67 protein-coding genes and 1 pseudogene are annotated in these 99,453 nt (G+C 72.4%); 23 read left to right on the forward strand and 45 right to left on the reverse strand.

Annotated features, from left to right (window positions below):
- Positions 1–280: 280 nt before the first annotated feature.
- From ACIQ9G_RS17420 to ACIQ9G_RS17435, 4 genes are all read left to right on the forward strand, one after another.
- Positions 281–943, forward strand: a complete 663-nt coding sequence (locus ACIQ9G_RS17420; protein WP_356184276.1) for a response regulator transcription factor — start codon at positions 281–283, stop codon at positions 941–943.
- 254 nt (positions 944–1,197) lie between these two features.
- On the forward strand, positions 1,198–2,487 hold the full coding sequence (locus ACIQ9G_RS17425; RefSeq protein ID WP_403609855.1) for a ribonuclease D: 1,290 nt from the start codon (positions 1,198–1,200) through the stop codon (positions 2,485–2,487).
- A gap of 256 nt (positions 2,488–2,743) precedes the next feature.
- Entirely contained in the window at positions 2,744–3,964 is a 1,221-nt protein-coding gene (locus tag ACIQ9G_RS17430) for a thiolase family protein (RefSeq protein ID WP_403609857.1), read from the forward strand.
- Positions 3,961–6,090, forward strand: a complete 2,130-nt coding sequence (locus ACIQ9G_RS17435) for a 3-hydroxyacyl-CoA dehydrogenase NAD-binding domain-containing protein (protein WP_403609860.1) — start codon at positions 3,961–3,963, stop codon at positions 6,088–6,090. Before ACIQ9G_RS17430 ends, ACIQ9G_RS17435 begins: the two co-directional genes overlap by 4 nt.
- Before the next feature lie 68 nt (positions 6,091–6,158).
- Here ACIQ9G_RS17435 and ACIQ9G_RS17440 read toward each other — a convergent pair whose 3' ends face one another.
- The 4 genes from ACIQ9G_RS17440 to ACIQ9G_RS17455 are packed head-to-tail and all read right to left on the reverse strand — an operon-like array spanning position 6,159 to position 13,695.
- The gene (locus ACIQ9G_RS17440) at positions 6,159–8,126 is read right to left on the reverse strand and encodes a PIG-L family deacetylase (RefSeq protein ID WP_403609863.1); all 1,968 of its coding nucleotides are present in this window, start codon (positions 8,124–8,126) and stop codon (positions 6,159–6,161) included.
- 35 nt (positions 8,127–8,161) lie between these two features.
- Positions 8,162–11,032 carry a stealth conserved region 3 domain-containing protein gene (locus ACIQ9G_RS17445; RefSeq protein ID WP_403609865.1) on the reverse strand — a complete coding sequence of 957 codons (2,871 nt, stop codon included), beginning with the start codon at positions 11,030–11,032 and terminating at the stop codon, positions 8,162–8,164.
- A gap of 9 nt (positions 11,033–11,041) precedes the next feature.
- On the reverse strand, positions 11,042–12,007 hold the full coding sequence (locus ACIQ9G_RS17450) for a hypothetical protein (protein WP_403609867.1): 966 nt from the start codon (positions 12,005–12,007) through the stop codon (positions 11,042–11,044).
- Entirely contained in the window at positions 12,004–13,695 is a 1,692-nt protein-coding gene (locus ACIQ9G_RS17455; protein ID WP_403610080.1) for a stealth family protein, read from the reverse strand. Before ACIQ9G_RS17455 ends, ACIQ9G_RS17450 begins: the two co-directional genes overlap by 4 nt.
- Before the next feature lie 618 nt (positions 13,696–14,313).
- Here ACIQ9G_RS17455 and ACIQ9G_RS17460 point away from each other — a divergent pair.
- Positions 14,314–15,423 carry an LCP family protein gene (locus ACIQ9G_RS17460; RefSeq protein WP_403609869.1) on the forward strand — a complete coding sequence of 370 codons (1,110 nt, stop codon included), beginning with the start codon at positions 14,314–14,316 and terminating at the stop codon, positions 15,421–15,423.
- 162 nt (positions 15,424–15,585) lie between these two features.
- Here ACIQ9G_RS17460 and ACIQ9G_RS17465 read toward each other — a convergent pair whose 3' ends face one another.
- The 5 genes from ACIQ9G_RS17465 to ACIQ9G_RS17485 form a co-directional block, all read right to left on the reverse strand.
- Complete coding sequence (locus ACIQ9G_RS17465) at positions 15,586–16,647, reverse strand: C40 family peptidase (protein ID WP_403609872.1); 1,062 nt, start codon at positions 16,645–16,647, stop codon at positions 15,586–15,588.
- Positions 16,648–16,683: 36 nt separating this feature from the next.
- Positions 16,684–17,166 carry a poly-gamma-glutamate biosynthesis protein PgsC/CapC gene (locus ACIQ9G_RS17470; RefSeq protein WP_403609875.1) on the reverse strand — a complete coding sequence of 161 codons (483 nt, stop codon included), beginning with the start codon at positions 17,164–17,166 and terminating at the stop codon, positions 16,684–16,686.
- A complete protein-coding gene (pgsB, locus tag ACIQ9G_RS17475; RefSeq protein ID WP_403609878.1) occupies positions 17,163–18,839 on the reverse strand; it encodes a poly-gamma-glutamate synthase PgsB in 1,677 nt (558 codons plus the stop codon). The genes ACIQ9G_RS17470 and pgsB overlap by 4 nt, the downstream gene beginning before the upstream one ends.
- Before the next feature lie 6 nt (positions 18,840–18,845).
- Complete coding sequence (locus tag ACIQ9G_RS17480; protein ID WP_403609880.1) at positions 18,846–21,173, reverse strand: HAMP domain-containing protein; 2,328 nt, start codon at positions 21,171–21,173, stop codon at positions 18,846–18,848.
- 270 nt (positions 21,174–21,443) lie between these two features.
- Positions 21,444–22,625: a CapA family protein gene (locus ACIQ9G_RS17485; protein WP_403610082.1), complete on the reverse strand. Its 1,182-nt coding sequence runs from the start codon at positions 22,623–22,625 to the stop codon at positions 21,444–21,446.
- Between the two features lie 59 nt (positions 22,626–22,684).
- On the opposite strand from ACIQ9G_RS17485, the gene ACIQ9G_RS17490 reads away from it, so the two are divergent.
- Together ACIQ9G_RS17490 and ACIQ9G_RS17495 are read left to right on the forward strand one after the other, a co-directional pair.
- Entirely contained in the window at positions 22,685–23,650 is a 966-nt protein-coding gene (locus ACIQ9G_RS17490; RefSeq protein ID WP_403609882.1) for a hypothetical protein, read from the forward strand.
- 235 nt (positions 23,651–23,885) lie between these two features.
- The gene (locus ACIQ9G_RS17495; protein ID WP_403609885.1) at positions 23,886–24,272 is read left to right on the forward strand and encodes an NTP pyrophosphohydrolase; all 387 of its coding nucleotides are present in this window, start codon (positions 23,886–23,888) and stop codon (positions 24,270–24,272) included.
- A gap of 91 nt (positions 24,273–24,363) precedes the next feature.
- Here the strand turns inward: ACIQ9G_RS17495 and ACIQ9G_RS17500 are convergent, their stop codons facing one another.
- The 9 genes from ACIQ9G_RS17500 to ngcE all read right to left on the reverse strand — a co-directional run bounded on the left by ACIQ9G_RS17500 (position 24,364) and on the right by ngcE (position 36,713).
- On the reverse strand, positions 24,364–25,887 hold the full coding sequence (locus tag ACIQ9G_RS17500; RefSeq protein WP_403609888.1) for an amino acid permease: 1,524 nt from the start codon (positions 25,885–25,887) through the stop codon (positions 24,364–24,366).
- Between the two features lie 157 nt (positions 25,888–26,044).
- A complete protein-coding gene (dxs, locus tag ACIQ9G_RS17505; RefSeq protein ID WP_403609891.1) occupies positions 26,045–27,973 on the reverse strand; it encodes a 1-deoxy-D-xylulose-5-phosphate synthase in 1,929 nt (642 codons plus the stop codon).
- A gap of 348 nt (positions 27,974–28,321) precedes the next feature.
- Positions 28,322–29,614 (reverse strand): sugar ABC transporter permease, encoded by a 1,293-nt coding sequence (locus tag ACIQ9G_RS17510; protein ID WP_403609893.1) that lies wholly within the window; start codon positions 29,612–29,614, stop codon positions 28,322–28,324.
- Positions 29,611–30,402, reverse strand: coding sequence for an ATP-binding cassette domain-containing protein (locus ACIQ9G_RS17515; RefSeq protein WP_403609895.1), 792 nt, complete (start codon positions 30,400–30,402; stop codon positions 29,611–29,613). The genes ACIQ9G_RS17510 and ACIQ9G_RS17515 overlap by 4 nt, the downstream gene beginning before the upstream one ends.
- 187 nt (positions 30,403–30,589) lie before the next feature.
- The gene (locus ACIQ9G_RS17520; RefSeq protein ID WP_403610084.1) at positions 30,590–31,690 is read right to left on the reverse strand and encodes a sugar ABC transporter substrate-binding protein; all 1,101 of its coding nucleotides are present in this window, start codon (positions 31,688–31,690) and stop codon (positions 30,590–30,592) included.
- A gap of 133 nt (positions 31,691–31,823) precedes the next feature.
- Entirely contained in the window at positions 31,824–33,023 is a 1,200-nt protein-coding gene (locus ACIQ9G_RS17525; RefSeq protein ID WP_403609897.1) for an ROK family transcriptional regulator, read from the reverse strand.
- Between the two features lie 304 nt (positions 33,024–33,327).
- Entirely contained in the window at positions 33,328–34,251 is a 924-nt protein-coding gene (locus tag ACIQ9G_RS17530; RefSeq protein ID WP_403609900.1) for a carbohydrate ABC transporter permease, read from the reverse strand.
- A gap of 4 nt (positions 34,252–34,255) precedes the next feature.
- Positions 34,256–35,182 (reverse strand): carbohydrate ABC transporter permease, encoded by a 927-nt coding sequence (locus ACIQ9G_RS17535; protein WP_403609903.1) that lies wholly within the window; start codon positions 35,180–35,182, stop codon positions 34,256–34,258.
- Between the two features lie 85 nt (positions 35,183–35,267).
- Entirely contained in the window at positions 35,268–36,713 is a 1,446-nt protein-coding gene (ngcE, locus tag ACIQ9G_RS17540) for an N-acetylglucosamine/diacetylchitobiose ABC transporter substrate-binding protein (protein WP_403609905.1), read from the reverse strand.
- A 467-nt stretch (positions 36,714–37,180) separates the two neighbouring features.
- On the opposite strand from ngcE, the gene ACIQ9G_RS17545 reads away from it, so the two are divergent.
- A complete protein-coding gene (locus ACIQ9G_RS17545; RefSeq protein ID WP_403609907.1) occupies positions 37,181–40,981 on the forward strand; it encodes a GH92 family glycosyl hydrolase in 3,801 nt (1,266 codons plus the stop codon).
- Between the two features lie 157 nt (positions 40,982–41,138).
- Here ACIQ9G_RS17545 and ACIQ9G_RS17550 read toward each other — a convergent pair whose 3' ends face one another.
- A complete protein-coding gene (locus tag ACIQ9G_RS17550) occupies positions 41,139–43,934 on the reverse strand; it encodes an aconitate hydratase (RefSeq protein WP_403609910.1) in 2,796 nt (931 codons plus the stop codon).
- Positions 43,935–44,324: 390 nt separating this feature from the next.
- Between ACIQ9G_RS17550 and ACIQ9G_RS17555 the strand changes: the two genes are divergently transcribed.
- Positions 44,325–44,522, forward strand: coding sequence for a DUF4236 domain-containing protein (locus tag ACIQ9G_RS17555; RefSeq protein ID WP_356184207.1), 198 nt, complete (start codon positions 44,325–44,327; stop codon positions 44,520–44,522).
- A 65-nt stretch (positions 44,523–44,587) separates the two neighbouring features.
- Positions 44,588–46,117, forward strand: a complete 1,530-nt coding sequence (locus tag ACIQ9G_RS17560) for a helix-turn-helix domain-containing protein (protein ID WP_403609912.1) — start codon at positions 44,588–44,590, stop codon at positions 46,115–46,117.
- A gap of 109 nt (positions 46,118–46,226) precedes the next feature.
- Here the strand turns inward: ACIQ9G_RS17560 and ACIQ9G_RS17565 are convergent, their stop codons facing one another.
- Together ACIQ9G_RS17565 and ACIQ9G_RS17570 are read right to left on the reverse strand one after the other, a co-directional pair.
- Entirely contained in the window at positions 46,227–48,083 is a 1,857-nt protein-coding gene (locus ACIQ9G_RS17565; protein ID WP_403609915.1) for a trypsin-like serine protease, read from the reverse strand.
- A gap of 133 nt (positions 48,084–48,216) precedes the next feature.
- Complete coding sequence (locus ACIQ9G_RS17570; protein ID WP_403609917.1) at positions 48,217–49,257, reverse strand: helix-turn-helix domain-containing protein; 1,041 nt, start codon at positions 49,255–49,257, stop codon at positions 48,217–48,219.
- 225 nt (positions 49,258–49,482) lie between these two features.
- Between ACIQ9G_RS17570 and ACIQ9G_RS17575 the strand changes: the two genes are divergently transcribed.
- Positions 49,483–49,950 (forward strand): hypothetical protein, encoded by a 468-nt coding sequence (locus ACIQ9G_RS17575; protein ID WP_403609920.1) that lies wholly within the window; start codon positions 49,483–49,485, stop codon positions 49,948–49,950.
- A 282-nt stretch (positions 49,951–50,232) separates the two neighbouring features.
- The gene (locus ACIQ9G_RS17580; protein ID WP_403609922.1) at positions 50,233–51,777 is read left to right on the forward strand and encodes an FG-GAP-like repeat-containing protein; all 1,545 of its coding nucleotides are present in this window, start codon (positions 50,233–50,235) and stop codon (positions 51,775–51,777) included.
- A 34-nt stretch (positions 51,778–51,811) separates the two neighbouring features.
- On the opposite strand, the gene ACIQ9G_RS17585 is transcribed toward ACIQ9G_RS17580, so the two are convergent.
- A complete protein-coding gene (locus ACIQ9G_RS17585; RefSeq protein WP_403609924.1) occupies positions 51,812–52,246 on the reverse strand; it encodes a DUF6299 family protein in 435 nt (144 codons plus the stop codon).
- A 249-nt stretch (positions 52,247–52,495) separates the two neighbouring features.
- Between ACIQ9G_RS17585 and ACIQ9G_RS17590 the strand changes: the two genes are divergently transcribed.
- Positions 52,496–52,690 carry a DUF5999 family protein gene (locus ACIQ9G_RS17590; RefSeq protein ID WP_403609927.1) on the forward strand — a complete coding sequence of 65 codons (195 nt, stop codon included), beginning with the start codon at positions 52,496–52,498 and terminating at the stop codon, positions 52,688–52,690.
- 267 nt (positions 52,691–52,957) lie between these two features.
- Here the strand turns inward: ACIQ9G_RS17590 and ACIQ9G_RS17595 are convergent, their stop codons facing one another.
- Positions 52,958–53,356, reverse strand: coding sequence for a RidA family protein (locus tag ACIQ9G_RS17595; RefSeq protein WP_403609930.1), 399 nt, complete (start codon positions 53,354–53,356; stop codon positions 52,958–52,960).
- Positions 53,353–54,483: an acyl-CoA dehydrogenase family protein gene (locus ACIQ9G_RS17600; protein WP_403609933.1), complete on the reverse strand. Its 1,131-nt coding sequence runs from the start codon at positions 54,481–54,483 to the stop codon at positions 53,353–53,355. The genes ACIQ9G_RS17595 and ACIQ9G_RS17600 overlap by 4 nt, the downstream gene beginning before the upstream one ends.
- A gap of 188 nt (positions 54,484–54,671) precedes the next feature.
- Here ACIQ9G_RS17600 and ACIQ9G_RS17605 point away from each other — a divergent pair, with 188 nt between their 5' ends.
- On the forward strand, positions 54,672–56,303 hold the full coding sequence (locus tag ACIQ9G_RS17605) for an AMP-binding protein (protein ID WP_403609936.1): 1,632 nt from the start codon (positions 54,672–54,674) through the stop codon (positions 56,301–56,303).
- Position 56,304: 1 nt separating this feature from the next.
- Entirely contained in the window at positions 56,305–57,126 is an 822-nt protein-coding gene (locus ACIQ9G_RS17610; RefSeq protein ID WP_403609938.1) for a PaaX family transcriptional regulator C-terminal domain-containing protein, read from the forward strand.
- Positions 57,127–57,207: 81 nt separating this feature from the next.
- Here ACIQ9G_RS17610 and ACIQ9G_RS17615 read toward each other — a convergent pair whose 3' ends face one another.
- The 3 genes from ACIQ9G_RS17615 to ACIQ9G_RS17625 all read right to left on the reverse strand — a co-directional run bounded on the left by ACIQ9G_RS17615 (position 57,208) and on the right by ACIQ9G_RS17625 (position 60,858).
- Complete coding sequence (locus ACIQ9G_RS17615; protein WP_403609941.1) at positions 57,208–57,624, reverse strand: hypothetical protein; 417 nt, start codon at positions 57,622–57,624, stop codon at positions 57,208–57,210.
- 131 nt (positions 57,625–57,755) lie between these two features.
- Positions 57,756–60,023 (reverse strand): bifunctional salicylyl-CoA 5-hydroxylase/oxidoreductase, encoded by a 2,268-nt coding sequence (locus ACIQ9G_RS17620; protein WP_403609943.1) that lies wholly within the window; start codon positions 60,021–60,023, stop codon positions 57,756–57,758.
- A 7-nt stretch (positions 60,024–60,030) separates the two neighbouring features.
- Positions 60,031–60,858 carry an enoyl-CoA hydratase family protein gene (locus ACIQ9G_RS17625; RefSeq protein ID WP_403609945.1) on the reverse strand — a complete coding sequence of 276 codons (828 nt, stop codon included), beginning with the start codon at positions 60,856–60,858 and terminating at the stop codon, positions 60,031–60,033.
- Positions 60,859–61,144: 286 nt separating this feature from the next.
- On the opposite strand from ACIQ9G_RS17625, the gene ACIQ9G_RS17630 reads away from it, so the two are divergent.
- Positions 61,145–61,624, forward strand: coding sequence for an ATP-binding protein (locus ACIQ9G_RS17630; RefSeq protein ID WP_403609948.1), 480 nt, complete (start codon positions 61,145–61,147; stop codon positions 61,622–61,624).
- Here the strand turns inward: ACIQ9G_RS17630 and ACIQ9G_RS17635 are convergent.
- From ACIQ9G_RS17635 to ACIQ9G_RS17645, 3 genes are all read right to left on the reverse strand, one after another.
- Positions 61,584–63,062, reverse strand: a complete 1,479-nt coding sequence (locus ACIQ9G_RS17635; RefSeq protein WP_403609950.1) for an amino acid permease — start codon at positions 63,060–63,062, stop codon at positions 61,584–61,586. The genes ACIQ9G_RS17630 and ACIQ9G_RS17635 overlap by 41 nt on opposite strands.
- Positions 63,063–63,175: 113 nt before the next feature.
- The gene (gene argF / locus ACIQ9G_RS17640; RefSeq protein ID WP_403609952.1) at positions 63,176–64,183 is read right to left on the reverse strand and encodes an ornithine carbamoyltransferase; all 1,008 of its coding nucleotides are present in this window, start codon (positions 64,181–64,183) and stop codon (positions 63,176–63,178) included.
- A gap of 141 nt (positions 64,184–64,324) precedes the next feature.
- Positions 64,325–65,554 (reverse strand): arginine deiminase, encoded by a 1,230-nt coding sequence (locus ACIQ9G_RS17645; protein ID WP_403609955.1) that lies wholly within the window; start codon positions 65,552–65,554, stop codon positions 64,325–64,327.
- A 134-nt stretch (positions 65,555–65,688) separates the two neighbouring features.
- On the opposite strand from ACIQ9G_RS17645, the gene ACIQ9G_RS17650 reads away from it, so the two are divergent.
- Together ACIQ9G_RS17650 and ACIQ9G_RS17655 are read left to right on the forward strand one after the other, a co-directional pair.
- On the forward strand, positions 65,689–66,801 hold the full coding sequence (locus ACIQ9G_RS17650) for an SPFH domain-containing protein (protein WP_403609957.1): 1,113 nt from the start codon (positions 65,689–65,691) through the stop codon (positions 66,799–66,801).
- Complete coding sequence (locus tag ACIQ9G_RS17655) at positions 66,798–67,697, forward strand: hypothetical protein (RefSeq protein WP_403609960.1); 900 nt, start codon at positions 66,798–66,800, stop codon at positions 67,695–67,697. Before ACIQ9G_RS17650 ends, ACIQ9G_RS17655 begins: the two co-directional genes overlap by 4 nt.
- 35 nt (positions 67,698–67,732) lie before the next feature.
- Here the strand turns inward: ACIQ9G_RS17655 and ACIQ9G_RS17660 are convergent.
- Positions 67,733–68,056: pseudogene (locus tag ACIQ9G_RS17660) on the reverse strand (polynucleotide kinase-phosphatase); the annotation flags it as partial.
- Positions 68,057–68,161: 105 nt separating this feature from the next.
- Positions 68,162–69,739, reverse strand: a complete 1,578-nt coding sequence (locus ACIQ9G_RS17665) for a tryptophan 7-halogenase (protein WP_403609962.1) — start codon at positions 69,737–69,739, stop codon at positions 68,162–68,164.
- A gap of 156 nt (positions 69,740–69,895) precedes the next feature.
- Here ACIQ9G_RS17665 and ACIQ9G_RS17670 point away from each other — a divergent pair, with 156 nt between their 5' ends.
- Positions 69,896–70,135, forward strand: a complete 240-nt coding sequence (locus ACIQ9G_RS17670; RefSeq protein WP_403609964.1) for a DUF6269 family protein — start codon at positions 69,896–69,898, stop codon at positions 70,133–70,135.
- A 232-nt stretch (positions 70,136–70,367) separates the two neighbouring features.
- Here the strand turns inward: ACIQ9G_RS17670 and ACIQ9G_RS17675 are convergent, their stop codons facing one another.
- A complete protein-coding gene (locus tag ACIQ9G_RS17675) occupies positions 70,368–72,326 on the reverse strand; it encodes a BTAD domain-containing putative transcriptional regulator (RefSeq protein WP_403609967.1) in 1,959 nt (652 codons plus the stop codon).
- A gap of 265 nt (positions 72,327–72,591) precedes the next feature.
- Here ACIQ9G_RS17675 and ACIQ9G_RS17680 point away from each other — a divergent pair, with 265 nt between their 5' ends.
- Entirely contained in the window at positions 72,592–72,900 is a 309-nt protein-coding gene (locus ACIQ9G_RS17680; RefSeq protein WP_403609969.1) for a hypothetical protein, read from the forward strand.
- A gap of 29 nt (positions 72,901–72,929) precedes the next feature.
- On the opposite strand, the gene ACIQ9G_RS17685 is transcribed toward ACIQ9G_RS17680, so the two are convergent.
- From ACIQ9G_RS17685 to ACIQ9G_RS17700, 4 genes are all read right to left on the reverse strand, one after another.
- Positions 72,930–75,917: a BTAD domain-containing putative transcriptional regulator gene (locus ACIQ9G_RS17685; protein WP_403609972.1), complete on the reverse strand. Its 2,988-nt coding sequence runs from the start codon at positions 75,915–75,917 to the stop codon at positions 72,930–72,932.
- Between the two features lie 144 nt (positions 75,918–76,061).
- Positions 76,062–76,283, reverse strand: a complete 222-nt coding sequence (locus ACIQ9G_RS17690) for an acyl-CoA carboxylase epsilon subunit (protein ID WP_403609974.1) — start codon at positions 76,281–76,283, stop codon at positions 76,062–76,064.
- A gap of 10 nt (positions 76,284–76,293) precedes the next feature.
- Complete coding sequence (locus tag ACIQ9G_RS17695; RefSeq protein ID WP_403610087.1) at positions 76,294–77,835, reverse strand: acyl-CoA carboxylase subunit beta; 1,542 nt, start codon at positions 77,833–77,835, stop codon at positions 76,294–76,296.
- A 25-nt stretch (positions 77,836–77,860) separates the two neighbouring features.
- Positions 77,861–78,850: a polyprenyl synthetase family protein gene (locus ACIQ9G_RS17700; RefSeq protein ID WP_403609976.1), complete on the reverse strand. Its 990-nt coding sequence runs from the start codon at positions 78,848–78,850 to the stop codon at positions 77,861–77,863.
- Positions 78,851–79,156: 306 nt separating this feature from the next.
- Between ACIQ9G_RS17700 and ACIQ9G_RS17705 the strand changes: the two genes are divergently transcribed.
- From ACIQ9G_RS17705 to ACIQ9G_RS17715, 3 genes are all read left to right on the forward strand, one after another.
- Positions 79,157–79,963 (forward strand): hypothetical protein, encoded by an 807-nt coding sequence (locus ACIQ9G_RS17705; RefSeq protein ID WP_403609978.1) that lies wholly within the window; start codon positions 79,157–79,159, stop codon positions 79,961–79,963.
- Between the two features lie 252 nt (positions 79,964–80,215).
- The gene (locus ACIQ9G_RS17710) at positions 80,216–82,357 is read left to right on the forward strand and encodes an MMPL family transporter (protein WP_403609980.1); all 2,142 of its coding nucleotides are present in this window, start codon (positions 80,216–80,218) and stop codon (positions 82,355–82,357) included.
- A 113-nt stretch (positions 82,358–82,470) separates the two neighbouring features.
- The gene (locus ACIQ9G_RS17715) at positions 82,471–84,438 is read left to right on the forward strand and encodes an ABC1 kinase family protein (protein WP_403609983.1); all 1,968 of its coding nucleotides are present in this window, start codon (positions 82,471–82,473) and stop codon (positions 84,436–84,438) included.
- A 332-nt stretch (positions 84,439–84,770) separates the two neighbouring features.
- Here ACIQ9G_RS17715 and ACIQ9G_RS17720 read toward each other — a convergent pair whose 3' ends face one another.
- From ACIQ9G_RS17720 to ACIQ9G_RS17755, 8 genes are all read right to left on the reverse strand, one after another.
- The gene (locus ACIQ9G_RS17720) at positions 84,771–86,012 is read right to left on the reverse strand and encodes a cytochrome P450 (protein ID WP_403609985.1); all 1,242 of its coding nucleotides are present in this window, start codon (positions 86,010–86,012) and stop codon (positions 84,771–84,773) included.
- A gap of 37 nt (positions 86,013–86,049) precedes the next feature.
- Complete coding sequence (locus tag ACIQ9G_RS17725; protein WP_403609988.1) at positions 86,050–86,715, reverse strand: hypothetical protein; 666 nt, start codon at positions 86,713–86,715, stop codon at positions 86,050–86,052.
- A 1-nt stretch (position 86,716) separates the two neighbouring features.
- Positions 86,717–87,265, reverse strand: coding sequence for a DUF3995 domain-containing protein (locus ACIQ9G_RS17730; protein ID WP_403609990.1), 549 nt, complete (start codon positions 87,263–87,265; stop codon positions 86,717–86,719).
- A gap of 43 nt (positions 87,266–87,308) precedes the next feature.
- A complete protein-coding gene (locus ACIQ9G_RS17735; RefSeq protein WP_403609992.1) occupies positions 87,309–88,163 on the reverse strand; it encodes a tryptophan 2,3-dioxygenase family protein in 855 nt (284 codons plus the stop codon).
- 26 nt (positions 88,164–88,189) lie between these two features.
- Positions 88,190–89,014 (reverse strand): ABC transporter permease, encoded by an 825-nt coding sequence (locus ACIQ9G_RS17740; protein WP_403609994.1) that lies wholly within the window; start codon positions 89,012–89,014, stop codon positions 88,190–88,192.
- Positions 89,011–90,072: an ATP-binding cassette domain-containing protein gene (locus ACIQ9G_RS17745; RefSeq protein WP_403609997.1), complete on the reverse strand. Its 1,062-nt coding sequence runs from the start codon at positions 90,070–90,072 to the stop codon at positions 89,011–89,013. Before ACIQ9G_RS17745 ends, ACIQ9G_RS17740 begins: the two co-directional genes overlap by 4 nt.
- A 10-nt stretch (positions 90,073–90,082) precedes the next feature.
- Positions 90,083–97,159 carry an amino acid adenylation domain-containing protein gene (locus tag ACIQ9G_RS17750; RefSeq protein ID WP_403609999.1) on the reverse strand — a complete coding sequence of 2,359 codons (7,077 nt, stop codon included), beginning with the start codon at positions 97,157–97,159 and terminating at the stop codon, positions 90,083–90,085.
- The coding region (locus ACIQ9G_RS17755) for a condensation domain-containing protein (RefSeq protein WP_403610002.1) at positions 97,156–99,453 on the reverse strand (2,298 nt) is incomplete at its 5' end. The genes ACIQ9G_RS17755 and ACIQ9G_RS17750, both read right to left, overlap by 4 nt.

A 99,453-nucleotide genomic window follows, 5' to 3' on the forward strand; every position in this document is an offset into this window, starting at 1 on the left:
CGCTCCTCCCCGGGCGCCTTACCGCCTTCTTGCTGTCCCTTTGTCGATACGGCCATATTCGGGCGGGTATCGACGCCGAACGGCTCCGTCCGAACCGATTCGATCTTCGGATGATCGATAGCGTGTCCGAATTGCACGGATTGTTACTCACCAGATCGTGATCATTCTCTAAAGGACACCGGGTTTGGTGCCGAAGACGACTGTGACCTTGCAAGCACGGTTAGTCCCGGCTTCGCCCCCACAAGCCGGCCCCGTCCCCCACCCCCCCCCAGGAGGCCTGGTGTCCGTTCTCCTCGAGCAGCCCGCAAGCCTGGTCGCCTACCGCCCGAACAAGCCGACCGCCATGGTCGTCGTGGCGGACCCGCGCGTCCGTTCCACCGTGACCCGGCACCTGTGGGCGCTCGGAGTCCGCGACGTCATCGAGGCGTCGTCCGTCGCGGAGGCCCGCCCCCGCATCGGCAACCCGCGCGACATCTGTGTCGCCGATGTCCACCTGCCCGACGGGTCCGGGCTCACGCTGCTGTCCGAGACCCGCGCCGCCGGCTGGCCCAACGGGCTGGCCCTGTCCGCCGCCGACGACATCGGTGCCGTCCGCAACGCCCTCGCGGGCGGAGTGAAGGGCTACGTCGTCACCGGCACCCGCACCAACCTCGGGCTCCCCACCCGGCCCGGTGCCGCCCCCATCGGTTCGGCCGCGGCCCGGCTGCACCGCCGCCCCCCGGGTGCCCCGAGCCACCCGGGCGGCTACCGAGAACTGTCCGGCCGCGAGGTCGAGGTGCTGCGGCTCGTCGCCGAGGGCCAGTCGAACAAGGCGATCGGCGTCTCGATGGGCCTGTCCGCGCTGACCGTCAAGAGCCACCTCGCCCGCATCGCCCGCAAGCTCGGCACGGGCGACCGCGCCGGCATGGTCGCGGTGGCCCTGCGGACCGGCATCATCCACTGACCAGAGCCGGTTCCCGGCACCCGAACGACCGCACTGAGCAAGATCCATCCCGCCCACGTCACCCTTTTCGCGGATCAGGCCGAGAATCGCGACGATTCCCCCACGTGACCGGTGCCGACAGCCGGTCCCGCCGCCTCCTCCCTGCCGGTCGTCAACCGGACGTGTCATCGACCTGACCGGTTTACGACCCCCCGGCGCCCGCCGACGGAACGTTCCGTCGGCGGGCGTCGTCCATCCACGGATACCCTTGACAGGTGACCGACGCCCAAAAGACCGCAGCAGACAGCCCACTGCGCACCACCGGAGGCGCCCCTCCGGACGACGGCGGATCTTCTGACACAGGGGCGCCGATCCCATTGCTCGAGCCGCGCGAGGGCATCCCGCCCGTCGTCGCCGACGCGGAGACGCTCGCGGAGGTGATCGCCGCGTTCGCCTCCGGCTCCGGCCCCCTCGCCGTCGACGCCGAGCGCGCGTCCGGCTACCGCTACGGCCAGCGCGCCTACCTGGTGCAGCTGCGCCGGGAGGGCTCCGGGACCGCGCTGATCGACCCCGTCGCCTGCCCCGACCTCTCGGTCCTCGGCGACCGGCTGGACGGCGTCGAGTGGGTCCTGCACGCCGCCACCCAGGACCTGCCGTGCCTGCGCGAGATAGGCATGGTGCCCACCAGCCTGTTCGACACCGAGCTGGCCGGCCGGCTCGCCGGGTTCCCGCGGGTCGGGCTCGGGGCCATGGTCGAGGGCGTCCTCGGCTTCGTCCTGGAGAAGGGCCACTCCGCCGTCGACTGGTCGACCCGGCCGCTGCCCGACCCCTGGCTGCGGTACGCGGCCCTCGACGTCGAGCTCCTGGTCGACCTGCGGGACGCCCTGGAGAAGGAGCTGGACCGGCAGGGCAAGCTGGAGTGGGCCCGGCAGGAGTTCGACGCCATCGCCTCCGCGCCGCCGCCCGAGCCTCGCAAGGAGCCCTGGCGCCGTACGTCCGGGCTGCACAAGGTGCGGCGCAGGCGGCAGCTGGCCGTGGTGCGGGAGCTGTGGGAGACCCGGGACCGGATCGCCCAGCGGCGGGACGTCTCCCCCGGCAAGGTGCTCTCGGACACGGCCATCGTGGAGGCCGCGCTCGGCCTGCCGTCCAACGCGCACGCCCTGGCCGCGCTGAACGGCTTCGGGCATCGCATGGGCCGCAGACAACTGGAGCAGTGGCAGGCCGCGGTGGAGCGCGCCCGCGCGCTGCCCGACCCCCGGCTTCCCCAGCCGGGCCAGCCGGTGACCGGACCTCCGCCGCCCCGGGCCTGGGCCGACAAGGACCCGGCGGCCGCCGCGCGACTGTCGGCGGCACGCGCCGGCGTCTCGGCGCTGGCCGAGCGGCTCGCCATGCCGCAGGAGAACCTGGTCGCGCCGGACGCCGTGCGGCGCCTGTGCTGGGAGCCGCCGAAGGACGTCGACGCCGAGTCGGTGGCGGCCGCGCTCACCGGCCACGGGGCGCGTCCGTGGCAGGTGGAGCTGGTCACGCCGGTGCTGGTGGCGGCGCTGACGGCGAAGGGCGCCTGAAGGCTTCTCCTCTCCCGGCAGGGTCGGGGCGCCGGCGCTCAGCCCGGTCGGGAGAACCCTCTCCGTGGCCTGCGCCGACGGCACCCCCGGATCCGGAGTCTCCCGTGACGTCGGGGTCACCCGCCCGGGTGTGACGTTCGCCGCTCCCCCCGGCAGGACTGGGCAGCTACGTTACCCACAAGTAGCATGGGCCTGAGCGCGCGCTCAGTGCTGCGCGTCGCAGCAGTGCCATCCCGCACCCTGGAGGAGAGCCATCGTGCCTCGTACCGTCAGGGACGTCGTCTTCGTAGACGGCGTCCGCACCCCGTTCGGCAAGGCGGGCCCGAAGGGCATCTACCACGAGACCCGCGCCGACGACCTCGTCGTGAAGGCGATCCGGGAGCTGCTGCGCCGCAACCCCGGCCTCGACCCGAAGAAGATCGACGAGGTCGCCGTCGCCGCGACCACGCAGATCGGCGACCAGGGCCTGACCATCGGCCGTACCGCCGGCATTCTCGCGGGCCTGCCCACCTCGGTCCCCGGTTACTCGATCGACCGCATGTGCGCGGGCGCGCTGACCGCCGTCACCTCCGTCGCCGGCTCCGTCGCGTTCGGCGCGTACGACGTCGCCGTCGCGGGCGGTGTCGAGCACATGGGCCGCCACCCGATGGGCGAGGGCGTGGACCCGAACCCGCGGTTCGTGAGCGAGAAGCTGGTCGACCAGTCCGCCCTGTTCATGGGCATGACGGCGGAGAACCTGCACGACCGCTACCCGCAGATCACCAAGCTGCGCGCCGACGAGTACGCGGTGCGCTCGCAGGAGAAGGCCGCCAAGGCGTACGCCAACGGCAAGATCCAGCAGGACCTGGTGCCGGTCTCCGTGCGCCGCACCACCCCCGAGGCCGGCGAGACCGGCTGGGGCCTGGTCACCGCCGACGAGCCGATGCGCCCGGGCACGACCCTGGAGAACCTGTCCGGGCTCAAGACCCCGTTCCGCGTGCACGGCCGGGTCACCGCGGGCAACGCGGCCGGCCTGAACGACGGCGCCACCGCCTCGATCATCGCGTCCGAGGACTTCGCCCGCGAGAACGGCCTGCCGGTCAAGATGCGCCTGGTCTCCTACGCCTTCGCCGGTGTGGAGCCGGAGGTCATGGGCTACGGCCCGATCCCGGCGACGGAGAAGGCCCTCGCCCAGGCGGGTCTGTCCATCTCCGACATCGGCCTGTTCGAGATCAACGAGGCCTTCGCCGTCCAGGTCCTGGCCTTCCTCGACCACTACGGCATCGCGGACGACGACGAGCGCGTCAACCAGTACGGCGGCGCGATCGCCTTCGGTCACCCGCTGGCCTCCTCCGGCGTCCGTCTGATGACGCAGCTGGCCCGCCAGTTCGAGGAGCAGCCGCAGGTCCGCTACGGCCTCACCACCATGTGCGTCGGCTTCGGCATGGGCGCGACGGTCATCTGGGAGAACCCGCACTTCGACGGAGGCGACAAGTGAGCACCACCGCTGAACTCCTGAAGGGCGCGGCCGAGCTGTTCCCGGACGAGGTCGTCACGCAGGCGCACGTACGCCACTTCGACCTGCCGCTGGGCGCGGGCCGCTTCGCCCTGATCACCCTGGACAACGGCCTCGACCACACCAAGCCGACCACCTTCGGCCCGCAGTCGCTCGCGAACCTGAACACCGCGATCGACCAGGTCGAGAAGGAGGCCGCGGACGGCGAGATCGTCGGCGCCGGCGTCACCGGCAAGCCGTTCATCTTCGCGGTCGGCGCCGACCTCAAGGGCGTCGAGCTGCTGAAGCGGCACGAGGACGCGCTGGCCATCGGCAAGGGCGGCCACGAGGTCTTCAAGCGCCTGTCGAAGCTCGCCGTGCCCACCTTCGCCTACTACAACGGCGCGGCGATGGGCGGCGGTGTCGAGGTCGGTCTGCACTGCGCCTACCGGACCGTCTCCGCGGCGATCCCGGCGTTCTCGCTGCCCGAGGTCTTCCTCGGCCTGGTCCCCGGCTGGGGCGGCTGCGCGCTGCTGCCGAACCTGATCGGCGCCGACAAGGCCGTCTCGGTCATCATCGAGAACAGCCTCAACCAGAACAAGCAGCTCAAGGGCAAGCAGGTCTACGAGCTCGGGATCGCCGACGCGATCTTCGAGGGCGCCGACTTCCTGGAGCAGTCGCTGATCTGGACGGCGGCCGTCCTCAAGGGCGAGATCGTCGTCGACCGTCCGGTGATCGACCGCGGCGAGGCCTGGGACCAGGCCGTCGCCAAGGGCCGCTTCATCGCGGACGGCAAGGTGCACGGCGCGGCCCCGGCCGCCTACCGCGCCCTGGACATCATCGCCGCCGCCAAGAACGGCGACCTGCAGCAGGGTTACGACGCCGAGGACCAGGCCCTCGCCGACCTCATCATGGGCGGCGAACTGCGCTCCGGCATCTACGCGTTCAACCTCGTGCAGAAGCGCGGCAAGCGCCCGGCCGGCGCCCCGGACAAGAGCCTGGCCCGCCCGGTCACCAAGGTCGGTGTCGTCGGCGCCGGTCTGATGGCCTCGCAGCTGGCCCTGCTCTTCCTGCGCCGCCTCGAGGTGCCCGTCGTGCTGACGGACATCGACCAGGAGCGGATCGACAAGGGTGTGGGCTACGTCCACGCCGAGATCGACAAGCTGCTCGGCAAGGGCCGGATCAACCAGGACAAGGCCAACCGCCTCAAGGCGCTGGTCACCGGTGTCCTGGACAAGGCCGAGGGCTTCGCTGACGCGGACTTCGTCATCGAGGCCGTGTTCGAGGAGATGGGCGTCAAGCAGAAGGTGTTCGCGGAGGTCGAGGCGGTCGCCCCGGCGCACGCGATCCTCGCCACCAACACCTCCTCCCTGTCGGTGTCGGAGATGGCGTCGAAGCTGAAGCACCCCGAGCGGGTCGTCGGCTTCCACTTCTTCAACCCGGTCGCCGTCCTCCCGCTCCTGGAGATCGTCCGGGGCGAGCAGACCGACGACGCCTCGCTGGCCACGGCGTTCGGTGTCGCCAAGAAGCTGAAGAAGACCGCGGTTCTGGTCAAGGACGCCCCGGCGTTCGTCGTGAACCGCATCCTGACCCGCTTCATGGGCGAGATCCAGAACGTCATCGACGAGGGCACCCCGGTCGAGGTCGCGGAGAAGGCGATCGAGCCGCTCGGCCTGCCGATGTCCCCGCTGGTCCTGCTCGAACTGGTCGGCCCGGCGATCGGCCTGCACGTCTCGGAGACCCTCAACCGGGCCTTCCCGGACCGCTTCACGGTCTCCCCGAACCTGAAGGCGGTCGTCGAGGCGGGCAAGCGCGGCTTCTACGTCTACGACAGCGGCAAGCCCGAGCTGGACCCGGAGGTCGCCGCGCTCCTGAAGCAGGGCGACACCGTCCTGACGGAGGAGCAGGTCCGCGCCCGTGTCCTGGACGCGGTGGCGCAGGAGATCGGCCTGATGCTCGACGAGGGCGTCGTCGCCGAGGCCCAGGACATCGACCTCTGCCTGATCACGGGCGCCGGCTGGCCCTTCCACCTGGGCGGCATCACGCCGTACCTGGACCGCGAGGGCGTCTCGGAGCGCGTGAACGGCAAGAGGTTCCTGGCTCCGGGCGCGGCGTCGGTTCCCGCCTAGGCGTCGCCCTGACGGCACGGAGCCCCCGCCGCGCGGCGGGGGCTCCGTGCCGTTCGCGGTACGGCCCCTCAGCCCAGGGCCTGCCACGGCCCGAACCCGACCGAACCGCGGCCGGCCTGGCGGGCGACGGCCGGACGGCCGTCCGCGCCCAGCACCGCGATCACGGCGCGGCCGAACACGTCGAAGGCCGCGGCGGGGGCGTGCGCCGACAGACCGCCGAGGTCGTCGGTGGGCAGTTCCTGCCAGGGGTGGTCGCCGGGCAGGAAGCGGTAGGCGATGCCGCCCAGATCGCTGCGGGTGGCCACCAGCGTCCCGGTCTCCGGGTCGTCCCCCGGGGCACAGCAGACCGCGCCGAAGCCGCCCCGTCCACCGATCGGCACGGCCGGCCTGGCCCATCGGCCGCCCTGCGTGTCCTCCTCGGCCATGAGCAGCCGTCCCGTGTCGGGCTGCCGGTAGACGGTCATGACCCGGCCGTCCGGCTGCACGACGGCCGCGGCGGGTGAGGCCGGGACCGTGAGCCGGAAGCGGGGGGCGCGTTTCAGCGGCTCGAGGTGGGAGCCCTGCGCCCAGTGGAAGACCCCTTCCCGGCTGGCGGCGAAGACCTCCGCCCTTCCGTTCGGCGCGGTCAGGGCCGTGATGCCCTCCTGCAGTTCGTGGCCGCGCAGGTCGGTCCATCCGCTCCAGGTGCCGTCCGTCTCCCGGACACGGGTGTGCAGGCCCTGTCCGCCGTTGCGGACGAAGAGGTGCAGCCGTCCCATGGCGTCACGGGTGACGGCCGGGGCGCCGAGGTGCCGGTCCCGCTCGGGGTTCCCCGCCGAGGGGTTGCCGAGGATGACCCAGCCGGCGAACGCCCCGTCCGGCTCGGCCTGTTCGAGCAGGACGATCTCCCGCCGGTGCGTGTGGTCCGGGCCCAGGTGCGACATGCGCCTTGCGAAGAGCTGCCAGCGGCCGTCCGGCGTCAGGCTCACCGCCAGTCCCGGTGAGAGCGGCCCGCCGCCCAGGAAGAACGGTCCGCGCCACCGGTCGCTGCCCGGCTGCCTCTCCAGCCACACCGCTGCCTGCTGGTCGACCACGGCGAACGCGGTCAGACGGCCCCGCGCGTCGCGCCCGAGCCGGATCCCGCCCGGATCGCGCGGGGTGGTGCTCTGCACCCATCCCGTGCCGCGTGCGCTCAGGCCGACCGCGTAGTCGCCGCTGCCGGCCGGATCGCCGCAGTCGTACCCGTCCGCCGCGCCGTAGACGTTGAGGAAGTACTCCTTGAGCGAGACGGCCCGCGGGCCCAGTGAGTGCGGCCACCGTTCGTTGGAGTAGCCGCGGAAGGCCTCCACCACAAAGGTGCGGTCCTCGCCGGGGCCCCGGTAGCGGTCCAGCGCGACCCACGAGAAGAGGCCGGCCGCGGTGTGGTCGCTGTGGTCCGCCAGATCGCCGAAGTCGTGGTGCTGCGGGAACCGTTCGTCGTGGACGAGCCGGTCCGGGTCCGGGTCCATGGTGCGCACCAGGGTCGGCCGGAAGAGGCCGAGGATCTGGACCAGCGTGTCCACCAGCCCGGAACGCGTGTACCAGTACTGCTCGTCGACGAGTCCGCCGCTCACCCGCAGGGTGGGGACCCGCTCGGCCTCCTCCTGCCAGAGCACGTGCAGGCTGCGCGGCGGGCCCTCGGGGGTGCCGTGCTGCCGGATGTTGAGGAAGACCAGCCTCACCCAGGGCGCCTCGGCCAGGGAGTAGACCTCGGCGACGGCGCCGCCCGCGGTGGCCAGGGTGGAGGGCGTCCAGGCGGCCGTGCGGTCGCCGAGTGCCATGGCACCGTACGCGGCCCTGATGCCGTTCTGCCGCGCCTTCCCGTAGGCCTCCCGGTCCTCGGCGGGCGGCGACACCTGCCAGGGGCGCGGGTTCCGTCCGTAGGCGTCGCCGCTGGTCAGATAGACCGTCGTGGTGGGTGTGCCCGCCTTGATCGCCTGGAACGTCGCCGGGTTCATGAAGTACAGGTCGTCGTCCGGGTGCGCCACGATCTGCAGCACGGAGGCGGGGCTGGACACGCTGGGGATTCTCCCGTCGGTCGGGTCGGAGTGGGTCACAGCGGCCATCCGGGCAGATAGCCGGAGTGGGCGCGCCGGTTGCGCAGGGACCCCGTCTCGAACTGGCTCGCGACCGGGAAGTAGCTCGGCAGGAACGCCGCGAGGATCGCGTCCTGCTCCTCCTCCGGCACATCGCCGTCGTGGAAGTCGTTGAGGCAGAACACGTCGTGGGGACGCGCCGTCAGGATCCGGTTGAGCCGCGGCCCGTGCTCGGCCAGTCCGACGTTGACGAATCCGCAGGAGATGCCGCCGGGTGCGCTGCGCGAGGTGTGGAAGCCGTAGTAGTGGTGCAGCGACGAGGCGACCGAGACGTCGCTGTGGCTGCGCAACTGGTTGCGCGCGGTGGCCTTCATCGCCTGCCCGTACTCGCGCTCGATGTCGGCGAGCACGCTGCGCCGCAGCGGGTGGGGCGCGTGCAGGAACGAGTGCACCAGCGTCTGTCCGAAGGACCGCTCGATCAGGGCCCGGTTGTTCTTCGCGGCACTGATGTTGAACTCGTCCTCGTGCGACGGCGGGGACATCGCCACGGACGTGGGAGACATGAAGTGCTTCGCCTGTCCGTTGCCGAGGAAGAACATGCCGGGCTGGACGGTGCGTCCGAGGAAGACGTCGTCGTTGAAGTAGAGGAAGTGCTCGGCGAGCCCCTCGATGTGGTGCAACTGGCTCTCGATGGCGTGCGAGTTGTACGTCGGCAGCGCCCCGCGGTCGCCGAAGATCTCCGTGTGGTCGACGACCCGCACCCGTGGGTGGGACTGGTCCAGCCAGTGCGGGACCTGTCGGTCGGTGACGATGTAGATGTTCCGGATCCACGGGGCGTACATGTCGATGGAGCGCAGGGAGTAGCGCAGTTCGTCCCGGTCGCGGAAGCGGGCCGCGCTCGTGGCCGCGTCCTGGGTCTCCATCCCCCGGGCGGCAAGGAACTCGTTCTTCCGCTCCAGCCAGGCCACGTCGGCGCCGTTCACCCAGGTGTAGACGGCGTCCACGGGAAAGTCGATGTCGCCGTGGAGCACCTGTCCGAAGGCCACGATCGTGGGGTAGCGGCGGTCGCCCAGGGTGATCGTGCTGCGCCGCATGGCGCTGTGCGGGACCCGGTCGCCGATCAGCGTGCGGACCGGGGCCCTGAGATGGTCCTCGTCGTCCGGTTCGTCGTCCCAGAAGGTGACGGTGCAGCCGTAGATCGCGCCGAGGCGCAGGGTCCGCGACGGGGACACGACGCTCTGGTGGACCCGGATGCCCGAGGACGGGGTGCCGGAGTACTCGCCCACCAGGCCGGCGAGAACGGTGGCGACCGTCTTCTGTCCCTCGTTGAGGACGGAGGCGTACACGGCCTCGTCCGCGTAGCGGTCGGCGAGCGCCTTGAAGACGGCCTCGCGGTACACACCGTGGACGGCGACCGAGTGCCGCACCATGTGGTCGCGTACGACCAGGTACGGGATGCCCGCGCCCTCCAGGGCTCCCGCGGCCAGCGCGAGGTTCGCCTGGACCACGTCCCACGGCGACTCCCACTCCATCAGCCGGCACACCTGACCGCCGTCGTGCACCAGCTCGCGCCTCGCCAGCAGGCGCTGCTCCAGCGCACGCTGGCCGCTGGAGCGGACCGAGCCGGGAGGGGCGGGCGCGGCCGCCGGCACGCTGCCGCCGGGGCCGCTGAGGTGGGCGTGCACCGCCCGGCGTTCCGCCTTCACCGCGTCGCGGCGCCCGCTGTCGCGCTCCGCGACGAGTTCGTGGAACATCCGCTCCCAGTGGGAGGTCACCACGGCGGGCGAGAAGCGCCCGCCGGAGGCGAGCGCCGCGGCGCCCATCCGGTGGCGCAGTTCCGCGTCCTCGATCAGCAGCAGCAGTGCGGAGGTCAGGGCGTCGATGTCGCCGGGAGGCACCAGAACGCCGGTCTGCCCGTCGATCACCACTTCGCGCGGGCCGTTGGGCGCGTCGTAGGAGACGACGGGGACGCCCGCCGCCTGCGCCTCCGCGAGCACCAGCCCGAAGGCCTCGTTGCGCGAGGTGAGCAGGGCGACACTGGCCTTGGCCCACTCCTCCGCGAGGTAGGGCGAGTTGCCGTTGAGCTGCACGCAGTCGTGCAGTCCGAGCATGTCCATCTGCCGGCGCAGGGCGCCGCTGAGCGGGCCGTCCCCGAACACGCGCAGCTGCCAGTCGGGGTGGCGGGGGGCCACCTTGGCCCAGGCGGTGAGGGCGTGGTCGATCTGCTTCTCCGCGACCAGCCGCCCGGCGATGACGACGGTGCGGGTCTCGAGGGTCGACCGGGGCCGGAAGCCGCTCGGCAGGGCGTTCGGCACCACGGCGAGACGGGGAGCGGCCGCCTGGAGGGTCTCGGCGAACCACTCCCGGGTCCGCTCGCTCAGCACGGCCAGCGCGTCCAGCCGGGAGGCGTACCGCAGCAGCGGTTCACCGCTCGTGCCGCGCAGTTCGGAGACCCGGTGCTCCTGGTGGACGGTGATCACCCGCGCGGGGGCGAGCCGGACCGCCAGCGCCATCAGCGCGGGAGTCGTGGTGACCAGGACGTCGGTGTCGGTCTCCTGGAGGGCGAGTTCCAGCTCGAGGTCGGTGAGCCGGCTGAACGCCGACTCCCAGGAGCGGTCGACGATGTCGCTCGGCCGGGCGGCCAGGCCGGACCACACCGCGTCGTCCACGGTGCTGGGGCGCAGCGGCCGGGGAGCGTCGCCGGTGAGGTCGACCAGGTACTCGACCCGTACTCGCTCGTCGGGCGCGAAGAACTGCGCGGGCTTGCTCTTGAAAGCGCTGAGTACGCGGACCTCGTGCCGGGCGGCGAGTTCGGACGCCTGGTTGAAGACGGCCCGCTCGGTGCCGCCGACGGCGTCCGCCGTGGTCAGCAGGAATGTGATCTTCACTTCTCGGGTTCAGTCTGCCTCGGGCATGCGCGTGCAGGTGACACGGAGGTTCCCTGCGGGGGTGTAGCGCGGTTGGACGATCATCGGGGTGCGGCCGATCGGGGCCATGGCCATGCTGCGCATCGCGAAGACCCGCCGTGGATTGCGGACGTCGTGCAGGCGCCGGCCCAGCCGCAGCGACGGCCCGGCCTCCTGGCACAGCACGACGTCCCAGTGCTCCGGTCTGGAGGACCGGGGCTCCATCCGGTCCAGCGGGACCACGGTCCGGAAGGCGCCCTGGCCCAGGACGTGGGCGGGCTGCCGGAGCCGGCGCCCGGCGGCGACGAACTCGACCCATGGCGCGTGCGCCGCCGTGCCCAGGACCCGGAAGTCCACGGTGACTCCGGAGTGCGCCATGTGCACCTTGGACACCTCGACGGCCGGCCGCGGGGCCGAGCTGACGATCCGGGCCGTGCCCGTGACGGTGCGGCCGACGCGGTGGCGTGCGCCGGTGACCGGGGAGGCCGCCATGGGCTTGGTGGGGCCCTCGTAGGGAACCGGCGGTTCCAGGAGCAGCAGCGCCAGGGACCGCGACCGGCGCCCCGTGTACGTCCGCAGCCGGAGCTTCCATTTTCCGGCCCCGGCGGGCACGCCGCCGACCTCCGCTCCCATCAGGACCGCGGCGTCCATGAGGAGTTCGCCGCGCGGGCCCCGGTACACCTGCGCCGGGGCGTGATGCCGTCCGCGGCCCCGGCGGAGCACGACCTCGGAGCGGTCGGGCAGCGGGACGGAGGGGGGCAGCACGGCGTGCAGGTTCACCGTCTGGCCGTCGAGGACGGCCGCGTAACGGAGTCGTGCGGTGCGGTTCTTCCGCAGCGGCACGAACAGGCGCAGCGTCAGCCGGAGGCGCAGCGCGCTCAGGAGGGTGCGCGGTCCGCGCCGTTCGTTCCCGGCCCTGCCGGACTCGGTGGCAGGGCCGGACGTACGAGTGGTCATGCGCGGACGCCGCCCAACTCCGCGACCGGGGCGGTCCGCGGTGCGCGGATGCCGGTGGGGCGCTCGTAGGGGCTGGGCACCGGGAAGTAGGCGTCCAGGAAGTTCGCGACCATACGGTCCTGGGCCACGGGGTCGGCGGCCGGCACGGTGTCGTTCATGCAGAAGGTGTCGAAGTTGCGCCGGGCCAGCAGCCCGTCGAGCCGGCGCTGGGCCAGGCCGTCCGCCAGATCGACGTACGCGTACCGGATGTCCCCGACCGTCGCCCGCGCCGAGTGGTACGCGTAGTAGTGGTACAGCGAGGAGACGATCGGGACGTCGTGCGGCGAGCGGAAGCGGGAGTGCTGGGTGGTCCGGTGCGAGTGGGCGTAGACCTGCTCGATCTCCGTCAGGACGCTGCGGCGCAGCGCGTGCGGGGTGTGCTTCATCTTCTGGGAGATGACGGTGCCGAACTGCTGGGCGATGAGCCCCCGGCTGTTCTTGCCCGCGGCGTTGACCGGCAGGTCGGCGGAGTCGGCGCGGCCCGACGGGATCAGCGCGTTCGAACGGAACGACTTGGACAGTCCGTTGGAGTGGAAGAACTTCCCGGGCTGCACGGGGCGGCCGAGGAAGACGTCGTCGTTCAGGTAGAGGAAGTGCTCGGAGAGCTCCGGGATGTGGTGCAACTGACTCTCGATGGCGTGGGAGTTGAACGTCGGAAGGGCGTCCGGGTCCGAGAAGATCTCGCGGTGGTCGACCACTTTGATCCCGGGGAAGTCGGTGTCGAGCCAGGACGGCACATGCCCGGCGGTGACCAGGAAGATCGTGCGGACCCAGGGCGCGTACTGGTGGATCGACCGCAGCGAGTACCGCAGTTCGTCGCGGCTGGTGTAGCGGGAGTCGTTCGCCGCCTGCTCGTGCAGGGCGTGCTCACCGGTGCCCCGCTCCAGCACCCGCCGCGTCGCGTCCTTGCGGGCGCGCCACCGCGGGTCGGAGTCGTCCACCCAGGTGTACACCACGTCGATCGGGAAGGGATGGTCGTCGGGCAGGGCGGCGACGAACTCCGGCAGCGTGCGGGCCTGGCCGGTGGTGTACATGACCGGCACCTCGCTGAATCGCTTCTGCTCGGCCCAGCAGCGGCCCGCGTCCACCGGGACCTCGCTCACCACGCGGTTCGGGCGGGGCGCGACGAGCCGGCCCTCCCGCTCGGCCCAGAACTCGATGTCACAGCCGGATTCCCGGCCGAACACCAGATTGCCGGTGGGGTCGCAGACGTTCCACGCGAGGCGCAGGACGCGCTGCGCCCGCAGGGCACGCCAGCTCGCCGCCGAGGCGCCCGGCCGCATCTGGCCGCGGGAGGCACTGCCGACGTAGCCGGGATTGTGCCCGCAGACGATCCGCAGGACCTCCTCCACGTCGGTCCGCAGGCGCTCCGGTACGGCCACGCAGGGATTCACCGACGCGGTGCCGCGCACGCAGAAGTGGTCGATGCCGGCCTCTTCCAGCAGTGCCACCAGGATGTGCAGGTTCCGCGCCCGAGCGGCCCAGGCGGTGATCCCGGGCACCTCGACGGCACGGCGGTGCCTGCCGTCGACGCGCACGACCCGGATCGGCCCGGTGGAGGCGTGTCCGGCGCCGTCGCGGCGCCGGTCGTCGAGCGCCCGGACCACCAGGGCGGATCGCGCGGCGTCGGCGACGGTCAGCGAACGCATCACCGCGGTCCGCAGCGGGCGGGGCACCCGCCGGACGATCTGACGCCGAGCCCCCACGGGCACCAGAGAGCGATAGCCCGAGACGAGCACGCTCGCCTCGGGATTGTGCGGGCTCACCTGACTTCCGCCCCGTCCACGGATGCGGCCGTCATGCCGCCGCCCTCCCCCCGGGCCGACGCACGCAGGAACACAGCCTCCCCCTTATTTCCCACCGGTCGAGGCCTGGTGGGCAACGGCGGTCACGCGCCCCCGTGCCCCCGGCTCGAAATGGGCGACCGCGTATCACATGCCGGCGACGGTGCCGACACCATTACCTTGACGACAATAGTTTAAACTTCATATGTACACTGCATCATCACTGGTCGTTCACATTACTGTCAACTACACGCAGGCGCGGGCGAGATCGCGCTCCGATGTGACGGGCAGTCCGGAACCCCGGCGAGCGGTGGATTACGCCCGCAACCCGTACAGGGCCCCACATTCGGTCTATAGTTCGAGCTCAGCGCGGCGCTCGGCGTCGTGCGGGCCCGGTCTCCCCCCACTCGTGCCCCTGCCCCACGTACGGACCAAGACAGCGAGCCGGCGAGTGACAGAACGAGTGACAGAGAGGACCGAGGCATGACGCAGGCCCCCGCGGAGACGGACACCGACAGACCGAGGGACGAGGACGAAGCGGCGGACGGCACGGAGGGCGGGTCGCCGCGCCGGCGACGGCGGGTGTGGCGCCGGATCGCCTTCGGCGCCCTCGTGCTGCTGCTCGCCACCGGTGGCACCGCCTACTGGCTCTACCGCGATCTCGACTCCAACATCAAGGGCGTCGACCTCGACCGGGCCATCGGCGACGACCGGCCGCAGAAGCTGCCGACGTCGGGCCAGAACCTCCTGGTGCTGGGCTCCGACTCGCGGGCCGGGGCGAACGCGGCGCTGGACGCGGGCAGGGTGTCCGGAGCGCGCTCCGACACCGCCCTGGTGATCCACATACCCGAGGGCCGCAGCAGGGCCGTCGCCGTCAGCATCCCGCGCGACACCCTGGTGACCCGCCCCGAGTGCGCCACCTCCGACGGCAGGAAGCTGCCGCCGGCGAAGCGCGTCATGTTCAACTCCGTCTACTCACTGGCCGGTCCGGCCTGCACGGTGAAGACGGTGGAGAAGATGTCCGGGATCCGCATGGACCACTACGTCGAGATCGACTTCGCCGGCTTCAAGGAACTGGTGGACGCGATAGGCGGGGTGACCGTCACCCTCGACAAGCCGATCGACGGCCACAAGGGCGGGCTGCGGCTCGGGGCGGGCACCCACCGGCTCGACGGCACCCAGTCGCTGAAGTTCGTGCGGACCCGCTACGGCTACGGCGACGGCAGCGACCTGGGCCGCATCACCCTGCAGCAGAAGTTCCTGACCGCGCTCCTCTCCGAGATCAAGAAGCAGGATCTGCTGGGCAGCCCGGCCAAGACCTACGAGATCGCCGACAGCCTCACCCAGGCGCTCACCACCGACTCCGACCTCGCCTCCCTCAGCAGGCTGGCGGAGTTCGGCCGAAGCCTCAACGGCATCGACCCGGCCACCATGGAGACGATCATGCTGCCGGTGAAGTACGACGTCCGGGACCCCAACCGCGTGGTGGCCGCGCGGCCCCAGGCCGACGAGCTGTGGCAGGCCCTGCGCAAGGACCGGCCCGTTCCCGAGTCGGCGCGGAAGTCGCCCGCCCACGGGGCCACGGCGTCCTGAGGGGCGGAAACCCTCCTCAGGCCTCCTGTGACGCCCGCGGGTCGAGCCCCGGCTCGTCCTTGCGGCGGGCAGGGAGGAGCCGGCCGTCACCGCGAGCGGGACGGGCGGGCGCGGGGCCGCGGCTCCGTGCCCGCCCGCTCCCGTCGCCGGTTCCGGTCCGGCTCACAGCCGCTTGGCGCTGCGGAACAGCCCGGCGTAGAAGCCGTTGCCGTCGATGCGGGACGCCCCGCCCTTGTCGCCCATCGTGGGGCCGTTGACCTCCTTGCGGCTGGAGACGAAGACGCGGTGGCCCTCGGAGTCCAGGCCCAGGTAGAGGCCGACGTGGTCGATGTGGTTGCCGGTGCGGTGGTCCATCTTGAAGAACAGCAGGTCGCCCGGCTGGAGCACGTCGATGTTCGCCGGGCGGACGTACCAGGGGGACGGGCCCTGGAGCTTGATGATGTCGACGCCAGCCTTGGAGCGGGCCATGCCGTCGGCGGTGCGGGGCAGCCCGTCGCCGAGGGCGTTGGACGCCATCAGCGGATAGCGGGCGCGGTAGCCCCAGACCATCCGCATGAAGCCGGAGCAGTCCAGCGCCCGGTAACGCTCCTTGCGCGGGTACAGGGTGGTGCCGTTGCGGAAGGTGTACGGGATGCCGAGGTAGTCGTAGAAGTCGTTCTGCTCCAGGCGGTCCACGCCGTCCGCCTTGAACGGGCCGAACACCGCGTCACCGGCGTACGGGACGCCCGAGGAGTTCTTCTTGACCGGCGCGCCCTGCACGTACTGGAAGGCGATCGCGAAGATGTCGTCCTCCTGGCTGCCGTAGTACTCCTTGAACCAGTCCTTGAACCACTGCTCGTTCTCGGCCCCCTTGGTCCAGGGTTCGGGCATGAGACGGACCCAGTCGTCGGTCACGACGCGCGAGGTGGTGGCGGCCGGTTCGGCGAAGGTGCGCGAGGGGCCCTTCAGGGTGGCGGTGCGGGCGCCGTCGGTGAAGGTGGCGACGACCGCTCCCCCGGCGTCGCGCAGCACCGAGCGCGCCGGGTTGTTCAGGCGCTCCCAGCTCTGCTTGCCGGTGGCCTTGCCGCCCGAGTTCCTCAGGGCCGCGTTGTCGGTGACCGTCTGCGCGGCCGGGACCTTCGCCTGCTCGTCCTTGCGCAGCTCGTAGGTGAAGTACGCGCTGCCCGCGAGCAGCGCCAGCACCGTCGCCGCGTGGACGACGGGCCGGCCTTTGCGCTTCGGCATGGTGTGGGCTCCAGGGGTGCGGTAGGACGGGCGGGTTCAGGCGGAGGGCAGGGCGCCGAGGAGGATGCCGGCGGTCAGGACCACGTAGGTGGCGAGGGTGACCGAGCCGGTGGACAGCAGCGTCGCGCCCTTCGGCTGACGCACCAGCTGGTAGCCGATCAGGCCGGGGACGATGAAGCCGAGCGTCTGGTTGGCGTACAGCAGCGGGAACTCCATCTGCAGCACGATGATCACGGTGGCCTGGATGAGCACGCCGGTGAGCACCACGGCCGCGAACAGCCGCTTGCCGTAGAGGATCACGAACTTCTGCAGCACCAGCGTGGTGACGTACGTCAGCACGGTCACCCCGACGACCAGCGCCGCCCGCTGCAGGTCCTCGATCAGGGTCAGCGCGAGCCAGCCCGGCGTGATCATGCCGCCCGGCGACAGGTTGGTCGTCAGGTAGCACATCAACGAGAACATCAGGCCCAGGCCGATGCCGATCGCGGCGATCTCGGGAGTGAGGACGGAGGGGATCAACGCTGCTCTCCTGGGCTGTGCCACTGCTGGTGGTCGTCTGCGGGGTGCGTGGGCCGGACGCGGGGTTCGAACAGGCCCCGCGAGCGGTCCTGGGGCGGGTTCTGGCCCTGGTGCTGCGGCTGGGACTGGTGCCCGCCCTGGTGCTGGGGCAGGTCCTGGTTCTGGTGCTGGGGCAGGTCCTGGTTCTGGTGCTGGGGCAGGTCCTGGGGCGGGCCCTGGTGCTGGTGCTGCGGCCAGGCGCCCTGCGGGTACGGCCGGGCGTGCGCGCCCTGGACCGCGGGCTCCTGGTACGGGTGCGAGGCCTCCCGCTGCTGGGGAATCTCCGGGGCGTGTCGAACCTGCGTGTACCGCGACTCGTACGCCTCCGAGTAGGGCTGATACGGGTCGATGCGCGGCGCGTAGAGCTGCATCGTCTCGACGTGCTCGGGATGGCGGGCCGGCTCCGGGCGCCCGGCCGGGGCCGTGGGCGCGGTGGGCGAGTCGTCGGGGCTGTCGTCGGCCGGGAGTTCGGCGAGATGCTCCAGGAGCACCTCGCCCTGGCCGTGGATGTTGCCGATGGCGACCAGGGAGGAGTCCGGGCCGAGCCTGCCGAGCAGTTCGGCCATGAACTCCTCGGGGTCGCGGCGGTCGCCGCCGAGGTCGACGGCCCGGCCGCGGTACTCGGCCGGGATGGCGTCGATGGCGGACTTGGCCGGGTGTCCGATGACGAAGACCTGCTCGGGGTCGAGGTCGGGGATGATCTCGCCCATCTGGCCGTTGCGCTCGACGCGGTCGGGGCGGCAGTTGATGACCACGTTGAGCGGGCGGTGGACGGCGCCGAGGTCGAGGAGCTGGTTGATGTTCATCAGCGTCGACTCGGGGTCGTTGGCCGCGAAGACGTTGGCGAAGCGCAGCTTCTTGTCGTCGTGGGTGAGGTAGCGCTCGACGGAGAGCACGCCGGGGTCCGGCGGGGCGTCGTACATGCCCTGCAGGGCCGTCTCGCGCTCGACGCCGAGCAGTTCGGCGACGGTGAGCGCGATGGCGACGTTCTCCTTGAAGGTGAACCAGCTGAAGCCGCGCAGCTCCTCGTCGCTGACCGTCTCGGGGTCGGCGTAGATCAGCTCGCAGTTCCGGGCGTCCGCCTCCTCCTGGAGGATGTGGAAACGCTCCTTCTCCGCGGTGACGCAGATGCCGTCCTCCGGCATGGACCGGCACAGCGAGCGGGCCACGTCGTCCAGGGTCGGGCCCATCTCCGCGAGGTGGTCCTCACGGACGTTGCAGAGCACGCCGATGGTGGAGCGGATCAGCTTGGACTGGTTGATCTCCTGCAGGGCCGGCATCACCGCCATGCACTCGATGACCAGCGCGTCCGGGTTGTACGCGGCCGCGCGGCGCACGATGCCGATCTGCTCGACGACGTTGGCGATGCCGAACTTGCGGTAGACCGGCTCCTCGGTGGCGTCCGGGTGGATGAACCGGGCCGCGGTGCCGGTGGTCTTGGCGACCGTGGTCAGACCGCCGCCGCGCAGGGCGCCCGCGCACAGCCGGGTGATGGAGGACTTGCCGCGGATGCCGTTGACCAGCACCCGGGTCGGGATGTTGTCCAGGTTGGTGAAATGCCGCCGCTGCTCCACGATGCCCGCCACGAGCAGGATCGCGCAGCAGACCAGCAGCACGGTGTAGAGGAAGAGCACCGGTGATCAGTTCCTTACGTACTGCTGGTCCTGCGGGCCGTGGGGGTCGTGCGGACCGTGGGGGTCGGGCGGCCCGTACGGGGACGGGTCCTGCGCGCCGCCGGCGCGCTGGGGAGCGCCGCGCTGCGGCTGCTGCCGGCGCTGGTCCTGGAGCTGCTGGCGGACGAGTTCCAGGGAGCGGGTGACCGCGCCGACCTCGTCGTGGTGCTGCGGGAAGAGCACGGTCTTGCGGTCGCCGCCGGCCAGGGCCTCCGCCCGGTCGGCCAGCGCCCGCAGCGGCCGGCCCACCACGATGTGCAGCCAGCCGAGGCAGGCGGCGGCCGCGGCGGCGCCGAGCAGACCGGCCAGCACGGTGCGGTTCTGGGTGTCGTACTCGGGGATGGCGAGCCGGGCCGCGGGCTGCCAGCTGACCACGCTCCAGCCGAGCGACTCGGCCGGGCCGCTGCCCGCGAAGGGCGCGGCGGCGGCGATCCGCACGCCGTCGTGGCGGTAGAGCACACCGCCCGCGCGGGCCTTCCTGCCGAGCGTCTGGCCGGTGGCCGCGACGAGGTCCTCCAGATGCTCGTCGGGCAGCGAGTCGAAGGCGAGGAAGCCGGTGTTGCCGGCGATGACCTCGCTCTTGTCGTCGACGAGACGGACCACGCCGAGGCCCGGCCGCTTCAGCAGCGCGTTGAGGAACTCCGCCCGGAACTCGCCGACCAGCGCGGCGCCGTCCCGGCCCGGGATCTCGGCGGTGCCCACGACGACGGGCTCCTTACCTCCGTGGCCCAGCAGCCGGATCGAGGTCTCGGCGGCGCGCTTGGACCTGACCACGCGGGGTTCCTTGCCCTGCCGGGCCAGGACCTCGCCGGAGGCGTCGACGACGTAGAGCGAGCGGTAGCGCTGGTTCTCGTGGACGGTGCGCTCCAGCACCGCGTCCATGGCGGCGGGCTCGGTGCGGTTGCCGATGAGGGACGCGACCGACTGGAGGTCGACCTCGCCCTCGTTGAGCGCCCGGCGCACCCGGTCGCTGAGGGTGTCGGTGCGCTCGCGCTGGTCGTTGACGAGCTGCTGCGGAACGACGGCCGTGCTGTCGGCGCGGTTGAGCAGCAGCATCAGCGGCGCGGACCAGGCCAGCAGCAGCACCGCGCAGGCCACGAGCAGGGCCCGGGTGCCAACCCGGCGCGGCCCGCGCGGACGCGCCGGGGCGCCGGTGGCGTCGGTGCTCTCGCCCATCAGCTGCCGGCGCAGGCGCTCCAGGGCGCCGCCGATGCGGTGCGCCTCGCCGTAGCCGGGGACGGTGACGGGCCGGGTCAGGTCGCCGCGGGTGAGGCGGCGGGCCTCCAGGAACAGCCGGATCAGCGGGCGCTGCACGGTGCCCAGCAGCACCCCGACCGCGATGCCGCCGACGAGGAGCAGCGCGCCGCCGGCCAGCAGGCCGAAGACGGGCGAGGTGGCGCGGGTGGGGTCCTCGGCGACCTTGACCATGGCCACCACCGACAGGCCGAGTCCGGAGGCGGTGGTGATCTCGCCGGGCTCGGGAGAGGCGAGCGTGGCGTAGCCGGCGACGGACTGCTCGCTCAGCAGGCGCCCGCCGAGCAGGCTGCCGCTGACGCCCTGGTAGCCGCCGGTGCCGGGCGTCTTGCTGCTGCGCGGGTCCTGCCGGGCCTCGCGGGCCGCGCTCCGGGCGAAGTCCTTGAGCTGCTTGCGGGAGGCGGTGATCTCCTGGCGGTCGAGGCTGGTGCGCACCTGCTCCGGCTCGGCGATGCCGTCGCTGCTGAGGATCGAGCCGCCGCGGTCGACGACCGCGATCGACCGGAACTGACCGAGGCTGATGCCCGGGAACTTCAGGTTGTTGGAGGCCACGAGCAGCAACTGCGGCTTGCCCGGCCAGGACAGCAGCGCGAAGGACAGCAGGCGCACCTCGCCGTTCCTCAACGTGACCATGCGGGGGGCGAGTCCGCCCTCGTCGCCCAGGGCCGAGGTGTCCACCGAGGTCAGCGGCACCGTCTCGCCTCGGGCGGCGACCAGCTTGCCGGACTCGATCTCGACGACGGCGGTGCCCATCCACTTCTGGTACGTGCTGCCGAGCTTGTCGAGGACGGCGTCGCCGGAGACCGGCTGGCCGGCGCTGAACAGCGCGGCGGACCGGGTGAGGTCGGTCACGGACTCGTCGATGGAGGCCCGCAGCGCGATGGCGCCGTCCTCGGCGAAGTGCTGCTGGGACGTGAGCACCGCCTTCGGCACACCGGCGTTGTCGACGCGGCCCAGCACAAGTGCCGTGATGCCGGCGAGCGACAGCAGGAGGACCGACAGGACCGCGATCGGTGGGCGGATTCCGCCGATCAGCGACATGTCGGCTCGTCGGCGGGCTCGGTGCTGCCGCGCCGGGGGCGGAGACGCCAAGGGACGGTCCTCTCAGGCTCGTGCGGGCGGTCGGTCCCGCACGGGAAGCAGGGTGAAGCGTGGGCTGGACGGGGTCCGGGCACACCGGTGGTACTGGTGCACCCGGAATCCAGACAAGTAAGGACCGGGTGAGGTTGCGGTAAGCGCGACGTGATCTGCGCAACATCCGCGTTTTACCCGGTCATGACCGGGCAGAAGCCGTCGCTGTTCGGACAGTCGCTATTCAGGCATCGGCGTCAGCGGCTTCAGCCCGTCCTCGGCCGCTCCCCGGTTCAGCAGGGTCCCCTCGGTGCGCTCGAAGGCCAGGCGCAGCCGGGCCCGCTGACGGCCCGTGAGGTCGTGGCCGTCCCGGAGCGCGACGGGCACGTCCAGCAGCCGGTAGTCGCGCGCGTCGTCGTCCGAGGCCGTGGTGGTGCCGCCGCTCCCGGTGTTCTCGGCATCCGGCGGGATCTCCAGCAGCGTCGGCTCGAAGCGGGGCTGGACGTCCCAGGTGCCCTTGCCGCGCTCGGTGAAGGTGAACCAGGCGATCACGCCCTCCTCGGTGAGGCCGGTCGGCACCTCGTGCCGGGCGATCTGGTTGCCGAGGCCGTAGGCGATCCAGGTGCCGTCGACCTTCTCCATGGGCTGGACGACGTGCGCGTGGTGCCCGATGACCAGGTTGATCCCGGTCTCCTGGGCGATCTGCCGGGCGAAGGTGAGCTGCGAGGAGGAGGGGTTCGGGTAGTGCTCGCGGCCCCAGTGCAGGGAGAGGATCACCACCTCGGCGCCGCCCTTGCGGGCCCGCTGCTCGGCGGCCTTGATCCGGCCGAGGTCCTGCTGGTTGGCCAGCCAGGGCTTGTCCTTCGGCAGCCGGTGGGGCTCGTTGAACCCGTAGGCGAAGGATATCTGCGCGACCTTGACGCCCTTGACGTCCATGATCAGCGGGGTGAGAGCGTCCTTCTCGGTCCGGAAGGAGCCCGTGTGCTTGACCCCGGCGGCGTCCAGCGCGTCCAGGGTGCGCTTCACGCCCCCGTATCCGTGGTCGAGGGTGTGGTTGGAGGCGGTGGAGCAGGTGTCGTAGCCGAGGTCCTTGACCGTCTTCGCGGTCTGCGGCGGCACCTGGAAGTCCGGGAAGCCCTCGAAGGGGCCGTTCGGCTTGCCCATCACCGGCTCGTAGTGGCAGATCGCCAGGTCCGCCCTGCTGATCACCGGCTTGATGCCGGCCATCATGGGCCCGAAGTCCAGCCCGGCCACGCCCTTGCCCGTCCGCTCGGCGTCCTTGCGCGCCTGGTCGACGAGCTCGGGATGCATCAGGATGTCCCCGGCGGCGGCGACGGTGAAGGTGCGTCCCCCGCTCTTGTCGTCCCCGTCGCCGGAAACGAGGCCGCAGCCCGCGACGGCGGCGACGAGCGGGAGGGGCATCAGCAGGGTCAGCAGGGTGCGGCTACGGCGTCTGGTCACCGGGATATCTTGATACAACCATGAGAGCCAACCGCTCACGCATCATAACGATCGCAACAATTCTGCTGGTCATCGCCGGTCTGGCCGGTGCGGCGACCGCCGTGCTCCGCGCCTCCCACGGCTCGCGGGCGGCCGGCGGCGACCGCGCGGACGGCCACGCGGACGGCGTCGACCTGGCCCGTGTGGTCGCGGACTACACGAGCCGGTTCGGCCCGGACCGCGGCTACCGGCCGCCCACCCGGGACGATCGCACCCGCGTCGCCGAAGCCGTCGGCCAGCTCCTCGACGGCCGTCGCGGCCAGGCACAACAGCAGCTCTCACAACTGGACTTCACTGTCCGCACCCTGGTCGACCGGGTCTCCGGACACCGCTACGCCGAGATCGCCGACCGCACCGACGACGCCGTGGCACCGCGCGGCTGGGGCCGGATGTACGTCGACCTCGACCACCGCGCGCGCTGGTCGGTCCAGGTCCCGCACCCGGTCGCCGACCAGGGCACGGAGCAGCTCGGCGTCGGCGTCCTGCGCGGTTCCCCGGGCGGCATCCTCGTCATTGCGGGAGCACATCGCAAAGCCGGACGCGGGGACGCGGCGGACGTGGCGCACCGCCGGGACACCGTCTTCGACGCGGTGTGCGACGAGCTGGCCCGGCGCCGGCTGCCCGGCATCCAGGTGCACGGCTTCGCCGACGACTCCGCGCCCGGCTACGACGTCGTCGCCTCCACCGGCAGGGGGTCGGCGGGCCGCGACGACGGCCGCCGGCTCGCGGACGCGCTGCGCGCGAAGGGCTTCGCGGTGTGCCGGGCCTGGGCCCGCTCCTGCCCGCTGGAGGGCCACGAGAACGTGCAGGGCGGCCGGGCCGACAGCGAGGATCTCCCCTTCCTGCACGTCGAGTTCGCCCACGCGGTACGCGACGACACGACGCGGATGGGGCGTGCGGTGACGGCGGTGGACACGGTCACCGCGCGCTGGGCGCGAGAGCCGTGAGCAGGTGCGCGTCTTGTCGATGACGCGAGGGTGGTCGGCGAACGGGCGGGCCTGCCTTCCCCGTGTTGCAGGGAAGGCAGGGCGCCGGGCGGGCCCCCTACTCGCCGCGGAGAGCCCTGACGACCGGGCGAAGCCCGTGCGGCGTGCGGCGCGCGCCTGGGAGGAGCATCGGAGCACCGTTGCCTGACCCGTCCCCTGGGCCTGAGGGAGTGCGGGACCGTGCGAGGCTGGGGCCATGACCGAGGACAGTGGCAGCGCTTCCCTGCTCGTGATCGTCGACGGTGCGAATGTCGTCGGGTCGGTGCCCGACGGCTGGTGGCGGGACCGCAGGGGTGCGGCGGAGCGGCTGCGGGACCGGCTGGCGGCGGAGGGGGTGCCGGAGCTGTCCGGGCCGGCCGAGATCGTCCTCGTGGTCGAGGGCGCGGCACGCGGTGTGGAGCCGGTGCCGGGGGTGCGGGTCGAGGCGGCGCCCGGCAGCGGCGACGACCGCGTCGTCGAGCTGGTCGAGGGGGCCGGCGACCGTGCCGTCCTGGTCGTCACGGCGGACCGGGAGCTGCGGCGCCGGGTGACGGAGCTGGGCGCCGAGGTGACCGGGCCGCGCGCGGTGCGCGGGCGCGACTGAGCGAAGCGGGAGGCCCCCGCCCGGCGCACTGGGCGGGCCCGTGACCTTCCCCGGCCTGCGTCAACCGCCACACGCCCACCGGCGTGGTGGCCTACGGCGTCGTGCCGCTGCCCGGCCTGGTGGTCTCGCCGGTCGCGGCGGCCTCGCCCCGGGCGAGCCGGCTGTGGGTACGGCCGTAGAGGAAGTAGACGGCGAAGCCGATCACCATCCAGATCGCGAACCGCAGCCAGGTCTCGGCGGGCAGGTTCAGCATCAGCCACAGCGAGGCGCACACCGACAGGATCGGGATGACCGGCACCCAGGGGGTGCGGAAGGCGCGGTGCAGGTCGGGGCGGGTCCTGCGGAGGATGACGACGCTGATCGCCACCACGATGAAGGCGAACAGCGTGCCGATGTTCACCAGCTCGGCGAGCTCGCTCAGGCTGGTGAAGCCCGAGACGATCGCGATGATCACGCCGAGCAGGATGGTCGGCCGGTGCGGGGTCCGGAAGCGGGGGTGGACCTGTGAGAAGAAGCGCGGCAGCAGCCCGTCGCGGCTCATCGCGAAGAACACCCGGCTCTGTCCGAGCAGCAGGATCATGCACACGGTGGTCAGGCCGATGGCGGCGCCGAAGCTGATCAGACCGGCGTAGAAGGGGTGCCCGACGGCCTTGAAGGCGTCCGCGAGGGGGGCGTCGACCGACAGGTTCCTGTAGTTCTGCATGCCGGTCACGACGATCGACACCGCCACGTACAGCACGGTGCAGATGAGCAGCGAACCGAGGATGCCGCGCGGCATGTCGCGCTGCGGATGGCGGGTCTCCTCGGCGGCGGTGGCGACGATGTCGAAGCCGATGAAGGCGAAGAAGACCACCGAGGCTGCGGTGAAGATGCCCATGACGCCGAAGTTGGCCGGTGCCCAGCCGAACATCAGCTGGATGAGCGGGGCCTTCAGGGAGCCCTCGGCGGCCACCGACTGGGTCGGCGGGACGAACGGCTTGTAGTTGCTGCTGGTCGCGAAGAACGCCCCGGCGATGATCACGAGCAGGACCACGGCCACCTTGATGGCGACGACGATCGAGGTGACGCGCGCGGACAGCTTCATGCCGAGCACGAGGATGCCGGTGAGCACCAGGACCAGACCGGCGGCCAGGACGTCGAAGCCGAAGCCCGTGGCGCCCTCCCGGCCCGACAGGTACGCGGGCAGGTGCCAGCCGGCGTTGTCCAGGAGCGAGCGGATGTAGCCCGACCAGCCGACCGCCACCACCGCCGTGCCGAGCGCGAACTCCAGGATCAGGTCCCAGCCGATGATCCAGGCGGGCAGCTCCCCGAGGGAGGCGTACGAGAACGTGTACGCGGACCCCGCCACCGGGACCGTGGAGGCGAACTCCGCGTAGCAGAGCGCCGCGAGGGCGCAGACCACGGCCGCCACGACGAAGGCCAGGGACACCGCGGGGCCCGCGTTCTCCTTGGCGACCTTGCCGGTGAGAACGAAGATGCCGGTACCGATGATGACGCCGACGCCGAAGACGGTCAGGTCGAGGGCGGAGAGGGATTTCCTGAGCGCGTGCTCCGGCTTCTCCGTGTCCTGGATGGACTGCTCGACGTTCTTCGTCCTGAAGAGCGCACTGCTCACGGGCCTACCTCCCACGCGCGTCGTCCTCGACATGGTCGAGAGGGCTGGGGATGCGTATGCCCCGGCACAGGCAGGTTCACGCAGATGGGCCGGTTCCGCCACCGGTACAGGGTGGCGGAACCGGCCCGGAGGGTCCCGTCGGGGCCGCGCCCGCGGCTCAGTCGCGCGCGGGCTGCACCTCGTCGACGTCCGCGGTCGGGCGGTCGAACCGGCCGTCCAGCTTGGCGACCAGTCCGGTGACCTGGCGGGCGATGTCCGGCGCGGTCAGGCCGATCTCCGCCATCACCTCGGCGCGGGAGGCGTGGTCGAGGAAGCGCGGCGGGATGCCGAAGTCGCGCAGCGGCACGTCGACGCCCGCGTCCCGCAGGGCCTGGGCGACCGCGGAGCCCACACCGCCGACGCGGGAGTTGTCCTCGACGGTGACGACCACCCGGTGCCGGTCGGCGAGCGGGGCCATGGCCGCGTCGACGGGCTTGACCCAGCGCGGGTCGACGACGGTGGTGGAGATGCCCTGCCGGTCGAGCAGTCCGGCGATCTCCAGGCACATCGGCGCGAGGGCGCCGACGGAGACCAGCAGGACGTCCGGCCGGTCGGTGCCCGGCTCGCGCAGCACGTCCATGCCGCCGACGCGGCCCACGGCGGGTACGGCGGGGCCGACGGCGCCCTTGGAGAAGCGGACCACGGTCGGCGCGTCGTCGACCTCGACGGCCTCGCGCAGCTGGGCGCGGACCTGGTCGGCGTCGCGCGGGGCGGCCAGCCGCAGGCCGGGGACGACCTGCAGGATGGACATGTCCCACATGCCGTTGTGGGAGGCGCCGTCGGTGCCGGTGACGCCGGCCCGGTCCAGGACGAAGGTCACGCCGCACTTGTGCAGCGCCACGTCCATGAGCACCTGGTCGAAGGCGCGGTTGAGGAAGGTGGCGTACACCGCGAACACGGGGTGCAGCCCGCCGTGCGCGAGGCCGGCCGCGGAGACGGCGCCGTGCTGCTCGGCGATGCCGACGTCGTAGACCCGGTCGGGGAAGGCCTTGGCGAACTTGTCGAGGCCGACCGGCTGGAGCATGGCGGCGGTGATGGCGACGACGTCCGCCCGCTCCTCGCCGAGCCGGACCATCTCGTCACCGAAGACGCTGGTCCAGTCGGCGCCGGAGGAGGCGATCGGCAGGCCCGTGTCGGGGTGGATCTTGCCGACGGCGTGGAAGCGGTCGGCCTCGTCCTGGAGGGCGGGCTGGTAGCCGCGGCCCTTCTCGGTGAGGCAGTGCACGATCACCGGGCCGCCGAAGCGCTTGGCGCGGGCCAGCGCGGACTCCAGGGCCTCGATGTCGTGGCCGTCGATCGGGCCGACGTACTTCAGGCCCAGGTCCTCGAACATGCCCTGCGGGGCGATGAAGTCCTTCAGGCCCTTCTTGGCGCCGTGCAGGGTGTCGTAGAGCGGACGGCCGACGACCGGGGTGCGCTCCAGCAGGTCCTTGGTGCGGGCCAGGAAGCGCTCGTAGCCGTCGGTGGTGCGCAGGGTGGCCAGGTGGTTGGCGAGGCCGCCGATGGTGGGCGCGTAGGACCGCTCGTTGTCGTTGACGACGATGACCAGGGGGCGGTCCTTGGCGTCGGCAATGTTGTTGAGCGCCTCCCAGGCCATGCCGCCGGTCAGCGCGCCGTCGCCGATGACCGCGACGACGTGGCTGTCGCGCTGGAGCAGCTCGTTGGCCTTGGCGATGCCGTCGGCCCAGCCGAGGACCGTGGAGGCGTGGCTGTTCTCGATGACGTCGTGCTCGGACTCGGCCTGCGAGGGATAGCCGGACAGGCCGCCCTTCATCTTCAGGCGGGAGAAGTCCTGGCGGCCGGTGAGCAGCTTGTGCACGTAGGACTGGTGGCCCGTGTCCCAGAGCACCTTGTCCTTGGGCGAGTGGAAGACCCGGTGCAGGGCGATGGTCAGCTCCACGACACCGAGGTTGGGACCGAGGTGGCCGCCCGTCTTCGCGACGGCGTCGACGAGGAAGGTCCGGATCTCCTCTGCCAGCTGGTCCAGCTCCTCCAGGCTGAGCCGGTCCAGATCGCGCGGTCCCGTGATGCGGGTCAGCAGCGGCACCCGTGCCTCCTTGCAGTAGAGCTGATCGAGCTGTTGCCGGGCTTGTCGAGTCTAATGTTCCGCCCGAGCGCCCGGTGTCCGGGCCGTGCGTCTTGAGTCACGCGAACGGCCCCGCCCCGGGGGACGGCCGCGCCCGGGCCTCACGGCACGGGCCGGACCGCGCCGCACGGCCCGAGGGGCACGGCCGTACGGGCATGACCGTGCGGGCACGACTGTGCGGGCACGACTGTGCGGGCACGACTGTGCGGGCACGACTGTGCGGGCACGACTGTGCGGGCACGACTGTGCGGGCACGACTGTGCCCGGTACCGCCATTGGTACCGGGCACAGTGGTCTGGGTCGGCAGCGCTACGCGCGGCCGGCCGTCTTCTGCGTCTTGCGGGTCACCGCGTCGATGACGACGGTCGCCAGCAGCACGCCACCGGTGATCATGTACTGGACCGGCGAGGCGATGCCCTCCAGGGCGAGGCCGTACTGGATCGAGACGATCACCAGCACGCCGAGGAGCGCGTTCCAGGTGCGGCCCCGGCCGCCGAAGAGGGAGGTGCCGCCGATCACGGCCGCCGCGATCGCGTTCATCAGCAGGTCACCGCCACCGGCGCCCTGGTTCGCCGAGGCGATCTTGGAGGCGATGAACAGACCGCCGATGGCCGCGAAGGTGCCGGAGATCGCGAAGACCGAGATCCGGACCATCTCGACGTTGATACCGGCACGGCGGGAGGCCTCGACGCTGCCGCCGAGCGCGAAGATCTTCCGGCCGTAGGCGGTACGGCGCAGCACGAAGTCGGTGATCATCAGCATTCCGACGAAGATCACCACGGCCAGCGGCAGACCCTTGTACTGGTTGAAGACGATCGCCGCGGCGAAGGCGACCACGGCCAGCATCGCGGTGCGCAGGATGGTCTCGCTCAGCGGCCGGGACGGCACCCCGGCGGCCTCGCGGCGCTTGTTGCCGAAGAAGGAGCTGAGGAAGAACAGCACGGTCACCGCGATGGCCAGACCGTAGGCGGCGGCCACGTCGGAGAAGTAGTAGCTGGTCAGCTTGGCCACCAGGCCGTCGCTGTTCAGGTTGATCGTGCCGTTGTCGCCCAGGATCTTGAGCATGAAGCCGTTCCAGAACAGCAGACCGGCCAGGGTGACCGCGAACGCCGGCACACCGATCTTCGCGAAGAAGAAGCCGTGGATCGCGCCCGCGACCGTACCGGTGAGGATGGCCAGCACGAAGGCCAGCACCTCGTTCATGCCGTTGGTGACGTTCAGCACCGCGAAGCTGGCGCCCGCCACACCGGAGACGGAACCGACCGACAGGTCGATCTCGCCGAGCAGCAGGACGAACACGATGCCGACGGCGATCATGCCCGTGCCGACCATGGCGACGGAGATGTCGGAGAGGTTGCCCGCGGTGAGGAAGTTGGAGTTCAGGCTCTGGAAGATGATCCAGATGATGGCCAGACCGAGGACGACCGGGATGGAGCCGAGGTCGCCGGCCTTCATCTTCCGCTTGAACTCGGTGAGATAGCCCGCGAAGCCCTGTTCGCGCACCAGCAGGCGGGGGTCGACGGCGACGTCGGAGCCGCGTGCCGCCTCGGGGTTCTCCACGACCGTGTCCTCGGGGGACGCGGAGGTCTTGTCGATGCTCACTTCTTGATCTCCCCATTGGTGCGCGCCGCACGACGGGTCACGGCGTTGTCCGTGGCGCCGGTGATGGCGGAGATGATCTCTTCCTGCGAGGTCGACTTGACCTCGAAGACGCCGTTGTTGCGGCCCAGGCGCAGGACGGCCACCTTGTCGGCCACCGCCTTCACGTCGGCCATGTTGTGGCTGATGAGGATCACGGCGTGGCCGCGTTCCCGCAGCCGCTCCACCAGGTCGAGGACCTGGGCGGTCTGCTCGACGCCGAGGGCGGCGGTGGGCTCGTCGAGGATGACCAGCTTGGGCTCGCCGAGCATGGAGCGGGCGATGGCCACGACCTGGCGCTGACCGCCGGAGAGCGAGGCGATCGGGATACGGACGCTGGGAATGCGGATGGACAGCTGGTCCAGCAGCTCGCGGGAGCGGCGCTCCATCTCGACCTCGTCCAGGACGCCGTACTGGCGGAGCTCCCGGCCCAGGTAGAGATTGCCGACGACGTCGATGTTGTCGCACAGCGCGAGGTCCTGGTACACCGTCGCGATGCCCAGGTTCTGGGCGTCGTGCGGCTTGTTGATCTGGACGGACCTGCCTTCCCATTCGATGGCGCCCTCATCGATGGGGTGCACGCCGGCGATCGTCTTGACCAGCGTGGACTTTCCGGCGCCGTTGTCGCCGACCAGGGCGACCACCTCACCGGCGTGGACCTCAAGCTCTACGTCGGTGAGCGCCTGGACGGCACCGAACCGCTTGGAGACCCCGCGCAACGCCAGCACGGGCGTAGCGGACACGTGAACCATCTCCTTCGCCGCCTGACCCGGCGGGAGGTTGTGCAGAAGAGTATGGGGGAGAGTTCCGTCCGGCGCCCCGCACGAGCTTGCGGGGCTGTCTGATGGCGGGGCGCCGGAGGAGCCTTGGGGTGCGCCGTCGTCCCGTCGGGGGAATTCAAGAGCGAATTCGCCTAGAGGGAAGGGCGCGTGCGGCTGCTTACTTGAGACCGATCTTGTCGCAGGCCTTCTTGTACTGGGCCGTGCAGATGTCGCTGACGGTGTAGACGCCGTCCTTGATGACGGTGTCCTTGATGTTGTCCTTGGTCAGCGAGGTGACCGGGACCAGGACCGAGGGGACGCCCTTGGTGGTGGGGCTGTCGACCTTGTCCTTGGCGACCGAGTCGAGCGCCTTGCCCTGGGCCAGGTCGACGGCCATGGTGGCGGCGGCCTCGGCCTCGGGGGCGTACGGCTTGTAGACGCTCATGTACTGCTCACCGGCGACGATGCGCTGGACACCCGCGAGCTCCGCGTCCTGGCCGGTGACCGGGATGTTGGAGAGGCCGGCGGCCTTGAGGGCGGTGATGATACCGCCGGCCATGCCGTCGTTGGCGGAGTAGACACCGACGAGGTTCTTCTTGCCGATGGCGGAGATGGCGCCCTCCATGTTGGAGTTGGCGTTCTCCGGCTTCCACTCCTTGGTGTCGTACTCCTTGCCGACGTTCACCTTGCCGTCGAGCACGGAGTGGGCGCCCTGCTTGAACTGCGCGGCGTTCGGGTCCGTGGAGGAACCGTTCATCATGACGATCTTGCCGGACTTGGCCTTGGAGCCGAGCGCCTTCAGCAGCGCGTCGCCCTGGGTCTTGCCGACGGTCACGTTGTCGAACGAGGTGTAGGCGTCGATCGGGCCCTGGGCCAGGCGGTCGTAGGCGACGACCGGGATGCCCGCGTCCTTGGCCTTCTGCACCGAGTTCTTGATGGCGGCAGCGTCCACGGCGTCGACGATCAGCACGTCCACCTTGTTGGTGATCATGGTGTCGACCTGCTGGTTCTGCAGGCTGGCGTCCTGCTTGGCGTTGGCGTAGACGACCTTGCCCTTGTTGTTCGTGAGCTCCGCGACCTTCTTCTCGATCAGCGGGCGGTCGAACTTCTCGTAGCGCGCGGTCTGGTTCTCCGGAAGGAGCAGACCGACCTTGATGTTGTCGCCCTTCTTCGCACCCGAGGACGACTTGGAGCCGCCACCGGACTCCTTGGCGCTGCCACAGGCAGCAAGCGAGACGGCCATCGCACCAGCAGCAACGGCAAAGGCCGCACGACGCATACGCGTGTTCACTTCACAAACCTCCCTGACGAGGCCGCGTCGTTGCGGCCGAGGTGGCTGGAAGTCAACTCGGCCACACGTGCGACGTCAAGAAGTAAATCCTTAACGAGATGGCAACGGTGCCATCCGTTCTCTAAGTGAAGACAGGAGCGGCCATGGACAGCGTGCCGTCCAAAAGGGTCGAATCGCCCATCTCGCTGAGCGCGAGGGCGAGCGCCCCGAGCACCTCCGCACGGCCGCCAAGGGCCCCCGGGAGGACGGAGAGTTGGCGTGCGGCGCTGGGGATGGCGTAGCGGCCGACGGACTCCCTGATCGGCCCGAGCACCAGCTCACCGGCCTCGGCGAGATCACCGCCGAGCACGACCCGGCTCGGGTTCAGCAGGTTGCAGAGGTTGGCGACTCCACTGCCGATGTGACGGCCGACGTCGGCGATCACCCGACGGCAGCCCGGGTCACCGTCCCGCGCCAGCCGTACGACGCCTTCCATCGTGAGGTCGGTGCCATGGCTGGACTGGAGCAGCGGCAGCACGTACCGGGCGGCCGCGAAGGTCTCCAGGCAGCCCCGGTTTCCGCAGCGGCAGACGGGGCCGGATTCATCAAGGGTAATATGCCCGATTTCACCTGCTGTGCCGCCGGGGCCGCGGTAGATCTTGCCGTCGATGACCAGACCGGCGCCGACGCCGCTGGCGATCTTGATGTAGGCCAGGTCCTTCACGCCCCGGCCGCTGCCCCAGACCAGCTCGCCGAGGGCGCCGAGGTTGGCGTCGTTGTCCACGTGCACCGGCACGCCGAGCCGCCCCCGCAGCTCCTCGGCGGGCTTGATGCCGGTCCAGCCCGGCAGGATGGCGGTGGAGCCGAGGGTGCCCGACTCCACGTCGATCGGTCCGGGGACGCCCAGGCCCACGCCGGCGATCTTGGAACGGTCGACCCCGGTCGCCGCGATCAGGCGGTTGACCAGCACCTCCGCCCGGTCGAAACCCTCGGTCGAGGAGGCGTCCACGTCCAGCGGCTCGGCCTCCTCGGCCAGCACCTGATGGGCGAGATTCCCGATCGCGACCCGCAAATGGGTGTGCCCGAAGTCGACGCCGATGACGATGCCCGCGTCCCCGCTCAGGGACACGCTGCGCGCCCGTCGGCCGCCCGCCGAGGTGGGCGTGACCTGGACCGTTCCGCCGTCCTTCAGCTCGCGCACGATATTGGAGACCGTCGCCGCGGACAGGCCCGTGGTCCTCGCGATCTCCGCCTGCGTGAGGGATCCGGCCAGGCGCACTGCACGTACCACCCGCTCCAGGTTGGCTCGGTGCAGCGACGACTGCGACCCTGGAGTCTCCACGACGACCTCCTGAGAGCGGGGCCGCTTCGGCGAGGCCCCGTCTATGTCCAACTAGTGAACTCTAAGCTGAGCCGTTCGGGTTGCCTCCCGTCAAGAGGTTGAGCCGTTTCCGGGTCCTTGGACACACTTGCGCCCCGCACCCGGCCACCCCTGGAGAGTGGCCGGGTGCGGGGCGCGGGGCGCGGTGATCGCGGGCCGGCGCGGTGCGCGGGCGGGGGAAGGCCGGGGGTCATGGGCCGCTCGGGCCGGTGGGACCCCGAGCGGCCCCGGGCCTGCGCCGCCTGGTGACGGAGGCGGGCCCGGGCTACTTCAGGGCGCCCGCCGTCAGGCCCTGGACCACCTGGCGCTGGAAGATGACGTAGGCCGCCAGGACCGGGAGCATCGCCATCACCAGGCCGGCGAAGAGGCCGGACCAGTCGCCCTTGTAGCCCTGGCTGACGGCCAGCTGCACCAGGCCCTGGGTGAGGACCCGCTTGTCCGGGTCGGTGTTGAGCACCGTCGGCAGCATGTACTGGTTCCACTGGCCGAGGAAGTTGAAGATCCCCACGCTGATCAGCCCGGGCTTCGCCATCGGCAGCATGATCTGGAAGAACGTCCGGGTGTGCGAGGCCCCGTCCACGAACGCCGCCTCGGCCACCGAGGTGGGCAGGGTCCGGAAGAACGCGGTGAGGAAGAACACCGTGAAGGGCAGCGAGTAGGCGATGTAGACCAGGATCAGCCCGTGGATCGTGTTCAGCAGCCCCATGTTGTTCACGACGTAGAACAGGGGCACCAGCGCCAGCATGATCGGGAAACTCATGCCGCCGATGAACAGGAAGTAGATGAAGCGATTCCCCGGAAAGTCGAAGCGGGCCAGTACATAGGCGGCCATGGACCCCAGCACCAGCGTGCCGATGAGCGACCCGCCGACCACCAGGACGGTGTTCAGGAAGTAGTCGCTCATATTGGCGTCGGTCCACGCCCGCGCCCAGTTGTCGAAGTGGAGTTTGTCCGGCAGCGACCAGGGCGAGCCGAAGATGGAGCTGTCGTCCTTGAAGGACGTCATCACCGCCCACACCAGCGGCATGACCACCATGATCGCCCAGATGACGAGAATGCCGTGCGAGAAGACATTGAGTACGCCGCCCTCCCGTTTCTCCGGGCGCGGCTTCGGCGCCACCGTCTCGATCTTCGCGACGGTGATTCCGGACTCGGCCGGAACGGGGGCGGGGGTCTCGGTCGTTTTCATGTGATCAGAACTCCAGCCGCTCGCGCCGGCCCAGCCGCATCACCACGGCGGCGAAGGCCAGCGTGACGACGAGCAGGGCGACGCCGATGGTGGTGGCATAGGCGGCCTGCCCGTCCCGGAACGCCTTCTGGTACACGTACAGAACCATGACGGTGGTCGAGTAGTCGGGGCCGCCCGGACCGGTCGTCATGATCTGTACGACCGCGAACGACTCGGCGCCGAGGGCGAGGATGCCCATGTAGACCCAGCCGGACTGCACGGTGTCCCACAGCAGCGGCAGGGTGATCCGGAAGAACGTGGTGAACCGGCTGGCCCCGTCCAGCAGCGCGGCCTCGTACATCTCCGCCGGGATGGAGGCCATGCCCGCCGAGAACAGGACCACGAAGAAGCCGACCGTGGACCAGACGAGCACCGCCATCACGCACCACAGGGCGAGATCGGGGTCCCCCAGCCACAGCGGCTGCACCCCGTCGAGCCCGATGCCGCGCAGCAGGGAGTTGATCGCTCCGCTGTCCGGGTTGTACGCGAAGGCGAACAGCAGGGCCACGATCGCGATCGACAGCACCTGCGGGAAGAAGTAGACGATCTTGTAGAACGAGGAGCCGCGGACGCCGGAGACCACCGGCCCGCCCCTCCTGCGCCGTCCGCCCACATTGATCATGAAGGCGAGGAACAGCGCCAGACTGATCGTCACCAGTGGCAGCACCAGGGCGAACAACAGGCTGTGCTGCAGCGACTTCCAGAAGATCTCGTCGTCGAGCATCCTGTTGTAGTTGTCGAACCCGACCATCCTGAATTCGGGGCTCAGCCCGGTCCAGTCCGTGAACGAGTAATAGATGGACTGGATGAACGGCCAGACGACGAAAAGCGCGTACAGCCCCAGGGGGACCGCGAGGAACCCCACGACGAACCGGTACTTGCCGTGCTGCATTGCTACCGACCCCGTTCTCTGGGCGGGTGGTGTCACCTGGTCCGGTCCGGCCGGGGCCAGCCGGACCGGACCAGGTGACGGACCCTCACTGGTGCTTGTAGTGCTTGATCGACGTGTCCTTCGCGGCCTCGTCGGCGAAGCCCTGGATCTTGCTGATGGCCTCGGCCGGGGTGAGACGGCCGGCCATCATCTCGCCGAGGCCGGCCACACCGATCTTCTCCTTCTGGAGCTGCACGTACCAGTCCTGCAGCCGCGGATTCACCACGTTGGACCCGGCCTTCTCCAGCGCCGCGACGCCGGACTTCAGCCCCGGGGTGAGGGTGATGCCGGTGGTGCCGCCGTTGTACGCGGTCAGCGACTTCACCTTGGCCGTGAAGTTCTTCGAGGAGGCCTCGCTGAGCATGATGCGCAGCTGCTCCATGCCGCCCTCGGCGTTCTTCGCCTTGGCCGGGACGATGAAGGGCTCACCGCCGGAGGCCCAGATGGTGCCGAAGGGCATCTTGTCGGAGCCGTCCAGCCCGGTGGGCGCGGAGACGGCGAGGTCGAAGTCCTTCGGGATGACGTTCGCGGACTCGTTCTCCACCCAGGAGCCGTTCGGGATGAACAGCGCCTTGCCCTTGGCCCAGGCGGTCTGCGACTGGATGTGGTCCAGGCCCGGGGTGCCCTTGAGGACGTAGCCCTTCTTGTAGAGCTCGTAGTAGGCCTCGAAGCAGGCCTTGACCGCCGGGTGCTTCCAGGCGTTCGGCTCCAGGTTGTCGATCGCGTCGAGGACCTCGCGGCCGCCGACCTTGCCGATCATCGGGTAGAGCGAGAACGGGAGGTAGTACGGGTACTTGCCGGCGTACGTCCAGCCCGCCATGCCCTTCTTCTTGGCCTTCTCGCAGACCTTGAGCATCGCGTCCCAGGTCTCCGGGTACTGCTCGTCGAGCGAGGCGAGCGCCTTCTGCGAGTACCAGACGCCGTAGACCGTGTAGGCGTAGTAGAAGATCCAGACCGGCTTGCCGTCGAACTGGCCCATCTTCACGATGCCCGGGCGCAGCGTGTCGCGGACCTTCTTGTTCGGGTCGTCGTAAGAGGGCGCGTCCAGCAGCGGAGTGAGGTCGGCGAGCTGGTTCTTGCCGACGAGGACGCCCATGTCCATCTGCTCGGCGCCGGAGTTGTCGATGAGGTCCGGCGGGTTGCCCTGGTTGAATCGGGGCTGGAGCGTCGACTGGATCTTCTGGGTGGCGGCGAACTTCACCTTCGCCTTGGGGAAGCCCTTCTCGTAGACCTTCACCGCGTCCTCGGCGTACTCCTTGCCGAAGCCGCCGTCGAACAGGACGAATTCCATCTGCGCGGTGTCGTTGACGCCGAGCGGGTTCTTCGCTGTCTTCTTGCCCGCTTTGGCCTTGTCCTGGCCCCCGCCGCCACTGCTGGCGCACGCGGACAGGAAACTCATCGCGGGAACGCTGATCAGGCCGAGTGCGGCGGACCGCTTGATCAGATCGCGGCGGCCGACGCCACCGTGGTTGTCTGCGGAAGTGGATCCCATGCTCAAGTCCTCGCCTTCTCCAGGACTCAGGCGGTGAACCGGATCCTCCCCGGCACCGCGGTCAGGTGAAGCTGGGTCGTGCAGGAAGTACTTCGTGCGTCATCCACCGGGATCGCGGCGAATACAAGGAGGCCGACGCGTTTCGCACGTCGAACCACCCTTTCCGGCTCCCCCGGTGCCCGCTTCCGGCCGGTCGAACGGCCCTGCGGACGCCGACAGGTATAGTCCACTTTCCGCCGACTGAGCAAGATCGAATGCAAGGTTGGCTGTCGGTCTTTTCCGAGTTGAGACCTCGCGGAGATATGAGCCGTCTATGCGTTCCTCGCCGGATAAATCCGCGGCTTTGCGCTCGAATGCCACACTCAACACCCTTGACATCCCTGGCCACTTGACTCCCTACTGGTCCTTGCGCGCCGATGTTGACAACGTTGTCCGGTGCGCGGGGAAGCCAGGGAGGGTGCCCTCGTATGCAGCGCAGAGTTCGGCACAGATGGGGTCCGGCGGTCGTCCTTGCGGCCGCCTTCACTATGGCCGTCGGCTCCCAGGGGGCGGCGGTCGCCCTGCCCGGCGGGGCCCCGGCCGCCGGCCGGGAGTTCGCGTCCTCGTTCGAGTCCGGGGAACCCGCGCCGGACTGGCTGAACACGGTCGACACCGCGCCGGACGGCAGCAGGCGCGCCTCGGGCGTGGACGGCGGATACAGCACCGGCATTCCGGGGAACGTGGACGACCACGTGGTCGACGTGCGGGCCAGCGGTGAGAACTCGGGCGCCGGCGAGGTCAAGGAGAACCTCGTCGACAGCGAGCCGGGCACCAAGTGGCTCACGTTCGAGCCCACCGGATGGGTCGAGTTCGACCTCGACAAGCCGGCGAAAATCACCCGATACGCCCTCACCTCCGCCAATGACTACGCCGAACGCGACCCGCGGGACTGGACCCTGAAGGGCTCCACCGACGGCAAGGACTGGAAGACCCTCGACACCCGCTCGGGCGAGACCTTCTCCGAGCGGTACCGGACGAAGACGTACGACCTGGCCGAGCCGGCCGAGTACCAGCACTTCCGGATCGACATCACCGCGAACAACGGCGCCGGGATACTCCAGCTCGCCGACGTCCAGTTCTCCACCGGCGGCAGCGGCGGCCCGGTCCCGCAGGACATGCTCTCGCTGGTCGACCGCGGCCCGAGCGGCTCACCGACCGCGAAGGCGGGCGCGGGCTTCACCGGCAGGCGGGCGCTGCGCTACGCGGGGCGGCACACGGCCGACGGGCGGGCGTACTCGTACAACAAGGTCTTCGACGTCGACGTCCGGGTGGCCCGCGACACGCAGTTGTCGTACCGCCTCTACCCGTCGATGGCGGACGGCGACCGGGACTACGACGCCACCGACGTGGCGGTGGACCTGGCGTTCACCGACGGCACCTACCTGAGCGATCTGGGCGCCACCGACCAGCACGGCTTCGGCCTGAGCCCGCGGGCGCAGGGCGCGGCCAAGGCGCTGTACGTCAACCAGTGGAACAACGTGGTCTCCCGGATCGGCCCGGTCGCGGCCGGCAAGACGGTGGACCGGATCCTCCTGGCCTACGACTCCCCCAGTGGCCCGGCGAAGTTCCGGGGCTGGCTGGACGACGTGGCCATCCGGCAGGCCGCCCCCGAGACGCCCAAGGCGCACCTGTCGGACTACGCGCTGACCACCCGGGGCACCAACTCCAGCGGCGGCTTCTCGCGCGGCAACAACTTCCCCGCGACCGCCGTCCCGCACGGCTTCAACTTCTGGACGCCGGTCACGAACGCGTCGTCGCTGAGCTGGCTGTACGAGTACGCACGTGCGAACAACGAGGCCAACCTGCCGACGATCCAGGCGTTCAGCGCGAGCCACGAGCCGAGCCCCTGGATGGGTGACCGGCAGACCTTCCAGGTGATGCCGTCCGCGGCCTCCGGCACCCCGGACACCGGCCGCACGGCCCGCGCGCTGGCCTTCCGCCACGAGAACGAGACCGCGCGCCCCTACTACTACGGGGTGCGGTTCGAGAACGGCCTCAGGGCGGAGATGACGCCGACCGACCACGCGGCGGTGCTGCGCTTCACCTACCCCGGCGACGACGCGAGCGTGCTGTTCGACAACGTCACCGAGCAGGCGGGCCTGACCCTGGACGAGGAGCACGGGACCTTCACCGGCTACTCGGACGTCAAGTCCGGCCTCTCGACGGGGGCGACCCGCCTCTTCGTCTACGGCGTGTTCGACAAGCCGGTGAAGGACGGCTCCGCGAGCGGGGTCAAGGGCCGTCTGCGCTTCGACGCGGGCTCCGACCGCACCGTCACCCTGCGGCTGGCCACCTCCCTGATCAGCGTCGACCAGGCGAAGGACAACCTGCGCCAGGAGGTCCCGGACGGCATGTCCTTCGACGCGGTGAAGGTGCGCGCCCAGCGCGCCTGGGACAAGCTGCTCGGCAAGGTCGAGGTCGAGGGCGCCACGCCGGACCAGCTGACCACCCTGTACTCCAGCCTCTACCGGCTGTACCTGTACCCGAACTCGGGCTTCGAGAAGGTCGGGGGCACGTACAAGTACGCCTCGCCCTTCTCCCCCATGCCGGGCCCGGACACCCCGACGCACACCGGCGCGAAGATCGTCGACGGCAAGGTGTACGTCAACAACGGCTTCTGGGACACCTACCGCACCACCTGGCCCGCCTACTCGTTGCTGACACCTGGTCAGGCGGGCGAGATGGTCGACGGTTTCGTGCAGCAGTACAAGGACGGCGGCTGGACCTCGCGCTGGTCCTCCCCCGGCTACGCCGACCTGATGACCGGCACCTCCTCGGACGTCGCCTTCGCCGACGCCTACGTCAAGGGCGTCCACATGGACGCGAAGGCGGCCTACGACGCGGCGCTGAAGAACGCCACCGTCGTGCCCCCGGCCTCCGGCGTGGGCCGCAAGGGCATGAGCACCTCGCCCTTCCTCGGCTACACCGGCACCGACACGCACGAGGGTCTGTCGTGGGCGATGGAGGGCTACGTCAACGACTACGGCATCGCCAAGATGGGCGAGGCCCTCTACCGGAAGACGGGCGAGAAGCACTACAAGGAGGAGGCGCGGTACTTCCTCAACCGCGCCCGGGACTACGTGAAGCTGTTCGACCCCGGGGCGGGCTTCTTCCAGGGCCGCAACGCCCGGGGTGACTGGCGTGTCGACTCCTCGAAGTACGACCCGCGCGTGTGGGGCTACGACTACACCGAGACCGACGGCTGGGGCTACGCCTTCACGGCCCCGCAGGACAGCCGCGGCCTGGCCAACCTGTACGGCGGCCGGACGGGACTCGCGGAGAAGCTCGACACCTACTTCGCCACGCCGGAGACGGCCTCCCCCGAGTTCACCGGCTCCTACGGCGGAGTCATCCACGAGATGACCGAGGCGCGGGACGTCCGGATGGGCCAGTACGGCCACTCCAACCAGGTAGCGCACCACGTCCTCTACATGTACGACGCGGCCGGCCGGCCGTGGAAGGCGCAGGCGAAGGTCCGCGAGGCGCTCTCCCGCCTCTACGTCGGCAGCGAGATCGGCCAGGGCTACCACGGCGACGAGGACAACGGCGAGCAGTCGGCCTGGTACGTCTTCTCGGCGCTGGGCTTCTACCCGCTGGTGATGGGCAGCGGCGAGTACGCCATCGGCTCCCCGCTGTTCACCAAGGCGACCGTGCACCTGGAGAACGGCCACGACCTGGTGATCAAGGCGCCGGGGAACAGCGCGCGGAACGTCTACGTCCAGGGCGTGCGGTTCGACGGAGCGGCGTGGAAGTCCACGGCGCTGCCGCACTCGCTGCTCGCCAGGGGCGGGGTGCTGGAGTTCGACATGGGGCCGAAGCCGTCCTCGTGGGGCACCGGCCCGAACGCGGCGCCGGTGTCGATCACGACCGACGACAAGGTGCCGAGCCCGAGGGCGGACGTGCTGAAGGGCGACGGGGCGCTGTTCGACGACACCTCGTCGACGGACGCCACGGTGACGACGGTGGACCTGCCGGTGGCCGACCCCGCCAAGGCCGTCCAGTACACCCTGACCTCGGCCGCGGACCATGCCGGGGCCCCGACGGGGTGGACCCTCCAGGCGTCCACCGACGGCACGACCTGGAAGACGGTGGACAAGCGCTCCGGCGAGTCCTTCGCCTGGGACAGGCAGACCCGCCCCTTCACGATCGCCTCGCCGGGCACGTACCGGAAGTACCGCCTGGTCCTGGACGGCGCGGCGACCCTGGCGGAGGTGGAGCTGCTGGCCTGACCCGGGTACGGCGCGCATGAGTCCGGCGAGTCCGGCATGAGGAAGGGGCGGGCCCTCGGGCCCGCCCCTTCGCGCGGCGGCCGCCGGGCGCCCCCGGAAGGCGAAGGGCCGCGCCCCCGGTGCCCGGGGACGCGGCCCGACCGCGTGGCGTGATCCCTTACTTGCGGATCAGGCTGCGCAGCACGTACTGCATGATGCCGCCGTTGCGGTAGTAGTCCGCCTCACCGGGGGTGTCGATGCGGACGACCGCGTCGAACTGGACGCCGGTGTCGGTGGTGACCTTCACCGTGCGCGGGGTGGTGCCCTCGTTGAGCTCGGTGACGCCGGAGATGGAGAAGGTCTCCTCGCCGGTCAGGCCGAGGGACTCGGCGGTCTGCCCCTCCGGGAACTGCAGCGGCAGGACGCCCATGCCGATGAGGTTCGAGCGGTGGATGCGCTCGTAGGACTCGGCGACGACGGCCTTCACGCCGAGCAGCGCGGTGCCCTTGGCCGCCCAGTCGCGGGACGAGCCGGAGCCGTACTCCTTGCCGGCCAGGACGACCAGCGGGATGCCCTGCTCGATGTAGTTGCGCGAGGCGTCGTAGATGAAGGAGACCGGGCCGTCCTCCTGCGTGAAGTCACGCGTGTAGCCGCCCTCGGTGCCCGGCGCGATCTGGTTGCGCAGGCGGATGTTGGCGAACGTACCGCGGATCATGACCTCGTGGTTGCCGCGGCGCGAGCCGTAGCTGTTGAAGTCGCGGCGCTCCACGCCGTGCTCCGTGAGGTACTGGCCCGCGGGGGTGTCGGCCTTGATGGCGCCGGCCGGGGAGATGTGGTCGGTGGTGACCGAGTCGCCCAGCTTGGCGAGCACCCGGGCGCCCGCGATGTCCTCGACCGGGGCCGGGTCCATCGTCATGCCCTCGAAGTACGGGGGCTTGCGGACGTACGTCGACTCCGCGTCCCACTCGAAGGTGTTGCCGGTCGGGATCGGCAGCGACTGCCACTGCGCGTCGCCCGCGAAGACGTCCCGGTAGGACGTGGCGAACATGTCCTGCCCGATCGCGGAGGCGACGACCTCGTTGACCTCCTGCTCGGACGGCCAGATGTCCTGAAGGTAGACCGGCTTGCCCTCGGCGTCGGTGCCGATCGGGTCCTTGGTGATGTCCACCTTCATGGAGCCGGCGATGGCGTAGGCGACGACCAGCGGCGGGGACGCCAGGTAGTTCATCTTGACGTCGGGGTTGATCCGGCCCTCGAAGTTGCGGTTGCCGGAGAGCACCGAGACGACGGCGAGGTCGTTGTCGTTGACGGCCTTGGAGACCTCCTCCGGCAGCGGGCCGGAGTTGCCGATGCAGGTGGTGCAGCCGTAGCCGACCAGGTTGAAGCCCAGCTTGTCCAGGTACGGGGTGAGGCCGGCCCGGTCGTAGTAGTCCATGACGACCTTGGAGCCCGGGGCCAGGGTGGTCTTGACCCACGGCTTGCGGGTCAGGCCCTTCTCCACGGCCTTCTTGGCGACCAGGGCGGCGCCGACCATGACGTACGGGTTCGAGGTGTTGGTGCAGGAGGTGATGGCGGCGACGGTGACGGCGCCGTGGTCCAGGTCGTACTCCGTGCCGTCGGGGGCGGCGACGGTCACCGGGTTCGACGGGCCGGGGCCGGGGACGACGGCGGAGTGCCGCGGGGCGCCCGCGCCGTTCTCCGTGTGGCCGTAGGCCGGGGCGTCGCTGGCCGGGAAGGACTCGGCGGACGCCTCGTCGACCGGGGACTCCACGCCCTCCGCGGCGCGCTCGCCGGCCTGGACGTAGTTGAGCACGTCGCTGGTGAACTGCTCGGCGGCCTGGGACAGGACGATGCGGTCCTGCGGGCGCTTGGGGCCGGCGATGGACGGCACGACCGTGGACAGGTCCAGCTCGAGCTTCTCGGAGAAGTCCGGCTCGGCGTGCGGGTCCAGCCAGAGGCCCTGCTGCTTGGCGTAGGCCTCGACCAGGGCGACCTGCTGGTCGGAGCGGCCGGTCAGGCGCAGGTAGTTGAGGGTCTCGTCGTCGATCGGGAAGATCGCGGCGGTGGAACCGAACTCCGGCGACATGTTGCCGATGGTGGCGCGGTTGGCGAGGCTCGTCGCGGCGACGCCCTCGCCGTAGAACTCGACGAACTTGCCGACGACACCGTGCTTGCGGAGCATCTCGGTGATGGTCAGCACCAGGTCGGTGGCGGTGGTGCCGGCGGGCAGCTCGCCGGTGAGCTTGAAGCCGACGACGCGCGGGATCAGCATGGAGACCGGCTGGCCGAGCATGGCGGCCTCGGCCTCGATGCCGCCGACGCCCCAGCCGAGGACGCCGAGGCCGTTGACCATGGTGGTGTGCGAGTCGGTGCCGACCAGGGTGTCGGGGTAGGCCTTGCCGTCGCGGACCATGACGACACGGGCCAGGTGCTCGATGTTCACCTGGTGGACGATGCCGGTGCCCGGCGGGACGACCTTGAACTCGTCGAACGCGGTCTGGCCCCAGCGCAGGAACTGGTAGCGCTCCTTGTTGCGGCCGTACTCCAGCTCGACGTTCTGCTTGAAGGCTTCGTGGGTGCCGAACTTGTCGGCGATGACGGAGTGGTCGATGACCAGCTCGGCCGGGGCCAGCGGGTTGATCTTGGCGGCGTCACCGCCCAGCTCCTTCACAGCCTCACGCATGGTCGCGAGGTCCACGACGCACGGGACGCCGGTGAAGTCCTGCATGATCACGCGGGCCGGCGTGAACTGGATCTCCTGCGACGGCTGGGCCTGGGAGTCCCAGTCGCCGAGGGCACGGATGTGGTCGGCGGTGATGTTCGCGCCGTCCTCGGTGCGCAGCAGGTTCTCCAGCAGGACCTTCAGGCTGTAAGGCAGTCGGGCCGAGCCCTCGACCTTGTCAAGCCGGAAGATCTCGTACGACTCGTCGCCCACCTGCAGCGTGCTGCGGGCGTCGAAGCTGTTCGCCGACACGACAGTCTCCTTCATTGATGTGCGCGTACCACCACGATCCTGCCGCCACGGCATCTCGGCCAATCCGCTAAGGTAAGCCTTAGTTAGGCAAGCCTTACCAAGGTGGCGGCTGCGGTGCGCCTTGGCAGATATCTCGATGTCGAGATAACTCTAGTACATGGGCGCCGGATGGTCATGCCCGGCCTCGCGCCGCCGCGCCTGAGCACGCGCACACCCACACCGTTCGCGCCCCTCGCGGATCGGCGCCGGACCGCCGGCCCGGGCGTTCTCGCGTGTGCCGCACGGGAGTTGTGCCATGAGCAGGCTGGACGGGGGTATGCGGGGTGAGCCGGGGCAAGCCGGCACCACTTGAAATCGCCCGCTGTGCACGACTTCAGAACGGAGACACTCATGGGGCTCACCTTCCGCAAGAGCTTCCGGATCCTTCCGGGGGTGCGGCTGAACATCAACAAGCGGTCCTGGTCCATCACGACCGGCGGGAAGAACGGGCCGAAGCACACGCACAGCAGCACCGGACGTCGTACGACATCGATGGATTTGCCGGGACCTTTCGGGTGGCGCAGCACCCATTCCGCCAAGCGTCACTGACGGCGCCTCACCCGTCTGGCCCCCCACAAGAGGTGCCATCTCATATCTGAGATAACCTCAGCCTCATGGCAGACGACTACCTCGTACGTATCGGCAAGCTCATCCGTGACGCCCGGCAACACCGGGGCTGGACACAGGCGCAGCTCGCCGAGGCACTGGGCACCAGCCAGAGCGCCGTCAACCGCATCGAGCGCGGCAATCAGAACATCAGCCTTGAGATGATCGCCCGGATAGGTGAGGCTCTCGACAGCGAGATCGTGTCGCTGGGCTACGCGGGCCCGATGCATCTGCGCGTGGTCGGCGGCCGGCGGCTGTCCGGTGCCATCGACGTGAAGACGAGCAAGAACGCGTGCGTGGCACTGCTGTGCGCCTCACTGCTGAACAGGGGGCGCACGGTGCTGCGCCGCGTGGCGCGGATCGAGGAGGTGTACCGCCTCCTGGAGGTGCTGGGCTCGATCGGCGTCCGCACCCGCTGGATCAACGACGGCACCGACCTGGAGATCGTGCCGCCGGCCGAGCTCGACATGGCCGCCATCGACGCCGAGGCCGCCGTCCGCACGCGGTCCATCATCATGTTCCTCGGGCCGCTGCTGCACCGCATGGACCGCTTCATGCTGCCGTACGCGGGCGGTTGCGACCTGGGGACGCGGACCATCGAGCCGCACATGATCGCGCTGCGCCGGTTCGGGCTGGACGTGGCGGCCACCGAGGGCCAGTACCACGCCGTGGTGGACCGCTCCGTCCGCCCGGACCGGCCGATCGTGCTGACCGAGCGCGGCGACACCGTGACCGAGAACGCTCTGCTCGCGGCCGCCCGCCACCACGGCGTCACCGTCATCCGCAACGCGTCCTCCAACTACATGGTCCAGGACCTCTGTTTCTTCCTGGAGGCGCTCGGCGTCCGCGTCGAGGGCATCGGCACCACCACCCTCACCGTGCACGGCGTGCCGACCATAGACGTCGACGTGGACTACTCCCCCTCCGAGGACCCGGTGGAGGCGATGAGCCTGCTGGCCGCCGCCGTCGTCACCGAGTCGGAGCTGACGGTGCGCCGGGTGCCGATCGAGTTCCTGGAGATCGAGCTGGCGGTCCTGGAGGAGATGGGCCTCGACCACGACCGCAGCCCGGAGTACGTCGCCGACAACGGCCGCACCAGGCTGGTGGACCTCACCGTCCGGCCCTCCAAGCTGGAGGCGCCCATCGACAAGATCCACCCCATGCCGTTCCCCGGCCTGAACATCGACAACGTCCCCTTCTTCGCGGCCATCGCGGCCGTCGCGCAGGGCAAGACGCTGATCCACGACTGGGTCTACGACAACCGCGCCATCTACCTGACGGACCTCAACCGCCTGGGTGGGCGCCTGCAGTTGCTCGACCCGCACCGCGTCCTGGTCGAGGGCCCCACCCGCTGGCGCGCCGCCGAGATGATGTGCCCCCCGGCCCTGCGCCCCGCCGTGGTCGTCCTGCTGGCGATGATGGCGGCGGAGGGCACGTCGGTCCTGCGCAACGTGTACGTCATCAACCGCGGCTACGAGGACCTGGCCGAGCGCCTGAACTCGATCGGGGCGCAGATCGAGATCTTCCGGGACATCTGAGGGGCCGCGGGCCGCGGGGGAACGCGGCGACGCGCTGTGCCCGGCCTGGGAGCAGGTCGGGCACAGCGCGTCGTGATGCCGGCGGGGCGAACCCCGTTCACCCGGGGGTTCAGCCCCAGATGTCGTACTGCTGGAATCCGGTGCCGACCGAGATCCTGGTGGCGAAGATGGAGCTGGACGCCTGGCCGGTGCCCTTGTACAGGTAGAGCGTGCCGCCCTTGGTGCGGGTCAGGAAGTCGGCCTTGCCGTCGCCGGTGATGTCGCCCACGGCGTCGAAGGCGTTGTAGTCGCTGGTCCAGGTGCGGACGTGGAGCCGGGTGGAGAACGCCCCGGAGCCGGCGGTGCCGGTGCCGCGGTAGAGGTAGACGTAGCCGGTGCTCTTGTTGCGGGCGATCAGGTCGGCCTTGCCGTCGCCGTTGAAGTCGCCGTGCCCGCGCAGGGAGTTGTACTGGCCCCAGCCGGAGCCGACCTTGACGCGCGTGGCGAAGGAGCCGTTGCCCTGGCCGGGGTAGATCCACAGGTAGCCGGCGGAGTCGACCGACAGCAGGTCGGGCAGGTAGTCGCCGGTGACGTCGCCGGGGGCGACGGTGAACTTGCGGGTGCTCCAGTCGCTGAAGATCTGCTTCGTGCCCCAGCTCTGGGTGGCCGGGATGTAGTGCAGCCAGAAGACCGCCCCGTCGCTGCTGCGGCGCAGCACGAAGTCCTGGTAGCCGTCCCGGTCCAGGTCCGTCTGCAGGATCGTGTTGTAGCCCTTGAAGCTGCCCCAGGACTGGCGGGTGGCGAACGAGGTGCCCGTGGAGTCCTTCTCGTAGCCCGTGTACGTGGAGCTGTTGCGCACGAACAGGTCGGCCTTGTGGTCACCGCTGAGGTTGGTGTCGTCGATGCGCGGGTAGGCCGCGCCGACGTACGTCCGCACCTTGGTGAAGACGCTGTACGCGCCCTCGGCCACGCAGTCCTTCACACCCCAGGAGACGATGCCGACGACGCGGCCGCCCACGATCAGCGGACCGCCGGAGTCGCCGTTGCAGGCCGAGGTGGTCCCCGAGTCGCTGCCGGTCGCCGGCTGGCCGGCGCAGACCATGTGCCCCTGGACGAAGTCGCTGCCGTAGTAGCCCGCGCACGTGGTGTCGGACTGGATGGGCAGCGTCGCCGTCTTCAGGGTCTGCGAGATGTCGTTGCTGGTGGAGCTGGTGCGGCCCCAGCCGTAGAGCTTGGCGCTGGTCCCGGCCGCGTACGACGCCGTGTCGGTCGACGTCGCCATGCGGATCGGCGTGGCGCTGATCGGGTTCGGCAGCGTCAGGACGGCGATGTCGTTGTCGATGGTGGTCGCGCTGTACGACGGGTGGTTCCACTGCCGCCAGACGCCCGAGACCGTGCCGCCGTGCAGGTCGGTGTTGTCGGAGCTGTCGGTGGTGGGCAGTTGGTCGGTGCCCGTGAGGATGGCGCCGCTCGCGTGCCAGTCGTAGCCCTTGACGCAGTGCGCGGCGGTGAGGATCTTCGTGGGCGCCACGACGGTGCCGCCGCAGAAGAAGCCGACGTCGTCACCGGTGTCGCTGGTGCCCTTGTCGTCGTAGTACCACAGCTGGGCCATCCACGGCGCCGAGGTGATGCTCGTCGTGGTGCCGCCGATGATCATCGGGCTGGTCGTCGAGGTGGACGAGGACCCGGACGAGGTGGAGGACGTGGACGACGTGCCCGATCCGCCCGACTTCGTGTCCTTGGTCTTCGACGCCTTCTTGAAGTCCTTGTCGGTGGCCAGCGCGCCCGAGATGCGGTCCGTCAGCTCGGTGAGCGACGCGGAGCTGGTGCTCGGCTTGACGGTGGGCGAGGCCGAGGCCGTGGCGGCGCCCGCGGAGGCGGTCAGCAGCGCGGCGGTGACGGCCACGGCGGCGCCCGCGGCGGCGACGGGCAGGACGATGCGTATCCGGCGTCTGTGACGGCCTCTGCCGGACAGGGGTGTGGTCAAGGAAGTCCCCCCATGAGACGTGACCTGGAAGGGCGCAGAGTGCGCCCTCCCTGTCTGCGCCAAAGGGCTGTCTCCTGTTACTCGAGTGACAGGGGACGGTCTGCGGGACGGCCCTTCGTGTCCTCCGCGCCTGTCACCGACCGGGAGCCGCAGCCGGCCGAGGGGCTGGTGCGGAGGGCAACCGGCCGTCGAGGCACGCGGCATGGGCCAGATCGCGGTACCGGCCGGGCGGCAGGCCCGTCGCGGTGCGGAAGGCGCGGCTGAACTCGGACGGGCCGGGGTAGCCCCATCGCGCCCCGATGGCCCGCACGGGCAGGTGGCGCATGCCCGGATCGCTCAGGTCGCGTCGGCACCGGTCCATCCGCCGGTCCCGGACGTAGGCAGCCGCCGAGGTCCCGTGCTCCTGGAAGATCCGGTGCAGGTAGCGCGGCGAGATCTGGTGGGCCCAGGCGATCGCGGCGGGTGTCAGCTCCGGGTGGTGCAGGTGCTGCTCGACGAAGGTCGTGACGCGCAGGAACAGCACCTCGCGCGGTGAGCGGGACGGCGCGCCGGCGTGCTCGTCGCCCAGGTGGTGGGCCAGCAGGGCGACCGCCAGGTCGATCGCGGTGGAACCCAGCCGGGCAAGGTCCTGCGGGCCGCACCGGGGCCGTTCGGCCGCCAGGTCGGTCAGGAACCTGCTCATGACGCGTCCGATGCCCTGGCGTCCGGGCAGCGGGACCGCCAGCAGCCGGGCGAGGTCGGATTCCGCCAGGGGCACCAGCCGCCGCGGGAACTGCAGGAGCAGCGACTCCGAGCCGGAGTCATCGGTCTCATCGGGCTCGACCCGCGCGTCGAAGGCACGGGAGGTGTCGTAGAAGACCATGTCGCCCGGGTGCAGCAGGGCGCGGTTGCCCGCCTGTTCCAGGCGCTGGCGCCCGCTGAGGATGACGGCCACCTGGTAGTGCTCCGGGTCCGAGCGCCGGATGAGTCCGGGCGTCCGCAGGGACCGCAACGGACCGTAGGACATGACGCTGAGGCGGCCGGCGCCCAGTGCCGTCGTGTGCAGGCGCGCCCGGAACCGCGCCACGTCCAGCAGCCTGCAGTCCGTGGTGACCAGCGCGCGGGCGGTGGTGTCCATCCATGCCGCGGCACGGTCGCGTTCGGGTAAGGCGGCGGTGTCGAAGAGCAATTCCACGAGAAAGCCCCCGTTTGTGGTGAATCGGTCCGGATGCATTCTGCTCGGGCGCCCGCGCCGGGCGACAGTGCGCTCCACGCCAACAACTGTGCGCGGGCGGCCAACGACACCCGGCTCCGGCGCCGGGAGCATCGTGCGTACCGGATCGGTGCTGTGCGCCCTCCGGCGAAGTACGTGAAGTGCAATGCGCACGAAGTGCATGAGTCTGGAAAAGGAGCGCGTGAAATGTCCTCGTCCTTGCTGCGCCGGTCGGCACTGCTCGCCGGCGGTCTCGCGGTCACCGTGACGCCGCTGCTGGCGTCGTCACAGGTCTCGGCCGCACCCGCGGCCGGCGGCCCCACCGGCAAGTCGGTATCCGCCTCCGGCTGGTGTCACTACGCCAAGCCGTGGGGCGGCACGTTCTACTGCAAGAGCGACGTCAAGATCAAGCTGCCGAACGGGTACTGGCAGGCCTTCGTCATCGGCACGAACAAGGGCGCCTACACCCAGTGGAGTTCGCGCTCGGGGCTGAGCGGCTGGAAGCACCTGGACAACGGCTACTGCACCAAGCCCGGGCACCACTCGATGGACGTCTGGGACACCCGCGGCTGGTCGTTCAACGTCACCTGCATCGGCCTCAACGGCAAGCGCTACTACGACCACCGGTACGCCAACGGTCACTGGAGCGGCTGGATCACCAAGCGCATTCGCTGACCGGGGCGGCGAGTTCGTGCCCTGCGGCTTCGGGGAAGCCGCAGGGCACGGTCGTGTGCCCGCGGCTCGGCCGAGGGGATGGAAGCGCGCCCCGGGCGAAAGGCCCGGGGAGGTGGTGTGGGGGGGGAGGTGGGTTCCTCTGCGTCCTCTGGGGCATCAGCGTCCTCTGGGGCGCGGTGTGACGTCTGGCCGGGTCTGTGCGCTTGATCAGATACCGCCCCAGAAGGGTGGTGCGTACACGGAACTGACGTGGGGTGGGCTGTGGGTCGCCGGAGAAGGCGTGTGTGGCGGGGAGCCGGACTGACGGGGAGCGTGTGGCTGACCGGCGGGGTGGTCCTGGCGAGCGGGGCGGGGGCCGTCACGTACGCCGTCGCGTCTCCGGTGGCTCCGGCGCAGGCGGCGCCCGCGGGCGGACCCGCGGTGCGGGCCGGGCAGTCGAAGGGGCGGGCCGCTCAGACCGCGCCTGCCCCGCCGGGGCGCAGCGCGGAGACCGTGCCTGCCCCGCCGGGGCGGGCACGCCCGCACCCCGCTCCACCCACCTCCGACTACAACCGCGACGGCGTCCCCGACCTCGCCGCCGGTACTCCCCGGGCCGGCTCGGTGACGGTGGTCCCGGGCGGCGCGGACGGCCCGGCGGCGAGGTCCGGGAGGACGCTCACCCAGAACAGCCCGGGCGTCCCCGGCTCGAGCGAGCCCGGTGACGGCTTCGGCGCCGCCACCGCCTGGGGCGACGTGAACGGCGACGGCTACGCAGACCTCGCGATCGGCGCCCCCGGCAAGGACGGCACGAGCGGGCACGCCGACCGCGGCGCGGTCACCGTGCTGTACGGCCCGGGGCTCGACAGCGGCTTCTCGTACAGCACCCCGGGGGCGGCCGGGGCGAGGCTCGGCTCGGCGGTCGCGGTCGGCGACTTCGACGGCGACGGCAAGGCCGACGTGTTCTCGGCCGGCACCGGCCGCGGCGGCAGCTGGAACGTCCGCCTGACCGGCGGCGCCACCACCTCCGGCACCCTCACCGGCGCCACCGGCCCGGTCGCTCGTCCGGACGCGGTGAGCGGCGACTTCGACCGGGACGGCTACGCCGACGTCGCCCTCACCTACCTCGACGCGGGCGGTGTGGGGCGCGTCGTCCGGTTCGCGGGCTCGGCCACCGGCCTGACCGAGGCGGGGACCCTCGCCGTCAAGGGCGGCCGGTCGCTCGCCGCGGGTGACATCAGCGGCGACGGCTACGACGACATCGTCGTCGGCCAGCCATATGCCTCCGAGTCCGGCGGTGCGCCCGGCGGCCAGGTCTCCGTGCTGCTCGGCACCGCGCACGGCCTCACCACGGACGGCCTGAAGGTCATCCGCCAGGACGGTGTCGGTGTGGCCGGAGCCGACCGGCCGGGTGTCGCCTTCGGCGCCTCGGTCGCCGTCGGCGACGTCGACGCCGACGGTCACGCGGACGTGCTCGTCGGCGCGCCCGGAGAGGCCTTCACCCGCGACGGAGTCCGCCGCGCCGGCGCCGGTCAGGCCACCCTTCTGCGGGGCACCGCGACCGGTCCGACGGTCTCGGGCTCTTTCACCCTCTGCCAGGACACCCCCGGCGTCCTGGACTCGACCGAGAGGGGCGACAGGTTCGGCTCCGCCGTGGCCCTCGCGGACCTGTCCGGCACCGGACGCGCCGGCCTCGTCCTGGGCGCGGAGGGCGAGGACTCGGGCGACGGCCTGCTCCTGTTCGTCCCCGTGGAGCGCACCGGTTTCGGCCTCGCCCGGACCGTAGCCCTGCGCGCGACCGCCCTGGGGACACCCCCCGGAGCCCGTCTCGGGCAGACGCTGGCGCCGTGACCCCGGCAGGATCCGACTGAGGGGCCCCGGCGCGTCAGCCGTTCGTCAGCGTCACGTCCTGCCGGCTCACCGCGTGGAAGCGGGGGAGCAGAAGCAGGCCGCTCGGGGCGAGTTCGGTGACGGTCGCCTCGACGCGGGCGGGGCCGGCCCGGAGCTCCTCGGCGGAGGGCAGCCCGGTGTTCACCCAGCGGTGCTCGGCGCCGTCGCACACGGCGCGGGTACCGCCGATGCCCTGCTGGGTGGTGGAGGAGCCCTGGCCGACGGAGGAGCTGACGAAGGCGACGCCCATGGCTCCGGTGCAGCGGTAGGTGCCGGAAAGCATGACGGTGCCGTCCGCCGCCAGACGGCCCGCCGGGTCGACGGTCACGGTCTCGGACGGGTCCGCGGTCGCGGGGGCGGCGGGCGCGGCGAGCAGCAGCGCGGCGGCGACCGCGCCGAGGGCGCCGAGGCAGGGACGGCGTACGGGCATGGAAGGACCTCCCGGAGGTGACTGGAACGGAGGCTTCCACTGGTACCCGGCGCCCACACCGGCGGCCGTGATCCTCACCCCTTCGGTGGCGCGTCCGCCCCGGTCCCGCCCCGAACGTCGGTGAACGGTCCTTGCCGTGTCCGCGTGTTGTCACGCTTCGCGGCGGCCCGTTCCGCCTGGCCCGGGACGGGCGCATGGTCGGAGGTACGGGCGGTCGTACCGGCCGTCCGGCCGATCTGGAGGTGCGCCATGTGTTCCCACCGGTTCTCGTGCCCCGCCGCCGACTCCGGCGCCCCGCACATCGTCGCCGCCCACCCCGAGCAGGGCTGGAGCCTGCGGTGCGACGGCGCGATCGTCTTCGACGACACCGGTGAGCTGCTGCCCGACGGCAGGGTGGTCGCGCCGCACCGGGGGCCCGCGCAGCGACTCGCCATGGCCGCCTGACCCGCCCGACCCGCCCGACCGCTGCCGCCGGTCACTACTCCGTCCTCGCGACGAACTCCCGTAGTACGGAGGCGAGTCGTTCCGGCCGGTCCTCGGCGATCAGCGTCCGGCTGTCGTCGATCTCCACCAGACGCCCCCGCGGGAGGAGTGTCGCCGCCCGTGTCCTCGTACTCGACGGTCCCCGCCGAGAGCCGGATCTCGGGCATGACGGCATGTTAGACCCTGGGCCCGTACGCCGGACTGCCGTTGTCCGCCCGACCCGGAGGGTCAGGGCAGCACCGCGAAGCCGTCGAGTTCCACCATCGCCTGCTCGTCCCACAGGCGCACGACCTCCACGACGGCCATGGCGGGATACTCGCGGCCCGCCAGGTCGCGCCAGATCGCGCCCAGTTCGGGGGCGTGCACGCGGTAGGCGGCGACGTCGGTGGCGTAGACGGTGACGCGGGCGAGGTCGACGGGGGTGCCGCCCGCCGACCGCAGCGCGGTGAGGAGGTTGGCGAGGGCCCGCCGGAACTGCTCCGGCAGCGTCTCGCCGGTGACCTTGCCGTCGGTGTCGAGGGCGGTCTGGCCGGCCAGGAACACCAGGCGGGAGCCCGAGGCGACGACGGCGTGCGAGAAGCCGGTGGGCGGGGACAGCTCGGGCGGGTTCACACGTTCGGCGGTCACTGGCCGTCCTCCTGGGTCGCGTACAGCTCCTTGGCGATGATGCCGCGCTGCACCTCGCTCGCGCCCTCGTAGATGCGGGGCGCGCGCACCTCGCGGTAGAGGTGTTCGAGCAGGTGGCCGCGGCGCAGGGCGCGCGCGCCGTGCAACTGGACGGCGGCGTCGACGACGTACTGCGCGGTCTCGGTGGCGAGCAGCTTGGCCATCGCCGCGCGCCGGGGGACGTCAGGGTCGCCTTCGTCGTACGCCGTCGCCGCCGCGTAGACCATCAGGCGGGCGGCCTCGGTGCGCAGCGCCATCTCGGCGACCTGGTGGGCGACGGCCTGAAGGTCCTTCAGGCGGCCGCCGAAGGCGTCCCGTCCGGCGGTGTGGGCGACGGTCGCGTCCAGCGCCGCCTGGGCCATGCCGACCGCGAAGGCGCCGACGCTGGGGCGGAAGAGGTTGAGGGTGCCCATCGCGACCCGGAAGCCGCGGTCGGTCTCGCCCAGCACGTCGTCCGCCGTGACGGGCACGCCGTCGAAGCGGAGGGCGCCGATGGGGTGCGGGGAGAGCATCTCCAGGGCACTGCCGGTGAGGCCGGGGCGGTCGGCGGGGACCAGGAAGGCGGTCACGCCGCGGGCCCCGGCGCCGGGTGTGGTGCGGGCGAAGACGGTGTAGAGGTCGGCCTCGGGGGCGTTGGAGATCCAGCACTTCTCGCCGGTGAGCCGCCAGCGGGAGGGGCCGTCCGGCCGGGCGGTGAGGGAGAGCGCCGCCGCGTCCGAGCCCGCCCCCGGCTCGCTGAGCGCGAACGCCGCCACCGCGCTGCCCTCGCTCACGAGGGGCAACCACCTCTCCCGCTGGGCGGGGGTGCCGTGGGCGTGCACCGGGTGGGCGCCGAGGCCCTGGAGGGCGAGGGCGGTCTCGGCCTCGGTGCAGGCGCGGGCGAGGGACTCCCGCATCAGGCACAGGTCCAGGGCGCCGGAGGCGAACAGGCGCTCCAGCAGCCCGAGCCGGCCGAGTTCGGCGACGAGCGGGCGGTTGACGCGTCCGGGTTCGCCCTTCTCGGCGAGCGGGCGCAGCCGGTCGGCGGCCAGGGCGCGCAACTCGGCGCACCAGGCGGTTCGTTCCGGTCCGAGCGCGAAGGCGGGCATGGCCGGTCCTCTCTCCCCGAAGGCCCCCGTGAGGTGCCCGTGAGCGGTTCACGGGCGCCCGGCGGGAACGCGGCTCCCCTGACGTTATCGCGCACCATTGACTGTCGTCACCAACACGATACGCTCCGGGTGCGAGCCCACCACGACGCCCGCCAGGGCGGCCCACCACGGCAAGGGGGCGACCCGCCATGGACCCCAGCAGGGACGGCACCGGCCCGACGACCTCGGCCCACGTCGACACCTTCGCGCGCGACCACCTCCCGCCCCCCGACCAGTGGCCCGAGCTCCACTTCGACCTGCCGGAGCTGCGCTACCCCACCCGGCTGAACTGCGCCGCCGAGCTGATGGACCACGCCGATCCGGGGCGCCCGGCGTTCCACTTCGCCTCCGGGGAGAGCTGGACCTACGGCGAGCTGCGCACCCGCGTCGACCGGATCGCGCACCTCCTCACCGGCGACCTCGGCGTGGTCCCCGGCAACCGCGTCCTGCTGCGCGGGCCCACCGGCCCGTGGCTGGCCGCCTGCTGGCTGGCCGTGCTGAAGGCGGGCGCGGTGGCCGTCACCGTGCTGGCCCAGCAGCGGGCGCACGAGCTGAGCACGATGTGCGAGATCGCCCGGATCAGGCACGCGCTGTGCGACGTCCGGGCCGTGGACGACCTCGCCAAGGCGGAGGTGCCGGGGCTCGCGATCACGACGTTCGGCGGGGACGCCCCGGACGACCTGCTGAACCGCCCGGCGCCCGAGGAGCCGTATCCGGCGGTGGACACCGCGGCCGACGACGTGGCCCTGATCGCCTTCACCTCGGGCACCACCGGCCGGCCCAAGGGCTGTATGCACTTCCACCGGGACGTGCTGGCCATCGCGGACACCTTCGGGCGGCATGTGCTGCGGGCCCGGCCGGACGACGTCTTCGCGGGCAGTCCCCCACTGGGCTTCACCTTCGGCCTCGGCGGGCTGGTGGTCTTCCCGATGCGGGCCGGCGCCAGCACCGTGCTGCTCGAACAGGCCGGCGCCCGGCAGCTGCTGCCCGCGATCACGCGGCACCGGATCTCGGTGCTGTTCACCGCGCCGACGGCGTACCGCGCGATGCTCGACGAGCTCGACGACCACGACATCTCCTCGCTCCGGCGCTGCGTCTCGGCCGGCGAGAACCTGCCCGCGGCCACCTGGCACGCCTGGCACGAGCGCACCGGAGTGCGCATCGTCAACGGCATCGGCGCCACCGAGCTGCTGCACATCTTCATCTCCGCCGCCGACGAGGACATCCGCCCGGGCACCACCGGAGTGCCGGTGCCCGGCTGGCGCGCGCGGGTGCAGGACGAGCACGGCGTCGTGCTGCCCGACGGGCAGCCCGGCCTGCTCGCCGTGCAGGGTCCCGTCGGCTGCCGCTACCTCGCCGACCCGCGGCAGCACGACTACGTGCGCGGCGGCTGGAACATCACCGGCGACAGCTACGTCCGCGAGCCCGACGGCTACTTCCGCTACGTCGCCCGCGCGGACGACATGATCATCTCCTCGGGGTACAACATCGCCGGACCCGAGGTCGAGGACGCGCTGCTGCGCCACCCCGACGTGCTGGAGGCGGCCGTCGTCGGGCGGCCCGACGAGGCGCGCGGCCAGATCGTGGTGGCCTACACCGTCCTGAAGGAGGGCGCCGCGCCGGACGCGGAGGCGCTGCGCGCGTATCTCAAGTCGGCGCTGGCGCCGTACAAGTGCCCGCGCGAGATCGTCTTCATGGACGCGCTGCCGCGCACGGCCACCGGCAAGCTCCAGCGGTTCCGGCTGCGTACCGAGGGCGGGCCGGTGGCACCGACGACCTAACATGATCAACGTGTCCGAGCAGCACGTACAGCACGCCCCGAGGTCCCTCATCGTCACGTTCTACGGCGCCTACGGCCGCTTCGCTCCGGGGCCGGTACCCGTCGCGGAGCTGATCCGGCTGCTGGCCGCGGTCGGGGTGGACGCGCCCTCCGTGCGCTCCTCGGTGTCGCGGCTGAAGCGGCGCGGGCTGCTGGTGCCGGCCCGTACGGCGCAGGGCGCGGCCGGATACGAACTGTCCGCCGAGGCAAGGCAGTTGCTCGACGACGGCGACCGCCGCATCTACACCGCGGCACCGCCCGGGGACGAGGGCTGGGTGCTCGCCGTCTTCTCCGTGCCGGAGTCGGAGCGGCAGAAGCGGCACGTGCTGCGCTCCCGGCTGGCCGGGCTCGGCTTCGGCACGGCGGCGCCCGGCGTGTGGATCGCCCCGGCCGGGCTGTACGAGGAGACCCGGCACACCCTCCAGCGGCTGGGCCTGGACCCGTACGTGGACTTCTTCCGCGGCGAGCACCTGGGCTACACGCCGACCGCCGAGGCGGTGGCCCGCTGGTGGGACCTGCCCGCGATCGCCGCGCAGCACGAGGCCTTCCTCGACTCCCACGCGCGCGTGCTGCGCGCCTGGGAGAAGCGCCCCGGCACCCCGCCCGAGGACGCCTACCGGGACTACCTGCTCGCCCTGGACTCCTGGCGTCATCTGCCCTACGCCGATCCCGGCCTGCCCGCGCGCCTGCTGCCCGGGGACTGGCCTGGCGCCCGCTCGGCGGCGGTCTTCCGCGGGCTGCACGAGCGGCTGCGGGACGCGGGGGCGGAGTTCGTCGGGGTGTGAAGAGGCCCGCCCCGCGGTGTGGAGACCTGCCCCGCGGTGTGCGGGGCCCGCCCCGCGGTGTGCGGGGCTCTCCGGATGCCCTCAGAAACGGCGCAGGCGGGCCGCCACGCCGTGTCCGACCGCCAGGTAGATCACCGCGGGCAGGCCGTAGTTCAGGACCACCCGGAGGTTCTCCGTGTCCATCGTGAAGATGTCCTGCGACCACCAGGCCAGGGCATCGGCGATGTCCTGGACGAACCGGACGAACACGTTCCCCTGATTGGCCTCGAAGAGGTACAGGACGATCCACAGCGCCAGGAACGCCGCCGCGACGTCGGCGACCGTGTGGACGACCAGCGCGGTGCGCCGGGTGCCGGAACCGTCCCCGCGGCGCTGCCGGCCGGTACCGGCCGACTGGTACGCGGGCTGGTACGCGGGCTCCGCGTACTGCGGTTCCGGGGCCGCGGGCGGGCCGTAGCCGTATCCGGGGGGCTCGGGGAAGGGCCTGGTGTCACTCATCGCAGTCTCGGTCTCTTTTCGGTCATTCACATCGACCAACCGAACCTAGCCAGCCGACCCTGAACGGGCGGTTCAGGAACCGTGCGGATCGCGTGGAAGACGTGTGACCGGAACCGTGCGTTCCGTCGGCCTTACCCGTCCAGGGTCAGCCGGGGCCTGGGGGCGTCCAGGCGGCCGGTCTGCGGCCGGCGGCTGCCCGCCCGGTAGGGGGCCGGCCAGAGGGCACCGGGTCCCTCGTAGCCCTGCTCGGCGGCGGCGTGCAGCGTCCAGTGCGGGTCGTAGAGGTGGGGGCGGGCCAGCGCGCACAGGTCCGTACGCCCCGCCAGGATCAGGGAGTTGACGTCGTCCCAGGAGGAGATCGCGCCGACCGCGATCACCGGGACGCCGGTCTCGTGCCGGATGCGGTCGGCGAACGGCGTCTGGTACGAGCGCCCGAACTCGGGCCGTTCGCCGGAGACGACCTGCCCGGTCGACACGTCGATCGCGTCGGCGCCGTGCGCGGCGAAGGCGCGGGCGATCGCGACGGCGTCGTCGGCCGTCGTCCCGCCCTCCGCCCAGTCGGTCGCGGAGATGCGCACGGTCATGGGCCGCTCCCCCGGCCACACCTCCCGGACGGCGTCGAAGACCTCCAGCGGGAAGCGCAGCCGCTTCTCCGGCGAGCCGCCGTAGGCGTCGGTGCGGTGGTTGGTCAGCGGGGAGAGGAAGCCGGAGAGCAGATAGCCGTGCGCGCAGTGCAGTTCGAGCAGGTCGAAGCCGGCACGGGCGGCCCGCCGGGCGGCGGCGGTGAACTGCTCACGGATGTCCGTGAGCTGGGCCCGGGACAGGGCGCGCGGGATCTGGCTCTTCGGCGTGTACGGCAGCGCCGAGGCGGCCACCAGCGGCCAGTTTCCGTCCTCCAGCGGCTCGTCCATGCCCTCCCACATCAGCCGGGTCGAGCCCTTGCGCCCGCTGTGGCCGAGCTGCACGCCGAGCGCGGTGCCCGGGGCCTGCCGGTGCACGAAGTCCGTGATCCGCCGCCAGGCCCCGGCCTGTTCGGCGGTCCACAGGCCGGCGCACCCCGGGGTGATCCGGCCCTCCGGGCTCACGCACACCATCTCGGTCATCACCAGCCCGGCGCCGCCGAGCGCCCGGGCGCCCAGGTGGACGAGGTGGAAGTCGCCGGGCACGCCGTCCACCGCCGAGTACATGTCCATCGGCGAGACGACGACCCGGTTGCGCAGGGTCAGTCCGCGCAGCCGGAAGGGGGTGAACATGGGGGGCGTGCCGGGCGGGCAGCCGAACTCGCGCTCCACGGACGTGGTGAAGCGGGCGTCGCGCAGCCGCAGGTTGTCGTGGGTGACCCGGCGGCTGCGGGTGAGCAGGTTGAAGGCGAACTGGCGGGACGGCTGGTCCAGGTACAGGGCGAGGTTCTCGAACCACTCCAGGCTGGCGCGGGCGGCCCGCTGGGTGGAGGCGACGACCGGCCTGCGCTCCTCCTCGTAGGCGGCCAGCGCCCGCTCCGGGGAGTCCTGCTCCTGGAGGCACGCGGCGAGGGCGAGGGCGTCCTCGACGGCGAGCTTGGTGCCGGAGCCGATGGAGAAGTGGGCGGTGTGGGCGGCGTCGCCGAGGAGGACCACGTTGCCGTGCGACCAGCGTTCGTTGACCACCGTGCGGAAGGTGGTCCAGGTGGAGTTGTTGGAGCGCAGCGGGCGTCCGCCGAGCGCGTCGGCGAAGATCTTGGCGCAGCGCTCGATCGACTCCCGCTCGTCGGTGTCCTCGAACCCGGCCGCCCGCCAGACCTCCTCGCGCATCTCGACGATGACCGTAGAGGAGTCGGCGGAATAGGGGTAGCCGTGGAGCTGCATCACGCCGTGCTCGGTCTCGGCGATCTCGAAGCGGAAGGCGTCGAAGGCGAAGTCGGCGGCCAGCCAGATGTACCGGCAGCGGTGAGCGGTCACCCGCGGGCGGAACGCGTGCGCGAGGGCCTCGCGGGTGGCGCTGTGCACGCCGTCGGCGGCGACCACCAGGTCGTACGCCTCCGCGAGCCGGGCCGGGTGCGGCGCCTCGGTGGAGAAGCGCAGTTCGACGCCGAGGGAGTGGCAGCGCTCGTGCAGGATCGCCAGCAGCCGCCGCCTGCCGAGCGCGGCGAAGCCGTGCCCGCCGGAGGTGTGCCGGGTCCCCCGGTGCACCACGTCGATGTCGTCCCAGCGGACGAACTCCTCGCGCAGTGCCTGGTACACGACCGGGTCGGCGTGCTCGATGCCGCCGAGCGTCTCGTCGGAGAGCACGACGCCGAAGCCGAAGGTGTCGTCGGGGGCGTTGCGCTCCCAGACGGTGACCTCGCGGGCCGGGTCGAGGCGCTTGAGCAGCGCCGCCGCGTACAGGCCCCCGGGACCGCCGCCGATGACCGCGACCCTCACCGCCGGGTCACCTCCCCCGCCACTTGGGCGGCCGCTTCTCGGTGAAGGCGGCGTGGAACTCGGCGTAGTCCTCGCCGTTCATCAGCAGCGCCTGGGTGGCGGCGTCCATCTCGACCGCGGCGGACAGCGGCATGTCCAGTTCGGCGGTGAGGAGGGCCTTGGTCTGGGCGAGGGCGAGGGCGGGGCCGTCGGCCAGGCGGCGGGCCAGCGCCTGTGCGGCCTCGTCGGCGCGGCCCTCCTCGGTCAGCTCGCTGATCAGGCCGATCCGCTCGGCCTCCGGGGCCCGCACCGGCTCGCCCAGCATGAGCAGCCGGGTGGCGTGGCCGAGTCCCACGACCCGGGGCAGCAGATAGGCCGCGCCCATGTCGCCGCCGGACAGGCCGACGCGGGTGAAGAGGAAGGAGAAGCGGGCCGAGGGGTCCGCGACGCGGAAGTCGGCGGCCAGTGCGAGCACGGCTCCCGCCCCGGCGGCGACCCCGTGGAGCGCCGCGACGACCGGGAAGGGGCACTCCCGCAGGGCGCGCACGACCTGCCCGGTCATCCGGTTGAAGTCGAGGAGGCCGGCCGTGTCCAGGGACAGGGTCGCGCCGATGATCTCGTCCACGTCGCCGCCGGAGCAGAAGCCGCGCCCCTCACCGGCCAGCACCAGGGCGCGGACGGTCCGCTCGCGGGACAGCTCGGAGAGCAGGTCGCGCAGGTCGGCGTAGGCGCCGAAGGTGAGCGCGTTGAGCTTCTCGGGGCGGGCGAGGGTGACCGTGGCGACGCCGTCGGTGATGTCGACGCGCAGATGGCGCCACGGGGAGGTGCGGCCGGCGGAGCCGGTGAAGGGACTCATGTCGTGCGGCCTCCTCGGGGGCGGGCTCGCTGAGCTCTCCCTCCGAAGTTATCACCTATCCGTGACTGTCGTCACGACTGCGCGATACAGCCGCCGTGATGCGGCCGGGACGGCCACTTCGTCACGGGACGTCGACAGCGCGGTAACGACCGGAGCCGTCGCGGGAGGGGGCCCCTTCACCCGGGTAAGCCGTCCGGTGCCGGGGTCGCGGACCCCGGACGGGGCCGCCCGGAGGCTTCGGCACCGGGCGCCGTACCATTCCTGAGGTTGAAAGCAGGACAGCCTGATGGTGATCACTGGGACGCCCTGCGCCACGAACGGACTCACGTTGCACGAACCCTCCTCCGCCTCCGCCTCCTGGCGCGTCGCGCTGCCGCACACGGTCGCCGCCGTGCCCGTGGCCCGCGCCCTGGTCCGTACGGCGCTGGCCGAGCTGGAACACCCGGCGGACCACGACACCGCGGAGCTGCTGACGGCGGAACTGGTGGCGAACGCGGTGGAGCACACCGCGGGCAGGGGCCCGATCGAGCTGGTGGTGGAGCTGCTGCCGAACGGCTGCCACGTCGAGGTGCACGACCCGGACCCGGCGCCGCCCGGCGGCCTCACCCGTCCCGGGCTGACGGCGCCGGACCCCTGGCAGGAGCACGGGCGCGGTCTGCTGCTGATCCGCGCCCTGAGCTCCGCCTGCGGACACCGCCCGACCTCCTCGGGCAAGGCGGTGTGGTTCAGACTGCCCGCGCCGCCGTCCCGGCTGCGTCCGGCGTGACCTCCGCCCCGTCCGTCGCACCGGCCGTCGCGTCGTCCGTGGCCTGGGCGGCGAGGCGGGAGTGCCGGCGGCCGTAGCCGACGTACACCAGCAGTCCGGCCGCGAGGAACGCGGCGAACTGGAGCCAGGTCGTCCAGCCGGTCTCGTACATCAGGTACAGGCAGAAGGCGACGCCGAGCAGCGGGACCACGGGGTAGAGCGGCACCCGGAAGCTGCGGGTCAGGCCGGGCTCGCGGCGGCGCAGGGCGATCACCGCGATGTTGACGACGGCCATGACGGCGAGCGTGCCGATGGTGCACAGGTTGACCACCGCGTCCAGGGAGGCGAAGGCCGCCGGGAGCGCGAAGACGAGCGCGACGATCAGGGTGCCGGCGACGGGCGTGGCGGTGCGCGGCGAGACCTTCTCGAAGACGCGCGGGACGAGCCCGTCCCGGGACATCGACATCAGGATGCGGGTCTGGCCGTACATCACGGCCAGCACCACGGAGGCGATGGCGACGACCGCGCCGAAGGCGATCACACCGCCGCCGACGCCGGAGCCGGTGACCACGTCGACGACGTAGGACAGCGCGGCGGGCCGGCCGCCGACCTGGTCGCCGCCGACGGCGCCGATCGCGGCGAGCGCGACGCCGCAGTACAGCAGGGTGACGATGCCCATGCAGACCATGATCGCCACGGGGACGTCCCGGCGCGGGTTCTTCGCCTCCTCGCCGGCCGTGGTGATCGCGTCGAAGCCGATGTACGAGAAGAAGGCGGCCGTGGTGCCCGCGCCGATGCCGCCGAGCCCGGCCGGGGAGAACGGGGTGAGGTTGCCGTCCTTGAAGGCGCTGTAGCCGACGGCACAGAACGCGGCGAGGATCGCGAGCTTCAGGACCGCCATCGCGGCCGTGGCGCGGGCGCTCTCGCGCACCCCGCGCACGAGCAGCACGGAGGCCATCGCGATCACGATCACGGCCGGGAGGTTCACGATCCCGCCGTCGCCCGGGCCCGCGGAGAGCGCGGCGGGCAGTTGCAGGCCGGTGAGGCCGTGCAGCAGTTCGTTGACGTACTGGCTCCAGCCGACGGCGACCGCCGAGATGGAGACGCCGTACTCCAGCAGCAGGCACCAGCCGACCAGGAAGGCGGTGCCCTCGCCGAGTCCGGCGTAGGCGAAGGAGTACGACGATCCGGAGACCGGGATCGCGCCGCCCAGCTCGGCGAAGGAGAACGCGGTGAACACGCAGGTGATCGCGGCGAGGACGAAGGAGACGACGACCGCCGGGCCGGCCTGGGCGACCGAGTCGGACAGGCCGACGAAGATGCCGGTGCCGACGATCGCGCCGACGCCGAAGCAGATCAGCTGGAACAGGCCCATCGTGCGCTGGAGGCCGTGGCCTTCCCGGTCGGCGCCGGATTCGGCCACCAGGAGCGCGGGGGACTTGATACGGGGAGCGGGCATGGAGGGTGGTGCTCGTTTCTGGTGGTGCGGGTGCGACGGGGTTGGCGCCGCACGGCGACCGCGGAAGGGGTGGCTCCGGGGTCGCCGGTCAGGATACGGGCTGGTACGGCAGGTCAGGCCAGGGTGGCGACGAGGACGGCCTTGATGGTGTGCAGCCGGTTCTCCGCCTCGTCGAAGACGACCGAGTGGGCCGACTCGAAGACCTCGTCGGTGACCTCCAGGGAGTCCAGGCCGTGGCGCTCGTGGATGTCCCGGCCGACCTTGGTGCCGAGGTCGTGGAAGGCGGGCAGGCAGTGCAGGAACTTCACGTCCGGGTTGCCGGTGGCGCGCAGCACGTCCATGGTCACGGCGTACGGCGCGAGGGCCCCGATGCGTTCGTCCCAGACCTCCTGCGGCTCGCCCATGGAGACCCAGACGTCGGTGGCGACGAAGTCCGCGCCCGCCACGCCCTCGGCGACGTCCTCGGTGAGCGTGACGCGGGCGCCACTGGAGACGGCCAGCTCACGGGCGCGGTCGACGACCTCCGGGGCGGGCCAGTACGACTTCGGGGCCGCGATGCGCACGTCCATGCCGAGCAGGGCGCCGGTGACCAGGTAGGAGTTGCCCATGTTGAAGCGGGCGTCGCCGAGGTAGGCGAGGGTGGTCTCCCGCAGCGGCTTGGCGCTGTGCTCGGTCATGGTGAGCACGTCGGCGAGCATCTGGGTGGGGTGCCAGTCGTCGGTCAGCCCGTTGTAGACGGGCACCCCGGCGTGCGCGGCCAGCTCCTCGACGGCGGCCTGGCTGTCGCCCCGGTACTCGATCGCGTCGAACATCCGGCCGAGGACCCGGGCGGTGTCCTTCACCGACTCCTTGTGCCCGAGCTGCGATCCCGACGGGTCGAGGTACGTCGTCGATGCGCCCTGGTCGGCGGCGGCGACCTCGAACGCGCAGCGGGTGCGCGTCGAGGTCTTCGCGAAGATCAGCGCGATGTTCCTGCCGCGCAGGTACGCGGTCTCGGTCCCGGCCTTCTTGGCGGCCTTCAGTTCCGCGGCCAGCTCGACGAGACCGCGGAACTCGTCCTCGGTGAAGTCGAGCTCCTTGAGGAAGTGGCGGCCGGCGAGGGCGGTCGGGACAGTCGCCATGAGGGGCGCTCCAACGGTTCAGGAACAGGGACGATGGAATTCTATACGACGCTCAGAATTTATATACGTCCGCCCCCACCGGCCGCCCGGTCTCCCGCCGGCCACTTCGCCCCCGCCGGCCGCCTCGCCCCCGCCGGCCCCCTAGGCTCCCACGGCGTCGCGCTGCACCGGACAGCTCATGCAGCGCGGGCCGCCCCGCCCCCGGCCCAGCTCGCTGCCCGGGATCTCGATCACCTCGATGCCCTGCTTGCGCAGATGCGTGTTGGTGGTGGAGTTGCGCTCGTAGGCGACGACGACGCCGGGCTCGACGGCGAGGACGTTGCAGCCGTCGTCCCACTGCTCGCGCTCGGCCGCGTGCACGTCCTGGGTCGCGGTGAGGACCCGGATCTCGCTCAGGCCGAGCGCGGCCGCGATCGCCCGGTGCATGTGCTCCGGCGGATGGTCGGTGACCTTCAGCTCCTTGTCCTCGGAGCCCGGCTCGATGGTGTACGAGCGCAGCATGCCGAGGCCGGCGTACTTGGTGAAGGTGTCGCCGTCGACCATGGTCATGACGGTGTCGAGGTGCATGAAGGCCCGCCGCTTGGGCATGTCGAGCGCGACGATCGTGCGGGCCGAGCCGGCCGCGAACAGCTTGTGCGCGAGCATCTCGACGGCCTGCGGCGTGGTCCGCTCGCTCATCCCTATGAGCACCGCGCCGTTGCCGATCACGAGCACGTCCCCGCCCTCGATGGTGGAGGGGTAGTCGGCCTGCCCCTCGGACCAGACGTGGAACGTCTCGTCACGGAAGAGGGGGTGGTGCCGGTAGATCGCCTCGAAGTGCACGGTCTCGCGCTGCCGGGCGGGCCAGCGCATCGCGTTGATGGAGACCCCGTCGTAGATCCAGGCGGAGGTGTCGCGGGTGAAGAGGTGGTTGGGCAGCGGGCCCAGCAGGAAGTCGTCGAGCTCCATGGCGTGGAAGCGCACGGAGGTCGGCTCCATGTGGGCCTGCAGGAATTCCCGCTTGGTCATGCCGCCGACGAGGGCCTCGGCCAGTTCCGGCGCGGGCAGCGTCTCGAAGGCGGCCCGGAGGTGGTCGGTGGCGAGCGGGCCGTACTCCTTCTCGTCGAAGACGCGGTCCAGGACCAGGGACCGGGCGGCCGGGATCGCCAGCGCCTCGGTCAGCAGGTCGCCGAAGAGGTGCACGGCGACCCCGCGGTCGCGCAGCACGTCGGCGAACCCGTCGTGCTCGGTGCGCGCGCGGCGCACCCAGAGCACGTCGTCGAAGAGAAGGGCGTCCTTGTTGCTGGGGGTGAGCCTTTTGAGCTCGAGATCCGGCCGGTGCAGGATGACGCGGCGCAGCCGCCCGGCCTCGGAGTCGACATGGAGTGCCATGCCTCCATCCTGACCACCGGGACCCGGGTTCACCCCCCGCTCGCCCGTATCCGCACCGGCCAGTTTTCGTCCCCTTGACGACAAGTCCGGCTTCCATTTATCGTCATTACGACGAAAATCAGGGAGGGGGCCACATGGCCGACATCACCCGGCGCCTGGGCCTGCGCCACCTGCGCGGCGCGCCCACGGCGCACATCCGGCACCACCAGGCGGGCCGCCTGGTCCACGACGGCCCCGGGCTCAGCTTCTGGTTCCGTCCGCTGGCCGCGGCCCTCTCCGAGGTGCCGGTCGACGACCGCGAGCTGGCGATGACCTTCCACGCCCGCACCGCCGACTTCCAGGACGTGACGGTGCAGGCGACGGTCACCTACCGCGTCGGCGACCCGGCCGTCGCCGCCGCCCGCCTCGACTTCTCCGTCGACCCGGACACCGGCATCTGGCGCGGTGCGCCCCTGGAGCAGCTGGGCACGCTGCTCACCGAGACCGCCCAGGAGCACGCCCTGGCCGTCCTGGCCCGTACGCCGCTGTCGGCCGCGCTGACCGACGGGGTGACCGCGGTGCGCGACCGGGTCGCGGCGGGGCTGGCCGCGGAGCCCCGGCTGCCCGCCACCGGCATCGAGGTGGTCGCCGTCCGGGTCGTGGCGCTGCGCCCGGAACCCGAGGTCGAGCGCGCCCTGCGCACCCCCGCCCGGGAGCAGATCCAGCAGGAGGCCGACCGGGCGACGTACGAACGGCGGGCGGTGGCCGTGGAGCGGGAGCGGGCGATCGCCGAGAACGAACTCGCGAGCAGGATCGAACTGGCCCGGCGCGAGGAGCGGCTGGTCGAGCAGCGGGGCACGAACGCCCGCCGCGAGGCAGAGGAGCAGGCGGCGGCGGACGCGGTCCGGGCCGGCGCGGAGGCGGCCCGGACGGTACGGCTGGCCGAGGCCGAGGCGGTCCGCACCGGACGGCTCGCCGAGGCGGAGGCCGCGCGCACCGAGCGGCTGGCCGAGGCGGAGGCGGCGCGGGCGGTCCGCATGGCCCGCGCCGAGGCCGAAGGGGCGCGCGCGGTCGGCGAGGCGCGCGCCGAGGCACAGGCCGCCTGGCTGCGGGTGCACGGGGAGGCCGGGGTGGACGGCGTGACGACCCTGCACGCGCTCACCGGCACCCGGCTGGCCGAGAACCTGCCGCGCATCGACAGCGTCACCGTGTCGCCGGACGTGCTGACCGGGCTGCTCGCCCGCCTCGGCGCCGGGGAGCGGGGGTGAGCCTGGCCCCCCGGGCGGTGATCGTCCACCGCACCACGGAGTACGAGGAGCTGGTGGCCCACCACGGCACGCACGGCCAGGCCGCCTTCTTCCTCTCCTCCCGGGGGCGGTCCGTCGAGGAGGTCGCCGCACGGCACCGCCGCACGCACAGGGCCCTGGCGGAGGTGGCCGCCGGCATCCCGCTCACCTGGCGGCAGACCCGGGTGGAGCGGGCCGACCTGGACCGCTTCCTGTTCGCCCCTCAGGACGTGGTCGTCGTGGTCGGGCAGGACGGGCTGGTGGCGAACGCCGCCAAGTACCTGGCGGGGCAGCCGGTCCTCGGCGTGGACACGGACCCCGGCCGCAATCCCGGCGTGCTGGTACGGCACCGGCCCGGGGACGTGGCGGCCCTGCTGCCGGCCGCGCTCGCCGGGGGCGCGGACGTCGAGGAGCTCACCATGGTCGAGGCCGTCGCCGACGACACCCAGCGGCTGGTGGCCCTGAACGAGATCTACCTGGGCGCGGCCGGCCACCAGACCGCCCGCTACCGCCTGGGCCTCGACGGCGACGGGGGTGTCGCCGAGGCCCAGGCCTCCTCGGGGGTGCTGGTGGGCACGGGCACCGGGGCGACCGGCTGGCTGCGGTCGGTGTGGCAGGAGCGGGGCGGGCGGCTGCCCCTCCCCACGCCCACCGAGGAGCGGCTGCTGTGGTTCGTCCGCGAGGCCTGGCCCTCCCCCGCCACCGGCACCTCGCTGGTGGCGGGGGACCTTCCGGGCCCGCGGCGGCTGAGCCTCACCGTCGAGTCGGAGCGCCTCGTCGTCTTCGGCGACGGGATGGAGGCCGACTCCCTGGAACTGACGTGGGGCCAGTCGGTGCGGGTGGGCGTGTGCGGCCGGCGGCTGCGGCTGATGGGCTGACGGCCCGGCCGTCCCAGCCTCCGGCACACCGGCCGTCACAGCCTCGGGTCCACCGGCTCCGACTCCAGGGCCAGCACCCCGAAGACGGCCTCGTGCACCCGCCACAGCGGCTCGCCGTCGGCCAGCCGGTCCAGCGCCTCCAGGCCGAGGGCGTACTCGCGGATCGCCAGCGAGCGTTTGTGGTTCAGGAACCTCCGGCGCAGCCGGGCGAGGTTGTCCGGGCGGGTGTACTCGGGACCGTAGACGATCCGCAGGTACTCCCGTCCGCGGCACTTGACGCCGGGCTGGACCAGGCGGCCCTCCGGGCCGCGCACCAGCGCGCCGGCCGGCTTGACGACCATGCCCTCGCCGCCGCGGCCGGCGCGCGTCGTGGCCTGTCCGGGCTCACACATGCGTGCGAACGCGCCCGGGCCCAACGTACAGAGAACGCTTCCGGGGCACGCTTGATTTTCCTCGCGTCCCGCTCACGCCCCGCTCAGGGCGGCCGCCGGGGCGAGTGCCGGGCGGGTGTGCAGCCGGTGCAGGTAGGCGTGCGCGGTGGGGAGGGTCTCCAGCAGGATCGCCTGCTGGCGCTTGATCCGCGCGAAGTGTGCGTCGGCGGTGCGGCGGGCGTCCGGGCGGTGCGGCAGGGCGGTCGGCGGGCGGCCGCCGAGCGGGTCTAGCGCCGTCAGCAGGGCCCGCAGCGGCACCTCGCCCGGGCCGGGTGCCAGGCCCGCGCGGTGGCCCTCCAGGCACTCCGCCAGGGCGTCGGACAGCGGCAGGGTGCGCTGCGCCCGCCAGAAGGGCGTGTCGGCGCGCGGGGCGGCGCGGTACAAGAGCTGCGCCCGGTCGCAGGCCGCCGCGGTGTCCGCGGCGGCGTCCCGGTTGAAGCGCGCCGCCGGGGCCCCGCGGTCCCGCCGGGACGGGAAGTCCCGGATCAGGCGGTCGAGTTGGCGCAGGACGTCGGTGAACTCCTCGTCGGCGAGCGGGTCCGCGGACCGGGCCGCCGCGCCGAGCGCCACGCAGTTCCCCACCCAGGGGCGGCGGGCGGCCCCGGTCCGGTGGGCGAGGACCCGCACCTCGGCCTCGCCGGGGCGCCGTCCACACAGCGCGAGCAGGGTGCGCGCCGCCTCCTCCTCGCCCGTCCAGGTGCTCGCGCAGACGAGCCCGGCACCGTAGCGGTCGGGCAGCGGCCTACGCCAGCACCAGCCGTAGGGCAGGGCGGTGGCCGTGCCGTACGGCTCCACGCCGTCCACGGCGGCGTCGTACGGCACGGTGACGGTGACCGTCCGGTCGGTGAGCAGGCGGCCTCCCGGACCGGTGAACGGCTCGCCCAGCAGCCCCGCCAGGAGCAGGCTGTCGGGGCCCGTGCAGTCCAGGAAGAGGTCCCCGGCGAGCCGGTTGCCGTCGGCGGTGCGCAGCGCGGTGATCACGCCGTCGCCGTCCCGGTCGCAGGAACGCGGTTCGCCCCGCACCGCCCGCACCCCGAAGCGCTGGAGGGCCGTTCTGCGCAGGAATTGGGCGAGCATTCCGGCATCGGCGTGCCAGCCGTAGGGGACGGCGGCCCTTCCGTCCAGCCAGCGCGGTGATTTACGGGCGTCCAAGAGAGGCGGTTCACGAAAACACGCGTAGTCGTAGGGCTCGACGGTTTCTCCCCGGCAGCGGCGCAGCCGCCAGAATTCGGAGATCGGGAACTCCTCGCATTCCGGAAGGGCCGCGAAAGGGCGGAGAAAGTGGTCGGGGCCGTGACCCGCGGTGGTCCGGGGAGCCGTCCGCGCGGGGCCCGGGGTGCGCCAGTTGACGTGTCGCGCCCCGAGGGTGAAGGACGCCGAGCAGGCCCGCATCCAGGTCTCCTCCCGGATGCCGAGCCGGTCGAAGAGGTCCCGCTGCGTCCGCGGCGCCAGGGCCACCACCTGGCCGTTCTCCACGGCGGCCGGGCGGGATGGACTCTCCAGCACCGTGAGGCCGGCCGTCCGCCCGAACGCGGCGGCCAGCCGGGCGGCGGCGGCCCATCCGGCGAGGGTGCCCCCGACGATCACGACTTCTTCGATACGGCTGTCCATGGGGACATCGTCGGCACGGCCCTGTATTCGGGCGGTACCGCGTCTTGCGGCGATCTGTATCGGTGCGTACGGACGGGCCGAAGAACGCGTACAGAAGTGCGACCGAACCTGTCGGTGCGGGGCCTGAAGAGGACCCGGAGCGAACAGGAGGAGCACATGTTCGACGAGAAGATTCCCCCCTCCCGGGTCCGGCACCCCCTGGCCATTCTGACCGAGATCGAGAATGCCGCCGCGGTGGACCAGGAACTGCTGCTGCGGGACGCGGGGACGCCGTGGGCGGGGCTCCTGGCCGCCTATGTGGACACGCTCAACGAACTGGCCCTGGGCGCGGCCGAGGACACCGACTACATCGCCACGTTCGGGCTGGACGAGGGCCACGCGGGCGGCTGCGGCTGAGGGGCGCGCGGCTGCGGGCGGGCGCGGGCGGCGCGGCCCGCCGGTGAACGACGCGGGCGGCACGGCCCGCCGGTGAACGACGCGGGCGGCACGGCCCGCCGGTGAACGACGCGGGCGGCACGGCCCGCCGGTGGACCACGCGGGACGTGCGGAGGTCAGGGGGTGCGGAAGGCCCGGTGGCCGGCCGGCTGGAGGGGCGGGCCGGGCAGCCACCGGGACGAGTGGGGTGCCGTCAGCGGGCGGAGTCGAGCAGCGGCGCCGCGGCGCCGGGGTGGCGGTCGTGCCACCGCTTCGCGTACAGCCGTACGAGCGGCATGAGCCGGTAGCGGGGCGCTCCGACACCAGGGGCGCCGGGCGTGCCGAACGCGCCCTGGTGCGGTTCCTCGGGCGGGCGCCACGCCTCCAGGAGCCGGGCGTCGGCGAGCTGGTCGAGGAGGTCCTCGGCGTCGTCCGGGCTCCGGTCGAGCAGGGCGGCCGCGTCCAGCGCGGTCGGGTGGGGCAGCCCGGCGGCCGCGAGCGCGCCGAGCGCCGTCGCGGCGGGCGGGGGCAGCGTGTGCAGCGCGCGGTGGAGCCCGGTGGAGACGTCCAGGCGGCCGATGCGCAGTTCCTCGAGGCGGCGCTCCTCGGCGGCGAGCCGGCCGGCGAGCCGGGCGACGGGCCAGTGCGGGCGGGCGGCGAGCCTGGCTCCGGCCACGCGCAGCGCGAGCGGCAGCCGGTCGCAGAACTCGGCTACGCGCAGGGCCGCCCGGGGTTCGGCGGCGAGCCGTTCGGCGCCCGCCACCGACGCGAGCAGCGTGGCCGCCTCGGCCGGGGTCATCGGACCCAGGCGCACCAGCCTGACCGCGTCGAGCGAGGCGAGGGCGGGGTGTGCGCCGGTGACGACGGCGCGGGCGGCGCCGCCGGGCAGCAGCGGGCGTATCTGGGCGTCGTCGGCGGCGTGGTCGAGGACTACGAGGACCCGGCGGCCGGCGGCGAGCGTGCGGAACAGCCGGGCCCGCTCGTCGACTCCGTCGGGCAGACGGTCCTCGTCGGTGCCGAGGGCGCGCAGGAACCGGCCGAGCACCTCCTCGGTGGTGCGGCGGCCGCCGTCGGGGGTGCGCAGGTCGGCGTACAGCCGGCCCTCGGGGAAGTCCTCCCGGCACGCCTCGGCGACACGCAGGGCGAGCGCGGACGTGCCGGTGCCGGGGGCGCCGGTGACGACGACGTCGTGCCGGGCCCGCAGCGCGGCGAGCACCTCACCGACCGCCGCCGAACGTCCCGTGAAGTCCCGTGGTGCGGGCGGTACTTGGGCGTGCGCGGGCCCCTCACAGGCGACGGCCCGCGCGCCGCGCACCGGCACGACCGGGCCGACGGCCTCGACCGGGCCGGCAGCCTCGACCGGGGCGCAGGCGGTCGGGGATGTCGCGGCCGTCGGGGCCGTCGCGGACACCGGGGTGAGGGGAGCCGGAGGCCGGGGGGCCGGGAGGTTGCCGGTGAGGATGTGGTGGTGGAGGGCGCGCAGTTCGGGGTTGGGGTCGATGCCCAGGTCGTCGGCGAGGAGGCGGCGGCCGTCGTCGTACACGGCGAGCGCGTCGGCCTGGCGTCCGCAGCGGTACAGGGCGGTCATCAGCTGGCCGCGCAGCCGTTCGCGCAGCGGGTGGCGGTCGACGTGCCCGGTGAGGGCGGGGACCAGGTCGCCGTATCGGCCGAGGGCGAGTGCCGCCTCGGTGTGGAGCTCGAGCGCGGCGAGCCGCGACTCCTCCAGGTGCGGCCCCGCGTCCGCGGCGAGCTGCTCGGTGACGTCGTCGAGGGCCGGGCCGTGCCAGAGTGCGAGGGCTTCGGCGAGCCTGCGCTCGGCGTCCGCGTGGCGTGCCGCGCGCAGATCGGCGCGGCCCGCCTCCACGAGGCCGCGGAAGACGTCCCAGTCGAGGACGGCGGCGCCGAGGTCCATCCGGTAGCCGGTGCCGTGCCGGGTCAGGCCGTGTCCGGGTCCGAGCCGGGTGCGCAGCCGTGACACGTAGGTGTACAGCCGGCGGGTGCCGCCGGCGGGCGGGTCCCAGCCCCACAGCAGGGTGGTCAGCCGTGCGTCCGAGACCACCTGGCCGTGGGCGAGCAGCAGGGCCGCGAGCGTGGCGCGCTGCTTCGCGCCGTCCAGGGCCACGGGGCGCCCGTCGCGCTCGGCCGCGACCGGACCGAGAATCCTGAACTCCATGCGGGCCTCCGCGGGTGCGCGGGCCCGCTGCGGTCCCGGGCCGTGTGCCGCGAAAGCTAGTGACCTGCGGTTTTTCGGGGCCATCGGTTCGATTTCGGGGCCGCGAAAGAGATTTGAAAGCGCCGGAACAGGACGGGTCCGTAGCGTTCCGCACAGTTCAGCGGTTCGGCGGTACCCGGATTCGGCAGTGCACCGGTTCGGAAGTACGGCGTTCCGGCAAGACGGTGGAACAGCGTTGCACCGTTCAGGAGTTCAGGAGGCCGGCATGAAGCGTGTTCATCTCTCCGCCAGGGCGACCGGGGCGGCCACGGAGCAGGCGACCGTGACGACCACGACGGCGGCGAGCGTGACGGCGGCGGCCTCCCAGGCGGGCCGGCTGGCGGCCGGGGCCCTACTGCTCCTCGCGGCGGTGGGGACGGCCGGTGCGCACCAGGCCCTCGGTCCGTTCGCCCGCACCGCCGGGGCCCAGGTCACCTCCGACGACCCGTGGACGTCGGCGCGGGCCGCCGCGCGCGCCGACGATCCCTGGACGTCCGCGTCCGCCGGGATGCTGCGGGACGACCCGTGGACGTGACCCGGAGCCGGACGTGAGGGGCACCCCCGTCAGGGGCGGGCCAGTGCGAACAGCTCAGCCGAGTGCCCCGGTCCGTCCTGCCCGAGCATCCGCAGCAGCCGTTCCACCCGCTCCCGCCACAGCCGTACGCCGACCTCGGCGAAGAGGCCGTCCGCCTGGGTGAGGCTCGCGGCGGCGCCCGCCCGGTCGGAACGGACCGAGCGCACGCAGCCGAGCACGACCGCCGCCCGTGCCTGGAGATACCGGTCCGGGACCTGTTCGGCGGCCTGGAGCGCGCCGCGCAGCACCGTCTCGGCCTCCTCCAGCTTCTCCTGGCGCCACAGTGCCTCCCCCAGGGAGCGCAGCACATGGGCCTCGCCCCGGCGGTCGCTGCTGTCGAGCACCAGCTCCAGCGCGCGCCGGCAGGCCGCCTCCGCCCGCTCGCCGTCGCCCTGGTGGATCAGCGCGTCGGCGAGCCGTACCGTGCTCTGGGCCTCGCCGCGCACGGTGCCCAGGCCCCGGCTCTTCGCCACGGCCTGCGAGGACAGCCGCAGACTCGCCTGCGCGTCCCCGCGCTCCAGTTCGATCTGCGCGAGCATGCCCAGCGCATGCGCCTCGGCGTAGTGGTCGCCGACCTCGCGGAAGACGTCCAGCGCCTCCCGGACGAGCCGCCCGGCCCGGCCCAGGTCGCCCTGGTTGCGGGCGCACAGCGCCAGGTTGCGCAGCACCAGGGCGCGGCCCTGGGGGCGGTCCAGCTCCTCGAACAGGCGCAGGGCCGGCAACAGCCGGGCGTGGGCGCTGTCGAACTCCCACCGGATGATCTCCAGGGTGCCCAGCGACTGCAGCACCGCCGCCTCGCCGAGCCGGTCGCCGGTGCGGCGGGCCGCCTCCAGCGCGGCCCCGGCGCAGTCGCCCCAGTCCTCCAGGTAGTTGCGGTTCTGGAAGAGGGTGACCGCGGTGACCGCCAGGTCCCAGGCGTGGGCGGACTCGTCCTCGCGGGCGAGCTGGTCGACGAGGGCGGTGAGCGGCAGCCGCTCGGTCTCGAACCACCCCATGGGGTCCTCCAGCAGACTGTCCACGAGATGCGCGGGCAGCTCCCGCAGCGGCGCCGGGCCGTGTACGACGGTGTAGTCGCCGCCGTACATCCTGCGGTGGGCCTCGCGGGCGAGGGCGAGCCACGCGCCGCCGGCCCGGCGCACCGCGGCGCGCCGTTCCTCCTCGGTGTCCTCGGCGAGCGCGCACTCGCGGGCGAACAGCCGCAGCAGGCCCTGGAAGCGGTAGCGGACGTGCCCGGCGCCGACGCTGACCGGTTCGAGCAGCTGGGCGTCGACGAGCTGCTCGATGAGGTCCTCGGCGTCGACGGGGCCGAGGTCGAGCAGCGCGGCGCCCGCCCAGGCGGAGAACTCGGGAACACTGAGCACGCCGAGCAGCCGGAACATCCGTGCGGTGTCGGCGGGCAGCCCGCGGTAGCTGAGCCGCAGACCGGCGCGCACGCCGCGGGAGTCGATGCTGAGTTCGTCGAGCCTGCGGTGCTGGTCCTCCAGGCGGGACACCAGGGTCCGTACCGACCAGTGCGGTTTGGCGGCGAGCCGGGCGGCCGCGATCCTGAGGGCCAGCGGCAGCCGGTCGCACAGCTCGCTCAGCCGGGCCGCGCCGACCGGGTCGGCGCCGAACCGTTCGTCCCCGGCGACCCGGGAGAGCAGCGTGATCGACTCGTCCTGTTCGAGGGAGCCGAGCTGGAGCGGGACGTACGCGTAGTCCCCGGCGAGGGCGCCGCCCATGCTGTCCCGGCTGGTGACGAGGACGCAGCAGCCGGAGGTGGCGGGCAGCAGCGGGCGTATCTGCTGGAAGGAGCGGGCGTTGTCGAGGACGATCAGCACCCGGCGGCCGTCCAGGACGCTGCGGAACAGGGCGGTGCGCTCGACCTGGTCGGCGGGGATCTGCGGGCCGGGCACGCCGAGGGCGCGCAGGAAGCGGTCCAGTACGGCGCCGGGCCGGCGCGGGGCCTCCTCCTCGTCGTAGCCGCGCAGGTCGGCGAAGAGCCGGCCGTCGGGGAAGCGGGCGACGACCTGGTGGGCCCAGTGGACGGCCAGCGCGGTCTTGCCGACGCCGCCGGTGCCGGTGACGCAGCCCACGGGCAGGGCGGTGCCGTCGAGGTGGTCCAGCAGCCGGTCCAGGGCGGCGAGTTCGTCGCGGCGCCCGGTGAACGAGGCCGGGGCGGGCGGGAGATGGGCGGGGACGGGGGTGGGCGGTGCCGGGGTGACCTGTTCGGTGGGCGGCATCAGCCGCGGGGAGTCGGCGAGGATCTCCTCGTGCAGTTCCTGGAGGGCGGGGCCGGGATCGATGCCGAGTTCCCCGGCGAGCAGGCGCTGCCCGTCCCGGTAGGTCTCCAGGGCCTCGGCGCGCCGGCCGCAGCGGTACTGGGCGAGCATCAGCTGTCCGATGGCCTGTTCGCGCAGCGGGTTCGCACGGACGAACCCGGTGAGTTCGGCGACGAGTTCGCCGTGCAGGCCGAGCTCCAGACGGATCGCGGTGAGCTGTTCGTACACGTCGAGGCGGAGTTCGGTCAGGCGCTGGGCCTCGGCCTCCACGCGCGCGGCGGTGACGCCCTCCAGGGCGGGTCCGCGCCACATGGCGAGGGCCTCGCCCAGGTGGGCGCGGGCCTCCTCGAGGTCGCCGCGGCGGGCGGCGACCCGGCCCTCGGCGGCTCGCTCCTCGAACTCGACGGCGTCGATGCGGTGTTCGCCGGGGAAGAGCATGTAGCCGGGATGGCTGGTGACGAGGACGCCGTCGACGCCGAACGCGGTCTTGAGGGTCTTGCGCAGGCCGGAGACGCAGATGGCGATCTGGTTGCGGGCGGTGGCGGGCGGGTCGCCGTGCCAGACGGCGTCCGCGAGGGTGTCGACCGAGACCACCCGGCCGGGGGCCAGCAGCAGCATCGACATGAGGGTGCGCTGACGGCCGCCCTGGAGGGCGACGGGCCGCCCCTCGGCACTGATGTCCAGCGGCCCCAGGATCCGGAACACCACCTGAAGCACCGCTGCCTCCCGACTCCGGCCGCAGCCGTACCGTACCGAACGGCCCGAATTGGCCGCTTTCCGACTGATTAGCAAGACACGCGACCGGGCGACAACGAGTACGGCAGCAAGCTGCCAGCCGGTACGCCCCTGGGCCGCGCGCCCTCAGGCGCGGGCCTGCCAGGACGCGGGCGGGGGTGTGCCGGGGCGGTGCCAGCGGGCGGGGGCCGGGGCGGGGCCGGCGCCGTCGGGGGCGGCCGTCATGAGCGCGGTGACGAGCGCGGCGACGACGGCCACCTCTTCGGGGGTGGGGCTGCCGCCGATGACCCGGAACAGGGCCGGGGCGAGCGGCCCTCGGAGGGCGGGCGCCGCGGGGGTGCCGGACATGCGGGTCTCCTCACATCGGGGGGTTGCCGTGCTTGCGCGCGGGCAGCTCGGCGTGCTTGGCGCGGAGCATCGAGAGCGCCGCGATCAGGGCCGGCCGGGTGTCGGCGGGGTCGATGACGTCGTCGACGAGGCCGCGTTCGGCGGCGTAGTACGGGTGCATCAGCTCGGCCTTGTACTCCTTGACCAGCTGTTCCCGCATCGCCTCCGGGTCGTCGGCGGCCTGGATGCGGCGCCGGAAGACCACGCCCGCGGCTCCCTCGGCGCCCATGACGGCGATCTCGTTGGCGGGCCAGGCCAGGGAGAGGTCGGCGCCGATGGAACGGGAGTCCATGACGATGTAGGCGCCGCCGTAGGCCTTGCGCAGGATCACCTGGATCCGCGGCACGGTGGCGTTGCAGTAGGCGTACAGGAGCTTGGCGCCGTGCCGGATGATGCCGCCGTGCTCCTGGTCCACGCCGGGCAGGAAGCCGGGCACGTCGACGAGGGTGACCAGGGGGACGGAGAAGGCGTCGCAGAGCTGCACGAAGCGGGCGGCCTTCTCGGCGGAGTGGATGTCGAGCACTCCGGCCAGGGAGCGGGGCTGGCTCGCGACGATGCCGACGACCTGGCCGCCGAGCCGGGCGAACGTGGTGATGACGCTGGTGGCCCAGCGTTCGTGTACCTCCATGTGCTCGCCGTCGTCGACGAGTTCGGCGATGACCTCGCCCATGTCGTAGGGGCGGCTGCCGTCGAGGGGCACCAGGTCGCGCAGCCGCTCGCAGCGCCGTTCGGCGGGGTCGGAGGAGGGTACGGCGGGAGGTGCCTCGCGGTTGTTCTGCGGGAGGAGGGAGAGGAGGTAGCGCACCTCGGCGATGCACGTCTCCTCGTCGTCGTAGGCGAAGTGGCACACCCCGCTCGTCTCGGCGTGCACGTCCGCGCCGCCCAGACCGTTCTGCGTGATCTCCTCGCCGGTGACCGCCTTGACCACGTCCGGACCGGTGATGAACATCTGCGAGGTCTCACGGACCATGAACACGAAGTCCGTCAGCGCCGGACTGTAGGCCGCACCACCCGCGCACGGGCCCAGCATCACCGAGATCTGCGGGATCACCCCGGAGGCCCTCGTGTTGCGCTGGAAGATGCCGCCGTACCCGGCGAGCGCGCTCACACCCTCCTGGATCCGGGCACCCGCACCGTCGTTCAGCGACACCAGCGGCGCACCCGCCGCGATCGCCATGTCCATGATCTTGTGGATCTTCGTGGCGTGGGCCTCGCCCAGCGCACCGCCGAAGACCCGGAAGTCGTGCGCGTACACGAAGACCGTACGGCCCTCCACCGTGCCCCAGCCGGTGACCACACCGTCCGTGTACGGCTTCTTCGCCTCAAGACCGAAACCGGTCGCCCGGTGCCGGCGCAACTGCTCGACCTCCTGGAAGGACCCCGGGTCCAGGAGCAGATCGATCCGCTCCCGAGCGGTCAGCTTCCCCTTGGCGTGCTGCGCCGCGGTCCCCGCGGGAGGCCCGTCGAGGGCCTCCTGCCGGATCCGGCCGAGTTCGGCGATCCGCTCGTGCATGGTCATGGCCGACTCCCTTGTCGGTTCAGCTGGTTCGGAGGGCGACGTAGTCGCAGAGCGCGAGCAGGGCACGCCGGGCGGCGGCCGGGCGCAGCGCGCCGAGGGCGGTCCGGGCCCGGTGCAGGCGGCGCCGGAGCACCGTCTCGGTCTCGGCGAGCGCGGGCGAACGGGCGAAGAGTTCCAGGGCGCGCGGGGCGCCGGCCGCCGGGACGGGGCCGGCCCGCAGGAGGGCACGCAGTTCGGCGTCGGCCGGGTCGTCGCCGTCCAGGGCGAGCAGCACGGGCAGGGTGGGGACGCCGGCCAGCAGGTCGGTGCCACGCTCCTTGCCGCTCACGTCGGCCGGGGAGCGCAGGTCCAGCAGGTCGTCGGCGATCTGGAAGGCGAGGCCGAGGTGTTCGCCGTACTCGGTCAGCGCCTCCACGCAGTCGGCGGGCGCGCCGGCCTGGAGGGCGCCGATGCCCAGGGACATCGACAGCAGGGCGGCCGTCTTGCCCGCCGTCACCTGGAAGTAGTGGGTGACGGGGTCCTCGCCGGGGGCGGGTCCGGTGAGTTCGCGCAGTTGCCCGGCGACCAGCCGGCCCGCGGTGCGGGCGTTGAGCGCCACGGCGTCGGGGCCCAGCTCGGCGGCCAGCCGGGCGGCGCGGGCGAGCAGCCAGTCACCGCCGAACACCGCGGCCCGTTCGCCGAAGCGGGCGTGGACGCTGGGGACGCCGTGCCGGGTGGGGGCGCCGTCCATGACGTCGTCGTGGTGGAGCGAGGCGATGTGCACCAGTTCGGCGACGACGGCCGCCTCGACGATCCCGTCCCGCCAGGGTTCGCCGAACTCGGCGCCGAGCAGCACCAGCAGCGGGCGCAGCCGCTTGCCGCCCGCGGCGGCGAGGTGCCCGGTGATCGCGGCGACACGTGGGTCGGCGGCGTCGGACGCGGTGGCCGAAAGGTATTTCTCGACGCGTCCCAGGGATTCCCGCAGCCGGTTGTCGAGCTCGGGTTCACCGAGGGCCAGCCGGTCGAGCAATCCCGTTTCCCGGGGGCCCGGGGAGAATTGCGTCCCGGCCCGGTGAATTCGCCGCACGGCCATCGGAAACCCCTCTGAGACACGGTGGAGCATTGCCGGCTTCGGACATCGGACGACAACTGTCCGTGGCCGGAACACAGTTCTCAACTGGGCTGACATGAAGGTGCCAGCCCGCGCCGGACCCGCCTCGGCAACGCCCGCTGTCAGCTTCCTGCCACATTCCCGGCCACCTCGCGGGACGGGCGGGCCGCACACCGGGGGCCGCGGATATGTTCCGAGCGGAAACTCCGAGGAAAGGTAAAGGAATTGCGCATCCGAAAGGCTCTCGCCACCACCACCGCCACCGCACGCGTCGCCGCACTGCTCACCGCGCTCGCCGCCGTTTCCCTGTCCCTCGCGGCCGTTCCGGCGTCCGCCGCGCCCCACGGCGGCGTCGGTGGCGCCGAGCGGACCGGCCGGTCCTGCGGCGCGCTGCGGCTGACCGGCTCGCTGCCCGCGCCGCCCGCGGGGATGGCCGTACAGCAGGAGGTCTCGATCGGCGCGGACTGCGCGCCGCGGCTCGGCGCGGTGCGTCTGGTGCCGCTCGACCGCTCCGCGGCGGCCGCGAGGGCACGGACGGCGACCGGGCCCGCGAACGCGACCGTGGACGGTGCCGGGGACGCGAGGAAGGCGGCCGGAGCCGGGACGGCCGGCGCGGGGACGGCGGCCCTGAGCGGCCCGCACCGGATCGCCGGCTGGAACGAGATGTACGACTGCTGCAACATCCGTATGACCGGTCTCTACACGACGTCGGAGTGGACCACCGAGGGCGGCCGTGTGGTGAGCGCGGCCACCGACGCCACCCAGCGGTGGAACCGGGAGCCCTGGGACGCGGGCTGGTCGCTGAAGTCGGCCGGGCGTGACACCGACTGCGCCGCCGACTGCCCGGTCTCCCGTACCGAGGCGCACGCGGACTTCACCTACCGGGGCGTCTTCGACGTGACCGGCCTCCGGTACGCCAACACCCACCAGTCGTCCGTGGACCTGGGCGCCGACGGCCGCGCCACCTGCCGCTTCGACGTCGAACTGCGTCACAGCTTCATCGGCTGGAACTGGCGCCGCGGCTGCGCCTGACCGAAAGCCGAAAGGCTCCCGGTGGGCGCGCCCGCGCGCATGGCAGCAACCTGCCACGGATCCGGATCGGGACGCCCGCGCTTCCTACACTCGCCGAAACCCCCCACCCCGACGCACCGGTCGGCGACCCGGCAGGGCGACCGGCTGCCCCCGTGCCGACTCCCTCCGGGTCCGCACGCCGCCGCCCTCCCCTGCCCGAAGTCCCCGAAGTCCCCGGAACGCCCGGGATTTCCACGTTCACGAAGGAGTCTCATGTTCGGACGGATCGGACGGGCAGCCGTCCTCCGGCCCTGGGTGACCATCTCGGCCTGGATCGTCGCGGCGGTGGCGCTGGCCGTTCTCGCCCCCCAGCTGCAGTCCACCAGCGACCAGACCGACTTCCTGCCCTCCCACTACGAGTCGGTGCAGGCCGCCAAGGTGCAGGAACGGGCCTTCCCCCAGCACGAGCAGCCGGCGGCCGTCGCGGTGTTCCAGCGGGCCGACGGGCAGAAGCTGACCGCCGCGGACCGGACCGAGGTCGCCGAGATCACCTCCCGCCTCCAGGGGCTGGGCATCGACCGCATCAAGCGGGTCGAGACCAGCCCGCAGGCGGTCTCCCCCAACGGGAGGATCGCGCTCGCCAGTGTGGTCGCCACCGTCAAGGACCCCTACGACCCCGGTCTGATGAAGTCGGTCGGGAAGCTGCGCGAGCAGGCCCGGCCGATGCTCCAGGGCACCGGTCTGAAGCTCGGCGTCACCGGTCAGGCGGCCAGCGCGCTGGACTCCAAGGAGGCGTCCGGCGACACCGACTCCATGATCATGTCGGCCACGCTGGTCCTCATCGTCGTCCTGCTGCTGCTCATCTTCCGCAGCCCGCTCATCGCGGTGCTCCCGGTACTGATCATCGGCCTGGCCTTCATGGTCGCCACCGGGCTGATCTCCACGGCGGCGGAGATCGGCGGCCTCAAGGCCGACAGTTCCATCTCCGCCATCCTGATCGTGGTCCTGTTCGGCGTCGGCACCGACTACATCCTCTTCCTGCTCTTCCGCCACCGTGAGCAGCTGCGCTCCGGGCAGGCCCCCAAACAGGCCATGATCACCGCGGTCTCGCTGGTCGGCGAGACCATAGCCTCCGCGGCCGGCGCGGTCATCGTCGCCTTCCTGGCGCTGCTGCTGTCCACCATGGGCATGCTCCGCACGATGGGCCCCTCGCTCGCGATCTCGGTGGCGGTCGCCCTGCTCGCCGGTCTCACCCTGGTGCCCGCCGTCTTCTCGCTGCTCGGCACCAAGGCGTACTGGCCGTCCAAGTCCTGGCGCACACAGCCGAAGAACGCCGTCGCGGGCCGGGTCGGCCGGCTCGCCGCGCGCCGCCCCGGCGCCGTCGCGGCCGTCACCGGCGGGCTGCTGGCGGTGCTGGCCGGCGGAGTGCTCGGCTTCCACGCGGAGTTCGACACCACCAGCTCGCTGCCGCAGCACCTGGAGTCCGTGCAGGCCATGCGGGACATGCAGCGCGGGTTCCCGGCGGGCGAGACCGATCCGACCACCGTCTACCTGGAGAGGTCCGGCGGCCCCGCCCTGACCGAGGGTCAGCTGGACGCCTACGGCGCCGCGCTGGGCAAGGTCGACGGGGTGGGCCAGGTCTCCCCCGCGGTGCTCGCCGGCGACGGGCGGGTCGCCCGGTACAGCGTCGTCCTGGACCACAAGCCCACCGGGGAGAAGGCCATCGGCGTGGTCGCCGGGCCGCTCAGGGACACCGCCCACCGGGCCGCGCCCGAGGGCACGAGGGCGCTGGTCGGCGGCACCACGGCGGTGCTCGGGGACATCGAGAACGCGGTGAACCACGACTACAAGGTGGTCTTCCCGGCCGCCGGCGTCGCCATCATGCTCATCCTCGGTCTGCTGCTGCGCAGCGTGGTCGCGCCGCTGTACCTGATGGTCTCCGTCGCGCTCGGCTTCGGCGCCACGCTCGGCGCCACCGTCTGGCTGTTCCAGAACAGCCAGGGCAAGGACGGGCTGCTGTTCACGCTGCCGGTCATCGTCTACCTCTTCGTGGTGGCGATCGGCACGGACTACAACATCCTGATGGTGGCCCGGCTGCGCGAGGAGATCGAGCAGGGCCGCCCTCCCCGGGAGGCCGCCGCCCGGGCCGTCGCCCGGTGCGTGCCCACCATCGGCGCCGCGTCGGTGATCCTGGCCGGCACCTTCGGCGTCCTGATGCTGGCGGAGAACTCCATGCTCCAGCAGATGGGCTTCGCGGTGGCCTTCGGCATCCTGCTGTCCGCCTTCGTCATGGCGATGCTGCTGGTGCCCGCCCTGACCACCCTGCTCGGCCGGCGCGCCTGGTGGCCCGGGCTGCGCCCGGCCGCCGCCACGGAGCCGGTCCCCGTCCGGGACGACGACCGAACGCTCGTGTGACCGATGTGACCTGTGCGAGAGGAGGGCGCCGTCCGGTCCCCGCCACCCCCGAGTCCTGTCGTCGAACCGTGTGACGAGGGGCCCGGCGGCGGGGGCCGGACGGCGCGTGTTCCATGGAGCTCACCCTTTTCCTGTTCATCGCCGCCCTCACCCTCGTCCTCACCGTGGCGCTCCTCTCCATCGGCGCCCGGCGCCTGCTCGGCCTCAGGATCGGCAAGGTGCGGGCCGCCCTCACCGGTCTGGTGGCCATGGGGGCCAGCGGCCTGATCGGCGCGGCGATGGGCGACGCCCGCCGTACCCCCCTGGTCTCGGTGCAGATCGGGCTGACCGTGCTGGTCGCGGTGGGCTTCCTCGCCCTCTCCGAGGCGGTGGTGCCCTCCGGTTCGCTGTCCGGGATGGTCCGCTGGCCGCAGGCGGTGCGCCGCCGGGTGGCCCGCACCCGCCGGTACGGCCAGCTGAGCCGGATCGCGATGCGGCACGGGCTGGGCAGCGCGCTGCGCGGCCGGGGCCGCGGCGGTCCCGAGGCGGCGGTGGCGCGCGGCCGGCTGGCGGTCCGGCTGCGCCTGGCCCTGGAGGAGGCCGGCGCCACCTTCGTCAAGCTGGGCCAGGTCCTGTCCACCCGGTACGACCTGCTGCCGGGCGAGTTCGTAACGGAACTCACCAAGCTCCAGCACCAGGTGGCGGCGGAGCCCTGGGACCAGGTGCGGCAGGTGCTCGCCGACGAGCTGGGCCGGGAGGTGGACGCCTGCTTCGCCGCGTTCGACCCGGTGCCGCTGGCGGCGGGGTCCATCGCCCAGGTGCACCGGGCGCGGCTCGCCACCGGCGAGGAGGTGGTGGTCAAGGTGCAGCGGCCCGGCGCCCGTGACGTGGTGGACCGGGACCTGGACATCCTGTTCCGGATGAGCCGCAAGGTGGAGGAGCACACCGCGTGGGGGCGGGACATGGGGGCCGTGGAGCTCGCGGAGGGCTTCGCGGCCTCGCTCAACGAGGAGCTGGACTTCCGGATCGAGGCCCGCAACATGGCCACGATCCGCGCCGCGGGCAACCGTCCCGGGACGGTCTCCACGGTCCGGATGCCGCTGTTGCACGAGGAGTTGTGCAGCAGGCGGGTGCTGGTGCTGGAATGGCTGACCGGCACCCCGCTGAACGCCGCGGGCACCGTCATCGACGAACGCGGCCTGGACCGGACCGAGTTGGCCCGGCAGCTCCTGGAGTGCGTGCTCGAACAGATCATGATCGGCGGGGTGTTCCACGCGGACCCGCACCCCGGCAACATCATGCTGCTCGACGACGGCGAGCTCGGCCTGCTCGACTTCGGCTCGGTGGGCCGGATCGACCGGGTGCTGCGGGCCGCGCTCGGCAATCTGCTGCTCGCCATCCACCGCAGCGACCCGGTGGCGCTCTCCGACGCGCTCCTCGAACTGGTGGACCGGCGCGAGGACGTCGACGAGGTGCGCCTGGAGCGGGCGCTGGGCCGGTTCATGGCCCGCCATCTCACCCCGGGCGTGCGGCCCGACCGGGAGATGTTCGCCGATCTGTTCCTGCTGGTGGCCCGGCACGGGCTGACGGTGCCTCCGGAGATCGCCGCGACCTTCCGCGCCCTGGCGACCCTGGAGGGGGCCATGGAGCAGCTGGTGCCGGGCTTCGACATCGTCGCCGAGGCGCGCGCCTTCGCCGCGGACCAGCTGGAGCGCAAGCTCAACCCGCGGTCGGTGGGCCGGGTGCTCGCGGAGGAGGCGCTCGCGCTGGCGCCGATGCTGCGCCGGCTGCCGCGCCGGATCGAGCGGATCACCAACTCGCTGGAGCACGGGCGGCTGGGCGTCCAGGTCCGGCTGCTCGCGGACGAACGGGACCGCCGCTTCGTACGATCGCTCGTGCACGACGTGCTGCTGGCGTTCCTCGGCGGGATCACCGCGCTGGTCGGCGTGCTGCTGCTCGGCACCCGCAACGGCCCGCGGCTCGGGCCCTCGCTCACGCTGTACCAACTGCTCGGCTACAACGTGCTGGTGGTCAGCTCGGTGCTGGTGATCCGGGTGGTGTTCACCGTCTTCCGGGCCCAGCGACGGCTCCCGGGACGCTGAGCCGCGGGGAGGCTCCCGGGAGGGCCTCGCGGGAGTGGCCCCCCGGCGGCCTCACGATGCGCCCGCCTCCCGAGCATCACGGGGAGCTCCCTCGGGGGGCCGGCCGAGGCCCGCCGAGGCCCGCCGACGGCCGCCGCCCGGAACCTCGCGGAGAGCCGCCCGCCCAGGAGCCTCGCAAGGAGCCGCCCCTGGGTGCCTCTCGGGGGGGGCGCCCCCGGGGGCTTCCACCTGGGGCCCGCCGGGTGCCACCCCGGGGCCCGCCGGGGAGCCTCCCTCCGGGGCCCCGCCGGGAAGCCGCCTGCCCGGGAGGCCCTGTCCGTCCCCCGGGCCCCTCAGCCGGCGGTGAACGCCACCGGCGCGCTGCTGTAGCCGTAGAGGAAGTTGGAGTACACGCGCTCGGCCGGGCCCCGGGACTCCACGGTGCCGACCATGTCGCGCAGGGCGTCGAGGAGCGCCTTGAGCTCCTCGCGGCCGAGGAACGCGCCGAGGCAGAAGTGCGGGCCGAAGCCGAAGGTGACGTGCTTGTTGGGGGTGCGGCCCAGGTCGTAGCGGCGCGGGTCGGCGAAGACGCTCTCGTCGAAGTTGGCCGAGGTGTTCCACAGCGTGACGACGTCGCCCGCCGGCACGGTGCGGCCGCCGATCTCGACGTCCACCAGGGCGCGGCGGCCGAAGTGCATGGCCGGGGTGGTCCAGCGCAGCACCTCCTCGGTGGCGCTGTCCACGCCGACCTCGCCCGCCTTGAACGCCCGCCACTGGTCGGGGTGTTCGACGAATCCGAGGACCGCCCCGATGGACGCCATCCGGCTGGACTCGTCGCCGCCGATGATGAGGCTGTAGCAGTTGAGGACGATCTCCTCCTCGGTGAGCGGCCTGCCCTCGATCTCCCCGGTGGCCAGGGCGCTGATGACGTCGTCGCCGGGGTTCCTGCGGCGGCTGCGCGCCAGGTCGGAGAAGTAGAGGAGGATCTCGTTGCGGGCGAGCCAGGCGTCCTCGGGGGTGCCCTCGCTGCTGTCGGCGCTCAGCACCTGCTTGTTCCAGTCGAGCAGCGGCTGCCGGTCCTGCGGGGGCACGGCCATCAGGTCGCAGATGGTGCCCATCGGGATGTGCTCGGCGATCGCCTCCGCGTAGTCGAAGCCGTCGCGCTCCAGTGCCTGCGCGAGCAGGTCCCGGGTGCGGATCCGCACCTGCTCGACCACATTGCGCAGGGCCCGCGGCGAGAACGACTTCAGCATCAGGTTGCGGATGGCGCGGTGGCGGGCCCCGTCGCTGACGGCGAGCATCTTCCCGGCCGCGGAGTCGCCGCCCTGCAGCAGGGTGGCGAGCACGTTGCCGCGCTCGGAGGTGAACCGGGCGTTGTCCTTGTAGACGGCCAGCACGTCCTCGTAGCGGGTGAGCGCCCAGAAGCCGGGCCGGCCCGGGGTGGGCCGGTGGTGGTGGACGGGTCGTTCGGTTCGGAACCGCTGCCACAGGTCGTGCAGTTCGCCGGGGCTGCCGGTGACGAAGGTCCTGGGGTCGGTGAGGTCCACGGCGTCCAGGTCGCCGTGGGTGGCCCGGACGGTGTCGGTCGTCGTCATGTCCGCTCTCAGTGTCGGTCCCGCGGGGTCCGCGGGTTCACGGGTTCGGTGCGCGCGTGCCGGGCGGTGACTCGGCGCGCCGCCGGATGCCGTGCAGCCACTCGCGGCGGACGAGTCCGCTGGGCAGCCGGATGAGCATCCAGTAGCGGGCGAACCGGCGCCGGGCCGCCTCGTCGGTGCTGAGCACCCGCGTCTCGGTGCTGAGCCGTCCCCCGACGACGCGGAAGTCGAAGGCGACCTTGTAGTGGCCGGGGCGGTCGAAGTCGGTGAAGGACCGGGCGACCGGGGCGGCCAGGCGGGCGGGCCCCTTGGGTTCCTCGGTGGCCACCACCGCCCCCACCACGAGCTGGTGCGCGTCGCGGTGCAGTTCGGTGAAGCCGCCGCTCGTCATGGAACCCAGGAAGGGCTCGTCGGCCTTGTCGCGCCGGGTGCCGAGGGAGCCGGCCAGCATCAGCGCGTGGAAGAGGGGCACGTCCCGCCAGCGGGTCTCGTCGACCGCCCGCAGCACCCGGGCGCGGGGCGCGCGCACCGCGACCGCGTGCCGCTCCCGGTGGTCCCAGCGCGGCAGCAGCCGGTCCAGGGCCCGGCCGGCCGGACCGTCCCCGTCCCCGTTGTTCCCGGGGCCGTGCGGGGCGTCCGCGCCCTCCCCGTCGGCCCCATGAGGCAGAGCGTCCGTGCGGTCCGTGCCGTGCGTGTCGTCCATGTCAGTCGCTCCCGTCGGGGGCCGGTGCGGGCTGCCGGGTGCGCCGCTGGAAGGCCAGGGCCAGCACGGTGAACAGCAGCCCGCCGAGCATCCAGTAGGGCTCGTAGACGAGCACGCTGAAGCGGTCCTCGCCGGTCAGCGGCTTGTCCCGCTGCCCGGCGAGGAAGACCACCAGGTCGACCATGGCGGGCGCGGCGTGGAAGACCATCAGCAGGGCGCAGCCCCAGGCCCCGGACAGCACCAGGCGGCGCGGGAAGTACAGGCCCCAGAGCTGCACCAGGGCGAGGGCGAGGGCCGCCCCGCCGAGGTTCATCGGAATGGCGATCAGGTCGATCACGAACAATGGCGTGTTGTCGACCAGGGACTCGCCCGGTGGCAGCCCGAAGGTCCCGCCCAGGGCCCAGTAGGTGTGGAACGCCGCGAACACGACCATCCACGCGCACGCGGTGAAGGCCGTTCTGCGCTGCCAGGCCGCCGCGGGCGGGATACGGCGGGCCCGCTCGGTGGCGCGGGCGGGGATGCGGTGCTCGGCAGCGGGTGTGCTTTCCATGACGTTCCAATCGGGGCTGGACGGTGGTTCCGTCGGATGCCGGTCAGGCGGACAGCTCGGATCCATACCCCATCGGGCAGCCGTAGACGGTTTCCGCCCCACCGGATTCGGCCTCCCGCGCGTCGGCGGCGGTGGCGTGCACGTGACTGCGGGCCGCGTGGAGTCCGGGGAAGAACCACTTGTCCAAAGTGGTGCGCAGGAACTCCGATCCCGAACTGCCGCCGCTGCCGGGCCGGGTGCCGAGGGTACGGACGACCAGCAGCCAGTGCTGGTAGCGCCACCGGTGGAACAGGGCGTCGTACTCCAGCAGGTCCTCGGCGGTCTCCCGCAGCTCGTCCTCGGGCCGGCCGGGTGCGAAGAGCTGCTCGGGGGCGAGGCCGCGGCGCTGGAGCACCTGGGTGAACACGTCGTTCAGGTTGGCCTCGTGGAAGCGGCTCAGCAGCCGCTCCCGCTCCTCGGTGGTGGCGCCGGGCAGGTTGAGGTAACGGCGGTCGCGCAGCCCGGAGATCATCTCCAGCTCGCGGAACTGCACCGACTGGAAGCCGCTGGACTCCCCCAGCACGCCCCGGAACTCGTCGAATCCGGCCGGGGTCATGGTGCCGAGCATGTCGAGGTGGCCGAGCCACAGCGAGGCCATCCGGGTCACCCGGCGCAGCCCGCGCCGGGCCCGGCCGAACCGCTCCTCGCGCAGCGCGTCGCGCACGCTCTCCAGCTCGTGCAGCGCGCAGTTGAACCAGAGTTCGATGGCCTGGTGGGTGATGATGAAGAGGATCTCGTCATGGGCGTCGGTGCGGGGGCGCTGGAGCGTCAGCAGTCCGGGGACCTCCAGGTACGAGCCGTAGGAGAGCGGTTCGGCGGGCGCGGTCTGCGTCAGGGGTTCGGCGACGGTGTCGGTCATGGGATGGTCCCCTCGGTGTGCGACGCTCAACGAGCGGCGGCGGTACGGTACTTGCGGATGGCCAGCGGGGCGACGACCGTGAGGATCAGCGCCATCCAGGCCAGGCTGAGCGCGACGGGGTGGTCGCCGGGGAAGGAGTGGCCGGTGGTCGCGGCGGGGTTGCCCCACAGGCCGCGGCAGGCGCCGACCACGCTGCTCAGCGGGTTCCACTCGGCCGCCACGGTCAGCCAGTGCGGCAGCCCGGTGAGCGGGATGAAGGCGTTGGACAGGAACAGCACCGGCATCAGCAGCAGCGACGGAACGGACGAGGCGGTTGCCGGGTCGCCGAGCGAGAGCCCGATGAGCGCGCCGAGCCAGGCCATCGTGAATCCGAACAGCAGCAGGATGCCGAACCCGGCGAGGACGCTCGGCGCGTTCTCGTGGGTGCGCCATCCGATGCCGAGGCCGACCGCGGCCATGGCGAGGCAGCTGAGCGCACGCAGCACGGTGTCGCCGAGGGTGCGGCCGACCAGGACGGCCGCACCCGACATGGGCAGGGAGCGGAAGCGGTCGACGAGGCCGTTGCGCAGGTCCTCGACGGCGCCGACCGCGGTGCCGGGGACGGCGCTCATGACGCCCTGGACGAAGATGCCGGCCATGATGAACTCGGCGTAGTCGCCGTGCGGCACCTCGATGACGCTGCCGAACAGCACCCCGAAGAGCAGGACGAAGATCATCGGCAGCAGCACGGCGTTGACCAGCCGGCCCGGTGCCCGCCGCAGGTGCCGCAGATGCCGTTCGAGGCAGATCAGCCCGTCGTTCAGTGCGGCCCACGGCCCGTCGCCGTGTGCCGCCCGTGTGATTGCGCTCATGCCGCGCTCCACTCCTCGCTGCGGTGTCCGGACCGGTCCGCGGTCTCGTCCGCGGCCCGGTCGCCGGTGCTGTCCCGGGCCTCCGCGCCGGGGGTGTCCCCCGAGGTCTCCTCGGGGGGCCGGCCGGTGCGTCCGGTGAGGCTGAGGAAGACGTCGTCGAGGGAGGGGCGGCGGACCGCGAAGTCCGTCACGGCCACTCCGCCGGCCCGCAGCGCGACCGCCGCCTCGGCGATGTCGTGCAGTCCGCCGTCCAGCGGCACGGACAGCACCCGGCCGTCGTCGCCGGCCAGCGGGGCCGCGCCCACCGCGCGGGTGAGCGCGGCGGTCGCGGCGGGCTGCTGGGCCGGGTCGGCGAGCCCCACCTCCAGGCGCTCGCCGCCGACCCTGCGCTTCAGCTCGTCCGAGGTGCCCTCGGCGATCACCCGGCCGGAGTCGACGACCACGATCCGGTCGGCCAGTTCGTCGGCCTCCTCGAGGTACTGGGTGGTGAGCAGCACGGTCACACCCGCCGCGACCTGCTCGCGGATCAGCGCCCACAGGTCGAGCCGGCTGGCCGGGTCGAGCCCGGTGGTCGGCTCGTCGAGGAAGAGGACGGAGGGCCGGGCGACCAGGCTGACCGCCAGGTCCAGCCGGCGGCGCATACCGCCGGAGTAGGTGCCCGCGGGCCGGTCGGCCGCGTCGGTCAGGCCGAACCGGTCCAGCAGTTCGGCCGCCCGCTGCCGGGCCCCGGCGCGGGTCAGCCGCTGCAGCATGCCGACCATGCGCAGGTTCTCGGCGCCGGTGAGCTGCTCGTCGACGGCCGCGTACTGGCCGGTGAGGCCGATCGCCCGCTGCACCTGGCGGCGTTCGCGGACCACGTCGTACCCGGCCACCCGGGCGGTGCCCGCGTCAGGTTCGAGCAGGGTCGCCAGGATGCGGACGGTGGTGGTCTTGCCCGCGCCGTTGGGCCCGAGCACCCCCAGCACGGTGCCTGCCGGGACCGCGAGGTCGACGCCGCGCAGGGCCTCGTGGTCGCCGTACCGCTTGCGCAGTCCCTCCGTGTGTATCGCCAGCTCCACAGTTCGCTCCTCACTCACCGCGGACTCGGTCCGCGAGCAGTCGGCCGATCTCGGCGATCGGCCCGGGACGGGTCATCTCGTCGTGGGCGCAGGCGACTTCGTGGATCTCCAGCCGCCCGGTCACATGGGCCTGCCAGGACTCGGCGCGCGGTGCGTCCGCGTCGCGGCCCTCGGTGGCGAGGAAGTACAGGACGTCGCCGCGGTACAGGCCGGGCCGCAGCGCGTCGCCGACGGCCTGGTTGTTGGCGGCGACCCGTTCGATCGCCGCCACGTGCCGGGCCCGCAGGCCGGCGAGCCCGGTCTCGCCCTCGCCGAGCAGCCGGGCCACGGCCGCGTGGTCGAGGGGGGTGCTCTCGTCGGCGGGCGCGCGGCCGGTCAGCCCGGCGAGCCCGCGCAGGAAGCCGTCGCCGCCGTGCTCCACGTGCTTGCGCCCGGTCGGGTACGCGTCGAGCAGCGCGAGCAGGGCGACCTCCTCGCCCTCGGCCTGGAGCCGGGTGGCCATCAGGTGGGCCACCAGACCGCCGAAGGACCAGCCGAGGAGGTGGTACGGGCCGTGCGGCTGCACCTTCCTGATGTGGGCCAGGTAGTCGTCGGCCATCTCCTCGGCGTCCCGGGGGAGCCGTTCCTCTCCGGTCAGCCCCCGTGCCTGCAGCGCGTAGACCGGGCGGTCCCGCTCCAGAGCCGGTACGAGCCCTGAGTAGACCCAGCCGACGCCGAGCCCGGGGTGCACGCAGAACAGCGGCGGCAGGCCGCCGCCGGCCCGCAGCGGCAGCAGCACCTCCAAAGCGTCGTCGAGGGTGTCGTGGCCGAGCCGTCCGGCGAGCCGGGCGACCGTCGGTGCCTCGAACACGGTGCGCACGGTCAGTTCGCTGCCGAGCGCCTCCCGGATCCGTCCGGCGAGCCGCATGATCAGCAGGGAGTGGCCGCCCAGGTCGAAGAAGTCGTCGTCGATGCCGACCCGGTCCGCCCCGAGCACCTCGGCGAACAGCCGGCACAGCAGCTCCTCGCGCTCGGAGCGCGGTGCCCGGTAGGCCTGGGAGGAGGTGAACTCCGGTGCGGGCAGGGCGCGTACGTCGAGTTTGCCGTTGTGCGTCAGCGGCAGTGCGTCGAGGGGCACGAACGCGGCGGGCACCATGTACTCCGGCAGCGCGCCGGCGACCAGCGTCCGCAGCTCGTCCGCTCCGGGTACGGCGTCCCCGGTGACGTAGGCGACCAGGCGCCGGTCGCCCGGGGCGTCCTCGCGCGGCACCACGGCGGCCCGGGTGACGCCCGGGTGCCCGGCCAGTACGGACTCGATCTCCCCGGTCTCGACGCGAAAGCCGCGCAGCTTGACCTGCCCGTCGCCGCGGCCCGCGTACACGAGCCGGCCCTCGTCGTCCCAGTACGCCAGGTCACCGGTGCGGTACATACGCGTCCCGGCCGGTCCGAACGGGTCGGCGACGAAGCGCTCGGCGGTGAGCGCGGCCCGGTCGAGGTAGCCGCGGGCCAGGCTCGCCCCGGCGATGTACAGCTCGCCGCGCACACGGGGCGGGACCGGGCGCAGCCACGCGTCGAGGACGTAGGCACGGGTGTTGGCGAACGGCCGGCCGATGGGCACGGGCCCGGCGGGCAGGGGCTGTCCCGGTGCGATGCGGTACTGCGCGCAGTTGACGGTGGCCTCGGTCGGCCCGTACACGTTGACCACGGTGGTTCCGGGCCGGCGGGCCCGGAATCCGGCGAGTGCCTCGCCGGTCAGCGCCTCGCCGCCGAGGAGGAGTTCACCGGTCGGAGTGTGGGCGTCGGGTGCCGTCGCGAGCAGCGGCAGGTGGCTCGGGGTCGCCTTCAGGAACGTGACGGCGGTGCCGGGCGCCGGTTCGTCGTCGAGTGCGCCCAGGCGGACCTGGCCGCCGGTGACGAGCGGGGTGTAGAGGGCGGTCACGGTCAGGTCGAAGGTGACCGGGGAGTGCACCAGCGCGGCCCCCGCGGCGCTCGGGTACTCGGCCGCCGTCCAGCTCAGGTAGTCGGTGACCGAGCGGTGTTCGACCACCACGCCCTTGGGGCGGCCGGTCGAGCCGGAGGTGTAGATGACGTAGGCGGGGTGGGCCGGGGAGAGCGGGGCGGCGCGGTCCGCGTCGGTGAGGTCGGCGCCGTCCCGCGCGGCGAGGTCCCGGACGGTCTCCGGGGTGTCGAGCAGCAGCGGGGCGGGACCGGCGGGCAGGCCGGCGGCGACGGCCGTCTCGCTCAGGACCAGCACGGGCGCGGCGTCGGCCAGCACGAAGCGGGTGCGCTCGGCCGGGTGGTCCGGGTCGAGCGGCAGGTAGGCGGCGCCGGACTTCAGCACCGCGAGCAGCGCGACCACCAGGCCGGGCGAGCGAGGCAGTGCGATCGCCACCACCCGCTCGGGACCGGCGCCGTGGGCCACCAGGAGCCGGGCGAGCCGGTTGGCGCGGGTGTTCAACTCCTCGTAGGAGAGCGTCTCCTCGGCGGCGGCGAGCGCGGTGGCCCGCGGGGTGCGCCGGACCTGCGCCTCGAACAGCGCGGGCAGCGGCGCCTCCGGCGTCTCGCGGGTGCCGCCGTCGCCGTGGGCGAGCAGCCGCGCCCGCTCCGCGGGGGTGAGCACGTCCAGGGTGGCGACCGGCGCGTCGGGCCGGTCGGTGGCCGCGGTGAGCAGCGTGTCCAGCCGCCCGGCGAGGCGCTCGGCCGTGGCCCGGTCGAACAGCTCGGTGTGGAACTGGAGCACGCCGTCGACACCGGCGGGCGTACCGGCGGAGTCGAACCGTTCGCCGAGGTGGAGGGCCAGGTCGAACTTGGCCACGTCCGACTCGGCGGCGTACGGGGCGGTGGTCACGCCGTCGAGCCGGAAGTCGGCCTCGGCGTTGTTGTGCACCGACAGCAGCACCTGGAAGAGGGGGTGGCGGGCCAGTGACCTGGCCGGGTTCAGCACCTCCACCAGCCGCTCGAACGGCAGGTCCTGGTGGGCGTAGGCGGCGAGGTCGGTCTCCCTGACCCGGGCCACCAGTTCCCGGAAGGTGGGCGTGCCGGAGGTGTCGGTGCGCAGCACCAGCGTGTTGACGAAGAAGCCCACGAGGTCGTCGAGGGCGTCGTCGGTGCGCCCGGCGACCGGGGTGCCGACGGGGATGTCGGTGCCCGCGCCCTCCGCGGTGAGGACGGCGGCGAAGCCCGCCTGGAGCACCATGAACATGCTGGCGCGGGTGTCGTGGGCGAGCCGGGCGAGCCGGGCGTGCAGCCGCGCGTCCAGGGTGAAGCGGACTCCGGCGCCGCGGTTGCCGAGCACCGCGGGGCGCGGCCGGTCCAGCGGCAGTTCGAGCTGGTCGGGCAGGCCGGCCAGGGTGTGCTTCCAGTGCGCGATCTGCCGCGCGGCGACGCTGCGGGAGTCCTGCTCGTCGCCGAGCACCCGGCGCTGCCACAGCGCGTAGTCCGCGTACTGCACGGGCAGCGGCGCGAGTTCCGGTGCGCCGCCCGCCCGGCGGGCCGCGTAGGCGGCGGCGAAGTCGCGGGCGAGCGGGGCCATCGACCAGCCGTCGGTGGCGATGTGGTGGACCACCAGCAGCAGGACGTGTTCCTCGGGCCCCGTGGTGAACAGGGTCGCCCGCAGGGGCACTTCGGTGGTCAGGTCGAATCCGCGGGCGGCCTCGGCGGCGAGCAGCGGGCCGAGTTCGGCCTCGGTGGCGGTGGCGAAGGTGAACGCGGTGCGGGTCCGGCCGGCGGGGAGCACCTGCTGGCGGGGCTCGCCGTCGGTGGCGGGGAAGACGGTGCGCAGGGTCTCGTGGCGTTCCGTGACGTCGGCGAGCGCCGCGTCGAGAGCGGCCCGGTCGACGGGGCCGTGCAGCCGTACGGCCAGCGGGATGTTGTACGTGGCGCTCGGGCCCTCCATGCGGTTGAGGAACCACAGCCGGCGCTGGGCGAAGGACAGCGGCACCGCCTCGGGCCGGTCCGCGGCCCGCAGCGGGGGCCGGGCACCGCCGGCCGCGGCGACCCGTTCGGCCAGCTCCGCCGGGGTCGGCGCCTCGAACAGGGCCCGGATGGCGAGTTCCACGCCGAGGTCCGTGCGGACCCGGCTGACCAGGCGGGTGGCGAGCAGGGAGTGGCCGCCGAGGGCGAAGAAGCTGTCGTCGACGCCGACCGTCTCCATACCCAGGACCTCGGCGAAGAGGGCGCACAGCGCCTCCTCCTCCGCCGTCTCGGGGGCGCGGCCCGTGGTGGAGCCGGCGAGCTCCGGGGCGGGCAGCGCCTTGCGGTCGACCTTGCCGTTGGGGGTCAGCGGGAACTCGTCGAGGACGACGGTGGCGGAGGGCACCATGAACTCCGGCAGCACCCCCGCGACATGCTCGCGCAGCGCCTCGGCCCGCGCCTGGCGTCCCGGTGCCGGGACCACGTAGGCGACGACCCGCTTGTCGCCGGGCTCGTCCTCGCGCACGACGACCACGGCGTGGCCGACGCTCTCGTGCAGGCCGAGCACGGACTCGATCTCGCCGAGTTCGATGCGGAAGCCGCGGACCTTGACCTGGTGGTCGGCGCGCCCGGCGAACTCCAGCCGGCCGTCGGGCCGCCACCGCCCGAGGTCGCCGGAGCGGTACAGGCGGGAGCCGGGCGGGCCGAAGGGGTCGGCGACGAACCGCTGCGCGGTGAGGCCGGGCCGCTCGTGGTAGCCGCGGGCCAGGCCGGGCCCGGCGATGTACATCTCGCCGACCGCGCCGGGCGGCACCGGGCGCAGCCAGCGGTCCAGCACGTACACGCGGGAGTTGACGAAGGGGCGTCCGATGGGCGGAGTGCCGCCGACGCCGAGGGGGCCGCTCATGGTGGCGCCGACGGTGGTCTCGGTGGGGCCGTAGCCGTTGAGGAGGCGGCGGCCGGGGGCCCAGCGGGCGACCAGTTCGGGGGTGCAGGCGTCGCCGGTGGAGACCAGGGTGGCCCCGGCGAGGACGTCGTCGCCGGCCGGGAGCGAGGCGAGCGCGACCGGGGGCAGGGTGGCGTGGGTGACCCGGTGCCTGCGGACCAGGGCGGCGAGCGGGTCGCCGGGCAGCAGGTCGTCGGCGGAGCCGAGGACGAGCGCGGCGCCGGAGAGCAGGCCCATCGCGATGTCCCAGAAGCCCGCGTCGAAGCTCACCGACGCGAACTGGAGCACCCGGCTGCCGGGTCCCGCCTGGACGGCGTCGGCCTGGGTGGCGACCAGGCTGGCCAGGCCGTGGTGCGGGACCACGACGCCCTTGGGGCGGCCGGTGGAGCCCGAGGTGTAGATGACGTACATCGGGTGGGCGGTGGTCAGCGGTGTGAGCCGTTCGGCGTCCGTGACATCGCCGGCGTCGCGGGCCGCGAGGGCGGCCGTGGTGCCGGGGTCGTCGAGGATCAGCCGGGGCACGTCCGGCGCGGTGTCCGCGAGCGGTGCGGCGGCGGCCGCGGTGGTGACCAGCAGGGTGGGCCGGGCGTCGGCCATCATGAAGGAGAGCCGGTCGACGGGGTACTCGGGGTCGAGCGGCAGATAGCCGGCCCCCGCCTTGAGCACCGCCCACAGCGCGGTGACGAGTTCCACCGAGCGGGGCACGGACACGGCGACGAACTGCTCGGGTCCGACGCCGAGTTCGATGAGCCGACGGGCCAGCCGGTTGGAGCGGGCGTCCAGTTCGGCGTAGGTGACGGTGGTGTCGCCGAAGAGCAGCGCGGGCGCGTCGGGTGTCTCGGCGACCCGGGCCCGGAACAGCTCGGGCAGGGTCGCCGGGGTGACGGCGCGGGCGCTGTCGTTGAACTCGTCGAGCAGGCGCCGGCGTTCCGCCGGGGCGAGCACGTCGAGCCGGCCGACGGGCCGGCCGGGGTCGGCGACGACGGCCGTGAACAGCCTTACCAGCCGGTCGAGTACGGCCCGTGCGGCGGCCTCGTCGAACAGGTCGGGGGCGTAGCACAGCCGCAGGTGCAGGTCGTCGCCCATCAGGCCGGCGGCGAGGTTGAGCGGGTAGTGCGCGCCGTCGCGGCCGTCGACGCCGCTGAACCGGACTCCGTCGACCTCCAGTTCCTCGGTGGTCGGGTCGACGGGGTAGTTCTGGTAGACGAGCGTGGTGTCGAACAGCTCCTGGTGGCCGGAGAGCTGCTGCACGTCGGTGAGCCGGACGTGCTGATGGGCGAGGAGCTCGGCCTGTTCGGCCTGGATGCGGGTGAGCGCGTCCACGAGCGGTTCCCCGGGACGGAACCGGACGCGTACCGGCAGGGTGTTGATGAACAGCCCGACCATGGTGTCGACGCCCGGGATCTCCGGCGGCCGGCCCGAGACGATGGCGCCGAAGACGACGTCGTCGCGGCCGGTGAGGGCGGACAGCAGCAGCCCCCAGACGCCCTGGACGACGGTGTTGACGGTGAGCGAGCGGCTGCGGGCGAAGGCCAGCAGGGCTGCCGTGATCTCCGGCGGCACCTCGTGCCGCAGCCAGCCGGGCCGGACCAGTTCCCGGCCCCGGTGCACCGGGGCGACGAGGGTCGGCTCGTCGATGCCGTCGAGCGCGGCACGCCACGCCTCGCGGGCGGTGTCCGCGTCCTGGGCGGCGAGCCAGGCGAGGTAGTCGCGGTACGGGGTGACCGGGCGCAGCACGGCGGGGTCGCCCTTGCTCCCGTACAGCTCGAACAGCTCCCGCACCAGGACCGGCACGGACCAGCCGTCCATCAGGATGTGGTGCTTGGTCAGCATCAGCCGGAAGCGGCCGGGGCCGAGCCGGAAGACGGTGAACCGCAGCAGCGGCGGGCGGGTGAGGTCGAAGCCCCGGGCCCGGTCCTCGTCGGCGTGCCGGGCGAGTTCGGCTTCCTGCTTGTCCTCGTCCAGGGCGCTCAGGTCGATCTGCGTCCAGGGCACCTTGACCTGGCTGTGCACCAGCTGCACCGGCTCGGTGGACCGGTCGTGGCGGAAGCCGACCCGCAGGTTCGCGTGCCGCTTCAGCAGTGCCCGCGCGGCCAGGCGCAGGGCGCGGGCGTCCAGGGGCCCTTCGAGGTCGAGGAGGAGCTGGTGGACGTAGAGGTCCGGCCCGTCCTCGTCGTACAGGGCCTGGAACAGCATGCCCTCCTGCAGTGGCGACAGCGGGAGGACGTCCTCGATTGCGGACCTGCTCACTTGGCCATCTCCCATTCGTCCGAGAAGTCGTCCTCGTCGTCCTCGTCGTCCCAGTCGTCCGGGGCGACCGGCCCGGCCCCCGAGGTGAAGGCGTCGAGCTCGTCCTGACTGAGCCGGACCAGTGACAGGTCCGACGGGGTGAGTCCGCCGATGCCGGCGTGCTCGGCGTGGGCCGCGAGGGCCCGCACGGCGCGCGAGAAGCAGGCGGTGAGGTCGCGTACGTCCTGCTCGCGCAGCAGGGTTTGCGGCCAGGACCAGACGAGCAGCAGGCGCGGCCCGTCCGGGTGGTCCTCGGTCATGGCGTTCACGCCGAGGGCGTGGGTCAGCGGGGTCTCCGGGTCGGGCCGGCCGCCGGACAGGTCGGCGCCGCCGACCATCTCCGCGTCGGCGACCGGCGTCCAGGGCGCCGCCTCGCCGCTGCCCGCCGGGGCGGACCGGCCCAGGTAGTTGAAGCTGATCTGAGGGCCGGGCAGACCGTCGAGCACGTCCCGGGTGCGGTGGTTGAGATGGCGCAGCAGGCCGAAGCCCAGTCCGTGGTCGGGCAGGGCGCGCAACTGCTCCTTGACCCGCTTGAGCGCCTCGCCGACGGCCGGGCCGCCGCTCTCCGGTCCGGCCGGGTCGCACCCGCCCGGGTCCAGCCGCACCGGGTGCAGGCTGGTGAACCAGCCGACGGTGCGGGAGAGGTCCACGCCGTCGACGACGTCCTCGCGGCCGTGGCCCTCCAGGTCGACGAGGACCGCGCTCTCGTCGTCCTCGCCGCGGCGGGCCCGCCAGTCGGCGACCGCCAGGGCCAGCGCGGTCAGCAGGACGTCGTTGACGCCGGCGTGGTACGCGGCCGGCAGCGAGGTCAGCAGCGGGGCGACGTGCTCGGCGGGTTCGGTCGTGGTCAGGAAGCGCATGGTGGCGAACACGTCCTGACCGGGGTCGAGCGGACGGTCGCCGAGCAGCGCGTCCGGCTCCTCCAGGATGGCCTCCCACAGCGGGAGTTCGGCCTCACGCTCCGGGGTGTGGGCGAGTTCCAGCAGGTGCTGGGCCCAGCGCCGGAACGAGGTGCCGGTCGGCTGGAGCGCGGGCTCCTTCCCCGCGGCGAGCGACTCGCAGGCGGCGGCCAGGTCCGGGACGAGGATCTGCCAGGACACGTTGTCGACGACCAGGTGGTGGGCGACGAGCAGCAGCCGTCCCGGCCGCCCGGCCCCGGCGTCGAACCAGACCGCCTGGAGCATCACCCCGGCGTCGGGGTCGATCCGTCCCCAGGCGGCCTCGCTCTCCCGCGAGGTGAGCGCGCGCAGCTCCGCGGCGTCCAGGTCCGCCGCGTCCACCCGCAGTACCTGGTCCGCGGCGTCGACGGTGCCGCGCTCCGGCACCTCGAGCCGCCACTGCCCGGTCTCCCGGATCAGCCGGGCGCGCAGGGCGTCGTGGTGGTCGAGGAGCGCCTGCAGGGCTGCGGTGAGCCGGTCCTCGGTGAGGTCCGCCGGGGCCTGGAGCAGCATGGACTGGTTGAACCGGCCGATGGGCCCGCCGCGTTGGCGCAGCCAGTGGACGGCCGGGGTGAGCGGCACGTCACCGATCCCGAGGTCCGGGCCCTCGCCTACGACCTGGTCCAGGCTGCCCGCGACGGCGGCGAGCGCGGCCACGGTGCGGTGCTCGAACACCTGCCGGGGGGTGATGACGAGTCCGGCCTGGCGGGCGCGGCTGACGAGCTGGATGGACATGATGCTGTCGCCGCCGAGGTCGAAGAAGCTGTCGTCGACGCCGACCGTGGTCAGGTTCAGCAGCTCGCGGTAGATCCGGCTGAGAGCCTCCTCCCGCTCGGTGCCGGCCTGCCGTCCGCCGGGGGTGGCGGACAGGTCGGGGGCGGGCAGGGCCTTGCGGTCCAGCTTGCCGTTGGGCGTCTGCGGGAAGGCATCCAGCACGACGACCGCTGCCGGGATCATGTAGTCGGGCAGGGACTCTCCGACGTGGGCGCGCAACCGCGCCGGGTCCGGTGTCTGCTGCGGGCGGGGGACGACGTAGGCGGCGAGCTGCTTGACGCCCGGGGTGTCCTCGCGGACGACGACGGTGACCTGACCGACACTCTCGTGACGGGCCAACACGGCCTCGATCTCACCGAGTTCGATACGGAAACCACGGATCTTGACCTGGTCGTCCGCCCGGCCCAGATACTCCAGCTGACCGTCCACCCGCCAGCGCACGAGGTCGCCCGTGCGGTACATCCGCTCACCGGGCCCACCGAAGGGCGCGGCGACGAACCGCTCGGCGGTCAGAGCGGGCCGGCCCAGGTAGCCGCGGGCCAG

It is taken from the genome of Streptomyces sp. NPDC096152, from assembly GCF_044763235.1.
Classification (GTDB): Bacteria; Actinomycetota; Actinomycetes; order Streptomycetales; family Streptomycetaceae; genus Streptomyces.

Excerpts from the sequence above, each read along its gene's own strand:
- ACIQ9G_RS17450 (WP_403609867.1), bottom strand. The coding sequence starts at position 12,007 with ATGACCACTCGTACGTCCGGCCCTGCCACCGAGTCCGGCAGGGCCGGG.
- ACIQ9G_RS17455 (WP_403610080.1), bottom strand. The coding sequence starts at position 13,695 with ATGCGTTCGCTGACCGTCGCCGACGCCGCGCGATCCGCCCTGGTGGTC.
- ACIQ9G_RS17460 (WP_403609869.1), top strand. The coding sequence starts at position 14,314 with ATGACGCAGGCCCCCGCGGAGACGGACACCGACAGACCGAGGGACGAG.
- ACIQ9G_RS17465 (WP_403609872.1), bottom strand. The coding sequence starts at position 16,647 with ATGCCGAAGCGCAAAGGCCGGCCCGTCGTCCACGCGGCGACGGTGCTG.
- ACIQ9G_RS17480 (WP_403609880.1), bottom strand. The coding sequence starts at position 21,173 with ATGTCGCTGATCGGCGGAATCCGCCCACCGATCGCGGTCCTGTCGGTC.
- ACIQ9G_RS17485 (WP_403610082.1), bottom strand. The coding sequence starts at position 22,625 with ATGCCCCTCCCGCTCGTCGCCGCCGTCGCGGGCTGCGGCCTCGTTTCC.
- ACIQ9G_RS17490 (WP_403609882.1), top strand. The coding sequence starts at position 22,685 with ATGAGAGCCAACCGCTCACGCATCATAACGATCGCAACAATTCTGCTG.
- ACIQ9G_RS17495 (WP_403609885.1), top strand. The coding sequence starts at position 23,886 with ATGACCGAGGACAGTGGCAGCGCTTCCCTGCTCGTGATCGTCGACGGT.
- ACIQ9G_RS17515 (WP_403609895.1), bottom strand. The coding sequence starts at position 30,402 with ATGGTTCACGTGTCCGCTACGCCCGTGCTGGCGTTGCGCGGGGTCTCC.
- ACIQ9G_RS17520 (WP_403610084.1), bottom strand. The coding sequence starts at position 31,690 with ATGCGTCGTGCGGCCTTTGCCGTTGCTGCTGGTGCGATGGCCGTCTCG.
- ACIQ9G_RS17530 (WP_403609900.1), bottom strand. The coding sequence starts at position 34,251 with ATGAAAACGACCGAGACCCCCGCCCCCGTTCCGGCCGAGTCCGGAATC.
- ACIQ9G_RS17535 (WP_403609903.1), bottom strand. The coding sequence starts at position 35,182 with ATGCAGCACGGCAAGTACCGGTTCGTCGTGGGGTTCCTCGCGGTCCCC.
- ngcE (WP_403609905.1), bottom strand. The coding sequence starts at position 36,713 with ATGGGATCCACTTCCGCAGACAACCACGGTGGCGTCGGCCGCCGCGAT.
- ACIQ9G_RS17545 (WP_403609907.1), top strand. The coding sequence starts at position 37,181 with ATGCAGCGCAGAGTTCGGCACAGATGGGGTCCGGCGGTCGTCCTTGCG.
- ACIQ9G_RS17555 (WP_356184207.1), top strand. The coding sequence starts at position 44,325 with ATGGGGCTCACCTTCCGCAAGAGCTTCCGGATCCTTCCGGGGGTGCGG.
- ACIQ9G_RS17560 (WP_403609912.1), top strand. The coding sequence starts at position 44,588 with ATGGCAGACGACTACCTCGTACGTATCGGCAAGCTCATCCGTGACGCC.
- ACIQ9G_RS17575 (WP_403609920.1), top strand. The coding sequence starts at position 49,483 with ATGTCCTCGTCCTTGCTGCGCCGGTCGGCACTGCTCGCCGGCGGTCTC.
- ACIQ9G_RS17585 (WP_403609924.1), bottom strand. The coding sequence starts at position 52,246 with ATGCCCGTACGCCGTCCCTGCCTCGGCGCCCTCGGCGCGGTCGCCGCC.
- ACIQ9G_RS17590 (WP_403609927.1), top strand. The coding sequence starts at position 52,496 with ATGTGTTCCCACCGGTTCTCGTGCCCCGCCGCCGACTCCGGCGCCCCG.
- ACIQ9G_RS17600 (WP_403609933.1), bottom strand. The coding sequence starts at position 54,483 with ATGCCCGCCTTCGCGCTCGGACCGGAACGAACCGCCTGGTGCGCCGAG.
- ACIQ9G_RS17605 (WP_403609936.1), top strand. The coding sequence starts at position 54,672 with ATGGACCCCAGCAGGGACGGCACCGGCCCGACGACCTCGGCCCACGTC.
- ACIQ9G_RS17610 (WP_403609938.1), top strand. The coding sequence starts at position 56,305 with ATGATCAACGTGTCCGAGCAGCACGTACAGCACGCCCCGAGGTCCCTC.
- ACIQ9G_RS17615 (WP_403609941.1), bottom strand. The coding sequence starts at position 57,624 with ATGAGTGACACCAGGCCCTTCCCCGAGCCCCCCGGATACGGCTACGGC.
- ACIQ9G_RS17625 (WP_403609945.1), bottom strand. The coding sequence starts at position 60,858 with ATGAGTCCCTTCACCGGCTCCGCCGGCCGCACCTCCCCGTGGCGCCAT.
- ACIQ9G_RS17630 (WP_403609948.1), top strand. The coding sequence starts at position 61,145 with ATGGTGATCACTGGGACGCCCTGCGCCACGAACGGACTCACGTTGCAC.
- ACIQ9G_RS17635 (WP_403609950.1), bottom strand. The coding sequence starts at position 63,062 with ATGCCCGCTCCCCGTATCAAGTCCCCCGCGCTCCTGGTGGCCGAATCC.
- argF (WP_403609952.1), bottom strand. The coding sequence starts at position 64,183 with ATGGCGACTGTCCCGACCGCCCTCGCCGGCCGCCACTTCCTCAAGGAG.
- ACIQ9G_RS17645 (WP_403609955.1), bottom strand. The coding sequence starts at position 65,554 with ATGGCACTCCATGTCGACTCCGAGGCCGGGCGGCTGCGCCGCGTCATC.
- ACIQ9G_RS17650 (WP_403609957.1), top strand. The coding sequence starts at position 65,689 with ATGGCCGACATCACCCGGCGCCTGGGCCTGCGCCACCTGCGCGGCGCG.
- ACIQ9G_RS17665 (WP_403609962.1), bottom strand. The coding sequence starts at position 69,739 with ATGGACAGCCGTATCGAAGAAGTCGTGATCGTCGGGGGCACCCTCGCC.
- ACIQ9G_RS17670 (WP_403609964.1), top strand. The coding sequence starts at position 69,896 with ATGTTCGACGAGAAGATTCCCCCCTCCCGGGTCCGGCACCCCCTGGCC.
- ACIQ9G_RS17675 (WP_403609967.1), bottom strand. The coding sequence starts at position 72,326 with ATGGAGTTCAGGATTCTCGGTCCGGTCGCGGCCGAGCGCGACGGGCGC.
- ACIQ9G_RS17680 (WP_403609969.1), top strand. The coding sequence starts at position 72,592 with ATGAAGCGTGTTCATCTCTCCGCCAGGGCGACCGGGGCGGCCACGGAG.
- ACIQ9G_RS17690 (WP_403609974.1), bottom strand. The coding sequence starts at position 76,283 with ATGTCCGGCACCCCCGCGGCGCCCGCCCTCCGAGGGCCGCTCGCCCCG.
- ACIQ9G_RS17695 (WP_403610087.1), bottom strand. The coding sequence starts at position 77,835 with ATGCACGAGCGGATCGCCGAACTCGGCCGGATCCGGCAGGAGGCCCTC.
- ACIQ9G_RS17710 (WP_403609980.1), top strand. The coding sequence starts at position 80,216 with ATGTTCGGACGGATCGGACGGGCAGCCGTCCTCCGGCCCTGGGTGACC.
- ACIQ9G_RS17715 (WP_403609983.1), top strand. The coding sequence starts at position 82,471 with ATGGAGCTCACCCTTTTCCTGTTCATCGCCGCCCTCACCCTCGTCCTC.
- ACIQ9G_RS17720 (WP_403609985.1), bottom strand. The coding sequence starts at position 86,012 with ATGACGACGACCGACACCGTCCGGGCCACCCACGGCGACCTGGACGCC.
- ACIQ9G_RS17725 (WP_403609988.1), bottom strand. The coding sequence starts at position 86,715 with ATGGACGACACGCACGGCACGGACCGCACGGACGCTCTGCCTCATGGG.
- ACIQ9G_RS17730 (WP_403609990.1), bottom strand. The coding sequence starts at position 87,265 with ATGGAAAGCACACCCGCTGCCGAGCACCGCATCCCCGCCCGCGCCACC.
- ACIQ9G_RS17735 (WP_403609992.1), bottom strand. The coding sequence starts at position 88,163 with ATGACCGACACCGTCGCCGAACCCCTGACGCAGACCGCGCCCGCCGAA.
- ACIQ9G_RS17740 (WP_403609994.1), bottom strand. The coding sequence starts at position 89,014 with ATGAGCGCAATCACACGGGCGGCACACGGCGACGGGCCGTGGGCCGCA.